This window comes from Streptomyces sp. Q2 (assembly GCF_056820935.1).
In genome coordinates this window covers 1-112,697 of sequence record NZ_JBXEJE010000016.1, presented here as the reverse complement: position 1 = coordinate 112,697, position 112,697 = coordinate 1, and the positions used below count along the sequence as shown (strand labels likewise).

Here is a 112,697-nt window from a genome sequence, read left to right as displayed (position 1 = left end):
GCGGTCGGCGTCATGGCCCGCCGCACCCTGACCTGGACGTGGGAGTCCTACCGCGGCACCGACGGTCGGACACAGCAGAAGGGGAGCGCCGCGTAATGCGTGTCAATTTCACGGTCAACGGCCGTCCGCAGGAAGCCGACGACGTGTGGGAGGGCGAGTCCCTGCTGTACGTGCTGCGGGAGCGGCTCGGCCTGCCGGGTTCGAAGAACGCCTGCGAGCAGGGGGAGTGCGGGTCCTGCACCGTCCGGCTGGACGGCGTGCCCGTGTGTTCCTGTCTGGTCGCCGCGGGGCAGGTGGAGGGCCGTGAGGTCGTCACCGTCGAAGGGCTCGCGGAGTTCGCCAAGCAGCGTGCCGAGCGTGGGGGTTGTGCGAGCGGTGCGTGCGGTACGTCCTTGCAGGATGCTCGGCAGTGGGCCGCCGCGGGGCATGACTCGCAGGCCGGTGAGGGCACCGAGCTCTCCCCGGTGCAGCAGGCGTTCATCGACGCCGGCGCCGTCCAGTGCGGCTTCTGCACGCCGGGTCTGCTGGTCGCCGCCGACGAGATGCTGGAGCGCAACCCGAACCCGACCGACGCGGACATCCGCGAGGCGCTGTCGGGCAACCTGTGCCGGTGCACCGGCTACGAGAAGATCATGGACGCGGTCCGCCTGGCGGCCGCCCGACAGGGAGAGGCGGTCTGAGCATGCCGAGCAACGGCGCCCCCATCGGGACTCCCACCAAGGTCACCCAGGGCTCGAAGACCAAGGGCGGCATCGGCGAGTCCACGCTCCGCCCGGACGGCACCCTCAAGGTCACCGGCGAGTTCGCGTACTCGTCCGACATGTGGCACGAGGACATGCTCTGGGGGCAGATCCTGCGTTCCACGGTCGCGCACGCCGAGATCGTCTCGATCGACACGAGCGACGCCCTCGCCCTGCCCGGCGTCCACGCCGTCATGACGTACGACGACCTGCCGACCGGCGTGAGGAACTACGGCCTGGAGATCCAGGACACCCCGGTCCTCGCCCACCGCAGGGTCCGTCACCACGGCGAGCCGGTCGCCATCGTCGCCGCCGACCACCCGGAGACCGCGCGACGTGCCGCGGCCAAGATCAAGGTCGAGTACCGGGAGCTGCCCGTCATCACCGACGAGGCCTCCGCGACCGCGCCGGACGCGATCCTGATCCACGAGGACCGCGACGACCACCACGTCGGGCACGTCCCGCACCCGAACATCGTGCACCGCCAGCCGATCATCCGCGGTGACGTCGCGGCGGCCCGGGAACGCGCCGACTTCGTCGTCGAGGGCGAGTACACCTTCGGCATGCAGGACCAGGCATTCCTCGGCCCCGAGTCGGGCCTGGCCGTGCCGGAGGAGGACGGCGGCGTCCACCTCTACATCGCCACCCAGTGGCTGCACTCCGACCTGCGCCAGATCGCGCCCGTGCTCGGTCTGCCCGAGAGCAAGGTACGGATGACGCTGTCCGGCGTCGGCGGCGCGTTCGGCGGCCGCGAGGACCTGTCCATGCAGATCCACGCCTGTCTGCTGGCGCTACGCACGGGCAAGCCGGTCAAGATCGTCTACAACCGTTTCGAGTCCTTCTTCGGGCACGTCCACCGCCACCCGGCCAAGCTGTACTACGAGCACGGGGCGACCAAGGACGGCAAGCTCACCCACCTGAAGGCGCGGATCGTCCTGGACGGCGGCGCGTACGCCTCCGCCTCCCCGGCCGTCGTCGGCAACGCCGCCTCGCTCGGCGCCGGCCCCTACGTCGTCGACGACGTCGACATCGAGGCCATCGCCCTCTACACCAACAACCCGCCCTGCGGCGCCATGCGCGGCTTCGGCGCGGTCCAGGCGTGCTTCGCCTACGAGGCGCAGATGGACAAGCTCGCCGACAAGGTGGGCATGGACCGGGTCGCGTTCCGTCAGCTCAACGCGATGGAGCAGGGCAGCCTCATGCCCACGGGCCAGACCGTCGACTCGCCCGCCCCGGTCGCCGAACTCCTGCGCCGCGTCAAGGCGATGCCGATGCCGCCGGAGCAGCAGTGGCTCGCGGCCGGCGAGGCCGCCGACGTCCGCCAGCTGCCGGGCGGCCTGTCCAACACCACCCACGGCGAGGGCGTCGTCCGCGGTGTCGGCTACGCGGTCGGCATCAAGAACGTCGGCTTCTCCGAGGGCTTCGACGACTACTCGACCGCGCGCGTGCGGATGGAGGTCGTCGGCGGGGAGCCGGTGGCCACCGTGCACACAGCGATGGCCGAGGTCGGTCAGGGCGGTGTGACGGTGCATGCGCAGATCGCCCGTACCGAGCTGGGCGTCGCCCAGGTGACGATCAAACCGGCCGACACCCAGGTGGGCAGCGCCGGTTCGACGTCCGCGTCGCGTCAGACGTACGTCACCGGTGGCGCCGTCAAGAACTCCTGCGAGCTGGTACGCGAGAAGGTCCTGGAGATCGGCCGCCGCAAGTTCGGTTCCTACCACCCCGCCTGGGCGACGGCGGAACTGCTGCTCGAAGGCGGCAAGGTCGTCACCGACGGCGGTGAGGTCCTGGCCGACCTGGTCGACGTGCTCGACGGCGAGGCCGTCGAGGTCGAGGCCGAGTGGCGGCACCGTCCGACGGAGGCCTTCGATCTGCGTACCGGCCAGGGCTTCGGCCACGTCCAGTACACCTTCGCCGCACACCGCGCGGTCGTCGAGGTCGACACCGAACTCGGCCTGGTCAAGGTCATCGAACTGGCCTGCGCGCAGGACGTCGGCAAGGCGCTCAACCCGCTGTCCGTCATCGGCCAGATCCAGGGCGGCACGACCCAGGGGCTCGGCGTGGCGGTCATGGAGGAGATCATCGTCGACCCGAAGACCGCGAAGGTCAAAAACCCCTCCTTCACGGACTACCTGATCCCCACCATCCTCGACACGCCGACCATCCCCGTCGACGTGCTCGAACTCGCCGACGACCACGCCCCGTACGGGCTGCGCGGTGTCGGCGAGGCACCCACCCTGTCGTCGACCCCGGCGGTCCTCGCCGCCATCCGGAACGCGACGGGGCTGGAGCTCAACCGCACGCCGGTACGTCCGGAGCACCTCACCGGAACGTAACCGTCCGGGGGTTGAAGCAGTGAGTTTCTCCTGGGGGACCGCGTCCCCCAGGACCCCCATCCGTTCGTCTCGGGCCGTCCCCCGGGTCGTGCACCTCCCCAAAACCCGCCCGTCGCCGCAGGCGACCCGCGGGTGTCCCTATGAACCTTGGGAGCAGGCCCACATGACCCAGCAGTCCCTGGAGCCGCAGACCGTCGCCGAAGACGCGGGAGAAGGCACCCGCGTCCCGGCCGGACGGTCCTGGCTCGACCGGTACTTCCACATATCCCGGCGAGGATCCTCGCTCGCGCGTGAGGTGCGCGGCGGCACCACCACCTTCATGGCGATGGCGTACATCCTCCTGCTCAACCCCCTGATCCTGTCTGGCAAGGACGCGGCGGGGAACACGCTCGGCCAGCAGGCGCTGATCACCGCGACCGCGTTCGCGGCGGCCCTGAGCACGCTCCTCATGGGGTTCTTCGGCAAGGTGCCCCTCGCCCTCGCCGCCGGCCTCTCCGTCTCCGGAGTCCTCGCCTCCCAGGTCGCACCCCAGATGACCTGGCCGCAGGCGATGGGCATGTGCGTGATCTACGGCGTGGTCATCATGCTGCTCGTCGTCACCGGCCTGCGCGAGATGATCATGAACGCGATCCCGCTCGCGCTCAAGCACGCGATCACCATGGGCATCGGCCTGTTCGTCGCCCTCATCGGCTTCTACAAGGCCGGTTTCGTGCACCAGGGCAAGGCGACCCCGGTCTCCCTCGGTCCGGCCGGCGAACTGGCCGGCTGGCCGGTGCTGCTCTTCGCCGTCACCCTCCTCGCGATCTTCATGCTCCAAGCGCGCGGCGTTTCCGGCGCGATCCTGCTCGGCATCGTCGGCGGCACCGTCCTGGCCGTGCTCCTCAACGCCCTTGACGTCATCGACCCGGGGCAGTGGGCGAGCGGCGCCCCCGAACTGCACGGCGGCGCGGTCTCCATGCCGGACTTCTCGATCTTCGGCGAGGTCGAGTTCGGCGGCTGGGGCGAGGTCGGCGCGATGACCGTCGGCATGATCGTGTTCACCCTCGTGCTGGCCGGGTTCTTCGACGCGATGGCCACCATCATCGGCGTCGGCACCGAGGCGAAACTCGCCGACGAGCAGGGCCGGATGCCGGGCCTGTCCAAGGCACTGTTCATCGACGGCGCCGGCGGTGCGATCGGCGGCGTGGCGGGCGCGTCGGGCCAGACGGTGTTCGTCGAGTCGGCGACCGGCGTCGGCGAAGGTGCCCGTACCGGCCTGTCCTCCGTCGTCACCGGGCTGTTCTTCGCGGCCTGTCTCTTCTTCACCCCGCTGACGGCCATCGTGCCGGGCGAGGTCGCCGCCGCGGCCCTGGTCGTGATCGGCGCCATGATGATGATGAACGCCCGGCACGTCGACTGGGCCGACCGTGCCACCGCGATCCCGGTCTTCCTGACCGTCGTGATCATGCCGTTCACGTACTCCATCACCGCGGGCGTCGCCGCCGGTGTCATCTCGTACGTGGCCATCAGGACCGCCCAGGGCAAGGCGCGGGAGATCGGCGCCTTCATGTGGGGCCTGACGGTGATCTTCCTGGTGTACTTCGCCCTCGACCCGATCGAGAGCTGGCTGGGCGTGCACTAGCCGCACTGCCGAACGCCCTCCACACGACCGCGCATAAGGAGACCGAGACATGCTGGACATCGCCGAGGAGCTGAACCGGTGGGTCGAGCAGGGGCGTGACTTCGCCGTGGCCACCGTCGTGGCCGTCGGCGGCAGCGCCCCCCGCCGGCCCGGCGCCGCCCTCGCGGTGGACGCCGACGGCACGGCGATCGGCTCGGTCTCCGGCGGCTGCGTGGAGGGCGCGGTCTACGACCTGTGCCAACAGGCCTTGCGGGACGGGCAGCCGGTGCTGGAGCGCTTCGGGTACAGCGACGACGACGCCTTCGCCGTCGGCCTGACCTGCGGCGGGGTCATCGACATCCTCGTCACGCCGGTACGGGCGGGCGACCGGGTCCGTCCGGTGGTGACGGCCGCGCTCGACATCGCCTCGCGCGGGCGGGCGGCCGCGCTGGCCCGGATCGTGTCCGGTCCCGCCGAGCTGGTGGGGCGGGCGATCCTGGTCCGCCCCGAGGGCGCGTACGACGGCGGCTTCGGCGCCCATCCCGAGCTGGACCGCACGGTCGCCGCGGAGGCCGGCGCGTTCCTGGACGCCGGCCGCAGCGGCACCCTGGAGATCGGCGAGCAGGGCTCCCGCTGCGGGGCGCCGCTCACCGTGCTGGTGGAGTCGTCCGTCCCACCGCCCCGGATGATCGTCTTCGGCGCGATCGACTTCGCGTCGGCGCTGGTGCGCGTCGGCAAGTTCCTCGGCCATCACGTGACGGTGTGCGACGCGAGGCCGGTGTTCGCCACCCGCGCCCGCTTCCCCGAGGCCGACGAGATCGTCGTCGAGTGGCCGCACACCTACCTGGAGCGCACGGACGTCGACGCCCGTACGGTCCTGTGCGTCCTGACCCACGACGCCAAGTTCGACGTACCCCTGCTGAAGCTCGCGCTGCGGCTGCCGGTGGCGTACGTCGGAGCCATGGGGTCCCGGCGCACCCACCTGGACCGCAACGAGCGGCTGCGCGAAGTCGGCGTCACCGAGCTGGAGTTGGCGCGGCTCAGGTCGCCGATCGGGCTTGACCTCGGGGCGCGTACACCGGAGGAGACGGCCCTGTCGATCGCCGCGGAGATCGTCGCCGCCCGACGCGGCGGCAGCGGGGTCTCACTGACCGGGGCGCACACGCCGATCCATCACGACGTGACGTCGGAGCCGGCGGGGCGGATCGGGTCGGTGGCCTGAACGGTGTTCCGGCGTACCGGCGGCTGGTCGGGCCAGGCGAACGCGTAGTCCGGGTCGCCGCCCCGGCCCAGCCGGACGAAACGCATCAGCTCCCGCGCGATGCCCGCGTTGCCCATCGCCCATCCCGTGCGGGGTTCCAGGTCGGCCGGGGTGGCCTTGTGCTCGACGTTGGACCAGCGGGCGCCGTCGGCGTCCCGGATCGCGCGCTCCGCCAGGTCCGCGACGAGGACGGCGGCGAAGTCGTGGCCGTCGTCCTGCTCGGCCATCCGGTCGCAGGCGAGCGCCAGGACGCCCGCCGTGCCGCAGCAGCGGCCGTTGTTGTCCCAGAAGCCGGGCCGCAGCCGGGCCGGCAGACCTGAGCGGGTCACGGTGTGCCAGCAGCGGTCGGCCAGGGCCGACCAGGCCCCCGGGGCGGCGAGGACGTCGCGGAGCCGGCGGAACACCTGGGCGTCGCCTGCCGGCCCGTGACACCAGCCGTAGCTGTAGCGCTCGATCAGGTCGGGAAGGTGCGCCGGGTCGGAGTGGGCGACCAGGAACCCCTCGGGCCCGTCCTCGGCCCGGGCCACGACGCCCGCGGCACCGGCCTCGGCCAGCTCGACGAGGTCGGTCCGTCCCGTCGCGGCGCCGACGGTGGCCAGCGCGTACACGATCCCCAGCGTGCCGTGCGAGATGTGGTGCATGCGCCCGTCCCTGCCGGTACGGAACTCCCAGTGCACGCCGGAGGGGACCTTCTCGGCGGTCCGCAGATAGGGCTCGACGGCGAGCACCGCGAACTCCTCGTCACCGGCGGCCAGCGCGCCCAGAGCGATCCCGGCGTTCCCGCCCATCAGCTCGAACAGCTCGCCCCATCGGGTGCCGTCGAACCGCGACCGCACGAGCCGCAGAGCCCCGTCGGCGGCGGCACCGGCGGCACTGTCGCCCAGTTCCTCGTGAACGGTCCGCAGCACGAGCGCCATACCGGTGAGCCCGAAGTACAGGGAACTGTCCTCGCAGTCGTCGACGGCGGCCACGAGAGAGCGGGCCGCGCGCAGGGCGGTGTCGGCGTACGCGTCGTCCCCGAAGTGCCGCCATGCCTCCAGGAGCACGGGGACGATCCCGGCCGTACCGCTGTAGAGCATGGGTTCGAGTTCGGTGCCGGAAGGCCGCTCGGCCCAGGCGAGGCCGCCGTTGTCCGTCTCCCGCGCCTGGTCGAGCAGCCATCGCAGGGCGTCCACCGCCAGCGCCTCGGTCCGGTCCGCCGTCACGGTCTGCACGTCCGTCTCCGTCATGACGCCCACTCTGGCATCCGGCGGCGTGCGCCCGCAGGCGCCCTTGGCGGCGGACGCGGCGGACGCGGCGGGGGTCGGCCCGGTCGTCAGGGTCGTCTGAGGAGCTCGTTGAGCGTGCGTCCGAACACGGACCGCGCCGCGGCACGCAGCACGGGGTCGAAGAACCGGGGCAACAGACGCACCCGCAGTTCCTCGCGCCAGAGCACGCGGGTACGGCCGCCGGGGCCCGGCCGCACCTCGATCTCGGCCCAGCCCGTGACGATCCGGCCCCGCTTGTCCAGACGGCACAGGCCGGGCAGCTCGTCCGTGGGCGGGCGCCACACGGTGACCTCCATCCGGTCGTCGAAGGCGAGCGGACCCAGTCCCGAACGGGCCACGACGAAGGTGCCCTCGCCCGTCGGCGGGGGCGGGACCACGGTGACGCGGGTCAGCGGGACGGTGTCGCCGTGACGCGGCCACTGGGTGAGGCGGCGCCACGCCTCGTCGAGGGAGAGCGGTGCCGTGCGTTCGAGGAGGAAGGTGACCACGGGCTGATCGTAGGCAACGCGGTCCGCTGAACAGTGCGTTCGTATACGGCTCGGCCGGGCGCGCGAGCGGGCGAACACATGAGTGTCCCGGCCCGCCTGGTCGGCGGGCCGGGTCGCGTGGTGCGGGGTCGGGGTCGGTCGTCCTCCGGGCGTTCGCCCTTCGGGAACCGGCCGTGTTCGGCGCGCGGGCCCCGGCTGTGCCACTCGGGATCCTGCTGCGGGGCTTCCTCGGCGGCCGCGTTGGCGTCCTGGCCGGAGACCCCCGACCGTTCCGCCTCCTCGCGCAGTCGGGCCCGCCGGGCGTCGTACTCATTGCTTCGCCACAAACGCCTCAGTCCTCGGTCCACCGGCACATCAGGCGGAACGCCGAGAACAACGCGAGGGGCCACACGGCGGCGAAGGCCCAGATCACGCCCGGCTCGGAGGTGCGGATGCCGGTCACCATGAGCCCGATCGACACCGCGAGCAGGAACGCGACGATCCAGACGGGCGGCCGGCAGGACGCCAGCCGGGACAGGGCGGAGGACCGGCGTGGCCGCAGAGTGCGCATCCGGCGGTCGAGGCGGCGGTCGCGGCGCAGCACGCGTTCCATCTCGTCGAGGATGCGCTGCTCGTGGTCGGGGAGTCGGCTTGTGGTCACGGTCGCTCCTCGCGGGGCCGGAGAGTTGCTCTGCGAGTGCCCGCCCGCCGCCCGAACTAACCGGTGGGGTGCGGCTCCAGACCTTCCGGCAGAGCGTCCGCGCCGTCGGGTTCCGCGCCCGCCGGGAACTGGGCGCGGACCCGCCGGGCGGTCTCGCGGCCGGAGCTGAGACGCCAGTCCCACCAGCGGCGTTGCGCACGTCCCGCGGCCCCGCCGCCTGCACCGGCATACGAGGCCTCCCGCGCCACGTCCACCTCTGCCCCTGCCGCTACCCGATGCTCGGGCAGCTGCAGGGGCAGAAGTGGGGTGGGTCACTGACTGTAGAAGGTGGCGTCCGCCCGGTCCGTGGCCGTGCTCGGTGTCTGCACGTACAGCAGGTAGGTGTAGTGGCGTATGTAGCGCCCGGCCACGGCGTACGACTCGTAGGAGACGCCCGCCGAGTCCGACAGGCCCGCCCGCTTGTAGAAGGTGGCGTCGGACGCGAACTGCGCCGTGCCGTCGTTCTTCTCCAGCCGGACCTCGAAGCTCGCGTTGCTCCGCAGGTAGTAGCCGGGGAAGTTGGTCGACTCCAGCGACACGGTGCCGCTGCCGGTCAGGCCGGTGACCACGCGGAACTGCGAGTCGGCCAGCGGGCTGACGTTGGCGTCGATCCGGCCCCGGTAGTCGAAGTGGCGGATGAAGCGGTCCGCGAAGTTGTACGACGAGAAGCGCTGCGGGGTGACCCCGTCGGCGACCGGGATGCCGAAGTCGGGGGTGCCGTCGGCCTTCCAGTACACCTTCTGGACGCGGGTACGGCGGTTGGGGTCGTTCAGCGGGTCGCCGGTGATGTCCTTGTAGCTGCGGTCGTGGTAGACGAGGATGTCGGAATTGCCGTCCTCGGAGACGGTGAAGGAGTTGTGGCCCGGCCCGTACTGCGAGGTGGCGTCACTGGACTTGAAGACCGGCTGCGTACCCTTCGTCCAGGACGCCGGGTTGGTCAGGTCGGCCGTCGCGGAGGCGGTCAGCATGCCGAGGCAGTAGTTGGCGTCGGTCGCGCTTGCCGAGTAGGTCATGAAGACCTTGCCGCCGTGCTCGATCACCGCCGGGCCCTCGTTGACCTTGAAGCCGATCGTCTCCCAGGAAAGCGTCGGCTGGGAGATCTCCGCCGGAGTGCCGCTGATCGTCCAGGGGTTGGCCATCTTGGCGATGAACAGGCTGGAGTTGTTGTTCTCGGCCGGGTTGCGCTGGGCCCAGGCGAGGTAGCGGACACCGCCCACGACGAAGGTGGTGGAGTCGAGGGCGAAGCTCTGCCACGTCGTCGTGATCTGGCCCTTCTCGGCCCAGGTCGCGGTGAGCGGGTTGGCTCCGGTGCCCTCCAGGACGTACATCCGGATCGCGAACTTGTCACTGGTGGAGCCGGCGGCGAAGTACACGTACCACTTGCCGTCGATGTAGTGGATCTCCGGTGCCCAGATGTTGGCGCCCATCACGCCGCTGGCGTGCTTGGTCCAGATCGTGGTCTCGGGCGCCGTCGACAGGCCCTGGATGGTGGTCGCCCGGCGCAGCACGATCTTGTCGTACGCGGGCACGGTGGCGGTGAAGTAGTAGTAGCCGTCGGTGTGCTTGAAGATGTGCGGGTCGGCGCGCTGTTCGGCGAGCGGGTTGGTGTAGGTGACGCCGGGGGAGGCGGGCACGGCCGCGTGGGCGACGGTGCCGGGCCCGGCGAGGCAGCCCACCAGGGCGAAGAGGACGGCCATGAGCAGCCGTACGGCGTTGCGTCTCACGAGGTTTCTCCAGATCACGGAGTGCGGGGTGGGGAGGGAGGTCAGGTCGTGGGGACGAGGCGCCACTGCTGGCAGTTGTTGTTCAGCCAGGTCCACAGCCGTACGTTCGTCCCGTTCGCGGTGCCGCAGTTCGCGACGTCGGCGACCTTGCCGCTGTTCTCGTTCACGATCCGCACGTAGTCGCCGGTGGCCGTGTAGACCAGACGGAACTTCTGGCAGTTGTTGTTCAGCCAGGACCACTGGGCGATGTTCGTGCCGTCGGCCGTCGCGCAGCCCGCGGTGTCCATGACCTTGCCGGTGGCGACGTTGACCAGCCGGCTCGTGTCGTTGCCGAGGTCCTCGACGCGCCACTTCTGGTTGGCGCCGCCGGTGCAGCTCCACTGGAAGATGTTCGTGCCGTCCGCGGTGTTGCCGCCCTCCACGTCCAGGCACTTGCCGCTGTTGCGGTTCACCAGGGTGTACGCGGTCGGGGTCGTCGCCGTCTCGCCCGAGGGGCCGGGCAGCGTGGTGCCGAGCGCCACCGGGGTGCCGAAGTTCGGCGTGCCGTCCGCGTTCCAGGTGAACTTCTGCGCCCGCGTCGTACGGCCGTTGCCGCAGCCGCCGTTCGCGGTGTCGTTGGCGTGGTAGACGATCCAGTTCTCGGTGCCGTCCGGCGAGGTGAAGAAGCCGTTGTGGCCCGGGGCGTAGACACTCGCCGCGTCATTGCGCTGGAAGACCGGCGTGGACTTCTTCGTCCAGGAGGCGGGGTTCAGCGGGTCGGTGCCGGTCAGTTCCAGCTGTCCCAGCTTGTAGTCCGGGGTCCCGCAGAAGCTGGCGGAGAAGGTGAGGAAGGTGCGGCCGTCGTGGTAGAGCGGCTCGGGCCCCTCGTTGACCGCGCCGCCCGAGGTCTCCCAGCTCGCGGTGGGGCTGGAGATGATGGTGAAGGTGCTGCTGGCCAGCGTGTACGGGTTGCTCATCGGCGCGATGACCAGGCTCTGCGTGCTGCCGTTGATGAAGCCGCTGCCGATCATGTACAGGCTGTTGTTGGCCTTGAGGACGGTGGCGTCGATGAGCCAGCCGCCGGGGGTGAGGTTGGAGCCGCTGAGCTGGTTCTTGTAGGTGTACGGGCCCATGGGGTCGGTGCCCGCGCTCTCCAGGACATGGGTGCGCTGGGAGTCGCAGCAGGCGACACCGCTCTGTCCCGCGGAGTAGTACAGGTACCAGTGGCCGTCGAGGAAGTGCAGCTCGGGCGCCCAGATGTTGGTGTTGCGGGTGGAGGTGGTGTCACTCCAGACCTGGACACTGGCCGCCGTGGACAGTCCGGCCAGGGTCGGCGACTTCCGCATGGTCAGCACACCGGTGAAGGACGTGGTGACCAGGTAGTAGTTGCCGTTGTAGTACTCGAGCCAGGGGTCGGCGCCCTTCTGCGTCTTGACGGGGTTGGTATACGGGCGGCCCTCGGCGGCGGCGGCCGGGGTCGTCGCCGACACCATGGCGATCAGTACGGCGAGCACGCACAGGATCAGGGATCTGTGGCGTCTGGCGGGGGGCTGCTCTGACATCTTCGGCATGCGCGGGACCGTCCCTGTGCGTAATTTCGAACGCGGTTCGTGAATTCGGTCAGAAGATAAGCGGGGGCCATGGTTCCGTCAACGGTTTGGTCATATGCGCTTTACATGTGCGACGCTCAGCGTGCCGACGACGACGCCCGCGCCGATGCCCGCCCACTCGGCCCACCCCGGGTTCTGGCCGAGCCCGAGCCACCTCACGACGGCGGCCAGACCGTGCGCCCTGGCCGCCGACGCCCCCCTCGCGACGGAGGAGGGCCGCGAAATCCGCCCTTGAGCCCCGAACCCGGCCCCCTGACCCGCGGCGCGGCCGGCCGCGGCGCCTGTTACCAGGAGGCCAGCGAGCCGTCGGTGTTGCGCCACACGGGGTTGCGCCAGCGGTGTCCGCGTTCGGCGGCCGCGCGGACCGCGTCCTCGTCGATGGTGATGCCCAGACCGGGTGCGGTCAGGCGGTCGATGTAGCCGTCGCGGAAGGTGAAGGGCTCGGTGTCGACGAGGTAGTCCAGCAGCCCGCTGCTGTCGCCGTAGCCGATACCGAGCGCCTGCTCCTGGATGAGGAAGTTGGGGGCGGCGAAGTCGAGTTGCAGGCTGGCGGCCAGCGCGATCGGGCCGAGCGGGCAGTGCGGTGCGACCAGGACGTCGTACGTCTCCGCCATCGCCGCGATCCGCCGGGTCTCGGAGATGCCTCCGGCGTGGCTGATGTCCGGCTGCGCCACGGCGATGCCGTCCGCCAGGACGGAACGGAAGTCCCAGCGGGAGTAGAGCCGTTCACCGGTGGCGATGGGGATCGAGGTGGAGCGCACCACGGCACCGAGGTCCCGGGTGAACTCGGGCAGTACCGGTTCCTCGACGAACATCGGCAGCAGGGGCTCCAGCAGCGGCAGGACGCGACGGGACATCGCCCCACTGAAGCGGCCGTGGAAGTCCAGCGCCAGGTCTCGGTCCGGGCCGATCGCCTCGCGCACCGCGGCCACCTGCGCCACGATGGCGTTGATCGCGGCGGGCGTGTCGAGCGGCTCCAGCTGACCGCAGGGGTTCAGCTTGACCGCGGTCAGCCCCTTGGCGACCTGCTCGGCCGCCGACTCGCCTATCTCCTGCGGGGTTTCGCCGCCCACCCAGCCGTAGATGCGCACCCGGTCGCGGACATGGCCGCCGAGAAGCTGGTGCACCGGCACGCCGTGGGTCTTGCCCGCGATGTCCCACAGGGCCTGGTCGATGCCCGCCAGGGCACTGCTGAGGACCGGGCCGCCGCGGTAGAAGCCGCTCTTGGCGAGCACCTGCCAGTGCTCCTCGATACGGGCCGGGTCCTGCCCCAGGAGGTAGTCGAACATCTCCTCCACGCAGCGGGCGACGGTGTGCGCCTTGCCCTCGACGATGGGCTCGCCCCAGCCGGAGATGCCCTCGTCGGTGTCGACGCGCAGGAAGACCCAGCGTGGCTCGACGAGGAAGAGTTCGTATCCAGTGATCTTCATGGTGTGGACCTCCGGTCCTGGTGCACGGCCCGGAGGCCGGTCGTTGTCGGTGTCGCGGGGGTGGGGATCAACAGGTGCGGGGGGAGCGACGGGCGGCCTACTCCTGGGAGCTGATGCCGCGGCCGCCGTCCACGAGCAGGTTCTGGCCGGTGATGAAGGAGGCGTCGTCGGAGGCGAAGAAGGCCACCGCGGCCGCGACGTCCTCGGGGGAACCGAGCCTGCCGACCGGTGTCCGGGCGATGGTCTGGGCCTTGTACTCCGGCGGCGTGTGCGCCCACAGGGCGGTGACGACGGCACCGGGCAGGACGGCGTTGAAGCGGATCTCCCCGCCGTACTCGACGGCGAGCTGACGTACCAGGGCGCCGATCCCGCCCTTGGCCGCCGCGTACGCGGGGAAGCCGCGGAAACCGAGGGTGGCGTGCACGGACGAGGTGACCACCACCGCCCCCCGGGCGGCTCTGAGCAGCGGCACCGTGGCCCGGACGCCGTAGAACACCGAGTCGAGGGACAGCCGCAGCTGGTCGTGCCAGGCGGTGTCGTCCAGTTCGTGGGCCGGGCCGGGCAGGTTCCGGCCGGCGTTGAGGTGCAGGACGTCGAGGCGTCCGGTCCAGGACGCCACCTCCTCGACGGCCGCGGTCCACTCCTCGGGCGAGGTGGCGTCGAGCCGGCGGGCCCGGGCGTGTCCCCTCTCGGCGCGGATCTCCTCGGCCACCCGGCCGGCGCCCTCGGCGTCCACGTCGGTGACGAGGACGGACGCGCCCTCCGCGGCCAGGCGGTGGGCGGTGGCCTTCCCGATCCCGGAGGCGGCCGCGGTGAGCAGGGCCGTACGGCCCGCGAAGCGGGACAGCCCGGGTGCGGTCATGGCGTTCCTCCGGCTCTCGCGGTGGAGCCGCGCATGACCAGACGCGGCTCGGTGGGTACGAGGACGTCCCCCACGGGCGACCCCTGGATGGCGGCCACCAGGGCGTCCACGGCCGCGGTGCCCAGTTCGTACAGGGGCATCGCCACGGTCGTCAGCGGTGGGGAGAGGTGGGCGGCGACGGGCAGGTCGTCGTTGCCGACGACGGAGATGTCCTCCGGGATGCGCAGGCCAAGCCCGCGGATCGCCGCCATCGCGCCTATCGCCTGCGCGAGTGAGCTGGTGTAGAGGGCGGTGAGCGGAGGGCGGGCGCCGCCGTCGGGGCGGAGCAGCTCCAGGGCCGCGGACACACCGCCGTCCTCGGTGAAGTCGCCGGACGCGACCGGGGCTGCGGAGAGCCCCAGGGCAGCGGCATGCTGCAGGAAAGCGTGCTTGCGGGCCTCGCTGGGGGTGATGCCGGGCGGGCCCGCGATGTGGCCGATCGCCCGGTGGCCGAGCCCGTGGAGGTGGTCGAGGGCGGTGACGCTGGAACGGGCCACGTCCATGGTGACGTTCCGCCCGGATCCCTCGACCGACCGGTTGAGGAAGACGTGCGGGATCGGGCTGCGGGCCAGGACGTCCAGCAACGGGTGTCCGGGACGTGCCGAGGCGATGAGCAGTCCGTCTACCCGGCCCTCCTGCACCAGGTCGTTGAAGGACTCGTCGGCCTCCTGCCCCTCGAAGTCCTCGGCGAGCAGGGAGAGATAGCCCAGTTCGCGCGCCCGCTGGTAGGCGCCCCGGGCGATGGTGACGTAGGTGGGGTTGGCGAGGGCGGGCACCAGCAGGGCGAAGGCGTGCGTGCTGGCACCCGCCAGGGCCCGCGCGCCGGAGTGGGGGCGGTAGCCGAGCGCGGTGGCGGCCTCGTGCACGCGCCGCCGGGTCTCGGGCCGGACGGACAGGTCCTCTCGGCCGTTGAGCACCTTGGACACGGTGGCCTTGGAGACCCCGGCCTCTCGGGCGACGTCCACCAGCCTGGCCCGCACGGGCTGTTCCGGCACCGGGGCCCCCTCTCTCTTGATCGACCGGAGATGGCTTGTTCCCGGCCTCTTGACACTGTCTGGCGGTGCAACCTAACGTTCGCGAAAGTTTCAGTCAACCGGTTTCCTCAGACGGAAATAAGCGACACGTCTGGGCAGAGCCCTGTAAATCGGTTGGTCCACCCGCGGTAAGTAATCAGCCAACGCTGACGACGGGTGACCTGTGCGCTGAAGCACCTTCACACGCCGACCGCGGACGCGACCACCGTCGCAACCGCGATCTCGTCATACGAGTGCCGACGTCCGCGTACGGAGACGGGTCCCGAGGTCCCCGTCCGGACGCCGCCTCCCGCCTGCCCTCCCCACCGCACTCCCCGCTGTCCCCGGCATGCCGGGACATCCGTCTGAAAGGCCGCGAACGTGCCTATATCAACCACAGGTTCCCTCGACAGACGTCAGTTCCTCAGGGCCTCCGCCGCCACCGCCGGTGCCGCGCTCGCCGCGACCTCCCTGTCCGGCTGCGCGAACTCCGTCGGCGACGACGACGGCGGCGGCGCCGGGAGCGGCAAGACGACGCTCAACGTCATGACGGTGGAGAACGAGTGGGACAAGAAGACCCTCAAGGCCGCGGAGGAGGCGTTGGGGATGCGCCTCAACGTCATCATCGCGGACCCCACCAAGCTCAACGCCATGCTGGCCGCCAAGAACCCGCCGGACGTGGTGCGCGGCTTCGGCGCCACGGAGACGGCGTACTTCGCCGCGCGCGGCCTGATGACCGACCTGGACCCGTACTTCGCGAAGAGTGACGCGCTCAAGGTCTCCGACCTCGACCCGGTCAACGACGTGTGGCGCTACGACGGCAAGAAGCAGGGCGCCGGCCCCCGCTACGGCATGGCCAAGGACTACTCCCAGGACCAGATGTTCTGGTACCGCACCGACCTGCTCGACGCCGCCAAGCTGGACCAGCCCAGCGCCACCGAGGCGCTGTCCGCCGACGAGTGGCTGGACATGGGCAAGGAGCTGGTCAAGCGCCGGCTCGGCAAGGTCAAGGTGTACGGGCTGAACGCCACCGGCATGGGCGTCTTCTGCCAGATCATGGGCATGACGGCTTCGGCCGGCGGAAGCCTGTTCGCCGAGGACCTGGCCACCGTGGACTTCTCCTCGCCCGAGGCGCTCAAGGCGCTGAACTGGTTCCTCGAGTACTCCCGCGCCGACATCGGCCCGAACCCCGCCAACCCGAACCCGGACGGCTGGGACGGCCCGACCTACCAGGCCAAGCGGATGGCGATGAGCTGCAACGGCTACTGGTTCGGCGGACTGATCGGCTCCGACCCCAAGCTGGCCGACATCTCCCGCTTCGCGCCCGCGCCGCAGCTCGGCAGCACCCGCGTCAGCCCCTGCTTCGGCGCCACCGGCTTCTGGATGCCCAGGGACGCCAAGAACAAGGACGCCGCCTGGAAGTTCTTCGAGTGGTACTTCGGCGGCAAGCCCGCCCAGGAGCGTGCGGCCAGCGGCTGGGGCATCCCCTCCCTGAAGTCGCTGCACGCGCGGATGCCGCAGGGCACCGCGTTCCAGAAGCAGGCCTTCGAGGTCCAGCAGCAGGAGCTGTCGCACATGTCCGTGCTGAGCTTCACCCCGTACGCCCAGCAGGCCGCCCTGGACGGCGTCCTCAGCAAGGTGCTGCCGGGCGCGATCAAGTCCAAGACGTCCGCCGGCAAGGTCGCCGACGAGCTCAACTCCCGGATGAACGAGGCGCTCGCCCAGGGCAAGGAGCTGGTGGGGTGACCACCGATCAGCTCGCCGGACCGGCAGGCGTGCCGGGCGCGTCGTCCCCCCCGGGGGAGACGGCCGCCCGGCCCGCCCGCCGGCCGGGCTCGCGCGCGGCCCGCAGGCCCCGCTCGCTGCAGTCGCGCCGGGCCTTCGCCTTCTACGTCTTCGTCGGCCCCTGGATCCTGGGCTTCCTCACCCTGACGGCCTTTCCGCTGGGCTACGCGCTGTGGCTCAGCTTCACCAACGCGGACGGGCTGTCCGCCAACTCACGCTTCGTGGGCCTGGACAACTACAAGGAGGTCTTCACCGACCCCGAGACCATGGCCTCCCTGGCCCGCACCGGGGTGTTCACGGCGATCACGGTGCCGCTGACCATCGCGGCCGGGCTGCTCCTGGCGGTGCTGGTCAACCAGCCGATACGGGCCCGCGGGCTCTTCCGTACGCTGCTGTACCTGCCCGCCGTGGTGCCGCCGGTGGGTGCCGCGCTCACCTTCAAGCTGATCTTCGACCGTGACTCGGGAGCGGCCAACGGCATCCTGGACGGCTTCGACGTCAACGGCGTGTCCTGGCTGGTGGATCCCTACGCCCGCTGGGTCCTGATCGCGCTGACGATGTGGGGTGTGGGCAACGTCATGATCATCTCGCTGGCGGGGCTGCAGGACATCCCCAAGGAGCTGAACGAGGCGGCGCGGGTGGACGGGGCCAGTGCCTGGCAGTCCTTCAGCCGGATCACCCTGCCACTGCTCTCCCCGGTGATCTTCTTCCAGGTGATCACCGGCATCATCGCCGCCGTGCAGAGCTTCCTGCCGCTGCTGATCTCCCTCGACCCCTCCCCGCGGGGCGTCGCGGCCGTGCCCGAGAGCAACTACCTGTACATGATCGACGTGTTCTCCCAGTACTTCGCCAACGGCCGCTACGGATACGCCTCGGCCATGCTCTGGGTGCTCTTCGCGATCATCGTCTTCATCACCTTCCTCGTCTTCAAGCTCAGCAAGGGCGCGGTCTTCTACTCCGTGGAACCGGAAGCGATGAAGAAGGCCAAGCCCCGCACGATCGGAGGCAAGTGATGGTGTTCCGCCGGCGCAGCGCCGTCTACATGCTCCTGGTGGGGTTCCTCGTCCTCTTCCTCAGCCCCTTCGGCTGGCTGATGATCACCGCGTTCAAGGACTCCTCCGAGCTGCGCGCCATTCCCATCCACTGGTGGCCGCACCACCCCAACCTCGGCAACTTCAGCGAGGCCCTGACCCACTTCGACTACCTCGGTTACGCCCAGAACTCGATGACGATCTCCGTCATCTACGCGGTGCTGGTGACGCTCGCCTCGGCCTGGGCCGGGTACGGCTTCGCCCGGCTGAACGCCCCGGGCAAGCGGGCCATCTTCGCCGTGCTGCTGTCGACGATGATGCTGCCGCAGGTCATCACCCTCATCCCGACCTACCTGCTGTTCGCCAAGGTCCACCTGACCAACACCTACATGCCGTGGGTGCTGTGGGGACTGTGCGGCGCCCCGTACCTCATCTTCCTGTTCCGGCAGTTCTTCTCGAACATGCCGAAGGAGCTGGAGGAGGCGGCGATCGTCGACGGCTGCGGGCAGATCCGCATCTTCTGGCGGATCTTCCTGCCGCAGTCCTGGCCGGTCATCGCCACCAGCCTGATCCTCTCCTTCAGCTGGACGTGGGGCGACTGGATCGCACCCGCCCTGCTGCTGGACGACAGCCGCACCACGCTCGCCGTCAAGCTCGCCCGCGGGTACGTCAACGACCACGGCGCACAGCTCGGCAACCTCGTCGCGGCGGGTGCGGTGATGTACGTCGTCCCCGTGCTGGCGCTCTTCCTGATCCTGCAGCGCGGCTTCGTCTCCGGCGTCGCCACGTCCGGACTCAAGTAAGGAATCCCTCTCGATGACCGACACCCCGGTTCGCTCCAAGTCCCCCGTGCGGGTGGGGTCATGACGGCACGTCGTCCTGCCCTCACCCCGCAGCTCGGCCGGACCCGGGTCATGGCCATCCTCAGGTCGGCCGATGCCTCGGGCCTGCCCGCCGTGGCCCGGGCCCTCGCGGCCGGCGGCATCAGCTGCCTGGAGGTCACCCTCACCACGTCGGGCGCCCTCGACGCCCTGGCCCGTATCCGCGACGAGCTCGGACCACAGGTGGCGGTCGGTGCCGGCACCGTGATCACCGAGGCGCAGGCACGGGACGCCCGGGCGGCCGGAGCCGCGTTCCTGGTCGCCCCCGTGGTGGACGTCCAGGTCATCCGGACCGCGGCCGACTCGGGCATCCCCTGCTATCCGGGGGCCTGGACGCCGACCGAGGTGTCCGCCGCCTGGCAGGCGGGCGCCGCCGCCGTCAAGCTGTTCCCGGCGAGCACCGGCGGCCCCGCACACCTGCGCCAACTGCGGGCGCCCCTGCCGGACATCCCCCTCATCGCCGTCGGCGGCGTCGGCCTCGCGCAGGCACGGGACTACCTCGACGCCGGAGCCCGCGCCGTCGGCATCGGCTCCCCGCTGCTGCGCGGAGCGGACCGGAACCCGACCGCGGAAACCCTGACGACCCTCACGGAAAGGACGCGCGTGCTGCTGGAAACCGTGGGCGCCGCCGAACAGGTCGGGGAGGCCGGCTCGTGAACGGCCCCTCGGAGAACGCACCCCCCTACCTGGTGACGGTGGGCGAGGTCCTCGGCGTCATGGCGGCGGCGGAGCCCGGTCCGCTCGGACTCGGCGCCGCGCTGCGCCTCGGGCTCGCCGGAGCGGAGTCGAACGTCGCCATCGGTGTCAGCCGGCTCGGCGGGTCGGCCACCTGGATCGGCCGCATCAGCGAGGACAGTCTCGGCGAGATGATCCTGCGCGAACTGCGCGCCGAAGGCGTCACGGTCGTCGCGGTACGGGACCCCGCGCCCACCTCGCTGCTGCTGAAGGAACGACGTACCGCCACGCACAGCCGGGTGCAGTACCACCGCACCCACACCGCCGGATCCCGGCTGTCCCCGCGGGACATCCCCGAGGACGTCGTCGCCGGCGCGGCGATCGTGCACATCACCGGGATCACACCCGCGCTGGGCGAGGGCCCCGCCGCGGCCGTCCGCCGGGTCGTGGACATCGCCGTCGACGCCGGCGTGCCCGTCTCCTTGGACGTCAACTTCCGTTCCCTGCTGTGGAACGAGGCTCAGGCCCGGCGCGCGCTCCTGCCCCTGGTGCGCGGCAGCGACCTGGTGTTCGCGGGTCCGCACGAGGCCCGGCTGATGGTCCCCGATGCCGACACGCCGGAGGAACTCGCCCAGGGCATCTGCGACCTGGGACCCGGCGGTGCCGTGATCAAGATGGGTGCCGAGGGGGCCTTCGCACTCCTCGACGGGAAGCCGTACCCGCAGCCCGCCGTGCCCGTCCGCGTCCAGGACTCGGTGGGGGCGGGAGACGCGTTCGCCGCCGGGTACCTGGCCGAACTGCTCGCGGGCGAACCGCCGGAACGGCGGCTGCGGACGGCCGCCCTCGTCGGAGCCTTCGCGGTGAGCACCACCGGCGACTGGGAGGGCCTGCCCCGGCGTGCCGAGCTGACCCTGCTGGACCATCACGACGACGTCGTCCGCTGACCCGCCGGTCCGCCGAAAGCGGCCAACTTCCCACCCGTCTCAAGGACTTCCCATGTCAACCACCACCAGCTCCTCCGCCGGACCGACGCTCGTCCTCACCGGCTCCTACACGCCGGAAACAGGTGGCGACGGCGCCGGACTCGTCGCCCTGCGCTTTGACCCGGCGGCCGGTGCCCTCACCGCCGACGTCCGGTCCGGGTCCCTCCCTGTCGCCGGCGCCTCCTTCCTGACCGCGCATCCCTCGCTGGACGTCGTCTACAGCACCAACGAGACCGCCTCCGGAGCCGTCAGCGCCTTCGCCCGGCACGGCGACGACGCCCTCACCCCGATGGGAGACCCGGTACCGAGCGGCGGCGCCAACCCCTGCCACCTCACCGTCCACCCCGGCGGCGACTGGCTGCTGACCGCCCATTACGGCACCGACACGCTGCCCGGCAGCGTCGCCGTGCACCGGCTCGGCCCGGACGGCGGCATCCGGGAGCTGACCGACGTCGTGGTCCACGAGGGGTCGGGCCCGGTCGCCGGACGGCAGGACGGCAGCCACGCGCATCAGGTTCTCATCGACCCGGCGGGCCGCTTCGTCCTCGTCACCGACCTGGGGGCGGACGCGGTGTTCACCTACCGTCTCGACACCGGGGCGGGCATCCTGGAGCGCGTCGCCACGAACCGGCTGCGCGCCGGGTCGGGCCCACGCCACCTCGCGTTCGCGCCCGGCGGCGAGCTGGTGTTCAGCGCGGACGAACTGTCCTCGACCCTCACCTGCCACCTCTACCACGCCGACCACGGCACCCTGACGGCCGTCTCCACCGTCCCGGCCACGGCGGCCCGTGACCTCACCAACCAGCCGGCCGGAATCGTCGCCTCGCCCTGCGGACGCCACGTCTGGCTGACCAACCGCGGCGCGGACACGGTGGCCGCCTTCCGGATCAGCGGTACCGGCCTCGAGCCGATCGGCGAGGTGCCCAGCGGCGGTGCCTGGCCGCGCGGCCTGATCCTGGCCGACGGCCATCTGCTCGTGGCCAACCAGCACAGCGGCACCCTGACGGCGCTGCGTGTCCTGGACACGGGTGCCCTCGACCGGCCCGGACCGGTCGCACAGCTTCCCTCGGTCGTCTGCGCGCTCGCCCTGTGATCCCCGCCGGGTGAGCGGCCCGCTCAGCCAGGCCCCCCTTCCTCACGACCCGCCCAATCCTCCTCTTACGCCCTGAAAGGCAGTCATGTCCCACCCCGGCACCACCCCAGCACGCTTCACCCTCGACGCGGCCTTCGGCGTCGGCCCCGTCGCCCCGCGCATGTACGGGTCGTTCGTCGAGCACATGGGCCGCTGCGTCTACACCGGCCTCTACGAGCCGGGCCACCCGTCCGCCGACGCCGCCGGACTGCGCCAGGACGTCCTGGACCTGGTCCGGGAGCTGGGTGTCACCACCGTGCGCTACCCGGGCGGCAACTTCGTCTCCGGCTACCGCTGGGAGGACAGCGTCGGCCCGCGCGAGGAGCGGCCGGTCCGGCTGGACCTGGCCTGGCGGTCCACCGAGACCAACGAGTTCGGCCTCGGCGAGTTCATGGACTTCTGTGCCAAGACCGGCATGGAGCCCATGATGGCCGTCAACCTCGGCACCCGCGGGGTGGCGGAGGCCGCGCAGCTGCTGGAGTACTGCAACCACCCCGGCGGCACCGAGCTGTCCGACCGCCGAATCGCCCACGGCGACAAGGAGCCGTACGGCGTCACGATGTGGTGCCTGGGCAACGAGATGGACGGGCCCTGGCAGATCGGCCACAAGACGGCCGAGGAGTACGGACGGCTCGCCGTCGAGACCGCCCGTGCCATGCGGATGATCGACCCCGGCCTGGAGCTGGTCGCCTGCGGCAGTTCGGGCTCGGGCATAGAGACCTTCGCCGCCTGGGAGGCGACCGTTCTGGAAGCCGCCTACGACGAGGTCGACTACGTCTCGCTGCACGCCTACTACGAGGAGATCGACGGCGACCGCGACTCGTTCCTGGCCTCGGCCGTCGACATGGAGCACTTCATCGAGTCGGTCGTCGCCACCTGCGACCACGTCCGCGCACGTCTGAAGGCGAAGAAGCGGATCAACCTCTCCTTCGACGAGTGGAACGTCTGGTACATCCGCCGCAGCGAGGCCGCCACCCCGCCGGACTGGGACCAGGCGCCGCGGCTGCTGGAGGACAACTACTCGGTCACCGACGCCGTGGTCTTCGGCTCGATGCTCATCGCCCTGCTGCGGCACGCCGACCGCGTCACGTCCGCCTCGCTCGCCCAGCTCGTCAACGTCATCGCGCCGATCATGACCGAGCCGGGCGGCCCCGCCTGGCGCCAGACCACCTTCTTCCCCTTCGCCCAGGCCTCCCGGTACGGCCGCGGTCGGGTGCTGCGTGTCGAGGTGGACAGCCCCACGTACTCCACCGCCAAGTTCGGGGAGGTGCCGCTGCTGCACGCCACCGCCGTGATCGACGACGAGAGCGGCGACGTCACCGTCTTCGCCGTGAACCGCAGCCAGACCGACGTCCTGCCGCTGGAGATCGACCTGCGCGGGGTCGACGCCCACACCCTCGCCGAGCACCTGGTCCTGTCCGACGGCGACCCGGAGGCCACCAACACCGCGGACCGGCCCGACCGTGTCGTCCCGCACGCCGCCACCGGCACGAGTGTCACCGGGGGAGTCCTGCGCGCGGGCCTCGAACCCATGTCCTGGAACATGATCCGTCTGACCCGTCCGCAGGACTGACGCCCCGTCATATCGGCGGCGTGTCCTGCCGGCAGGGAACACCGGCAGGACACGCCGCCGGATGGCCCATCCGGCCCGTCCGCGGGCCGCCGGGCGTATTGTCCGGAATATGACGAAATACCATATTCTGCGCCTGGCGTGCTCCGTAGCGGTCGTCGGGGCGGTGCTCGGGGCCGCTCCGCCGGCCGCCGGTCACACGACCNCTGTCAACCCGGCCCGCCCCCGCCGCCGGATGGCCCATCCGGCCCGTCCGCGGGCCGCCGGGCGTATTGTCCGGAATATGACGAAATACCATATTCTGCGCCTGGCGTGCTCCGTAGCGGTCGTCGGGGCGGTGCTCGGGGCCGCTCCGCCGGCCGCCGGTCACACGACCCACGTGGTCCGCCCGGGCGAATCGATCCAGCAGGCGGTGGACGCCGCCGTACCGGGCGACACCGTCCTCGTCACCCCCGGCACGTACCGCGAGAGCGTCACGGTGAGCACGCCCGGGCTGACCCTGCGCGGCATGGGCCGCCACACGGTGATCGAACCGGGCACGGACAAGGCCGCCACCGGCTGCGCCGGGGCGGGCAACGGCATCTGTGTGGCCGGGACGAAGGACCGCCACCTCGAGGACGTCACCATCGCCTCCCTGACCGTGTCCGGCTTCGCCAAGTCCGGAGTCCTCGCCACCGCGACGGACGGGCTGACCGTGCGGAACGTGACGGCGGTGAAGAACGGGGTGTGGGGCATCGCCCAGGAGGAGTCGCTCCGCGGGGTGTTCCGCGGGAACATCGCCCGCGACAACGGTGACGCGGGCCTGTTCCTCGCCAACACCATCACCCAGGAGCGGGGCGCCGAAGACACCGAGGGGACGGTGGTCGAAGGCAACCGGCTGGAAGGCAACCGCATCGGCGTCACCGTCCGGCGCCTGCGCAACCTCGTCGTCGAGGACAACCACCTCACCGGCAACTGCGCGGGGGTGTTCGTCGTCGGTGACGAGAACAAGCCCAGGGCCGGGGACCTCGCCGTGCGGGACAACCGCATCACCCGCAACAACAAGTCCTGCCCCAAGACCGCCCGGCTGGACGCCCTCCAGGGCTCGGGCATCGTCCTGACCGGCGCCGAGGACACCCTGGTGACACGGAACGTGATCACGGACAACGTCGGCGCCTCCCCGCTCTCGGGCGGCATCGTCCTGTTCAAGAGCTTCGTGGGCACCGCCAGCGAGCGGAACCGGATCAGCGACAACGAGTTGGCGGGCAACGCCCCGGCCGACCTCGTCAACACGGACACCGCCACGAACAACGTCTTCGAAGGCAACCGTTGTGGTGCGTCGAAGCCCGAGGGCCTGTGCTGACCGACCGGCCCTGACCACCCGTGGACCCGACAAGGCCAAGAAGGAAGGAAGGCGGCACATGACGACCGCTCAGACCGCCCCACCCCCGCCCATGCGGCTGAGGGAGCTCGTGTTCGGCGCGGCGTGTGCCGCCGCCCTGCGCGCGGCCGCCCGGCTGGGGGTCGCCGACGCGCTCGGCGACAGCCCCATGACCGTGGAGGACCTCGCGGCCGCGGTGAAGACCGAACCCCGGCCACTGCGACGGCTGTTGAGGGCCCTGTCCTGCTACGGCGTCTTCGCCGAGCGGCAGGACGGGACGTTCGCGCACACCGACATGTCCCGGCTGCTGCGCGAGGACGACCCGCACAGCCTGCGCGACATCACCCTGTGGTGCACCGAACCGTGGACCTGGGACGTGTGGCCGAGGCTCGACGAGGCCATGCGCACCGGGCAGAACGTCGTCCAGGACCTGTACGGCAAGGAGTTCTTCGCGTACCTCAACGAGGACGCCCCCGAGTCGGCCGCGGTCTTCAACCGCGCCATGACGACCTCCAGCGAACAGTCCGCGCGGGACGTCGCGGCGTTCCTGGACCTGTCCGGCAGCGCGTCGGTCGCCGACATCGGCGGCGGCCAGGGCCACGTGGTGGCGAGCCTGCTGGACAAGTACCCGTCGATGCGGGGCGCCCTGCTCGACCTGCCCCGCGTGGTCGAGAACGCCGTGCCACGGCTGCGCGGCACCGGCGACCTCGCCGACCGCGTACGTATCGTCCCCGGCGACGTCCGCGTGGCCGTCCCGGTCGAGGCCGACGTCTACATCATCAAGAACATCCTCGAGTGGGACGACGAGAGCACCGCCCGGACCCTGCGCAACGTCATCGAGGCGGGCGGACCGGGGACGCGGATCGTGGTCGTCGAGAACCTCGTCGACGACACGCCCTCCATGCGGTTCAGCACCGCCATGGACCTGCTGCTGCTCCTCAACGTGGGCGGGGCGAAGCACACCACCGAGAGCATGGCCGCCCGGCTCACCGACGCCGGCCTGGTCATCGAGGACGTCAGCCCGGTCAACCCCTACCTGCACGCGTTCGACTGCGTCGTGCCCGGCTGATCACCCCGGAGCGCGTCCCACCGCAGACCGGTCGCCGGGCCCGAGACACTCGCGGGCACGGCGACCGGTGGCCGGGGGAGGGGAGGGCCGTTCAGCCGGTGGAGTCCCGCTCCCAGCGGTAGAAGCGGTGCGCCATCGCGTCCTTCGGTGAACGCCAGGTCGAAGGGTCGTACGCCGTGACGTACGCCGACAGCCGCTCGCTGATGTCGCGGAACTCGGGGTGCCCGGCCACCTTGGCGATGGCAGGCCCGGGATCCCGCTCGGACTCGATGAGATGCAGGTACACGTCACCGAACTCGAAGAGACTGCGCCGGGAGACCCCCACCAGGTGCGGGAGTTCTCCCCGGTCCGACTCCTCGAACAGTTTGGCGATGTCCGGGGCTGACCCCGGAGCCATCCGGGCGACGATCAGGGCTTGGTGCATGATCCCGTCCTCCGTCCGGCTCAGTCGGTCAGCGTCGGCACGTGGCCGCGTTCCGCGGCGGCCTTCTCGACCCGGTCCCGGATCAGGGCCATCTGGGTCTTGGAGTTCCGGTTGATGTTGTCCGTCATCCAGGCGTCGTCGACCGGGGCGTCCGGCTTCATCGCGAAGTCCTGCGTCCACACCATCCGGGTGCCGCCCGGCACCTTCTCGTACTGCCAGCGGATGTCCATGTGGGCGAAGGGCCCGGTCTCCACGCGGCGGGCCTTGACGCTGAGCGTGTCGCGGTCCGGCTCCCGTTCCGAGACCCAGCTCCACACGATGCCGTTCTCGTCGGGGTGCATGGTCAGCCGGAAGGTGGTCTTGTTCCCCTCCCGCGACAGGACCTCGACGGACGCGTACTCGCTGAACAGCTGCGTCCAGTTCTCGAGGTCGTTGGTCATGTCCCAGACCAGGTCCAGCGGCGCGGCGATGGTGATCTCGTTCTGCGTGTGTCCGGTCATGTCACGCTCCTGCCGGGAGGGCGCCGTTGACGAGATCGAGGAACTGCCGGGGCGTCTTGCAGCGCTCCGCGTCCGGAGGCATCGGCGCGCCGTACCGGTTCTCCAACTCGCCCACGATGCCGAGCAGTCCGAGCGAGTCGATGCCGAGGCCGTCGAAGCCGGAGTCGCGTCGCTGCTCCAGGTCCTCCGGCGCGACGGTGACTCCCGCGGCCTTCTTCATCAGCTCGGCCAGTTCTTCCACGGTGATGCGGTCACTCATGCGGTTCCTCTCCTTTGTTGCGCGGCGCCTCGCTACGAGGCGTCGGCGGCGCCGTGCCTGAGCACCAGCGCCGAGTTGGAGCCCATGAGCCCCCGGCTGAGGACCAGCGCCGTGCGCGGCTCGGCGGCACGGGCGCGGACGGTCACCAGATCGAGGTCATGGCAGACGTCGAAAACATTGGGGGTGGGCGGGATCAGACCGTGCTCCATCGCGAGCACCGCCGCCGCGGCGTCCAGCACGGGGGCCGCGCAGTACCCGCGGCCGATACCGGTCTTCGGCGCGGTGACCGGCACCCGCCGGCCGTGCGCGCCGAGGGCGTCGGCGATCGCCAGCGCCTCGGCACGGTCCGCCTCCGGTACGCCGAGCGCGTCGGCGAAGACCACGTCGATCTCCTCGGGGGCGCAGCCGGCCTCGTCCAGGGCCCCGCGGATGGCCTGCGCGAGGCCCTCCCGGGACTGCTCCCAGCGCGAGGCCCCGGTGAACGTCGCCGCGTGCCCGGCGAGCGTGGCCCGCACGCGCGCGCCCCGCTCCCGGGCCGAGGCCTCCTCCTCCACGACGAGCATCGCGCCGCCCTCGGCGGGCACGAATCCGCAGGCCCCGTCGGTGAACGGGCGGTAGGCGTGCGCCGGGTCCTCGGCGGTGCTCAGCTCCGCGTAACCGAGCTGGCACACCACCGAGTAGGGGGCGAGCGGTGCCTCGGTGGAGCCGGCCACGATCACGTCGGTGCCACGCCGTACGGCACGCGCCGCGTGGGCGAGGGCGTCCAGGCCGCCCGCCTCGTCGGCGGCGACGACCGAGCAGGGCCCCTTGAAGCCGCGGCGGATGGAGACCTGGCCGGTGCTGGCGGCGTAGAACCAGGCGATCGACTGGTACGGGCCGACGAAGCGACTGCCCTTGCCCCACAGCTGCTGCAGCTCCCGCTGGCCGAACTCGCCGCCGCCGGAACCGGCCGCGGTGACCACGCCCACGGAGAACGGCACCTCACGGGTGTCGGCCTGGCCGAGGCGGGCGTCGTCCAGCGCGAGGTCGGCCGCGGCCATCGCGAAGTGCGTGAACCGGTCGGTCTGGACGAGACAACGTTCCTCCACCGCCTCCGCCGGCTCGAAGTCCCGCACTTCGCCGGCCACCCGCAGCGGCAGGTGCTCACAGCCCTCGCGGGTGACCCGGTCGAGGACGCTGATGCCTTCCTGGGTGGACTTCCAGAAGGACTCGGTGCTGGTTCCGTTGGGCGCGACCACACCGATTCCGGTGACGGCGGCGCGCCGTGGACGAGGCTGGCTCATCGTGTCCTCTCCCTCGGCCGGGTCAGGACCACCGCGGACTGGAAGCCGCCGAACCCGCTGCCCACGGAGAGCACGCTGTTCAGCTTCCGCTCGCGAGCGACCCGCGGCACGTAGTCCAGGTCGCACTCGGGGTCCGGCGTCTCGTAGTTCGCGGTGGGCGGCACCACCTGGTGGGCCAGGGCCAGGACGCAGGCGACGACCTCGATCGCCCCGATCGCGCCCAGGGAGTGGCCCACCATGGACTTGATGGAGCTCATGGGGGTGTCGTAGGCGTGCGGTCCCAGGGCCCGTTTCACCGCGGCGGTCTCGTGACGGTCGTTCTGCTGGGTGCCCGACCCGTGCGCGTTGACGTAGTCGATCGCGGTACCGTCGAGCCGGGCATGGTCGAGGGCGTCCCCGATGGCCCGGGCCATCTCCAGGCCCTCGCTGGTCAGACCGGTCATGTGGTAGGCGTTGCCGAAGGTCGCGTAGCCGCTCAGCTCGCAGTACACCCGCGCGCCGCGGGCCCGGGCGTGTTCGAGCTCCTCCAGGACGAGTACGGCGCCGCCCTCGCCCATGACGAACCCGTTGCGGTCGGCGTCGAAGGGACGCGAGGCGTGCTCGGGGTCGTCGTTGTTCGGGGACGTGGCCTTGATCGCGTCGAAGCACGCCATGGTGATCGGGGAGATCGGCGAGTCCGAGGCGCCGGCGATGCACACGTCGGCCCGGCCCTCCTCGATCGTGTGGAAGGCGTACCCGACCGCGTCGAGCCCCGAGGTGCAGCCCGTGGAGACGGTCTGCACCGGCCCGCGTGCCCCCACCTGTTCCGCCACCGTCGAGGCGAGCGTGCTGGGTGAGAACGCGCGGTGCAGGTGCGGACCCGCCTCGCGGTGGTCCACGTCCCAGCGCTGCCCGCCGTGGCTGACCAGGACGTAGTCGTGCTCCAGCCGGGTGGTGCCGCCGACCGCGGTGCCCAGGGAGACCCCGACCCGCCAGGGATCCTCCGCTTCGAGGTCGAGGCCGGAGTCCCGTACCGCCTCCTCGCCGGCGACCAGCGCGAACTGGATGTACCGGTCGCACCGCGCGACCTGTTCCGCCTCCAGCCCGTGGGCCGCGGGGTCGAAGTCGCACTCGGCGGCGATCCGCGACCGCAGACCGCTCGGGTCGAAGAAGGTGATGCCCCGCGTCGCGGTGCGCCCGCCCGCCAGCAGATCCCAGAACGCCGGTACGCCGATGCCACCGGGAGCGACGATGCCTATGCCGGTGACCGCCACGCGCCTGGTCATGAACGCACCTGACGTCGCTCCGCCACCCGGCCCGAACCCGCGTGGACTCCCTCCTCCACGACCGGGACGGCGTCGCTCTCCTCGGTGTCCACGTGGCCCTGCGGCGGGGTCGGGGCGAGCGGACCGAGGTGGAAGACGATGCGGGCCTCCACGTTGCCGACGTTGCGGAACCGGTGCCGCACATGGGCGGGGATCATGAGCCCCTGCTCGGGCTGCAGCGGGTGGGGGTCGCCGTCGAGGTCCACCTCCAGCTGCCCGCACAGGACGTAGATGAACTCCTCGGAGTACGGGTGGTAGTGCTCGGCGATGCGGTCGCCGGGCTGCACGATGGCCACGCCCATGAAACCGCTGGTGGACCCGACCGTCGTCGGAGTGAGCAGGGCGCGCAGATCGCCGCCGCGCCGGGTGTTGGGCTCGACCTCGCTGAGATCCACGATTCTGGGACGGGGTTTGATCACGACGTTGCTCCGATCGTGTGCTGTGTCGACGTGCGGGCCTTGGCCGCCGCGACCCGCTGAGGGGAAATCAGGCGTCCGGCGAGCGGCGGTCGGTGACGAGTTCCATACGGGTGAGCTCGAGGAAGCGGGTGAGATCGTCGTCCGTCGGCGCGCCACCGCCGGCACAGACGGCGCCGTCCAGGAACTTCGTCAACTCGGCCCCCTTGCCCGGGTCTCGCAGACCGAGGGACAGCGCGAGCTCGCCGGCGTCGAGGCCGCCCCGTACGTCGATGAGGCGCACCACGACGTCGTCGCGCTGGAAGATCGTGCTGCGCAGGACCGGGCTGCGCGGATCGTCGGCCGCCGTCTCGTCCTGCTGGGCGAGCAGCTGGGCCAGCTGCAGGCCGCAGCCGGGCCGGACCGGGTAGCACAACGCCAGCCGCTGCCCCGCCGGGTCCTCCTGCTCGGCCGTCACATGGTGGACGGCGGGCAGCGCGGCCCGGGTGAAGAAGACCCGGGCGGACTCGGGGTCGTTGAGGTCCCGGTCCTGCTCCAGATACGGGTTGATGGCCTCCTCGACGGCCCGTACCTCGGGCTGCCGGGACACGTGACGCAGCGCCGCGAGCAGGTCGCCCCGCACCTCGATGGCCCGCACCACCCGGTTGCCGTGCATGAACAGGGAGGTGCGGCACAGCCGGGTGGTGTCGTCGACCCGCGGCTCGGGCGAGGCGTAGTCGGCGAGGATCTTGGCGACGGTCTCCTCGCTGCCTGGCTTGACCGTGAAGGTCAGCGCGTGGCGGATGACGCCGTCACCGATCCGGGGTGCCACCTGCAGCCCGCGGGTGGCGGCCTCGGCGTCCACCGCCGGGCCGCCCGTCTCGCGGACGACGTGGAAGCGCAGCGACCGGGTGTCCCGGACACAGCTGTGCAGCGGCTCCACCATCCGCACGTGCGCTTCGCTGTTCACCCAGGTGAGGAAGGGCGGAGCGCTCTCCCACTCACTGGTGATGAGCCATTGGGAAGGATTCTCGATCGACTGGCACAGCTGATCGCTGACATGCCCGGGAACGGACGCGACCTGGTTGCAGAGTTGCTCGTACGCCTCCAGGAACTGCTGCTGGGCGCCGTCGTAGACGTCCACCAGCAGGACGACCCGGAGCCTGGAGCCGTCGAAGACTGACTGGGAGACACGCGGCGACACCTTCTGGGTCAGCGGCTGGGAGGCAGGTGCAGACGTGGTGGTCATCCTGGGGCACATCTCCTTCGCGGAAAGGGGAACGGCGACCTTCGGTCGCGGCGCTCCGAGGGGGGCGTGAGTCGATCCTGATCAGGTCCTCACCGGCGCGCGATTCGTATGGACTACGCGGGTGACTGGCCGCGGGGCGGAACCAGGTCAGGTGAGGTGGGCGAAGACCACCAGGTTGTCCGTGTAGTCCCGGGCCGTGCGGTCGTAGTCGCCCGCGCACGTGATGAGCCTGACCTGGGCGTCAGGCGTGTCGCCGTACACCCGTCGGCTGGGGAAGTGGTCCTTGTCGAAGGTCTCCACGCTGTCGACGACGAAGGTCGCCTCGCGCCGGTCGGCCCGCAGGACCCGGAACGTGTCGCCCTTCTTCAGCTCGCCGAGCCCGGCGAAGACGGCGGCGGAGGTCGCCGTGTCGACGTGTCCGGCGATGATGGCGGTGCCCCGCTCGCCGGGGGAGACGCCCTTCGCGTGCCAGCCGACGAGGTTGATGTCGTCGGCTGGCGGTGGTTCGAGCTGCCCCGTGGGGCCGATGGCGAGGTCCGTGAAGGGGGCGTCCACGTAGATCTTCGGGATGAGGAGGCGCACGGGCCTCGATCGCGGCAGGTGCTTTCCCGTCGCGGGGCCGGCGGGCGAGGGGGGCGCTGTGGTGTACGGGTCTTGCTGGGCTTGTGGGGCCTGCTGGGCCCGCGGCGGGAGGGACGCGCCGGTCGACGTGTCCCGGCCGCCGATGAGGCTGACCGCCACGACCAGGAGAGCCGTGGCGCACACCACCATCAGGCCTCCGCGGGAGCCCTGGCCGGCGGGCCGCGGCTCGTCGTCGGTGGGGGAGGAAGGAGGGACTGCCATCGGAGACCACCTCTGTGGGGCACGGGAGCTGGGCGGACGGGGCGGGCCGGTGACCGGCCGGGGCGGCCGCCACACGAACCGGTGGCGGCCGCGGTCGCTATCGCGTCCGGCACGGGTCAGGCCAGGCCGTTGGCCCTCTTGCGGCGCACGGCGTACAGACCGGTTCCGGCGACGGCCAGAACCGCCAGACCGCCCGCGGTCACACCGGGCGCGGCCAGCGCGCCGCCTCCGGTGTGCATCCCGCCGCTGGGCTTGTGGTGACCGCCGCTCCAGGAGTCCTCGCTGTCCTTGGTCCAGGAGGAGTCCTTGCCGTGCCCGCTGTCGCGAGAGGTGCCCGAGTCGTCCGCCGTCACCGCGGTCAGCGCACCGCCGCCCGTGTGCATGCCACCGCGCGGTGCGTCGTGACTGCCGCCCTTGTCGTGTTCCTTGCTGTAGGAGGATCCGTCGTGGTTCCAGTCACCCGCGGCTGCGTAGGCGCCGGGTGCGGTGACGGCGAGGACGGCCGAGGCCGCCGCGGTGGCCAGGAGGATGCGAGCAGAACGCATGCGAGAGTCCTTTCGCCACGACCGGGCAGCTGGCGCTTCGTCAGCTGTGGTGACCCGGCCCTGACGTGATCCACCGTCAGCCAGCATTCCGTATCCCACCACTCCAGCCACTCAGCCGGGTGATCGACTTGGCCGGGCGGTGCCGCGGTCCGGGGGGCCCGGTACGGCATGTGGCCGGCCGACAGCATGGCTGTCGGCCGGCCACGCTCATCGCGGGTCGTGGTCGGTCAGGTCAGGTCAGGGACAGCGCGGTCCTCACGACATGACGCAGTGTCGACTCGGCGTCCGGGTCCGGGCCGGGGGATCGCCAGGCCACGAACCCGTCGGGCCGGACGAGTACGGCACCGCCACGTGTCGTGCCGTGGCGTTCGAGCCAGTCCGTACCGTCCTCGGGCGTCAGCTCGGCGTCGGGGCCGGCCCCCACCCGGTAGGAGAGCAGCGGGACGGACAACTGTTCCGCGAGGCGGGTGGCGCACTCGTGCCATCCGCTCGGCTCGGCGGCGTCGCTCAGCAGGACCAGGGACCGCTCGTAGAGGTCCAGGGTGGAGATGCGCTCGCCCTGGTGCCGTACCCACAGGTGTGGTGCCCTGCTGCCGGGTTCCCCGGTCAGGTCGAGCTTCTCCGGGACCACCGGGGTCGTGGGGTCGGTGCCGACGACCGCGCCGCTCGGGTAGCGGTAGCCGAGGGCCACGTTGAGGACGCCGCGCTGAGGTGCGCCGCCGGGGCCGGGCGGCGGGGTGAATCCGGGGTGGCTGTGCTCGGCGGACCGGGCGGCCGCGCGGGCGCTGGTCGCCTCCGCCACCGGGCGTCGTTCGGCGTCGTAGGTGTCGAGCAGCCCGTCCCCTGCCCAGCCGCCGAGGACCGCGGCCAGCTTCCAGGCGAGGTTGTGCGCGTCCTGGATACCGGTGTTGGAGCCGAAGGCACCGGTGGGTGACATCTCGTGGGCCGAGTCGCCGGCCAGGAAGACCCGCCCGGCCCGATACGTCCGTGCCACACGCTGGGCGGCGTGCCAGGGAGCCTTCCCGGTGATCTGCACGTCGAGGTCGAAGTCCCCGACCGCCCGGCGGATGTGGTCGACACACCGCTCGTCGGTGAACTCCTCCATCGTTTCGCCGAGTTCGGGGTGCCAGGGGGCGTGGAAGACCCAGTTCTCGCGGTTGTCCACGGGCAGCAGCGCACCGTCGGCGTCCGGATCGGTCAGGTAGCAGACGATGAACCGGCGATCCCCCACCACCTCGGCCAGGCGACGGGAGCGGAAGGTGACGCTGACGTTGTGGAACAGGTCGCCGGGACCGTTCTGGCCGATGCCGAGCTGTTCCCGCACGGGGCTGCGCGGACCGTCGGCGGCGACCAGGTAGTCCGCGAGGACGGTGGTGTGCTCGCCCGTCTCCCGGCTCTTGACCACCGCGGTGACACCGGTGTCGTCGCTGTCGAACGAGAGCAGTTCGGTCGAGAACCGCACGTCGCCGCCGAGCTGTCCGGCGTGGTCGAGCAGGACCGGCTCCAGGTCGTTCTGGCTGCACAGACACCAGGCACTCGGACTGAACCGGGCCAGCCCGCCACCCGGATCGATGTCCCGGAACAGCCACGTGCCCTCGTCGCCGACCAGGGTCGGCGCCTGCAGGATGCCGTGGTTGTCCGCCAGCGTGGCCGCGGCCTCATGGATCCCCGGCTCCACGCCCGCCACCCGGAAAAGCTCCATGGTGCGTACGTTGTTGCCCCTGCCCCGGGGGTGGATGGAGGTGCCCGCGTGGCGCTCCACCAAGGTGTGCCGCACCCCCAGTCGGCCCAGGAACAGCGAGGTCGACAGCCCCACCAGGGAACCGCCGACGATCAGGACCGGGACCTTGTGGATCGTGTCGCCGGCCTGTCCGGCTCTTTCCTTCATCACTCGCCTCCAGCACGTCGTGTCCGCCGACTCGGCCGGTACGGACGGGACCTTCATGCATGCCCCGCCCGGCGGACGACGGCCCAGGCTTCACCCGCTTCACCCGCCCCATTCGGCCGCGTCGAGGTCCCGCCCGGCGGCCTCGCCGTGGCTGTGCCCTCCATTCGGCCCGGCCCGCGTGCCGACCCCGGCGGGCCGGGGGATCCTGGAGTCCCAGGCCGTGGTGCGGACCGCCGAGTCAGGCGGGCGGGAGCTGTCGAAGGCGAAGCGTCGGCACCCGCGCACCACGGCCGGCGCACGGGGGAGTGATCCGCCGGACGTGCGGATCCCCGGCATCGGAACGCGCACTCCACACCGCGGAGCGGCCGACGCGCGACTGTCCGTACCCGCTGTCACGCCGACGGCACACACGATCTGCGAAAGGGAATCGCCGTGATCACCACTGACCTCACTCCCGGCTCCCCCTGTTGGCTCGACCTCGGTACCCCCGACGTCCGCGCCGCCGCGGCCTTCTACGGCGCGGTGCTCGGCTGGGAGTACCAGCCCATGGGCGAGTCGCAGGACATGGAGGGCGGGATGTTCCAGAAGGACGGCAAGACCGTCGCCGGGCTCGGCAAGCTCACCGAGGAGGGCGCGCGCCCGGCCTGGATGGTCTACTACACCGTCACCGACGCGGACGCCACGACCCAGGCCGTGGAGCGCGCGGGCGGCACGGTGCGGGTGGCGCCGAGGGACCTCGACGACTGGGGCCGGATGGCGCAGTACAGCGACCCGTCGGGGGCCCAGTTCGCCGTCTGGCAGCCGGGGACGAACCGTGGTTTCGAGCTGGCGGACGAGCCGGGTTCGCTCTCCTGGACCGAGCTGTACACGACCGACGCCGCGGCCGCGAAGGAGTTCTACGGCGCTGTCTTCGGCTGGCGGTTCAGTGACATGGAGCTGCCGAGCGGCGCGGGCACGTACTCCCTCGTCACCCCCGCCGACCTTCCCGAGGAGCGCATGCAGGGCGGTCTCATGCAGCTCCGCGAGCAGGACCTCGCGCTGACGAACGGGCGGCCGTACTGGCACCCGGTCTTCGCCGTCGCCGACTGCGACGCCACCGTCGCCAAGGTCACCGAGAGCGGCGGCAGCGTGCAGATGGGACCGGAGGACGCGGAGGGCGTCGGCCGGCTGGCCATCTGCCTCGACCCGGCCGACGCGGACTTCGTGGTGCTCACGCCGGCCCGCGGCTGATCCTCACCGGGCCGGCCGGACGGCCGGTCCTCTCCACCGACGGCACCGAGCGCCACAACCGGACCGTGCCCGGCGGCCGCTCCGTCCTTCGAGCCGCTGTGTCCTCCGTGCGGCCCGCGGTGCCGTCGCCGAACGGCAGCCCCCGCCCTCTCGCCCCGGTCCCAGACGGTCAGGGGCGGCGCGAGGGCCGCGAACACTGCTGCGGCTCATCTGCCCGTTCTGGAAGACGACGCCGCCTGTCCGCTGACGCTCCCGCGGCGGGCGCAACCGTGTCCGCCGGTCCGGATTCGACGCCGTGACCGGCGAGTTCGCCCGGGATCTCGGTGCGGCACGCTCCTATGCCGAGGCGCGGCGGATTGTTGTACGGGCCCGGCCCCGCGGGGCGCGGATGAGCCGCATGAGGGGGAGAAACATCATGGCGGTACTCGCTCCGCTGTCCGTCGACCTCCTGGCCGTGGGCTACGGGTGGCTGGCGGCCGGCATGCCACCTCCTGCCTGGCGCGACCGTGCCGGCTCCGGTCGCGGCCCCCGATTCCGGGGGCGACCGGGTCCGGCACACCACCAAGTCCGCCCGCAGGACCGGCCGTTCACGTCTCCCGTCTCCGCGACCGCAACCCCGCTCGGACCGTGGCTCGTCCCGGCCGAGTCGATCGCGGACCCCGGTGACCTGCGGGTCACGCTGAAGCTGAACGGCCGGACGATGCAGGACGAGTCCACCAAGGACATGCTCTTCGGGGTCGCGCGGCTGGTGTCGTACGTCTCACAGAGCGCTCAACTCCTCCCGGGAGAAGTGGTGTTGACTGGGAGCCCGACCGGCAACGGCATCCACTGGGGGCGGCTGCTGCGCTACGGCGACGTCATGGAGGGGTCCATCATTGGTCTGGGCGTCCAGCGCACCCGGTGCGTCGGGGACGCTTCGTGAACCGCCACGACCCCGAGGGTGCGATCGCCGAGGCCGCCGAGTCCTACTCCAACTAGGGACGTTGGGGCGAGGAGGACGTGCTGGGCACACTCAACTTCCTCGACGAGGCCAAGCGATGGCGGCCTCACCGCCCACGGCGGCGCCAAGCCGATCTCGGACGCCCTGCGCGCGGACGTCCTGCGCCCGGACGCCTGAGCAGGCGACCACGTTCGGGGCGGCGACGGACATCACCGTGGCGGAACTGTCGCTCGAGATGTTCCACCCGGCGGACGTCCGCACTGCCGACGCGCTCAGGGCCGCCGCCGCACAAGAGCTGTCTGCCCAGATGCTGGCGCCGATCGGCGTCTGACGTTCCCCCGAGCCGCCGATAGGTGACCGTTTGCTTCGGGGCTCCGGGATACCCGGCCTGCCGCAGCCAGGCTTGCGGACAGCGGGTGTCCGCAAGCCTGGCTACCGTACGCAGCATGACGAAGACGACGTCCGCGACGGCCCCCGTGCTCGACGACCGCGCCCTCAACCGGGCCACCCTCGACCGGCAGCTGCTCCTGCGCCTCGCGCCGCTGTCCGCCGAGGCGGCCGTCGCACACCTGGTGGGCCTGCAGGCGCAGAACGTGAAGCCGCCGTACTACGCCCTCGCCGCCCGCCTCGACGGTTTCACGCCGGAGGAGCTGTCCGGGCTGATGGCGCGGCGTCAGGTCGTCCGTATCGTCAGCATGCGCTCGACCATCCACACCCACACCGCCGACGACTGCCTCACCCTGCGGCCGCTGGTGCAGCCCGCCCGGGACCGCGAACTCACCGTGTTCCGCAAGGGACTCCAGGGCGTCGACCTCGACCGGCTCGCCGCCCTTGCCCGCGACCTCGTCGAGGCCGAGCCGCGCACGATGAAGCAGTTGCGCGAGGCGCTGCTCGTCGAGTGGCCGGACGCCGACCCGCAGGCCCTCGCGATCGCCGCCCGCTGCAAGCTGCCGCTCGTCCAGGTCACCCCGCGCGGACTGTGGGGCAAGAGCGGCCAGGTCGTCCTCACCACCGCCGAGCACTGGCTGGGCCGGCCGGCACAGCCGGCACCGGCCCGCGACGCGACCGTGCTGCGCTACCTCGCCGCCTTCGGCCCCGCCTCGGTGAAGGACATGCAGACCTGGGCCGGTCTGACCCGGCTGCGCGACGCCTTCGAACGACTCCGCCCGCGGCTGGTCACCTTCCGGGACGAGAAGGGCGTGGAACTCTTCGACCTCCCGGACGCGCCCCGGCCGGACCCTGACACCCCGGCCCCGCCCCGCTTCCTCCCCGAGTTCGACAATCTGCTGCTGTCGCACGCCGACCGCACCCGTGTCGTACCGCCCGAGTACCGGGGCAACGCCTGGCAGGGCAACCTGGCCCATCGCACGCTGCTGGTCGACGGCTTCCTGGCGGGTGTGTGGAAGCTGGAGGCGGACGCGCTGGTCGTCGAGCCCTTCGGCCGGCTCACCAAGGCGCAGCGGAACGAGGTCGTGGCCGAGGGGGAGCGGATGGTGACGGTGATGCACCGGGGATCGTCGTACGACATCCGCTTCGGGACCGTACTGCGGTGACGGGTCAGTCGGCCGCCGTGCCACCGCCATGGATTCCCGTCTCCGCCATGAATTCCTGTCATGGCCATGGATAGAGGGCGCTGCGGGCCGCTCGTGGAGGCCCGCAACGCCCCCTGGTTTTTCACCCGGGGTGTGCCCGGGAGACCTTCCGGGTCACGAGTTGACCTGTGTGGTCACCAGGCTGGAGAAGGTGGTCAGCCGGGTGTAGACACCCGGGTAACCGGCCTCCGCGCAGCCCTCGCCCCAGGAAGTGATCCCTGCCAGGACGCCCCCGATGAGCAGGGGACCGCCGCTGTCGCCCTGGCAGGTGTCGACGCCGCCGGAGGTGTATCCGGCGCAGACCATGTCGCTCGCGATGTAGTCGGAGCCGTAGGAGGTGGAGCAGCTGGAGTTGGAGACGGTCGGCACGGTCGCGGTGCGCAGCTGGTTGGAGGAGCTGCCGCCCGCGGAGGTGGTGCCCCAGCCGACGATGCGGGCGGTGGTGCCGGCCGCGTACACGCCCGTCTGGGAGGAGGTGACGTACGACGCCTTGGTGTACGGCATCGACGTCGACAGGGTCAGGACGGCCACGTCGTCGCCGTTGGTGGCGTCCGTGTAGCTGGGGTGGATCCAGATCTTGCTGACCCGCGCGACCGTGCCGTTGGTCCCGTTCAGGTAGGTACGGCCGCCGACGACTCTGACGCTGCTGGTGGTCTCGCCGACCATGCAGTGGGCCGCGGTGACGACCTTGGTGGCCGAGACCAGGGTGCCGCCGCAGAACTGGTTCTGCGAGGCGTCCGTGATCTGCATCATGAACGGGTAGGCGGTCGTCGTGGTCGTCGTACCCCCGACGATGGGCTGGGGGGCGGCGACGGCGGCGGGGGCGCCGAGCAGAGCGGTCGCGGCGGCGGCGGTGGCAGCGAGGGCGGCGGCGGTCTTCTTGGCGCGGTCGATCCCGAACATGAGTCTCCTCATTGGGTGTTGCCGGTGGGGGGTCGCACGGGTGTGGGGGTGGTGCACGGGGTCCGCGGGACCGGCCCCGTGTGCCCGGGCGAGCGGCACGCCCCTACGCTAGAACCCGGAACATGCCCTTCCCAATGAGGGAAGCCCCTAGGCGAGTTGGGCAGGGAAAACCCTCGGTCGGCCCTCGGTAAACCCACTCGACCGGTGAACCTGCGAGGTTCTCGCCCGCACCTGAGTGGTCGTCGCCCGCACCTGTGTGGTTGTCGCCCGCAGCCGCGTGGTTGTCGCTCGCGCCGGCGTCGTCCTCACTTCGTACGACGGCCCGCCGCCAGTCTGACGATGTCGACCCGCGATCGGATCCCGAGTTTGCGGTAGACCCGGGTCAGGGTCGCCTCGACCGTCTTGACACTGATGAACAGCCGGCCGGCTATCTCCCGGTTGGTCGCCCCCTCCATGACGAGCGCGGCGACCTGACGTTCCATCGAGGCGAGTCCGTCCAGCGCGTCGAGCGTGGGGGCGGGGACGGCGACCGGCTCGGGCGGCGGCGCCACGGCGGTCGCCTCCGCCTGGCGCAGCCAGGGCAGCGCCCGGCAGCGCCTGAACAGCCTGGTCGCCTCGTCGTAGGACGTCGGTCCCGGCCGCCGCGTGCGCAGGGCGGCCAGCGCGAAGGCGGCCCGGGCCTCCTCCAGGCCGTAGCCCAGCTTGCCGAGCCGGTCCTGAGCGGACGTCAACTGGCCGAGAGCTGCCTCGTGTTGGCCGCGCCTGGCCCGTAGCAGAGCCTCCGCCCGGTCCACCACGGCGAGCACACTCTCGCGGCCCAGCCGCAGCGCCTGCTCCCGGGTCACGTCGATGACGTCCTGCGCCTCGGCGAGTTCGCCGACTTGGACGAGGGCCTCGGCGAGGTCGCCGTGCCAGCGGCCGCGCGCCGGGTCGGTGATGCCGAGCCCCTGCTCCAGCTCCCGCACCCGGCGCAGCGAACGCACCGTGCCCGGGGCGTCCCCCGCCACGAACTGGGCGTGGCCGAGGGCGGCCAGGGCGCGGGAGACGTACATCTGGTCGCCGTCCTCCTCGGCGTGCTCCAGCGCTTCCCGGGCCAGTGCCAGGGCCCGGTCGACGTCGCCGCCCGAGGCCTCCGCGAACGAGGTGAGCAGGGCGGAGGCCACCGTGCCGATGCCGGTGTCCCGGGCCATCCGCAGGCTCTCGCGGGCCAGGTCGAGGGCCCGCCCGCAGTGCCCGGAGCGCAGTTCGGTCTCGGCGAGCAGGCGCAGGAAGTGCACCTCGCTCTCGACCATGCCGCGCCGCCGGACCTCGCGCAGCAGTGCGGTCACGGTGGTGCGGGCCTCGGCCAGCTGGTCGCTCATCAGCAGCCAGCGGAACCGGGCGAGGCCCGGGCCGTTGTGGTGGCAGGCCACCTGCGGGTCCTGGGGTTCCCTGAGTGACCGTTTGATGGTGGCGGGGGCGTTCGGGTGGCCCATCAGGGTCTCGGTCTGCGCCTGGAAGGCGAGCGCGAGAAGCTCGGTGCGCCGGTCGTCGGCCCGGGCGGCCAGCTGCGCCGCGTGGGCGGCCTCCTCCCGGCCCTGCGCGAAGTCGCCCTGGACGACCAGGCCCCGCCAGGCCAGCTGGTAGTGGACCAGGGCGAGCAGCCCGGGGTCCTCGCCCGCGTCGGCGAGGGCCTGCGGGAAGACGGCGTCGACGTCGCCGAGGGCGTGCCCGGCCGACTCGATCACCACCATCCAGGCCCGCACCCGGTCGGCGGGCACGGTGGCCCGGGTCAGCACCTCGCGGGCGATGTCCCGCGCGAGGTCCACCTCCCCGGCGGTGATGGCGTCCTCGGCCGCCCGCAGCCGCCGCTCGTCCGGGCCCGGCACGCCGTCGGCCGGGGTGTGCCGGGCGGCGAGCAGCCCGAGCGAGGCGGCCACCGAGGGTGCCCCGCGGTCCCGGGCCTGGGCGGCGGCCTCGGCGAGTTGTGCCGCGACCAGGGGATCGGTGCCGGAGGCCGCGAGCGCCAGGTGCCGGGCCCGTTCGATGGGATCGGAGGCTGCCGTGGACAGCGCGGCGTGCACGGCCCGCCGCTCCTGCGCGGGCGCCTCGGCGTACAGCGCGGCCGAGATCAGCGGATGCGCGAACCGTACGGCGGGACCCTCGGGCTCCGTCGCGAGCAGTCCGAGGGCGGCCGCCTGGGCGGTCTCCGACTCGGCGTTGTCCCGGCCGGCCGCGTGCAGCAGGGCCAGCGTGGGCCGCGCGCCGGCGCTGGCCACGAGCAGGGTGCGGCGGGCCTCGTCGGAGAGCATCTCCAGGCGGCTGAGCACCAGGGCCCGCAGCGAGGTGGGCACGCGCAGCGGCTCGCCCGGCCGGGGCGGGTTCGGGTCCTCGGCCAGGGCGCGGCCCAGTTCGAGGGCGAAGAGCGGGTTGCCGCCGCTGGTGCGGTGGATGTCCCGGACGGTGGAGCGGGGCAGGCCGGTGTAGCCGCGGTGGTCCAGGAGCGCGGACACCTGGGTGCGGGTGAGCGGGTTGAGGCGGACCGCGAGACTGTCCGGGGGCAACGCGCGTAGATGGCGGTCGTACTCCTGCCCCTCGGTCCGCACCGCGCACAGGAGCTGGACCGGGGTGTCGCCGAGGCGGCGGGCGGCGAAGCCGAGGAGTTCCGCGCTCGCCGGGTCCAGCCACTGGAGGTCGTCCGCGACGACCAGGACCGGGCCCTCGGTGGCGAGCGCGCGCAGCACCGACAGGACGGCCAGCCGCAGTGCCAGTCCGTCGCGCTGGAGGGTGGACTCGCCGCGTCCGGTGAGCGCCGACTCCAGGGCGGTGCGCTGGGCGGCGGGGAGCCGGTCGGACACGTCGTCCACGACCAGGCCGAGCAGGTCGGCGAGGGCCAGGAACGGGAGATGGGATTCGGACTCCGTCGCCGAGCAGCGCAAAACGGTCCGGGTCGGGGCGGCGTTATCGGCGGCCAATGCCCGCAGTACGGTCGACTTTCCTATTCCGGCCGGGCCGTGGAGCAGTACGCTGCCACCGCCGGCCAGCTGCTCACGTGCTCCCGCGAACAGCTCCTCCCTGCCGATCACCAGGTCGGGGCGGCATCTGGCAGGCTCCTCGAAGTCCCGTCGCACGGTCACCGCTCCCCTCCGTGTGTCGTGTCCTGGCCAATATTAGGCAACGGGCATGGGAATTCGGCCGGGCCACGTCGTGAGGGAAATAACAACGATCGGCATAAAGAAATTCACCACGGCGTCACATGAATGGGGCACCGACGGGAATCACGGCAGGAACCCCGCCCGACGGGCGGCGACGACCGCCTCCCCACGCGTCCGGGCCCCCAGCTTGCGCATGGCCGAACGGAGATACCCCTTGACCGTCTCGGCCCTCACCCCGAGCCGCTCCGCGGCCACCGCGTTCGTCGCGCCCGCTGCCACGCACGCCAGCACGTCCACCTCACGGGGTGCCAGAGTCACCCCGCCCGCCGACCGGGCGTCCGGGGTCAGCATCCCGCACGCGGCCAGCAGTTCGGCCCGCAGCGCCTCGTCGGTGATCCGCGGCGCGAGCGCCCGCAGCGCCGCGTGCGCCTCCCGCACCTGCTCCCACGCGGAGCCGTCCGCCGGGGCCCGGGCCGGCTCCGCCCGCGCCGCCGCCAGCAGCTCCCGCCCCTCCTCCCGCAGGACCAGTGCCTGTTCCACGTCCCGCGCCGCCGCCACCGCCGCGGTCAGCATGCGGTCGCCCAGCGGCTGGGCATCGCGCAGGGCGCCGTACAGCACCCCGCGCACCCGGCGCCGTACGACCACCGGTACCGCCACCACCGAGCGCAGCCCCTCCGCGGCGACCGCGGCGTCGTACTCGTGGCTGATCTGCCGGGAGGAGGAGTAGTCCGCGACGGCGCACGGCCGGGCCAGGGCCACCGCCTTGCCGCCGAGGCCATTGCCGGAGGTCACCGCGAGGGCGCTCAGGGCGGGGGTGGCGGTGCCGTTCAGTTCGCTGATGCGGATCTGCGGCCGGCCCGGCTCCACCAGGCCGCCGAAGGCGACCGGAAGCCCGGTCGTGCGCCGCAGCCGTACCAGCGCGCGCCGGATCTCCACCGACGCCGGACCCTCTGCTGCCACGAACCCACTCCTTAGCCCCGGGACACACCCCCGTACGGGGGTAGTGAGACCCGCATCACGCATTACACGATGGCAGAGTGCCGCCCGGCAATGGTGCCGGTACCGAGGAGGACAGATGACGACCGCGACGGAGCTCTTCCGCAGCGCGCGGGACTTCCTGCTGGAACACCGCGAGGACTACGCCACGGCGTACGAGGGTTTCGACTGGCCCCGCCCGCAGCACTTCAACTGGGCGCTGGACTGGTTCGACGTCGTCGCGGACGGCAACGACCGCACCGCCCTGCACATCGTCGAGGAGGACGGCTCCGAAGTCCGGCTCTCGTTCGCCGACCTGTCCGAGCGGTCCAACCGGGTCGCCAACCTGCTGCGCGAGCGCGGGGTGGGCGCCGAGGACCGGATCCTCGTCATGCTCGGCAACCAGGCCGAGCTGTGGGAGACGGCCCTCGCCGCCATGAAGCTGCGGGCCGTCGTCATCCCGGCGACCCCGCTGCTCGGCCCCGCCGACCTGCGCGACCGGGTGGAGCGCGGACGCGTACGCCACGTCCTGGTCCGGGCCGAGGACACCGCCAAGTTCGACGACGTGCCCGGCGACTACACGCGCACCGTGGTCGGCGGCCTGCCGGAGGGCTGGCAGCCGTACGAGGACGCGTACGCCGCCTCCGCCGAGTTCCTGCCCGACGGGCCGACCATCGCCGACGACCCGCTGATGCTCTACTTCACCTCCGGTACGACGGCCCGCCCCAAGCTCGTCGAGCACACCCACGCCTCGTACCCGATCGGGCACCTGGCGACCATGTACTGGATCGGCCTCAAGCCGGGCGACGTCCACCTGAACATCTCCTCGCCTGGCTGGGCCAAGCACGCCTGGTCCAACCTGTTCGCGCCGTGGAACGCGCAGGCGACGGTCTTCCTCTACAACTACACGCGCTTCGACCCGGCCCGTCTGATGGCCGAGATGGACCGGGCGGGAGTGACGACGTTCTGCGCCCCGCCCACCGTGTGGCGCATGCTCATCCAGGCCGACCTCACCCAGCTGCGCACCCCGCCGCGCGAGGTTGTGGCGGCCGGCGAGCCCCTCAACCCCGAGGTCATCGAGCAGGTCCGCCGCACCTGGGGCGTGACCATCCGGGACGGCTTCGGGCAGACCGAGACCGCGGTGCAGATCGCCAACAGCCCCGGCCAGCCCCTCAAGGCCGGCTCCATGGGCCGCCCCGGCCCCGGCTACCGCGTCGAACTCCTCGACCCGGTGTCGGGAGCGCCGGGCGCTGCCGAGGGCGAGATCGCCCTCGACCTGTCGGCCCGTCCGGTCGGCCTGATGACCGGCTACCACGGCGACCCCGAGCGTACGGCGGAGGCGATGGCCGGCGGCTACTACCGGACCGGGGACATCGGCGCGCGTGACGCCGACGGCTACATCACCTACGTCGGGCGGGCCGACGACGTCTTCAAGGCCTCCGACTACAAGATCAGCCCCTTCGAGCTGGAGAGCGCGCTGCTGGAGCACGAGGCGGTCGCGGAGGCGGCCGTCGTGCCCGCGCCGGACGAGCTGCGGCTCGCCGTCCCGAAGGCCTACGTGGTGCTGGCGGAGGGCTGGGATCCCGGTCCCGACACCGCGAAGGTCCTCTTCGAGCACGCCCGGCAGGCGCTCGCGCCCTACAAGCGCATCCGCCGCCTGGAGTTCGCGCCCCTGCCCAAGACCGTCTCCGGCAAGATCCGCCGCGTCGAACTGCGCGAGGCGACGGCGGCCGGTTCGGACGCCGAGTACCGCGAGGAGGACTTCCGGTGAGCGAGCTGTCGTACACGCACGGAACGAGCGGGACGGTCCTGCTCGGTGACACCATCGGCGCCAACCTGGACCGGGCGGTGGCCGCCTGGCCGGACCGCGAGGCGCTCGTCGACGTGCCCTCCGGGCGGCGCTGGACGTACGCCCGATTCGCCGCGGACGTCGAGGAGTTGGCGTACGCGCTGCTCGCCGCGGGCGTCGCCAAGGGCGACCGGGTGGGCATCTGGGCCGTCAACTGCCCCGAGTGGGTGCTCGTCCAGTACGCCACCGCCCGCATCGGCGCGATCATGGTGAACATCAACCCGGCCTACCGCACGCACGAGGTCGAGTACGTCCTCAAGCAGGCCGGGATCTCCCTGCTCTTCGCCTCCCTCGGGCACAAGACCAGCGACTACCGGGCGATGGTCGAGCAAGTGCGGCACACGTGCCGGGAGTTGCGCGAGGTCGTGTACATCGGCGACCCGAGCTGGGACGCGCTGACCGGACGCGCAGCCCCTGTGCCGTACGAGGACCTGTCCTGCGACGACCCCATCAACATCCAGTACACCTCGGGCACGACGGGCTTCCCCAAAGGAGCCACGCTCTCGCACCACAACATCCTCAACAACGGCTACTTCGTGGGCGAGTTGCTCGACTACACCGAGCAGGACCGGATCTGCATCCCGGTGCCCTTCTACCACTGCTTCGGCATGGTGATGGGCAACCTCGCCGCGACCTCACACGGCGCCTGCATGGTCATCCCGGCCCCCTCCTTCGACCCGGCGGCGACCCTGCGCGCGGTCCAGCAGGAGCGCTGCACCTCCCTGTACGGCGTCCCGACCATGTTCATCGCGGAGCTGAACCTCCCCGACTTCGCGACGTACGACCTGACCTCCCTGCGCACCGGCATCATGGCCGGCTCACCCTGCCCGGTGGAGGTCATGAAACGGGTCGTCGCCGAGATGCACATGGCGGAGGTCTCCATCTGCTACGGCATGACCGAGACCTCCCCGGTGTCGCTGCAGACGCGGACGGACGACGACCTGGAACACCGCACGGCCACGGTCGGGCGCGTCCTGCCGCACATCGAGGTCAAGGTCGTCGACCCGGCCACCGGCGTCACCCAACCCCGGGGCGCGGCGGGCGAGTTGTGCACCCGCGGGTACAGCGTGATGCTCGGCTACTGGAACGAGGCCGCGAAGACCGCCGAGGCCATCGACCCCGGCCGCTGGATGCACACCGGCGACCTGGCCGTGATGCGCGAGGACGGGTACGTCGAGATCGTCGGCCGCATCAAGGACATGATCATCCGGGGTGGCGAGAACATCTACCCGCGCGAGATCGAGGAGTTCCTCCACGCCCACCCGAAGATCGCGGACGTCCAGGTCGTCGGCGTACCGCACGAGCGTTACGGCGAGGAGGTCCTCGCCTGTGTCATCGCGCGGGAGCCGGCCGACCCTCCGACGCTGGAGGAGCTGCGTGCCTTCTGCGACGGGCGGTTGGCGCACTACAAGATCCCCAGTCGGCTCCAGGTCATGGACTCCTTCCCGATGACGGTGTCCGGGAAGGTGCGCAAGATCGAACTGCGGGAGAATCACGCGGCGGGCGGCTGACGGGTCCGCCAGACTGTCGGGATGATCGGCAGACGCAACACCTTCCGCACGGCGGACGGCATACGAGTACCCGGAACCTGGCGGCACGTCTTCATCCGCAACGGCGACTACCACCTGACCGACCTGTTCATCTTCGCGGACGGGCTGGTCGACTGCTGGGGTCTGGTCACGCTGGAGGAGTTCGAGGAGAAGCTGCGCTGCGGCTGGGTCGCCACCGAGCTCCCGGAGGGCGCCAGGGCATCCGGACATGAGCTCGCCGCATGGAAGTTCAGCGAGCCGCACACCTGGCTCACCCCCGAGCTGCTGCTCGCCGAGGTGCGCGACACCGTGGAGCAGCTGAACGGGCGCCCGGACTCGACGGACCGGTGCCTGGACGCCGTGGACGCGTTCCTCGCCGACCGCACCGAGGAGAAGCGGGCCGTGGTCCGCGCCGCCTACCTCGCCATCCCCAGCACCCAGCGGCACTTCGCGCTCGGCGACATGGACCGCCAGGACTGGCCGCTTCAGGTCCTGGCGGCCGGACCCGGCGGACGGGTGGAGGCACGGCCGGACGGCGACGAAGACCCGGTCACGCAGGAGGAGTACGACGAGGCGGTCGACTACTTCGAGGACCGGGCACGGTGGATCGCTGAGAGTTCCGCACGGGTCCCGGCGGACGGACCGGTGACCCCCGTCGCCCCCGCGATCAAGCTCTCCGAGAGCTATCCGCTGAAGGCGTCCGACGACCCGGACACGCGGGCCCTGCGCAACAACTACCCGGCCCCCGTGGACGTCGACGGGGTCACCTACCCCTGCGTCACCCACGCCTACTGGGCGCTGTCGACCCCCGACGCCGACGCCCGGGCCGCGATCGCCGAGGCGGACCAGGCTTACGCCGCCCAGAAGCCGGCAGCCGCAGCACCCCGCCGCGAGGGCTGGGAGCAGGCGCGTACCGCGGTCATGACCCGCCTGCTGCGTGCCAAGTTCGCCCAGCACCCGCACCTGGCCCGGGTGCTCATGGACACGGACGACGCGACGATCGTCTACGACGACGGCAACTCCGCCTACTGGGGCGACAACGGCGGCCGCGGCCGCAACTGGACCGGCCGCCTCCTCGAACTCGTCCGCTCCGAACTGCACGCCGAGCGCGCGGGGATCGCCATGGCCTAGGGGACGTCAGCCGTCCGGCAGACGCATGCACAGCCGTGGCCAGCGGTCCAGGCCCAGCTCCCGCTCGTCGGCGCGGATCCTGCGCAGTCCGGGGGTGAGTCCGTCCTCGTCCAGCACGCGGAAGCCGAGGCGGCTGTAGTACGGCGCGTTCCACGGCACCTGCGCGAAAGTGGTGAGCGTGAGCCCGGCCAGGCCTTCCTCGCGGGCCCGGTCGGCGGCGTACGCGAGCAGGGCCCGGCCCACGCCCCGGCGGGCGGCGTCGGGGTGGACCGAGACCTGCTCGACGTGGAGGGCGCCGTCGACCGGTTCGCAGACGAGATAGGCGACCGGCCTGTCACCCTCGTCGACGGCGACCCAGGCGCGGCCCGCCCGGCGGTACCGCTCCAGAACGTCCGAGGCGGGCGGCTCGTCCTCGGCGATCGCCGCCATGCCGAGCGTGTGGAAGGGGGCGCCGGCGGCGCGCTCGATGTCCTGGAGGAGTGGGAGTTCGGCGGCGGTGGCGGGGCGGATGCGCATCCGCCGAGTGTCGGTCGCCGCCGGGGCCCGGCGCGACCGATTAACCCCGGCTCATGCCCCCGCCGCATCCAGCTCGTCGGCGTGGCCGTTCACCGCCTGCGGGGTGCCGGTGAGGTCGAGGACGAACAGGGGAACCGCCAGTTCGTCGGCGCGGGTGCGGGCCTCGGGGGAGAACCCTGCGAGGGAGAAGTACACGCAGGCCGTGGACTCCGTCATGGCCGTCAGCCACAGGCACTCCACGTCCCGCAGGGTCGCCGGACGGACGGTCGGGTCGACCTGGGCCAGCAGACCGCGCGCGGCGAGGCCGATGCCGGTCGGGGGCCGCTGGTCGGCGCGGCGGATGTCCCGGTAGCCGAGCCAGCGCAGGTACAGGGCCGCGGCGGTGACCGCGTCGCGGGCGCTACGGATCGTGACGGGCTGGAAGACGCGGCGCCCGGCAGGGGCCGCGGCTCGGGGGCTCGCCGCGGCCCCGGCCACCGGGATGCGCAGGACCGTCCCGCACGCGCAGCCCAGCTCCGGATACGGCCACTGGTTCCGTCGGCCGCAGGCGTCGCACGGCACGACGACCCAGTCCTCGTCCCAGGCACGGTGGGCGACCGCGGTGGCCGTGCCGTTCTCGTCGAGCGCCGGGGCGACGGGCATCCCGCACACGCACGGGTACGACGGCGCCTCGTAGACGTGTTCGCGTCTGCAGGCCGGGCAGCGCACCGGCACGCTCTCGGACATGGCACTCATGCTCCTCCAGGCGGCCCCCGCTTGTCCGTCTCTTGACGGCCTTCGTCCGCCCACCTACATTAATTCCAGATAGTAGAAATAAATTTCCACAATACGGAAACAGAATCACGGGAAGTGCTCACCGCGGGGCGCGACGGGAGTGCGGATCCGACAGCCGAAGCAGGAGTACTCGATGGCTCGAATGACCGCTGCCCGCGCGGCAGTTGAGATTCTCAGGCGTGAGGGAATCACCGACGCGTTCGGTGTCCCGGGCGCGGCGATCAACCCGTTCTACGCGGCGCTCAAAGCCTCCGGCGGCATCCACCACACCCTCGCCCGGCACGTGGAGGGCGCCTCGCACATGGCCGAGGGCTACACCCGCACCCACCCGGGCAACATCGGCGTCTGCATCGGCACCTCCGGCCCGGCCGGCACCGACATGATCACCGGCCTGTACTCGGCCATCGGCGACTCCATCCCGATCCTGTGCGTCACGGGCCAGGCCCCGACCGCCGTGATCCACAAGGAGGACTTCCAGGCCGTCGACATCGCCTCCATCGCCAAACCCGTGACGAAGATGGCGGTCACGGTGCTGGAGGCCGCCCAGGTCCCCGGCGTCTTCCAGCAGGCGTTCCACCTCATGCGCTCCGGCCGCCCGGGCCCGGTCCTGATCGACCTGCCGATCGACGTCCAGCTGACGGAGATCGAGTTCGACCCGGACACCTACGAGCCGCTGCCGGTCTACAAACCGGCCGCCACCCGCGCCCAGGCCGAGAAGGCGATCGGGATGCTGAACGCGGCCGAGCGCCCGCTGATCGTCGCCGGTGGCGGTGTCATCAACGCCGACGCCGCCGAACTGCTGGTGGAATTCGCCGAGTTGACCGGAGTTCCGGTCGTCCCCACCCTCATGGGCTGGGGGACGCTACCCGACGACCACGAGCTGAACGCCGGCATGGTCGGCCTGCAGACCTCTCACCGCTACGGCAACGCGACCTTCCTGGAGTCCGACTTCGTCCTCGGCATCGGCAACCGCTGGGCCAACCGGCACACCGGCAAGCTCGACGTCTACACGGCCGGCCGGACGTTCGTCCACGTCGACGTCGAGCCCACCCAGATCGGCAGGATCTTCGCCCCGGACTACGGCATCGCCTCCGACGCGAAGGCCGCGCTGGAGCTGTTCGTGCAAGTGGCAGGGGAGTTGAGGGCCGCGGGCCGGCTGCCCCACCGCTCCGCGTGGGCCGCCGCCGCACAGGAGAAGAAGGCCACGCTCCAGCGCCGTACGCACTTCGACGACATCCCCATCAAGCCGCAGCGCGTCTACGAGGAGATGAACAAGGCCTTCGGCCCGCAAACCCGGTACGTCTCCACCATCGGCCTCTCACAGATCGCCGGTGCCCAGATGCTGCACGTCTACCGGCCGCGCCACTGGATCAACTGCGGCCAGGCCGGCCCTCTCGGCTGGACCATCCCGGCCGCGCTGGGCGTCGCCAAGGCCGACCCCGAGGCGCAGGTCGTCGCCCTCTCCGGCGACTACGACTTCCAGTTCATGATCGAGGAACTGGCGGTCGGGGCGCAGCACAAAATCCCGTACGTCCACGTCCTGGTGAACAACGCCTACCTGGGCCTGATCCGGCAGGCGCAGCTCGGCCTGGACATCGACTTCCAGGTCAACCTGGAGTTCGAGAACATCAACTCGCCCGAGCTCGGCGTCTACGGAGTCGACCACGTCAAGGTCGTCGAGGGTCTCGGCTGCAAGGCGATCCGCGTGACGGACCCGGCCGACCTGGGCGCCGCCTTCGAGCAGGCCAGGAAACTCGCCGCCGAGTTCCGGGTGCCGGTCGTCGTCGAGGCCGTCCTGGAGCGCGTCACCAACATCGCGATGTCCAGGACCAACGACATCAGTGCCGTCGTCGAGTTCGAGGAGATCGCGACCGAACCGGGGCACGCCCCGACGTCGATCAGGACACTGAAGGTCTGACGCCGGTCGTCAGCGCTGTCGCCAGTCATGCAGGGGCGGCCCAGCCGGGGGCATGGGCCGCCCTTTCGTGTGCGCGGCCCGAGGCGTGGGGCGCGGTGCTCAGTCCTTCAGCGCTTCAGCCTCGCAGCCCTTCGGCCCCTCAGCCCTCGGTCCCCGGTCCTCAGTCCGAGCCGCCGCCATCCCCGCCTCCACAGCCGTAGCCGTAGCCTGCGCCGGCGTTGCGCGGAGAGTGCCGGAGCGGGCGAGTGTCCGCCACCTCGGCCCGAGCGGTCAGCCCGGCCCGCATGGCGAAGCGTGGAACGAGGGCGGCGAGGGCCGGGGCACCGTGCAGGGCGACCGCGAACAGGGCGTCGGCCGTCGGCAGACCCTTGCGGTGGGCGGGGAGCGGATGCTCGGCGCGCAGGGCGTCGAGAGCGTGCCGGGCGGCGCGGGTCCGGCGCGGCGGAAGGGTGCGCACCAGTCCGGCGGCGGCCAGCTTTGCCCGCGTCGCGGTCACCTCCCGGCGTATGGCCGGACGCCCCGTCAACTCCCGGATGCCGAGCGGTTGTCGCAGAGCCTCGTACACGGCCTGGTCAAGGGCGGACAGGGCATGCCCCGCGCCCAAGGGTTCCCCCGAGACCCGTACCGTCCCCGGTCGGCCGGCGTCGGCGGCGCCCCGCAGATACAGGGCGAGCACGGCGACCGTGACGGCGGCACGGGGACCGCCCCGCAACAGGGCGACCTCGTGCGGCTCCAGCCGGACCGTCGTACCGCTGTCCATGAGACCCCCCTCGCACGAGGCCCGCCGCCCCCGTGCCGGCGGGCCCCGCGTGATGGGAATGTGCCCGGGCCCGGGGGCGGGTGAAGCCTCCCGGGCCTGGTTCAGAGGCCGATTTGAGGGTTCCGTAGTCCGTCTACGACCGGTGGAGTACGCGGGTCGTTCGGGGCCGCGCGGGCTCACCGCCCGTGGTGCTCGGAGAGGCCCGGCCAGTCGTCCGGGCCGCCGCCCTGCCACTCGATGATGTCGCTCTCCTCCACCTCGACCTCGTCGAGGTCGGCGAGGCGCAGGAGCTCGACCACGTCGTCCAGGTGGGAGGCGACCCCGAGGTTCTCGTCGTCCCAGGTCACGCGCCGGGAGCCGTCCAGGGCGGGGGCGTGGACCACGATGTGCGGGTGCTGCGTGGGGTGTGCTGGAGGTGCCATGCCTTCAGGCTCCTGCGGGCGGGACGGATCCGCACCCCGGCGCACCCCCGCATCTCCCGGGTACGCCGACGAGCGCCGGACGCGGGACCGTCCGCATCCGGCGCTCGCCGGTGATCCTGGGACCGCGGCGGTCGCGACGGAGCCTTGAACGCCCTTCCCTCAGGTCGAGAAGAGGGTCCCGGTCCTTCACCACCGCACTGGCTCGCACACCGCCGCGGTCCTGCCCTGCCCGCGGCCCGTACCGGTCGACCACCCCTCATCCGGGTCGCCGGTGGCCGGGCGCGGTCAGGGAGCTCAGTCGTCCCCAGGCTGCCGGAATGGATTCCGGGCGGCGCCGACGCCTGGGCGCGACAGGACAGTTGTCAGCGCCGACGCCGCCCGGAGCTTGGGGGAGGGGCGTCAGACCCGGTCGCCGGACAGGCGCTCCACCGCCCGCAGCAGCGCCGAGTGGTCAAGGCCGCCGTCGCCCTGCGTCCGCAGACTGGCGACCAGCTGGGCGACCACGGCGCCGACGGGCAGGGCCGCCCCGACGTTGCGGGCGGCGTCCGTGACGATGCCCATGTCCTTGTGGTGCAGGTCGATACGGAAGCCGGGCTTGAAGTCGCGGTTCAGGAAGTTGTCCTTCTTGCGCGTCAGCACGGTGGAGCCGGCGAGCCCGCCGTTGAGGACGTCGAGGGCGGCCTTCAGGTCCACGCCCGACTTCTCCAGGAAGACCACGGCCTCGGCGCACGCCTGGATGTTCACGGCGACGATCAGCTGGTTCGCGGCCTTCACGGTCTGACCGGAGCCGTGCGGCCCGCACAGCACGATCGTCCTGCCGAGCACGTCGAAGATCGGCTCCGCCTCGTCGAAGTCGGCCTGCTCACCGCCGACCATGATGGACAGCACGGCCTCGACGGCACCGGCCTCGCCGCCGGACACGGGCGCGTCCAGCACGCGGATGCCCTTCCGCCCGGCCGCCTCGGCGAGGTCCACGGACGTCTGCGGGGTGATCGAGGACATGTCGATCAGCAGCGCGCCGGACCGCGCGTTCTCCAGGATGCCGTCCGGGCCGTACGCGATGGCCTCGACCTGCGGGGAGGCGGGCACCATCGTGATCACGACGTCGGCGTCCCGGACGGCCTCGGCGATCGAGCCGGCCGCGGTACCGCCGGCGGCGGCCAGTCGGTCGAGCTTGTCCTGCTCCAGGGTGAAGCCGGTGACGTCGTAACCCGCCTTGATCAGGTTCTCGGACATGGGGGAGCCCATGATGCCGAGGCCTATCCAGGCGATCTTGGGGAGGTTCGTGGTCATGAGGGTGCCTCTCTCACTTCTCACTGCTTTGCTACGTCTGACGGTTGCCGCTCAGCGGGCGGCTCGGGCCTCGGCCGGCAGCCAGTCGAACGCCGCGGCGCTCGGACGGTCGCCCGGCTTGTACTCCAGGCCGACCCAGCCCTCGTAACCGGCCTTCCCGAGCTGGTCGAGGAGGTCTTCGAGGGGGAGCGAGCCCGTGCCCGGCGCACCGCGCCCGGGGTTGTCGGCGATCTGCACATGGCCGGTCTTCGCGGCGTACCGCTCGATCACCGACGACAGGTCCTCGCCGTTCATCGACAGGTGGTAGAGATCCATCAGGAAGCGCGCGTTGCCGAGACCGGACGCCTGGTCGACCTTGTCGACGATCCCCACGGCGGCGGCTGCGCTCACCAGCGGGTACAGCGGCGACTCGGGCCTGTTGAGGGCCTCGATCAGCAGGATCGCGCCGATCCGGTCGGCGGCCCGGGCCGCGAGGACCAGGTTCTCCAGGGCGAGCGCGTCCTGCTCGGCCGGGTCCACGCCCTCGACCCGGTTGCCGTAGAGCGCGTTGAGGGCCTTGCAGCCCAGTGACTCGGCGAAGCCGGCCACCACGTCGATGTTGGCGCGGAACCGCTCCGACTCCTCGCCCGGGATCGACAGGGCGCCCCGGTCCGGGCCGGGCAGCTGTCCGGCGTAGAAGTTCAGCCCGGTGAGCTGGACGCCCGCGTCCTCGATCGACTTCTTGAGGGCGTCGAGCTCGGACCGCCCGGGGGTGGGGGAGTCGATCCAGGGCCACCAGAGCTCGACCGCGGTGAAGCCGGCCGCGGCGGCGGCCGCGGGGCGCTCCAGGAGCGGGAGTTCCGTGAAGAGGATCGACAGGTTGACGTTGAAGCGCTGGTCTGCGAATCCCATCGGGTGGCGCTCCCTTGATATTTCGTATTGCGGAAGTTTCTTTCTGTCTAATGGAAGATTGCCTGGGGTCGTGGAGGGCTGTCAAGGGCGCCGGCCCCCTTTTCCGGGCGGTCCGTCCCGCCCGCGCATCCCTGAGGGGCGCCGCACGTGCGTCCGTTAAGGTCGTCTCGGAGCGAACCCGGACACCGCGACGCGCAAGGTGCCCCGGAGGTGCCCCGAAGGTGCCCTCTCCCTTGGAGAGGTGAGGAAACGCGCAGGTCAGAGCCACTATGGGGGCACAGTGCGATTGCGAGTCGAGTTCACGACCGAGCCTTTCGACCTCGACGAGGCGCCCGCCCACGCACTGGTGGCCCGTGAGGTCGTCGAGGCGGCCGAGCTGGACGCGGTGGACGTCGGCCCGTTCGGCAACACGGCGGAGGGCGGTGCCGACGCCGTACTGACCGCCGTGGACGCCCTGCTGCGCCGGACCCTGGAGTCCGGCGCCACCCGGATCTCCCTCCAGGTCAACGTGATCGGCGAGCGCGAGGCCGGCGAGACCGCCACCGGGGAGGGTCGGAAGTGACCGGCACCGCGGACGAGCCCTTCATCGCGGCGGTGAAGCCGCTGGTCGACGCGATGGGCGGCGAGCTGCTCCCGCCGGACGAGGCCGGCCCGGACGACGTCGTGCTCGCCTGGCAGGGTGCCGACGTCGTCGCCGTACGCCTGCCGCAGCTCGCCGACTCCCTCGACCACATCCTGGCCGCCATGGAGCGCAAGAAGGGCAAGCCCCTCGCCGACCTGGACCGCAAGGCCAAGCAGGAGGTCGTACGCATACTGGAGGCGCGCGGCGCCTTCTCCGTACGGCACGGCGTGGAGACCGTGGCGAGCGCGCTCGGCGTGAGCCGCTTCACGGTCTACAACTATCTCAACCGTGAGAAAGAGGGCTGAGCCCAGGGCTCGCGGGGTGAAGGGGCCCGATCGCCGGGCTTGCCCGGCCCGGTAACCCGGAATTTTCAACAAAGTGTTGACGCGCTCTTCCGGAGGGCGTTAGCTAGCGGGCAGCCCGATCAGTACGAAGGCCGTTCGCGGCCACGGAGGCTCCCGTGACGTCGACTTCCACGCCCCCGGGCCTGGCCCGGTTCAACGCCCTGGAGAAGCACGCGGCCTTCGCCGCCCTCCACGAGGCGTGTGCCTCCACCGCATGGGCCGAGCGGCTGCTCGCCGACCGGCCCTACACCGGCGCCGAAGACCTCTACGCCGCCAGTGACGCCGCGATGGCCGAACTGAGCGCCGAGGACCTCGCCGAGGCCATGGCCGGGCACCCGCCGATCGGCCGCCCGAGGCCGGGCGACCCGACCTCGGCGCGGGAACAGCGCGGCATGGCCGACGCCTCCGAGGAGCTCAAGGCACAGATGCTGGAACTGAACCTGGCGTACCAGGAGAAGTTCGGCCACGTCTTCCTGATCTGTGCCACCGGCCGGACCGGCGAGCAGATGCGCGACGCGGTCGAGGAACGGCTCGGCAACGCGCCGGAGCAGGAGCGCGAGATCGTCCGCACCGAACTGGGCAAGATCAACCGTATCCGGCTCGCCCGCATCGTCGAAGCGGACTGAAGTCGAGAAGACTGAAGAGGACTGAGCAGCATGAGCACCAGCACCACCGCCTCGGTGTCGACGCACATCCTCGACACCAGCATCGGCCGCCCCGCCCCGGCGGTCGCCGTCCAGCTCTCCGCCCGCCAGGGGCGCGAGGCGGACTGGCACACGCTCGGCGGCTCCGCGACCGACGCGGACGGGCGGTGCAGGGACCTGCCGGCGCTGCCGGAGGGCACCACACACGTACGGCTCGACTTCGCCGTGGAGCCGTACTTCCAAAAGAATGCCGAGAAGAAGCAAGCCGATGCGCAGCAGGACGCCCCCGCGAATCGGGACAGCGGCCCTGGGGTGTTCTTCCCGGAGGTGGCGATCACGTTCGCCGTCAAGCCCGGCGAGCACTACCACGTACCGCTGCTGCTCAACCCGTTCGGCTACTCCGTTTACCGAGGGAGCTAGCAGAAGATGACAGACGTTTCCCGCCCTGCCCGCCCTGTGATGTTGGGACAGAACCAGTACGGCAAGGCCGAGAACCGAGTCGTGAAGATCACGCGGGACGGCGCCACCCACCACATCAAGGACCTGAACGTCTCCGTGGCGCTCTCCGGCGACATGGATGAGGTCCACTACTCCGGCTCGAACGCCAACGTGCTGCCGACCGACACCACCAAGAACACGGTGTACGCGTTCGCCAAGGAGCACGGCATCGAGTCCGCCGAGCAGTTCGGCATCCACCTGGCCCGGCACTTCGTCACGAGTCAGGAGCCGATCAGGACGGCACGCATCCGCGTCGAGGAGTACGCCTGGGAGCGGATCGACACGCCCGGCGAGGACGAACACTCCTTCGTCCGCCGCGGCCAGGAGACCCGCCTGGCCCAGATCACGTACGACGGCTCTTCCTGGGAGGTCGTCTCCGGGCTCAAGGACATGACCGTCATGAACTCGACGAACTCCGAGTTCTGGGGCTACGTCAAGGACGAGTACACGACGCTGCCCGAGGCGTACGACCGCATCCTGGCGACCGAGGTGTCCAGCCGCTGGCGCTTCAACTGGACCGACGACGCCCAGGAGACGCCGGACTGGGAGGAGTCGTACGCCCAGGTCAAGAAGCACATGCTGCTGGCCTTCGCGCAGACGTACTCCCTCTCCCTCCAGCAGACCCTCTACGCCATGGGCGCACGGGTCATCGAACACCGCGCCGAGATCGACGAGATCCGCTTCTCGCTGCCGAACAAGCATCACTTCCTGGTCGACCTGGAGCCCTTCGGGCTGAAGAACGAGAACGAGGTGTACTTCGCCGCCGACCGACCGTACGGCCTCATCGAGGCGACGGTCGTGAGGGACGGCGTGGAGCCGAAGATCCCGGTGGACCTCAGCAACCTCTGATCAACCTCATCCGCGGCACCCGCGGCCCGCCGGTGCGGGCCGCGGCACTCAAATCCCAGGGTCCTGCCGTGCCCACCCCACACCGCGAAAAGGACGAACCATGGCAGCACCTCAGCGCATCGTCATCGAGAACTGTTCGATCGCGACGGTGGACGCCGACGACACCGAGTACCCGAACGGGTACGTGGTCGTCGCCGGCAACCGCATCGAGGCGCTGGGCGCGGGCAAGGCACCCGAGGGCCTGGACGACGTCGTACGCAGGATCGACGCGACCGGTCACCTCGTGACCCCCGGCCTGGTCAACACCCACCACCACTACTACCAGTGGATCACCCGGGGCCTGGCCACCGACCACAACCTCTTCGACTGGCTCGTCGCGCTGTACCCGACCTGGGCGCGCATCGACGAGCAGATGGTCCGCGCGGCCGCCGAGGGCTCGCTCGCGATGATGGCCCGCGGCGGGGTCACCACCGCCATGGACCACCACTACGTCTTCCCGCACGGCTCCGGCGACCTGTCCGGCGCGATCATCGGCGCCGCCCGCGAGATGGGCGTCCGCTTCACCCTCGCGCGCGGCTCCATGGACCGCAGCGAGAAGGACGGCGGCCTGCCCCCGGACTTCGCCGTCGAGACCCTGGAGGGTGCCCTCGCCGCGACCGAGGAGACCGTCAGGCAGCACCACGACGCCTCCTTCGACGCGATGACCCAGGTCGCCGTGGCACCCTGCTCACCCTTCTCCGTGTCCACCGAACTCCTCAAGCAGGGCGCCGAGCTGGCGCGCCGCCTCGGCGTACGGCTGCACACGCACGGCTCGGAGACCGTGGAGGAGGAGCAGTTCTGCAAGGAACTGTTCGGCATGGGCCCGACCGACTACTTCGAGTCCACCGGCTGGCTCGGCGAGGACGTGTGGATGGCGCACTGCGTCCACATGAACGACTCCGACATCGCCGCCTTCGCCCGGACGAAGACCGGTGTCGCCCACTGCCCCTCGTCCAACGCCCGTCTGGCGGCGGGGATCGCGAGGGTCCCGGACATGCTCGCCGCCGGCGTCCCGGTCGGCCTCGGCGTCGACGGCACGGCGTCCAACGAGTCCGGCGAACTCCACACCGAACTGCGCAACGCCCTGCTCGTCAACCGCCTCGGCGCCCACCGCGAGGCCGCCCTGAACGCCCGTCAGGCGCTGCGCCTGGGAACGTACGGCGGGGCCCAGGTCCTGGGCCGCAGCGCCGAGATCGGATCCCTGGAGCCCGGCAAGCTCGCCGACCTGGTGCTGTGGAACCTGAACACCCTGGCCCACGCCTCCATCGCCGACCCGGTGACCGCACTGGTCTTCGGCGCGGCGGCCCCGGTCACCGCCTCCTTCGTGAACGGCCGCCAGATCGTCGAGGACAACCGGCTGCTCACCGCCGACGAGGACGCGATCGCCCGCTCCACACGGGCCGAGGCCCAGCGCCTGGCGCGGATCGCCGCGCAGGACTGACGATCACCACGCACGGCTGACCAGCTGAAGATCTCCGGTCAAGGGGGACGGCCCTCGACCGGTGGCCGTGGACCCGAGCGGGGTCCATGGCGGCCGTCTCCGGGGCGCGCATGGACGTGTGCGCCCCGGAACGGCCTCGGCCGCCCCTTTCGAGGGGCTCCGTCCCGGGCATCTCCACCGGCTGCCTGGCCGCGGTCCTGCTCAACCTGGTCCTCGACCACCTCGGCAGGGACCGGGACGCCCAGGACGTGACGCGTCCGGTGGAGGCGGGGGAGGAGATCGCGAGCGTCACCCCCGCCTGAACGCCTGGCAGGGCTGCGGGTCCGGCAGCCGGCCCGTGAAGTACGACCTCGGCGGCACCCCCATCAGGGTGCGGAAGTCGGACGTCATGTGCGACTGGTCGTAGTAGCCGGTGGCGGCGGCCAGTTCCGCCCAGCCGGCCCGGGGTGCCTCGGTCAGTACATGACGCACACGGTCGATGCGGGCGTAGTGCTTGGGCGACAGGCCGACGCCCTCCGTGAAGAGGTTGCGCAACTGCCGCTCACTGACGGCGAGTTCGCGGGCCACGTCCTTGACCTGTGCCGGGACGTGGCCCGTCCGTGTCGACAGGGCGTCGACGGCGGATCGCAGCAGGCGGGCGCGCGAGCGGACGGCCACCGGCAGCTCCGGCAGCCGCTGCGCCAGGTACGCCACCACCTCCTGCGGGGCCAACCCGACGAGCTCCTCGGCGAGTTGCCGTGCCGTTCCGGCCGGCAGCGCACCCAGCGGCACGGCTCGCCCGACGAGGTCGACCGCCGGCGTGCCGAGCAACGGGCGCACGGTGCCCGGCCCCAGGCTCACCTGGACGCAGGACGCCACCCGCCGGCCGGCGTCCGCGTAGTACGAGGCACGGGTGCGAGGCCCGACGACCAGGACGTCCCGACGACCGCCCTCCTCGACCCGTACGACCAACTTCGTCGCCGGGTCCGGCACATGGGCGAACGACGGCGGCAGCTCCTCCCCGACGCCCACCGACTCGATACCACTGATCCAGGGACGCAGGGCGGCGGGAACGGTCAGGGCGCGCTCGGCGAGGGCATTCGTCACCCTCCCCACGGTAGGCGCACGCCGCCCTCACGCGGGCGTCGCAACCGTGCCGGAATTTCCTAGCGGCCGGGGGCGGCCGCCCGTCAGCGTGGAGCCCATGATCCTAGTGACCGGTGCCACGGGCACCATCGGCAGTGAAGTCGTACGACAGCTCGCGGCGCGTGGCGAGAAGGTGCGCGCCATGACCCGGGACCCGGCGAGGGCCCGGGTGCCGGCGGGCGTGGAGGTGGTGCGCGGGGACTTCCTCGAACCGGAGTCCGTGGACGCGGCGCTGGCCGGGGCGACGGCCGTGTTCCTGGTGGCCGTACTGGGACCGGCCGACAGCGGGCGGGACGCCCGACTGGTCGAGCGGGCGCGGGCGGTGGGCGTCCGCCGGATCGTGAAGCTCTCCTCCATCGGTACCGGCGATCCCGCCTACGGCCCGTTCGGCACCTGGCATCTTCCGGGGGCGGTGGCACTGCGCGCCGGCGGCTCGGAGTGGACGATCCTGCGGCCCTCCTCCTTCGCGTCGAACACCCTCGGCTGGGCGGAAGCGCTCCGGGCGGGCCGGCCCGTGCCCGACATGACCGGGGACGGACGGCAGGGGGTGGTCGACCCGCGCGACGTGTCCGAGGTGGCCGTCGAGGCGCTGACCACCTCCCGGCACTCCGGGCGGACGTACACGCTGACCGGGCCCGAGGCGATCACCGTCTCCGATCAGGCCGCCGAGGTCGCCGCCGTCCTGGGACGTCCGGTGGCCACGCTGGACCTCTCGCCGGACCGGATCCGCGAACAGCTGGCGGCCTCGGGGATGGACGCGGCGGCCGTGGAGAGCGTTCTGGGTGGCCTCCTGTTCGCCCGCGAGGGCGGAAACGCGCACGTCACGGACGACGTACGGGAGGCGTTGGGGCGGCCGGCGCGGTCGTATCGGGAGTGGGTGGAGGATCACGGGGACGTGTTCCGGGCGGGGTGACCGGCCAAGGACCGCGATTAAGGTCTCTTCCGGATAATCCGTCTCGGATCGAATTGCTCTACGCTGGCGGGCATGACCGCCATGACGCCCGCGCGCACGGAACCGGACCTGTCGTTCCTCCTCGACCACACCAGTCATGTCCTGCGGAGCAAGATGTCCGCCGCCCTCGCCGAGATCGGCCTGACCGCCCGGATGCACTGCGTGCTCGTCCACGCCCTGGAGGAGGAACGCACCCAGATCCAGCTCGCCGAGATCGGCGACATGGACAAGACCACGATGGTGGTGACGGTGGACGCCCTGGAGAAGGCCGGTCTGGCCGAGCGCCGCCCTTCCAGTACGGACCGGCGGGCCCGGATCATCGCCGTCACCGACGAGGGTGCCCGCGTCGCCGGGCGGAGTCAGAAGATCGTCGACCGCGTCCATCGCGAGGCCCTGGCCACGCTTCCCGCCGGGGACAGGGAGGCCCTCCTGCGGGCCCTGAACCACCTGGTCGGCGACAGCCTGGCGAACCCCGTCGAGGCCCCACGCACCGCCCGCCGGGCGCGGCAGTCGCGGTAAGCGGGGAAGTGGATCCCCAAGTAAGACCGAAAAAAATAATCTGCAACAAAACCATCTGCTACGGTCTCTCCTGTCGCCCCAACTGACAGGAGGGACCGCATGTCTGCCGCAACCGGCTCCGCGCCGTCACCCGCTTCTCCCGCCGCCCCGCGTTCACGCCGGCTCGCCCTGGGAGCCATCGCCACCGGGATGCTGATGATCGTCCTCGACGGCTCCATCGTCACCGTGGCGATGCCCGTCATCCAGAACGACCTCGGCTTCACCCCCGCCGGCCTCAGCTGGGTCGTCAACGCCTACCTCATCGCCTTCGGCAGCCTGCTCCTGCTGGCCGGCCGGCTCGGCGACCTGATCGGCCGCAGGCGCATGTTCCTGGCCGGCACCACCGTCTTCACCGCCGCCTCGCTGCTGGCCGGCGTGGCCACCTCGCCCGCCGTGCTGATCGGCGCCCGCCTCCTCCAGGGCATCGGCAGCGCGATGGCCTCCGCCGTCAGCCTGGGCATCCTCGTGACGCTGTTCACCGAGCCCGGGGAGCGCGCCAGGGCCATCGCCGTCTTCAGCTTCACCGGCGCGGCGGGCGCGTCCATCGGCCAGGTCCTCGGCGGCGTGCTCACCGACGCGCTCAACTGGCACTGGATCTTCTTCATCAACCTGCCGATCGGCATCGCCGTCCTCGCCATCGCCGTACGTGTCCTGCCCGGACACGTCGGTTCGGACCGCGCAGCGGGCGCGGACGTACTCGGCGCGGTTCTGGTCACCGCCGGCCTGATGCTCGGCATCCACACCGTCGTCAAGGTCGAGGAGCACGGCTGGACCTCGGGCCGCACCCTCGGCTTCGGCGCCCTCGCCGCCGCACTGCTCGCCGCGTTCCTCGTCCGTCAGGCCACCGCGAAGAACCCCCTGATGCCGTTGCGGATCTTCCGCTCGCGCAGCGTCTCTGCCGCCAACCTGGTCCAGATCCTGATGGTCGCCGCGCTCTTCTCCTTCCAGATCCTCGTCGCCCTGTACCTCCAGAAGGTGCTCGGATACGGCGCCGCCGAGACCGGCCTCGCGATGCTCCCGGCAGCCGCCGTGATCGGTGCCGTCTCCCTGGGCGTCTCCGCCCGTCTCAACGCCCGCTTCGGTGAGCGCAACGTCCTGCTGGCGGGCATCGTGCTCCTCATCGGCGCCCTCGCCCTCCTCGCCCGCGTCCCCGTGCGGGCCAGTTACGCCGTCGACCTCCTTCCGGTCATGCTGCTCGCCGCGGGCTTCGGCCTCGCGCTGCCGGCGCTGACCACACTCGGCATGTCCGGCGCGAACGAGGAGGACGCCGGTCTCGCGTCCGGCCTGTTCAACACCACCCAGCAGATCGGCATGGCCCTGGGCGTCGCGGTCCTGTCCACCCTGGCAGCCTCCCGCACCGAGAGCCTCGCGGCGGGCGGCCGGACGACGGCCGAGGCGCTGACCGGCGGCTACCGGCTCGCCTTCGCGGTGGGTGCGGGGCTCCTGGTCATCGCCTTCGCCGTCGCCTTCACGATGCTGCGCCGCCCCGAGCGCCAGACCGCCAAGGAGCCGGCCGCCGACCCGCAGGCTCCCGCCCACGCCGCAACCGTCTGACCGCCCTCTCGTCCCACCACGGCCCACACCACCGAAAGGCTGATCCCATGAGCGAGAACAGCGCCACCGAAACCACCACACACACCACGACCGACACCACCACCAGGAACGACGGTCCGGCCCCCCGGGCGCTCACCGACCAGGAGCTCTCCCGGTTGCTGCGACAGCAGCAGTTCGGCGTGCTCGCCAGCGTCAGGAGCACCGGCCACCCGCACCTGTCGACCGTGCTCTACGACTGGAACGCCGAGGAGCGCGTACTGCGGATCTCCTCCACCGCCGACCGCCTGAAGGTCCGCCAGCTGCGCCGCGACCCGCACACCTCACTGCATGTCAGTGGTCCTGACGTCTGGTCGTTCGCCGTGGCGGAGGGCGAGACCGAGATCGTGGACCCGGCCGACGGGGCGGCCCCCGGCGAGCAGCCGCTGCCCGACCGGCGCGTGGTGATCCTGATCAGGGTGTCCCGCCTGTACGGAACCGCCCTGGACGTCCCCTCCCAGGACTGAGAAGTCGGTGCGCACGCCGGGGCCCGGAGCGCTGCTTCGTCCGTGTTCCTCAGAGCCCGAACAGGCTCGGATCGGACGCCAGTTCCTTGAAGTGCTCCCGCGGATCCGCCACCAGCTTGCGCTGCCTGAGGTCCATCAGTCCGCCGACCGCCGTGATCTCGGCCGCCACCGTACCGTCGGTCTTCAGGATCGTCTGCTCGATCCGGAACGTCTTGCCCTCGCCCCAGTGGAAGTCGCAGGTCACCTCGACCTCGTCGCCCGCCAGTAACTCCCGCCGGTAGCGGATGGTGGTCTCCAGGGCCACCGGGCCGACGCCCTTGCCGATGAGGCCGGCCTGGCTGATTCCGGCGGCCCGGAGCAGCGACCAGCGGGCGTGCTCCGCGTAGTTGAGGTACACGCTCTGGTTGAGGTGACCCTGCACGTCCGTCTCGTACCCGCGGACGGTCACCGGGACGGAAAACGGTTCGGTCACGGCTTCCCCTTCTCGTCGTGCCTGTCGTGGACGACCTGACCCGTCGATCTTGGCATGCTCATCGCGTCCTGGCAGGGCCTTCACGTCCGGCGTGGGGACGCCAGCAGATACCGGTCTCTGGTCCGCGGCTCCGTGTGCTCGCCGACCTGCCAGCCCGCCCCCTCCAGTGTGGCGGCGCAGGCCCGCAGCAGTCCGGTGTCCGGCGCGTGCACGGCGACGGCCTCCGGCTGCGGGGTCGCACGCACCCGGTAGCCGCTCGCGTCCCGCCCCTGCGGACGGTGCCCCGCCGCCTCCAGGGCGAGCGCGGCGGCCTGCACCAGATGCGAGCGCTCCCAGCCGCACGGCCGGTCCGTCGCGCCGTCCTGGTTGGTCATCCGGCGCAGTTCCAGCAGCCCCTGCCAGGCGCTGTGCACCTCGCGGACGCGGCCGGGCCCGGTGTCCGGCTCTTCGTCACCGCCGATGCGGGCGGTGAAGACACCGGCTGACGGGGGCGGCTCGACCAGGGGTCCGGCAGAGGCGGCGGCGGTCTCCGGGGGCGTCTCCCGGACGCGGTGTCCCGCCGGTGTCAGGAAGTGGTCGTGCGGCGGCCTCGGATGCCGGAAGGCGAGCCCCCGCTTCACCAGCGCGGCGAGCTGCGTCTCGGTGCCCCTCAGCCGGCCGGTGACCGGATCGGCGGCGTCGATGACACGCCGCTGCGCGGCGGTGGGCGGTCGTGTCACGGCGTGCTCCTCCCCGGTGAACGGCCTGGTCGAAGGGCTCCCGCAGCGCCCCGGCCGGCAGCACGGTCAGCCCACTCGAAGACTACGGCCCGGGTCTGACATTCCACCCGGCGATCACCGGCCGCCCGTGCTCGGTGCTCAGCCGGCACAGGGTCCCGGTCGCCAGCTGGAACAGCGCCCCGTCCGACGGTGGCAGGCCCAGCCGCCGGGCCGTGAGCACCCGCAGGAAGTGACCGTGCGCCACCAGCACCACGACCCCCTCGGTGTTGGCCGACGCCGCGTCCACCTTCGCCAGGACCCGGTCGGCCCGCTCGCCCACCTGCTCCGGACTCTCCCCGGGGTGGTCGGGCGGTCCGGGCGCGACCCCGTCCGTGAACAGGAACCAGTCGGGCCGGGTGCGCCGGATCTCGACGGTGGTGACGCCCTCGTAGCCGCCGTAGTCCCATTCGCGCAGGTCCGTGTCGACCCGTACGTCGTGCAGTCCGATGAGTTCGGCGGTCTCCCGGGCCCGTTGCAGCGGGCTGACGAACGCGGCCCCGATCCGGTGCGAGCGGATCAGCGGCACCAGGCCGCGCGCCTCCCGCCTCCCGCGCTCGGTCAGCGGGACGTCCGTCGAGCCGGTGTGCCGCCCGGATCGCGACCACGCGGTCTCGCCGTGCCGGACGAGGAAGAGATCACCCATGGGTCACAGGCTACGAGCGCACCGCTCCGGCTCCGCCGATTCACGCGTTCCGGCCCCCGTGCGGGGGCCGGAACGGCGCCGTCGGCAGGCAGCGTCGGGAGGGATCGGGAGGGAGCCGACGTCAGGAGCTCGTGAGGACGACGAGTTGCTGGGTCGCCCGGGTCATCGCGACATAGTGGTCGACCGCTCCTTCGATGCCCTCGCCGAACTTCTCCGGGTCGACGAGGACGACCAGGTCGAACTCGAGCCCCTTCGACAGCTCGGGGGGCAGCGACCGGACGCGGGAGGTCGTCCGGAAGGTGGGATCGCCGATGACGCAGGCGATCCCGTCGGCGTGTGCGGCGAGCCAGGTGTCGAGGACCGGGTTCAGGTCCGCGACGGATCCGTGGACGACGGGGACGCCGCTGCTGCGGATGGAGGTCGGCACGTTGGCGTCCGGGAGCACGGCCCGGATGACCGGCTCGGCTTCCGCCATGATCTCTTCCGGCGTCCGGTAGTTGACGCCCAGCGAGGCCAGGCCGATCCGGTCGAACCCGACCCGGCCGAGCCGTTCCTGCCACGACTCCGTGAATCCGTGCCTGGCCTGGGCACGGTCCCCGACGACGGTGAAGCTCCGGGACGGGCAGCGGAGCAACAGCATCTGCCACTGAGCGTCGGTCAGCTCCTGAGCCTCGTCCACGACGACGTGCGCGAACGGGCCGGCGAGCAGGTCCGGGTCGGTGCCGGGCAGCGTGGTCTCGTCGACCAGGGCGTCCTGCAGGTCCTGCCCGTGCAGCATCGTCACGGCGCCTTCGCCGTCGTCGTCGGCCGCGAGCAGGGAGTCGACCACCTTGGCCATCTGCTCGCGCTCGGCGGCGACGGAGGCCTTGCGCCGACGCTCCCGCAGTGCCGCCTCGGGGTCGCCGAGCCGCTGCCGGGCCGCGTCCAGGAGCGGCAGGTCGGACACCGTCCAGGCCTGGGCGTCCTCGCGCTGCAGCAGCCGGACCTCCTCGGGCCCGAGCCAGGGAGCGCACTTGCGCAGGTAGGCGGGTACCGACCACAGGTCTCCGACGAGGTCGGCCGCCTCGAGCAACGGCCACGCGCGGTTGAAGGCCGTGAGCAGCTCCCTGTTCCGGCGTAGCGACTTGCGCAGCAGTTCGGGCGGGACGTCCTCGCCCTCGTGCTTGTCCACCAGGATCGTGAGCAGTTCCTCCAGCACCTGGTCGCGCGCGTCGTTGTGCGGGGTGCCGGGTTCCGCCCCTTCGAACGCCACGGCCCAGTCGTCGGCGGTCAGCCGGATGTCGGACCAGTGCGTCGTGACGGTCATTCCCTCGGTGGGCGGCTCCTCGTAGAACCTGACGGCCGCCTCGATCGCCTCCACCAGGTCCGCGGACGACTTCAGGCGGGCCACCTCCGGGTCGGCCTCGACCGCCGCCGCGGCTCCCTCGGCGACGAGGTCCCGCAGGGTGCAGGTCTGCACGCCCTCCTCTCCGAGGCTGGGGAGGACGTCGGCGACGTAGGCGAGGTAGGGCCGGTGCGGGCCGACGAACAGCACGCCGCCCCGGCGGTGACCGAGGCGCGGGTCGGCGTAGAGGAGGTAGGCGGAGCGGTGCAGGGCGACGACGGTCTTCCCCGTACCCGGGCCGCCGTCGACGACGAGGGCGCCGCGGGAGCCCGCGCGGATGATGGCGTCCTGGTCGGCCTGGATGGTGCCGAGCACGTCTCGCATCCGTGACGACCGGTTGCTGCCGAGGCTGGCGATGAAGGCGGACTGGTCGTCGAGCGCGGCGTGCCCGACCAGCCCGTCCGGCGTGAACACCTCGTCCCAGTAGTCGCTGATCCGGCCGCCGGTCCAGCGATACCTGCGACGGCTCGCCAGACCCATCGGGTTGGCGTGGGTGGCTCCGAAGAACGGCTCGGCCGCGGGGGAGCGCCAGTCGAGCAGCAGCCGCCGGCCCTCGCTGTCGGTGAGGCCGAGGCGGCCCACGTACACGGGCTCGCCGTCGTCCGCGCCGACCATGTGCCCCAGGCACAGGTCCAGGCCGAAGCGGCGCAGGGCGCGCAGCCGAGAGGTCAGCCGGTGGATCTCCGTGTCCCGGTCCATCGCCTGCCGGCCCAGGCCGCCGGGCGCCCTGCGCTCGGCGTCGAGGCGGTCGGACACTTCGGCGATCGACTGCTCCAGGCACGCGGCGACGGCCGCGAAGTGCTCCTCGTCGCGGGCGATCAGCGCCGGGTCCGCCTTGGCGGAAAGGCGGTCCGGCAGGTCGAACGCGCTGGTGGTCAGGGGGTTCATGTCATCACTCCGCTATGAGGTCGCTGGCGACCAGTGCGCTCGGCACGTCTGGTGTTCCGGGTCCGGCTCGACGATCCCGCGTAGGTCACACGGGCACGGGCGGCCTTTCCCGGCTGACGGCGTCGAGCAGCAGCCTGGCGGCCACCGCCGCCCCGTCGGTGCGGACGGTGCCGGCCACGGCCCTCGCCCGTGCGCGGGTCCCGGGGGCCGGGGCCGTCGTGAGCGCCTGACGGCTGACATCCTCGACGGCGACGCAGTCGGCGGGGCCGTCGATCGGGCCCACGTCGGCCCAGCCCCGGCAGACGACCGTGCGGCGGCCCTGCGCGCCGGGTTCCCGCAACCGCGCCGCGCGTCCCACCAGCGGCTGGACGTCCCCGCGCGACCCATCCGTCGACAACACCACACGCACTTCGCGGCTCCCAGTTCTCCATGGATTTCCGGCCCAGGCCGGCGATTCTGCGCCATGACCGGGGCCTTGCCGCAAGCCCCCCGCTGCGCTGTACGTTGACAGTGGCGAGGAGTGGGTGACGCCACTGCCGACGGCACCACCAGCGACGAGGCTACTGCCGGTACCCGCTCAGGAACCGCCCGATCCGCCCGATGGCCGCCTCCAGGTCGTCCGCGTAGGGGAGGGTCAGGATGCGGAAGTGGTCGGGGGTCGGCCAGTTGAAACCGGTGCCCTGGACCACCTGGATCTTCTCCCGCAGCAGCAGGTCGAGGACGAACTTCTCGTCGTCGTGGATCTTGTGCACCTTGGGGTCGAGACGCGGGAACGCGTACAGCGCGCCCTTCGGCTTCACGCACGACACACCGGGGATCTCGTTGAGCTTCTCCCAGGCCACCGTCCGCTGCTCGTGCAGACGCCCGCCCGGCTCGGTCAGATCACGGATGGACTGCCGGCCGCCGAGCGCGGCCTGGATGGCGTACTGCGCGGGAGCGTTGGCGCACAGCCGCATGGAGGCCAGCATCGTCAGGCCCTCCAGGTAGTTGCGGGCGTGCTGCCGGGGACCGGTGACGACCATCCAGCCGGAGCGGAAGCCGGCCACCCGGTACGTCTTCGACAGGCCGCAGAAGGTCAGGACGACCAGGTCGGGGGCGAGGGCCGCGGCCGAGTGGTGCACGGCGTCGTCGTAGAGGATCTGGTCGTAGATCTCGTCGGCGAAGACCAGCAGGCCGTGCCGGCGGGCGAGGTCGAGGATGCCCTCGACGATCTCCTTCGGGTACACCGCGCCGGTGGGGTTGTTCGGGTTGATGATGACCACGGCCCTGGTGCGGTCCGTGATCTTCGCCGCCATGTCGTCGAGGTCCGGGTACCAGTCGGCCTGTTCGTCGCACAGGTAGTGGACCGCCTTGCCGCCGGCGAGGGTCGTGACCGCCGTCCAGAGGGGGAAGTCCGGGGCGGGGATGAGGACCTCGTCGCCGTCCTCGAGCAGCGCCTGTACGGCCATCGAGACCAGTTCGGAGACGCCGTTGCCGAGGAAGACGTCGTCGACGCCGACCTCCAGGCCGAGCGTCTGGTAGCGCTGGGCGACCGCCCGGCGGGCGGAGAGGACACCGCGCGAGTCGGTGTAGCCGTGCGCCTGGGGCAGCATCCGGATCATGTCCTGGAGGATCTCCTCCGGCGCCTCGAAGCCGAACAGCGCGGGGTTGCCGGTGTTCAGCCGCAGCACGCTGTGGCCCGCCTCCTCCAGCGCGTTGGCGTGCTCGATCACCGGGCCGCGGATCTCGTAACAGACCTCGCTCAGCTTGCTCGACTGCCGGAACTCCATGCGCTTACGCCCCTCCGGTTGTGGTGTTGCTTGGTTTTACCAAGTTCGAGCTTGGAAAGTCCAACAACATGTCTACACTGCGTCGCATGTCACCTCGCCGAAGCTACGACCAGTACTGTTCCGCCGCCCGGGCGCTCGATGTCGTCGGCGACCGCTGGACACTCCTGATCGTCCGGGAGCTGCTCGCCGGTCCGCGCCGCTACACCGACCTGCACGCCGACCTGCCGGGCGTCAGCACGGACGTACTCGCCTCGCGGCTGAAGGACATGGAACGGGACGGCCTGACGACCCGGCGCAGGCTGCCGCCGCCCGGGGCCGCGTACGTGTACGAACTGACCGCACGGGGCCGTGAGTTGCTGCAGGTGCTCCAGGCCCTGGGGCGCTGGGGGCAGGCCGAACTGGGCGAGCGGCGGCCCACGGACGCCGTACGGGCGCACTGGTTCGCGCTGCCGCTTCTGCGGGCGCTGGAAGGCGAGGGGCTCGTCGAAGTACGGCTCGAAGAGGGCGAGTTCCATCTGTACGTCGGCGCCGAGGACGGTCCCGTGTACGGCGACGGGCCCGCCCCCACGGAGCCCGACGCCCGGCTGGTCCTGGACACCGGCACCTGCCTGGCGGTCGGCCGGGGCGAGGTGAGCGTGCCGGACGCGGTACGCGCCGGCCGCATCGAGGTGACGGGCGAGAGCACTCTCGCGAAGGCGCTGCGCGAGGCCTGAGCCGTGAAAAGGCCCGCCGTGCCTCAGCACGGCGGGCCTTTTCACGAACCGTCAGGCGCCCGGCGGCACCCGCGACGGCCGGCCCGACCCGCGCGTCAGCGAGTACCCGCCGACCCCCGCGAGCGCGGCCAGCACGCCACCGAGCGCCGTCCACACCCATCGGTCGGACCACCAGCCGGAGGACCAGCCGTCGTCCGGCTCGATGCTGGAGAGCACGGCGGAGGCGGACGCGTCGTCCTCGTCGGCCTCGGAGGTGACCGCGATTCCCGGCACCAGGGGTTCGGCGAGCGAGCCGTCCACCGCGGCCGAACCGCCGATGTCCTTGGAGTCGACCCGGAGCTCGGTGTCGACCGGCAGGCCCAGGTCGGCCGTCGTGAGGCCGACGACCGTGAGCCGGACGTAGTACGTCCCGGGCAGCGGGTCGTTCGCCCACGGCTCCGACCAGGCGCGGACCGTGCGCAGCACGCAGGCCAGCTCCACCGAGGCCGCGTCCGCCCCCGCGGTACGCGTCTGCGCGCCGTACTGGCAGGCCTGACGGCGGCGCAGACCGTCGTACACGTCGAGCTGCCAGGTCTCGGCGGCGTGCGCCTCGGGCAGCTTCACCGTCGCCTTGACGGTGGGGCGCTGTCCGGCGTCCGCGGGGAACGACCAGTACAGGTAGTCGCCCGCGGAGCCGTTGGCGGTGGCCGTCTGGCCCTGCTCGACCTCCGTCGCGGTACGGAAGGAGGTGCCCGCCTCGGTGGGTGCCCCGCCGTCCGCCGAGGCCGAGGGGGACGGTGAGGAGTCGGCGGCGGCCGGGGCGGCCGCGAGGCCGAGCATCAACAGGGAAGCGCTCAACACGCGGGTGATGCGCATCAGTTGGTCCTCCAGACCGCGAGCCGCCAGCGTGACAGCCAGCCCCAGAGCAGACCGGCGAGGAAGCCGGTGAGGATCAGCGCGCCGAGCAGCCACCAGCCGCGCCCGAGGCCGAAGGAGGCCACGTCGCTCGCCGGCGACGGCCCGTCCACCACGTCGACGGTCAGTTCCAGCGGCAGACCCGGCGTGCTCTTCACGCCGGATGCGGCGGAGAAGGAGTTGGTGACCTGGAGACACACCGTCTCGGCCGCCGCGTCCTCGTCGTCGCTCTCCGCCTCGGGGTACCGCAGCCCTGTCGAGACCACGTCGGTGCGGCCGTCGCCCGCGGCCTCGCCGCGCACGATCTCCCGGCCGTGCACCGTGACGGCCCGCAACAGCACCCCGTAGGAGGGGTTCACGGCCCGGTCGGCCCCGACGCTCACCGAGGCGCGCAGCTCCTGGCCGGGCTCGACGTCCACCCGGTACCAGCGCTGCTGCCCGAACTCCTCGCGGTCGGTGTACAGGCCGGACTTCACGGTCGGCGCCTCGGCGCACTCGGCGGCACCGTCCACCGCCACCGGTGTCACCACCGGATCGGCCGCCCGGTCCACCAACTGGTTGACCCGGTCGGTGAGTTCGTCGGTGTGCTCCACCGAGGTGTACGTCCCGCCGGTCGCCTCCGCGATGCAGCTGAGCTGCTGCCGCATCTTGGCGTTCGGGACCAGACCGAGGGTGTCGATGGTCAGCCCGATGCCCTTGGCGGCGATCTCGCGGGCCACCTCGCACGGGTCGAGCGGGGCGCAGGTGTCCTCGCCGTCGCTGATCAGCACGATCCGCTTGGAGCCGTCGCCGTCGAAGTCGCCGGCCGCCTTGAGGAGGGCGGGGCCGATCGGCGTCCAGCCGGTGGGGGCGAGGGTCGCCACCGCCGTCTTGGCCTCGGTGCGGTCCAGCGGGCCGACCGGGTAGAGCTGCGCGGTGTCCTTGCAGCCCGTCTTCTGGTTGTCGCCGGGGTAGTTGGCGCCGAGGGTCCGGATGCCCAGGTCGACGTCCTCGGGCGTGGCGTCCAACACCTCGTTGAACGCCTGCTTCGCGGCCGCCATCCGCGTCCCACCGTCGATGTCCCGGGTCCGCATGGAGCCGCTGACGTCGAGGACGAGGTCGACCTGGGGCGTGGTCTCGCCGGTCGGTTCGCCGGCGAGGGCCGCGACCGGGAAGGCGATCCCGGCCGTCAGGGCGGCGAGCAGGGCGCACACTCCTGCCGCCAGCCGTTTACTTGTGATCATCGGCGGATCCTATTGATCAGGGGTGCCACGCTCCAAAACGGCCGCTCAGGGCAGGGGGTTCGGGACCTCGGAGCAGGGGTTCGGCAGGCCGGTCCACTGATCGCCGGGTGTGCCGGGGGACAGCCGCATCAGAGTCAACGCCTTGGCGGGCAGCGGCTCTTCGAGCAGTGCGGCGAGATCGGGCGTGCGCGGAAGGTCTCGTACGGCCGTGGCCAGCGCGCCCCGCAACGCCGCCCCCGACCCCGCCGCCCCGGCCAGCGCCCCGGCCACCAGTGAACCGAACAGCTTGCGGCGCAGGGCCGTTTCGTCGTCCGTGACGATCCGCCCGCTCAGCTCCGGGACCGGGATGCCGTGCCGGGCCAGCCGGGCCGGGCTGACGCGGATGTCGGCGAGGTCGCGGTAGACCAGGCGCAGCGGGGCGCCGGTCGCGGACAGCACGACGAGGAGGTTCTGGCCGTGCGCCTCCAGGGCCACGCCCAGCTCCAGCAGGCGCAGACCAACCGTGAGGGCGAGGCGGGTGAAGTCGGCCAGCCAGGCGGGGGAGTCGGGCAGTCCGGTGGTGGCGAGGGCGGCGACGGGCAGGACTCGTTCGCCGAGTGCCGGCGCCGCGTAGTCCTGCGGCGACTCGCGCAACACCGCCGCCAGATCGGGGGTGTTGGCCGTGACCGCGCCCAGGGTGCGGGTGACGTGCAGCAGGCCGTCCGTGCGCGCGGCCAGCGTCTGCGCGAACGCCGACAGGGTCGCGGACAGGGTGATCGAGTAGACGGAGATGTCCCGCACCGAGGAGGTCAGCCGGGCGCTCAGCGCGGTCTTGACGTGCGGCCCGTCCGGCAGCGCGAGGGTGCGCAGGGCCATCAGGGGGTGTGCCGGGAGCCCTTCCTCGCACGGACGCTTGAGCACATGCTCGGCCTGCCACGGATGCACCGGCACCCACAGCCGTCCCCCGTCCCGCATCCCGTCCGGCCAGTCACCCGTCACCAGGCACTCGTCCGCCGGAACCGGCACCAGCCCCAGCCGGACCACCGGCCCGTGCTCGGGCCCGTAGGCGAGCTGCTCGGCGACCGAGAATCCGGGCCGGGAACGGCAGCCCGGATGGAACGGATGCCCGTCGACCACCCGCTGCTCCCACTCCCAGTCGTGCACCGGCCACTCCTCCGGGTGGGCCGGCGCACCGGCCCGCGACAGCGCCACCGACGCCACGCTGTGGCCGAGTTCGGCCGCGAACTCCCCGCCGTGCGCCACGGCGAGGTCGCTCATCAGCCGCGCCGGATCGTCGTACGGCAGGTCGTCGAGCAGCACCTCGGTGACGTACGCGGCGGTGGCGTACGGGTCCGGGTGCGGGCCGCGCAGCCGGCGGCCGTCCCGGAGGCGCACGGCGAGCCCCTCCCGGCCGGCCGCACGGCCCGCGACCCACGGCAGCGGCTCATGGGCCAGCGCACGCCACAGCCGGGTCAGCACGGCCGCACGGGCGCCCGGCAGCTCGGCCGCGTACCGCGGCACGAGGTCGGGACGTACGGCGGCCAGCTCGCCGGCGACCTCGGCCTCGGCGGTGAAGGGACGGTGCACGGGCGGGCTCCTCGGGTACGACAGGAAGGCGGGGGATGCGGGGATGCGGGGATGCGGGGATGCGGAATGTCACGACAGGCCGTGACGACAGACATACTGATCGTCTCCGCCCGAACGGACCGTAGAGAACGAGTGGAACGCGTGGATCTCATCCCCCCGGCCGCCGACGACGACGCCGCACCGCGCGACGACGTGGCGGACCGCGCCGACGCGTACGCGGCGGCGCCCCTTTTGAACTGCCTGCTGCGGGAGGTGGCCGAACCCCTCCCGCGCACCGGCGAACCCGGCGGACACCGGATGCACCGGCTGCCCGGCGGCAGACTGCTGCGCGTACGCGGCGAGCGGCGGCCCGCCGCACCCGAGGTGGGCACGGCGGACGGCTGGCAGCCCGTCAGCCATCCCGAACTCGTCAAACTCGTCGCCGAGGAACTGGCCCGCCACACCGGCCTGTCCAACCACGAACTGCCCGCCGAGATGATCGACAGCCGGGACGCGGTGGCCGCGCTGCTCACCGCCCGCGCCCGGGCGACGGCACCCGTGGACCCGTACCTGCTCTCCGAGCAGTCCCTCATCACCGGCCACCCCCACCACCCCGCGCCCAAGGCCCGCGGCGGCGGCCCCGCCGCGGGCTGGCTGCCGTACGCCCCCGAGGCACACGCCCGCTTCCCGCTGACGCTGCTCGGGCTGCGCGCGGACACGGTCGTCGAGGAGGGCGACACCTCGGCCCTCGACACCCTCGGGCAGGCCCCGCCCGGCTACCGGCTGCTGCCGGCCCACCCCTGGCAGCTCGACCTCGTCGCCCGCGACCTCGCCCCGGCCTTCGCCGACGGCCGCCTGCTCCACCTGGGCACGACCGCCTTCGCGACCTGGCCGACGGCCGCGATCCGCACGCTGTACGCGCCCGAACGCGACCTCTTCCTGAAGTTCAGCCTCGACGTGCGCATCACGAACGACGTCCGCCGGCTGTGGCGCCACGACCTGCTGCGCATGACCCGCACGGACACGGCGGCACGCGAGGCGTTCGCGGCGATCGACGGCCCGGCGGCCTGGCTCGGCGACAACGGCTACCGCACCGCGGACTTCGCCTTCGAGCAGCTCGCCGTCCTGGTCCGCGACGGACTGCGCGACCGGGTGGCGCCCGGGGCGACCCCCTTGCTGGCCGCCGCCCTGGTGGAGGGCTTCGACGGCGACCCGCTCGCCGCCACCGGGAACCCGGCGGCGTGGTGGGAGGCCTACCTCGCCCAGGTCGTGCCCCCGGCCCTGGCGGCCTTCGCCGACCACGGCGTCGTACTCGAAGCACATCTGCAGAACACGCTGGTCGCCGTCGACGCCCACGGAACACCCGTGCAGGCGCTGTTCCGGGACTCCGAGGGCGTGAAGCTGCTGCCGGACGTGGACCGGGAGGCCGGCTGGGAGCGATTGGTGTACTGCCTGGTCGTCAACCACCTGTGCGAGGTCGCCGGGGCCCTGGCCGAACACCACGCCGGCCTCGACCCCTGGCCCGCCGCCCGCCGCGAACTGTCCCGGCACCACCTCCCCGAGATCGCCGCCCTGCTCGCCTCGCCCACCCTGCCCGGCAAGACCAACCTCCTGCTGCGCTGGACCGGCGCGGACGGGGCCGACGCCCGCTACCTGCCGCTGCCCAACCCGCTCGCAGGGCCTTCGCGGGGCGAGCACTGACATACCCTGGCCGGTGTGCTGCGTGATGTGACTGCTGTTCGATACGTGAACCCGTTGCGGTCCGGCGGCTCCGTGCCCGGAGTCGTCGAGGCCGACGACCTGGGGACGTACGTCGTCAAGTTCACCGGCTCCGCGCAGGGCCGCAAGGCGCTGGTCGCCGAGGTGATCGTGGGCGAGCTGGCCCGCGCCCTCGGGCTGCGCTTCCCCGAGCTGGTCCTCGTCCACTTCGACCCCGCGATCGCCGACCACGAACCGCACCAGGAAGTGCGCGAACTCCACGGGGCCAGCGCCGGACTGAACCTCGGCATGGACTACCTGCCGGGCGCGAAGGACTTCACGCCGCAGATCGCCGGGACCTTCCCCGTCGACCCGCTGGAGGCCGGCAAGGTCGTCTGGCTGGACGCCCTGACGGTCAACGTGGACCGTACGGTCCACAGCTCCAACCTCATGATCTGGCCCACCTTCGGGACCGTACCGCCGCGCCTGTGGCTCATCGACCACGGGGCCGCGCTCGTCTTCCACCACCGCTGGGACGGGTCGGACCCCGGGAAGGCGTACGACTTCCGCCACCACGCGCTCGGCCACTACACGCCGGACGTGCGGGCGGCGGACGCGGAGCTGGCGCACCGGGTGACGCCCGACCTGCTGCGCGCGGTCACGGAGGCGGTCCCGGACGCCTGGCTGGCCGTCGAGGAGGGTTTCGCGACCCCCGACGACGTCCGCGCGGCGTACGTCGACTACCTCCACGCGCGCGTGCGGGCGTCCGCGGCCTGGCTCCCCACCGACTTCCCCACCCGGGAGGAACTCGCCGCCGAGGAGGCCCTGCGCGCGGCGAAGACACAGCGAGGCCGGCCGGACTGGCTCAAGCGGGTCCCCGACCTGCACGGCAAACCGGCGGCGGAACAGGATTGGTCGGTGCACCTCGGATGACGGAGACCTCCACGCAGACGTCCACGGGCGAGTCGCGGCGCGTCGAGATCGAGTACTGCACCCAGTGCCGCTGGCTGCCGCGTGCGGCCTGGCTGGCGCAGGAACTGCTGACGACCTTCGAGACCGAGCTCACGGAGCTGTCCCTGAAGCCCGGCAAGGGCGGGATCTTCGTGGTCAGGGTCGACGACGAGGTCGTCTGGGACCGCCGCGAGCAGGGCTTCCCGGAGCCGACCGCGGTGAAGCAGGCCGTACGCGACCGAGTGGCCCCGGGAAAGTCCCTGGGCCACTCGGACAAGTGAGGCTCTAGCCTCGCAGCTGCTCGTACGCCGGCAGCGTCAGGAAGTCGGCGTAGTCCTCGTCGAGGGCGACCTCCAGGAGCAGGTCGTGGGCCTGCTGCCAGTGACCGGCGGCGAAGGCCTCCTCGCCCAGTTCGCTCCTGATGTTCCGGAGCTCCTCGGCGGCGACCTCACGGGCCAGCTCCGGGGTGGCCTTCACGGTGTTCCCCGCGTGCTCGAACTCCACGCCCGCGTTGCTCCACTGCCAGATCTGGGAGCGGGAGATCTCGGCGGTCGCCGCGTCCTCCATCAGGTTGAAGATGGCGACCGCGCCGAGACCGCGCAGCCAGGCCTCGATGTAACGGATGCCGACCTGGACGGCGTTGACGAGACCGTCGTACGTCGGCCTGGCGTCGAGGGAGTCGACGGCGATCAGGTCGGCCGCCTTGACGTCGACGTCCTCGCGCAGGCGGTCCTTCTGGTTCGGCTTGTCGCCGAGGACCGCGTCGAAGGAGGCCATGGCGATCGGGACCAGGTCCGGGTGGGCCACCCACGACCCGTCGAAGCCGTCCTTCGCCTCGCGGTCCTTGTCGGCCTTGACCTTCTCGAACGCGACCTTGTTGACCTCCTCGTCGCGCCGGGACGGGATGAACGCCGCCATGCCGCCGATCGCGTGCGCGCCGCGCTTGTGGCAGGTACGGACGAGGAGTTCGGTGTACGCGCGCATGAACGGGGCCGTCATCGTCACGGCGTTGCGGTCCGGGAGGACGAACTTGGCGCCGCCGTCACGGAAGTTCTTGACGATGGAGAACAGGTAGTCCCAGCGGCCGGCGTTCAGCCCGGAGGCGTGGTCGCGGAGTTCGTAGAGGATCTCCTCCATCTCGTACGCGGCCGTGATCGTCTCGATGAGCACGGTGGCGCGGACGGTGCCCTGCGGGATGCCGAGGTAGTCCTGCGCGAAGACGAACACGTCGTTCCACAGGCGGGCTTCGAGATGCGACTCGGTCTTCGGGAGGTAGAAGTACGGGCCCTTGCCGAGGTCGAGCAGCCGCCGGGCGTTGTGGAAGAAGTACAGGCCGAAGTCGACGAGGGCGCCGGGGACCTGGCTGCCGTCCGCGGCGACGAGGTGCCGCTCGCTCAGGTGCCAGCCGCGCGGGCGCATGACGACGGTGGCGAGTTCGGCGTCCTCCTTGAGGGCGTACGACTTGCCGGACCTCGGGTCGGTGAAGTCGATGTTCCGGGTGTAGGCGTCGACGAGGTTGATCTGACCGAGGACGACGTTCTCCCAGGTCGGCGCCGAGGCGTCCTCGAAGTCCGCGAGCCAGACCTTGGCGCCCGAGTTGAGGGCGTTGATGGTCATCTTGCGGTCGGTGGGGCCGGTGATCTCGACCCGGCGGTCGTCCAGGGCCGCGGGGGAGGGGGCCACCTTCCAGGAGTCGTCCGCGCGGATCGCGGCGGTCTCCGGCAGGAAGTCGAGCGTGGAGGTGCGGGCGATCTCGGCGCGGCGCTCCGCACGACGGGCGAGGAGCTCGTCACGCCGGGGCGTGAACCGGCGGTGCAGCTCGGCCACAAAGGCGAGGGCCGCGTCGGTGAGGACCTCCTCCTGCCGGGGCAGGGGCTCGGCGTCGACGATGGCCAGCGGGGACGGCGCTGGTGCGGACATGAGCTGTCACTTCCTTCAGCGAGCGTGGCACCGGGTGCCAGTCGATCACGGTACGGCGGTGGACGCCCGGGGAGCAGTCGGGCGCTTCTGGACAGTGGATACTAGTTTCCTCATCGTGGAACTTCAATGGTTTGTTGATGTCGAGATTCTCCGGGTCGAGGCAAGGTGTCGCTCGGTGCCACCACGCTCACTCAAGGTGCTTCAGGTCCGCGGCGGTGTCGATGTCGTAGGCCTGAGCCACGTCTGCGCACTCGACGAGCGTGATCGCCTCCTCGTGCGCCTTCAGGTAGGCGCGTGCCCCCCGGTCGCCGGTCGCAGTCGCCGCGATGCCCGCCCAGTGGGAGACGCCGAAGAGGACCGGGTGGCCGCGCACGCCGTCGTAGGCGGCACACACCAAGGACTCCCGGGACTCGTACGCGGCGAGCACGCGGCCGACCGCCTCCGGCCCGATGCCGGGCTGGTCGACCAGCGAGACCAGTGCGGCCTCCACGCCCGTGTCCGCGAGCGAGTCGAGCCCCGCGCGCAGGGACGAACCCATGCCGTCGGCCCAGTCCGGGTTCTCCACGAGCACGCAAGTGCCGAGCTCCGCCCGCTCCCGTACGGCGGCCGCCTCTGCCCCCAGCACCACGTGGACCCGGGTGCAGCCGGCCGCGCGCAGCACGCCGGCCGCGTACTCGACCAACGGCCGCCCCCGGTGTGTGAGCAGCGCCTTGGGGCGTCCGCCGAGCCGGCGCCCGCCTCCCGCGGCGAGGAGCAGCCCCGCCACCTGCTGTGCGTTGTCAGTCATGCGTCCTGCATACCTGACGCACCGGCAGACGCCCGGTTCCCCCGGGCTGAATTTCGGTCCGCGCGGTGGCGCACCCGGTGCGGGGTGGCGTTTACTGACCCGCGTCCCCCGGCGCCCGACCAGCGCGCGGGGAGGCGCGGCGGGATCGGAGAACATGCGGGCGCACAACGGCGTGCGAGGGGGAAAGCTGTGTTGCGGAGCTTGGGGCAGAGACCGGTGAGCGGCGGCGACGAGGACCTGAGAGTGGCGGAACTGCGGACCGCGGTGTCCCGGCTGCGCCGCCAACTCGCCGCGCTCCCAGCCGAGTTCCCCGACCGTGGCATCGCCGAGGACGAACTCGCCGCGCTGGCCGCGATGACGATCGAGGGGGCACCCGAGACTCCACGGCTGTGGCGGTCCCTGCTGGTGATCGCGGGGGCGATCGGGTCGGTGAGCGCGCTGTCCCGGGGGCTGGCGGAGGTCAGGGCGGCCGTGGACCTGTTCAGCCAGCCGCCGGGGCGGCGGGGCTGAGCAGTGGTCCACCAGTCCGTCTAGTGGTCGTTCGCCGTCCATCCCCGGTACGGGAACGCGCCTCGGTAGCCCTGGTCCGAGGTCCGGTGTTCGAACTGGTCGCAGAGCCAGGTCTCCTGGACGAACTCGGTGAGCGCGGGCCAGTGCGTGAGGATGCCCCACGGTCCGTGTTTGCCGTCCACGCGCCGGTAGACGTCCTTGGCGTCACGGAAGCAGGCCAGGCCGGCCATCAGGCTGTGGCCGACCGGGTGGTAGTCGGACCAGGCGCACGCGATGCAGGCCTTGATCCGCGCGCCGTGCGGCAGCCCGCGCTGGAGGTCGTGCAGGGCGTCCTCGAATTCGTCGTGATCTTTCGCGGGACGGTACTCGTGGCCGTCGAGGCGCAGGGTGACGGTCAGGGTCTCCAGGTCCAGGCCCCGGCCGGGGCCCGCCGGACCGCCGAGCCGCAGGGCGCAGTGCAGTACGCCCGTCCGCACGCCGCGCCCCTCGACCGCGACGGGCATCGGCAGCTCCCATTCCAGAAGGCAGGAGCACAGCGCCCCGTCGAAGAAGGTGAACATCGCCTCGGGCAACTCGCCGCCCAGCGCGCCGAGATCGTCCATGGTGTCGCCCTCGAAGCGGACGCCCCTGATCGTGGCGCGGATCAGTTCTCGGCCGTCCGACTCGAAGACGACCTCCTCCGAGCCGTGCCGGTCGGTGTACCGGCCGGGCCAGCGGTGTAAGGCCGTCATGCCGGGTTCTGGCTCGCCAGCGCCTGGGACAGTTCCACCGCCACCTGCTGGAGCACCGGCACGATCCTCTCCGTCGCCTCCTCCGTGACCCGGCCCGCCGGGCCCGAGATGGAAATGGCCGCCAGCGTGGGGGAGTTGGGGACGGACACCGCGAGGCAGCGGACGCCGATCTCCTGTTCGTTGTCGTCGACCGCGTAGCCCCGGCGTCGCACGTCCTCCAGCGCCGCGAGGAAGCCCTCCGGTGTGGTGATCGTCTTCTCCGTCGCGGCCGGCATGCCGGTGCGGGCCAGCAGGGCGCGCACCTCGCCGTCCGGGGTGTTGGCGAGCAGGGCCTTGCCGACGCCCGTCGAGTGCGGCAGGACGCGCCGGCCGACCTCGGTGAACATGCGCATCGTGTGCTTCGACGGCACCTGCGCCACGTAGACGATCTCGTCGCCGTCCAGCAGCGCCATGTTCGCCGTCTCACCGGTCTCCTCGACCAGCCGGGCGAGATGGGGGCGTGCCCAGGTGCCGAGCAGGCGGGAGGCGGATTCGCCGAGGCGGATCAGCCGCGGGCCGAGCGCGTAGCGACGGTTGGACTGCTGGCGTACGTATCCGCAGACCACCAGGGTGCGCATCAGTCGGTGGATGGTCGGCAGGGGCAGCCCGCTGCTCGCGGAGAGCTCGCTGAGACCGACTTCGCCGCCCGCGTCCGCCATCCGTTCCAGCAGGTCGAAGGCGCGCTCAAGGGACTGGACTCCGCCGCTGGCGGACTTCGCGGAGTCGGTGGTGCTGGCGCTGGACGTCGGCACGGCGCGTTCCTTTCGGGACAGGCGGGAAGAGCAGAAGCCTACCCGTCGGTCGGTTGACTCCCTGATGGTGCGTAGCTACGTTCTGCCTGTCGGAATAATAATTCCGTCTTGTGGAAACGTCCAGAGTGAGTGCCTTTGTGGTCCCCTGGGGGAGGGCGCCCTTGACGGCGCGAAGGCGGGAGTGAAGACTCCTTCAACAGAACGTTGAATTCCGTTACGTGGAAGTAAATCCCGTTTCCCGGAAGTAACGGCACACAGGCAGCGTGAGAGGGGTCCGGGTGTCCGACGTAGAACTGGTACTGCGCTCGACGCGCGTCATCACCCCGGAAGGGACCCGCGCCGCCTCGGTCGCGGTCTCCGCCGGGACGATCACGGCCGTCCTGCCGTACGACGCCGAAGTGCCGGCCGGTGCCCGCCTGGAGGACGTCGGCGACCACGTCCTGCTGCCCGGCCTGGTCGACACCCACGTGCACGTCAACGACCCCGGCCGCACCGAGTGGGAGGGCTTCTGGACCGCCACCCGCGCCGCGGCCGCCGGTGGCATCACCACGCTCGTCGACATGCCGCTCAACTCCCTCCCGCCCACCACGACGGTCGACAACCTCCGTACGAAGCAGGATGTGGCCGCCGACAAGGCCCACATCGACGTCGGCTTCTGGGGCGGCGCCCTGCCCGACAACCTCAAGGACCTCCGCCCGCTGCACGAGGCCGGCGTCTTCGGCTTCAAGGCCTTCCTGTCGCCGTCCGGCGTGGACGAGTTCCCGCACCTGGACCAGGACCGGCTCGCCCGCTCCCTCGCCGAGATCGCCTCCTTCGGCGGCCTGCTGATCGTGCACGCCGAGGACCCGCACCACCTGGGCGCCGCCCCGCAGCAGGGCGGGCCCAAGTACGCCGACTTCCTGGCCTCCCGCCCGCGGGACGCGGAGGACACCGCGATCGCTCAGCTCATCGCCCAGGCGAAGCGCCTCGACGCGCGCGTGCACGTCCTCCACCTGTCCTCGTCCGACGCGCTGCCGCTGATCGCGGCGGCGAAGGCGGAGGGTGTCCGCATCACGGTCGAGACCTGCCCGCACTACCTCACCCTCACCGCCGAGGAAGTCCCGGACGGTGCCAGCGAGTTCAAGTGCTGCCCACCGATCCGCGAGTCCGCCAACCAGGACCTGCTCTGGCAGGCACTGGCGGACGGCACCATCGACTGCGTGGTCACGGACCACTCGCCGTCGACGGCGGACCTGAAGACGGACGACTTCGCGACGGCCTGGGGCGGCATCTCCGGACTCCAGCTGAGCCTGGCCGCGGTGTGGACTCAGGCGCGCAGGCGCGGCCACGGCCTGGAGGACGTGGTCCGCTGGATGTCGACGCGGACGGCCGCCCTGGTCGGCCTCGGCCGGAAAGGCGCCATCGAGGCCGGCCGTGACGCCGACTTCGCGGTCCTCGCGCCCGAAGAGACGTTCACCGTGGACCCGGCCGCCCTCCAGCACCGCAACCGCGTCACGGCGTACGCGGGCAAGACCCTGCACGGGGTCGTGAAGTCCACCTGGCTGCGCGGCGAACGCATCGTCGCAGACGGCGAGTTCACCGCCCCGAGGGGTGAACTGCTCACCCGCGTCCCCTGATCACGTGTCCCTTCGTTCTGCTGCCCCCTTGCACCCTTGCCCCCCTTGCCCCCTCCCCCCAGTCCGTTTCTCCCGTTCTCCCGCACCCGCAGCGGCCGACTCCTGAAAGGCACACTTCGTGACGGCGCAGCCCGCATCCCCTTCGGCTCGTTTCACCGGCGACGCGAACCCCTACGGAGGCGGTGACCCGTACGCGGACTACCGCAACGCCGACTTCCCCTTCACCCAGTACGCCAACCTCGCCGACCGGCAGCTCGGCGCCGCGGTGATCGCCGCCAACGACGAGTTCTTCGCCCAGCGGGAAAACCTGCTGGTGGCCGGGCCCGCCGAGTTCGACCCCGAGCACTTCGGGCACAAGGGCAAGATCATGGACGGCTGGGAGACCAGGCGCCGCCGAGGAGCCTCCGCCGACCACCCGTGGCCGACGGCAGAGGACCACGACTGGGCGCTGGTCCGCCTCGGCGCCCCCGGCGTCATCCGCGGCATCGTCGTCGACACGGCCCACTTCCGCGGCAACTACCCGCAGGCCGTGTCGATCGAGGGCGTGTCGGTGCCGGGGTCTCCCGCGCCGGAGGAGCTGCTGTCCGGTGACGTGAAGTGGACGACGCTGGTCCCCCGTACGGCGGTCGGCGGCCACGCGGCGAACGGCTTCGTGGTGTCGGTCGAACAGCGCTTCACGCACCTGCGCGTCAACCAGCACCCCGACGGGGGCATCGCGCGCCTTCGCGTGTACGGCGAGGTCGTCCCGGACCCGAGGTGGCTGGAGGTCCTCGGCACCTTCGACGTGGTCGCCCTGGAGAACGGCGGCCAGGCCGAGGACGCCTCCAACCTCTTCTACTCACCGGCCACCAACACCATCCAGCCGGGCCGCTCCCGCAAGATGGACGACGGCTGGGAGACGCGCCGCCGCCGCGACCAGGGCAACGACTGGATCCGTTACCGCCTGGCCGCCCAGTCCCGGATCCGGGCGATCGAGATCGACACGGCGTACCTGAAGGGCAACAGCGCGGGCTGGGCGTCGGTGTCCGTGCGGGACGGCGGGGACGGCGGGGAGGGAGCGGACGGCGCGGACGGCGCGTGGACGGAGATCCTTCCGCGCACCCGCCTCCAGCCCGACACCAACCACCGCTTCGTCCTCCCGACGCCGGCCGTCGGCACGCACGCGCGCGTGGACATCTATCCCGACGGCGGGATCTCCCGGCTGCGGTTGTTCGGCTCGCTGACGGAGGCCGGCGCCGCGGAGCTGGCGACGCGCCATCAGGCACTGGGCGGCTGACCGGGGGAGGGTTGCGCCCCAGCCGCCCCTTCCCGTTCCCGTCGTTCTGGGGCTCCGCCCCAGACCCCGCTCCTCAAACGCCGGACGGGCTGAAATTCAGCCCGTCCGGCGTTTGAGGACGAGGCCCTTCGGGCCGAAAGGCGGGACGGGAAGGGGCGGCGGGGGCGAGAACCCCACCGCCCCCGGCATCACGCCGCATACCCCCCGTCCACCGAGAACTCCGCGCCCGTGACGTACTCCGCCCCCGCCAGATGGGCCACCGTCGACGCCACCTCCTCGGCATTGCCGAAACGCCCCAGCGCCGTCGCCTCCGCCTGCCCCGCCGCGAACGGCCCGTCCGCCGGATTCATGTCCGTGTCGATCGGCCCGGGATGCACGATGTTCGCCGTGATGCCACGCCCGCCCAGCTCTCTGGCGAGGGCCTTCGTCAGACCGGTCAGGGCCGACTTGCTCATCGCGTAGAGCGTGCCGCCGGCCCCCGGCACCCGCTGGGTCATGCAGCTGCCGATGGTGATGATCCGGCCGCCGGCACCCATCCGTGCGGCGGCCGCCTGGGAGGCGAGGAAGACGGCGCGCACGTTGACGGCCAGGACTCGGTCCACGTCGGCGAGCGAGAGGTTCTCCAGGGGCCCGAGCAGCCCCACGCCCGCGTTGTTCACCAGGATGTCGAGCCGCCCCTCGAGGGCCCGAGCCGCACCCGCCACCGCCCCCGCCGCCTCGTCCGCGTCCGCGGAGTCCGCCCGCAGGGCCACGGCCCGGCGTCCCAGCGCCTCGACGGCCCGTACGACGTCCTCGGCCGCCGGCTTGCCGTTCACGTACGTGAGAGCCACGTCCGCGCCCTCGCGGGCCAGCCGCAGAGCCGTCGCCGCACCGATGCCCCGGCTGCCGCCGGTCACGAGAGCCATCTTGCCGTTCAGAGATCCATGGGAAGTCGTCATGGATCCATCCCACCGGCCGGCGACCGGTGACGCTGGCGGTGTACGGACAGGGAGCCCGCCCGTCGAGATCGTCGGCGGCCGGGCGAGGTGGCCCACGGCCGACCGATGAGTTGCGGGTGCCGGTGAGGTCTGCCCTGATGACAACAGACCAGCCATGACAACAGGTCACTCATGGCAGCAGACCACTCATGACAGCAGACCACTCATGACAGCAGACCCCCTCAAGAGCAGGAGGCGCCCGCCATGGGCAAGCTAGTCCTCACTTCCTTCGTCACCCTCGACGGCGTCCACCAGGCCCCCGGCGGCCCCAAGGAGGACACCCGCGACGGCTTCCGGCAGGGCGGCTGGACCGTCCCGTACTGGGACGACGACTTCGGCCGGTTCGTCAACGGCGTCTTCGACCGCGTCGGCGCCTTCCTCCTCGGCCGTCGTACGTACGACATCTTCGCCGCGTACTGGCCGAAGAACACCGATCCGGCCGACCCGGTCGCCTCCAAGCTGAACGCCCTGCCGAAGTACGTCGCCTCCGCGACCCTCACGGACCCCGGCTGGGCCGGCACCACCGTGATCGGCGGCGATCTCGCCAAGGAGGTCAGGGGTCTCAAGGAGCGCACCGACGGCGAGCTCCAGGTGCACGGCAGCGGTGCCCTCGCCCGGTCGCTGCTCGACCTCGGCCTGGTCGACACCGTGCACCTGCTGACCTTCCCGGTCGTGCTGGGCGCCGGTCGCCGCCTGTTCGCCGAGGGCGGCGTACCGACCGCCTTCCGGCACGCCGGCGGGCAGGTCACGGGGGCGGGCGTCTCCATCCAGTCGTACGACGTGACCGGCCGTCCGGAGTACGGCACCTACGAGCTCCCCGAAGGTTAACTTCCCGAGAACTCATGGGACTTGACGGGAAATTCACCGGAGTTGTCATTGACATGCCATCGTCTACGCGCGTCATCATGGGGTCATGAGATTCCCCCCACGCGCCACCCGGATCGGCGCCGCAGCCGCTCTCCTGTCCGCCCTTCTCGTGGGCGGCACCGTCACCGCCACCTCGGCGGACGCGGCCGCCACGGCGGTCGGCAGCATCTGTTACAGCGACCTGCCCTCCCAGGCCCACGACACGCTCGACCTGATCGAGCAGGGCGGCCCCTACCCGTACTCGCAGGACGGGACGGTCTTCCAGAACCGGGAAGGCGTCCTGCCCGGCCAGTCGACCGGCTACTACCACGAGTACACGGTCATCACCCCCGGCTCCTCCACGCGCGGAGCTCGCCGCATCGTCACCGGTGAGGAGTACCAGGAGGACTACTACACGGCCGACCACTACGCCTCGTTCGACCTGGTCGACCACGACTGCTGAGCGGGGGCCTCATCGCCGGCTCTCGGCGACGGCGAACAACGCGAACGCCAGCACGACCAGGGTGACGCTCGCGTAGACCTCGTAGCCGTCGAGGAAACCGACCCGTTGCACGAACCCCACGTGCCAGTCGGTGAACTCGTGCAACAGGCCCATCGCGCCCTGCACCAGGGCAAGGAAACCGAGTAGCTCCAGCAGTTCCTTCATGGGAAGACCCTCGCCCCGCGGACCCCCCACCCACATCGGCCGCGGGGCGAGGCACGTCCGACGGAAGTCCCCGATCGCGCCGGGCCGGCCGCGCCGAAAGTCTCCGGTGCCACGACTTTGGTCGCGGAACCGGCGCATCCGGAGGTGGCACGGCCCGCCCCCGCATAGATTCGTCGACCGTGAGCAGTGACGAGACGGCGTCCGAAACGCCTGCCTTCCCCGGGCGGCGCTGGCTGCTGCCCTCCGCCGTGATCCACGAGCTCGACCCCGAGGCGGGGCGGGCCGGGCGGCGGCCCCGGCGGACCGCGCGCGACTGGGTCGTCGACTTCTCCGGCTTCCTGCTGGCCGTCGTCATCGGCCTGGCGGTCGCGGACACGCTCGCCGACGACCCCGACCTCCCGCACGCCGTCGTCGTGACCGACCAACTGCTCGGCGCTCTCGCCTGCGCCGCGGTATGGCTGCGCCGCCGGTGGCCCCTCGGACTCGCCGTCGCGACGATCCCCCTCGCCTTCGTCTCGACCACCTCGGCCGGCGCCGGCGTCGTCGCCCTGTTCACGCTCGCGGTGCACCGTCCGTTCCGGTACGCGGCCTGGGTCGGCGGCTTGCAGCTCGCCCTGATCCCGCTCCTGCTGTGGGTGCGCCCCGACCCCGACCTGTCGTACGCGCCGGCGGTGGTGTTCACCCTGCTCCTCACCGTGGCGATCACCGGCTGGGGCATGCTCGTACGGTCCAAGCGGCAGCTCATGCTGAGCCTGCGCGACCGGGCCCGGCGCGCCGAGACGGAGGCACGGCTGCGTGCGGAGCAGGCGCAGCGGCTCGCCCGCGAGGCCATCGCCCGGGAGATGCACGACGTGCTCGCGCACCGGCTGACCCTGCTGAGCGTGCACGCCGGCGCCCTGGAGTTCCGGCCGGACGCGCCCCGCGCGGAGGTCGCCCGGGCGGCCGGTGTCATCCGGGAGAGCGCGCACGAGGCCCTGCAGGACCTGCGGGAGATCATCGGCGTCCTGCGGGCGGGCGACCCCGACGACGCGGGCCGCCCCCAGCCGACGCTCGCCGCCCTTGACACGCTGGTCGCCGAGTCCCGCGAGGCCGGGATGAAGGTCGCCCTCGACAGCCGCGTCGCCGAGCCCGCCGCCGTCCCCGCCTCGGTCGGGCGCACCGCCTACCGCATCGCCCAGGAGGGCCTCACCAACGCCCGCAAGCACGCCCCCGGCGCCGAGGTCACGGTGTCGGTCACCGGCGCCCCGGGGGAGGGCCTGACCATGTCGGTGCGCAACCCGCCGCCCGACGGGGAGGTCCCCCATGTCCCCGGTTCCGGACAGGGGCTGATCGGCCTGACCGAACGCGCGACGCTGGCCGGGGGCCGCCTGGAGCACGGGCCGGAGGAGGGCGGAGGGTTCGGGGTGCGGGCGTGGTTGCCGTGGCGGTGAGCCCTGCGGCGGGTAGGGGCGGGGCGCGCTGCGGGGTGCCGCTGCGCTCACCCGTGCCGCCCCAGCGGGACGACGGCCCGCGGCGCGGGAGGCACGCGCGCCCCGCCGCCTCCCCCAACTCGCCCGGCACAACGGTGATTCGCACGCCGCGCAAGCGTGATTACGTAGCCCCATGACTGCGATCAGACTGCTCCTCGTCGACGACGACCCGCTGGTCCGGGCCGGCCTGTCCTTGATGATGGGCGGCGCCGACGACATCGACATCGTCGGCGAGGCCGCCGACGGCGGCGAGGTCGAGGAGCTCGTCGACCGCACCCGCCCGGACGTCGTCCTCATGGACATCCGGATGCCGTCGGTGGACGGCCTGACCGCCACCGAGCGGCTGCGCGGCCGGCCCGAAGCCCCGCAGGTCGTCGTCCTGACCACCTTCCACGCCGACGAACAGGTCCTGTGGGCCCTGCGCGCGGGCGCCGCCGGATTCGTCCTCAAGGACACCCCGCCCGCCGAGATCGTCGAAGCGGTGCGCCGCGTCGCGGCAGGAGATCCCGTCCTGTCACCCACCGTGACCCGCCAGCTGATGCAGCACGCGGCCGGAACCGCCGCCGACACGCGCCGCACACGCGCGCGTGCCCGGATCACCGCCCTCAACGACCGCGAACGCGAGGTCGCCGTCGCCGTCGGCCGGGGCCTTTCCAACGCCGACATCGCCGCCGCGCTCTTCATGAGCGTCGCCACGGTCAAGACCCACGTCTCCCGCGTCCTGGCCAAGCTCGACCTCAACAACCGGGTGCAGATCGCCCTGTTGGCCTACGACGCGGGACTGCTGGAGGAGCCGGAGGGGGACGGGCGCCAGCCGCGGTAGCCGCGCGTCGGCCGAGGTGATGCCAGGGGGGAAGCGGAGTCGAAGGGGCAGCGCCCCTGGCTACCGTCCCGACGCCCGGATCGTCCGCGCCCAGCTCGGCCCCGAGGCCGGCATGGTCGGCGCCGCCGACCTGTCCCGCCGCGTCACAGCGCCGCCGCGCCGACCGCGCCCGCGATCTCCGCGAGCGCCACCACCCGCCGCTCCCGCCGCGACACGTCACACGCCTCGGCGATCCGCAAGGCCTGCAGCGCCTCGCGCCCGTCGCACGGGTTGGGCCGCCCACCTCGTACGACCTCGACGAACTCGCACAGCTCCGTCTCGTACGCGGGTCCGAACCGCTCCAGAAACCCCGTCCACGGCTTGTCCGCGGCCGGCGGTCCCGTCGGCTCGGTGGACGCGATGGGCGTGCGGTCGTCCAGACCGACCACGATCTGGTCCAGCTCCCCGGCGAGCTCCATGCGCACGTCGTACCCGGCCCCGTTCAACCGCGTCGCCGTCGCCGTGGCGAGCGTGCCGTCGTCCAGGGTGAGCAGCGCCGCACCCGTGTCGATGTCGCCCGCCTCGCGGAACATCGCGGGGCCCGCGTCCGACCCGGCCGCGTAGACGTCGACGATCTCGCGCCCGGTCACCCAGCGCAGGACGTCGAAGTCGTGGATCAGGGTGTCCCGGAACAGCCCGCCGGACAGCGGCAGATACGTGGCCGGCGGCGGCGCCTGGTCCGATGTCAGTGCCCGCACGGTGTGCAGCCTTCCGAGCCGTCCCGAGCGCACCGCCTCGCGCGCGCCCCGGTAGCCCGCGTCGAAGCGACGCTGGAACCCCATCTGCAGGATCGTTCCGGCCGCCTCGACCTCACCGAGCGCCTGTAAGGTCCCCGCCAGATCCAGCGCGATGGGCTTCTCGCAGAACACGGGAAGGCCCGAGCGTGCTGCCCGACCGATCAGTTCGGCGTGCGCCGACGTCGCCGTCGTGATCACCACCGCGTCCACGCCCCACGTGAAGATCTCGTCCACTCCCGGCGCCGCCGTCTCGCCCAGCCGGTGTGCGAGATCCTGGGCCCGCGCGGGGTCCACGTCCGTGAGGATCAGGGAGCCGACCTCCCGGTGCCGGCTCAGGGTTTTCGCATGGATGGTGCCTATGCGGCCCGTACCGATGACTCCGATGCGCATGTGACCAACCTGCGTGCCGACCCGGCACGCTGTCAATGCGTATGTCCGGACAATCGAACTACACAACTTCCCGTCAACCATCCACGGAGCTACGCTCGGCCCCGTGCCGAAACCAGGAGTGGACCCGACCGTGACGCTCGAGCTCAGTGTGGACCGCAGCAGCCCGGTGCCGTTGTACTTCCAGCTGTCCCAGCAGTTGGAGGCCGCCATCGAGCACGGAGTGCTGACCCCCGGCAGCCTGCTGGGCAACGAGATCGAGCTCGCCGCCCGGCTCGGGCTGTCCCGGCCCACCGTCCGCCAGGCCATCCAGTCGCTCGTCGACAAGGGCCTGCTGGTGCGCCGCCGAGGCGTCGGCACCCAGGTCGTGCACAGCCAGGTCAAGCGTCCCCTGGAGCTCAGCAGCCTCTACGACGACCTGGAGGCGGCAGGCCAGCGCCCCGCGACGAAAGTCCTCGTCAACACCGTCGTCCCGGCGACCGCGGAGATCGCGGCCGCTCTCGGCGTGGCGGAGGACAGCGACGTGCACCGGGTGGAACGGCTGCGTCTGGCGCACGGTGAGCCGATGGCGTACCTGTGCAACCACCTGCCGCCCGGGCTGCTCGACCTGGACACCGGGCAGCTGGAGGCCACGGGCCTGTACCGCATGATGCGGGCCTCCGGGATCACGCTGCACAGCGCGCGGCAGTCCATCGGCGCCCGCGCGGCCACCGCCGCCGAGGCCGAGCGGCTCGCCGAGGAGACCGGCGCCCCGTTGCTCACCATGCAGCGCACCACCTTCGACGACACCGGCCGCGCGGTCGAGTTCGGCAGCCACACCTACCGGCCCACCCGCTACTCCTTCGAGTTCCAGCTGCTCGTACGACCCTGAAGGCAGGGTTCCGATTCGTCGCATTGTCAGGACAAGTGACCGAGCCGTGTCTGCCGTCGCCGGACGCGGGATCGCCGAGGGCCTCACGCCGCCCGGGGGAGACGGATTCGCGCTGTCGAAGCGGGGCACGATGATGGGCAGTCGCACCCGACCCGCACCCGGCACGTCACAGGACCCGCCCCTTTGGTCCCCTGCACGGCACCCACCGCAACCGTGAGGCAGAATCAGGGCCGATGAGCACCTACGGCAACTTCAGCGCCCCCATCGGCTCCCGCCGCGCGCCAGCGCTCCGCACGGTCGGCACGAGGGAGCGCCGCTCGCACCTCACCGCACCCCGCGTGCCCACCGTCGGTATCGACATCGGCGGTACCAAGGTGATGGCGGGCGTCGTCGACGCCGACGGCAACATCCTGGAGAAACTGCGCACGGAGACGCCGGACAAGTCCAAGAGCCCGAAGGTCGTGGAGGACACGATCGTCGAGCTGGTCCTGGACCTGTCCGACCGCCACGACGTGCACGCCGTCGGCATCGGCGCAGCCGGCTGGGTCGACGCCGACCGCAACCGCGTCCTGTTCGCGCCGCACCTGTCCTGGCGCAACGAGCCCCTCAGGGACCGCATCTCCAGCAGGCTGTCCGTGCCCGTCCTCGTCGACAACGACGCCAACACCGCCGCCTGGGCGGAATGGCGCTTCGGCGCCGGTCGCGGCGAGGACCACCTCGTCATGATCACGCTCGGTACCGGCATCGGCGGCGCCATACTGGAGGACGGCCAGGTCAAGCGCGGCAAGTACGGCGTCGCCGGCGAGTTCGGCCACATGCAGGTCGTGCCCGGCGGCCACCGCTGCCCGTGCGGCAACCGCGGCTGCTGGGAGCAGTACAGCTCCGGCAACGCCCTGGTCAGGGAGGCGCGCGAACTGGCCGCGGCGGACTCCCCGGTCGCGTACGGCATCATCGAGCACGTCAAGGGCAACATCGGCGACATCACCGGCCCGATGATCACCGAGCTGGCCCGCGAGGGCGACGCCATGTGCATCGAGCTGCTCCAGGACATCGGCCAGTGGCTCGGCGTCGGCATCGCCAACCTCGCCGCCGCCCTCGACCCCTCCTGCTTCGTGATCGGCGGCGGTGTCTCGGCCGCCGACGGCCTGCTGATCGGCCCCGCACGGGACGCGTTCAAGCGGCAGCTCACCGGCCGCGGCTACCGTCCCGAGGCCCGCATCGTCCGCGCCCAGCTCGGCCCCGAGGCCGGCATGGTCGGCGCCGCCGACCTGTCCCGCCTGGTCGCCCGCCGCTTCCGCCGCGCCAAGCGGCGCCGGGTGGAGCGGTACGAGCGCTACGAGCGGTACACGGAGGCCCGCCGGACGTCGCAGGACACGGCGTGACGGCGTCGCTGCCGCGCCAGGCCATGCCCCCGGACGAGCCGTCGCCGGAGGACCGCCGGCACCGGAACCGGCGCCGGGCGCTCACACTGCTCATCATCGTGCTGCTCATCGGTGTCCCGGCCGGCTACCTCGTCATCTCCGCGAACCAGAGCCGCAACAGCGGCAAGGACAAGGAGGCGAAGTACTCGGCCACCGGCCTCACCGAGGGCTGGCCGTCCAAGGTGCAGCGCCGCATCTACCAGGTGCCGGTCCCGCACCCGGCGGACCACATCGCCTACTACGAGACCAACAACTGGAAGACCAGCCGCCTGTACGTCCAGTTCCGGACCAGCGCCGCCGGCCTCGACGCCTTCCTCACCGGCGTGGGCGTCAACCGCGAGGATCTCGAACAGGGTGAGATCACCATCAGCACGCGCGACCAGAGCGTCAGCGGCTGGTCGTTCAAGGGTCCGGGCCCGTGGCTCGGCCTCGTCCACACGCAGAAGAACCCGGCCCCCACCCAGGACATCGTTGTGAACATGTCCAACCCGGTCTCGCCCATGGTCTACGTCGTCTCGCGCACGGTTCCCTAGGACGACGAGCCCCCCGCCGGTCGCCGGAGCCGATTGTCAGACCCCGCCCGTAGAGTCGAAGACGACTGATCCGGCACAGGGGCGGGAGGTGACAGGACGTATGAGCGACATGGCGGCGGTGACGCCCGGCAGCCCGGGCCGCGCGGTCCCGTCCCCGGCGGGAGAGGCCAGGTCCGTCCCCGTCCGGCTCGCGGCCGTGTTCCTGCCCGCGCCGCTCCCGCGTGAGGGACGGATGGCCTTCTGGGACCCCCACGACGGACAGCCGGCCGCGGCCGACACCGAGCTCACCGTCGTCCGGCGACATGGCGGCGGAGTACGCCGCAGGACCACCCCCGCCCTGTCGCTGCCCCTCGGCGAGGCCCTGCCGCTCCTCGTCCGCGCCCGGCGCGATCCCGCCGCCCACCCCGCCACCGCCTGCTGGGGCGCCGCCGCACTGCACGCGCTGCGGCTCACCGCCCGCGGCCGGCTGCTGCCCGGCCTGACGGCCACCGGCCACGACGCCTGGCGGGCCGGCCCCCTCGACCCCGACGACATCGCCCACCTGCGGGCGATCGCGGCAGCCCTGCCCTGCGAAGGGCACGCGGTCCCGCTGCCCGGCCCGGGCGCGATCCGGCTGCCCGAACCGGAAGCGCTGATGCGCTCCTTCCTGGACGCGGTCGCGGACACCCTGCCCCGCACCCCGGCCGCCGCGTACGCCTGTGGCAAACCGTTCGCGGCGCGCGAGCCGCAGCGCCTGCCCGGCGCCGCCGACTGGGCCGCGGAGGTCGCCGCCGGCATGGACGCGGGCGTGCGGATCTCGCTCCGCCTGGACCTGTCGGCGTACAACCTCTTCGACGGCAGCGGCGACGGCACGCGTCACGCGGGCGCGGCGATCGTCCAGGTGCACAGCCTCGCCGACCCCACCCTCGTGGTCGACGCGGCGGCCCTGTGGGCGGGCGACGCGGACGCCGCCTTCGGTCCCCGCACGCGCGTGGACGCGGCCCTCGCGGTGCGGCGCGCGGCCCGGGTGTGGCCGCCGCTCGACCGGCTCTCCGAACAGGACGTGCCCGACGTACTGGCCCTGTCCGACGACGAGTTGGGCGACCTGCTCGGCGTGGCGGCCACCCGGCTGGCTGCGGCCGGAGTGGCCGTGCACTGGCCGCGGGACCTGGCGCAGGACCTGACCGCGGCCGCGGTGGTACGACCCGCGCCCGGCTCGGCGACCGACGGCACCGGCTTCTTCGAGAGCGAGGAACTGCTCCAGTTCCGCTGGCAGTTGGCGCTCGGCGGCGACCCGCTCAGCGACGGCGAGATGGACACGCTCGCCGAGGCCCATCGCCCGGTCGTCCGCCTGCGGGACCAGTGGGTGCTGGTCGACCCCGCCCTCGTCCGCAAGGCCCGCAAGCGCGAACTGGGCCTGCTCGACCCGGTCGACGCCCTCTCCGTCGCCCTCACCGGCAGCGCGGAGGTCGACGGCGAGACGGTCGAGGCGGTCCCGGCCGGTGCCCTGGCCACCCTGCGCGACCGCCTGACGGCCGGCGTACGCCCCGCCGAACCGCCACCCGGCCTGCACGCCACACTGCGCGACTACCAGCTCCGCGGCCTGGCCTGGCTGGACCTCATGACCTCCCTCGGTCTCGGCGGCTGCCTCGCCGACGACATGGGACTCGGCAAGACGATCACCGTCATCGCCCTGCACCTGCGCCGAGCCCGCACCGAACCCACCCTGGTGGTCTGCCCGGCCTCCCTGCTGGGCAACTGGCAGCGGGAGATCACCCGGTTCGCGCCCGGCGTCCCCGTCCGCCGCTTCCACGGCCCGGACCGCAGCCTGGACGACCTCGACGGCGGCTTCGTCCTCACGACGTACGGCACCATGCGGTCGGCGGCCCCACGACTGGCCGAGCAGCACTGGGGCATGGTCGTCGCGGACGAGGCACAGCACGTGAAGAACCCGTACTCGGCGACCGCGAAGGCGCTGCGCACGATCCCGACCCCCGCGCGCGTGGCCCTCACCGGCACGCCGGTGGAGAACAACCTCTCCGAGCTCTGGGCCCTGCTGGACTGGACGACACCGGGCCTGCTGGGTCCCCTGAAGTCCTTCCGCGCCCGCCACGCGCGGGCCGTGGAGAACGGCGAGGACGACGAGGCGGTCGTCCGGCTGGCCCGCCTCGTGCGCCCCTTCCTCCTGCGCCGCAAGAAGTCCGACCCGGGCATCGTCCCCGAGCTGCCACCCAAGACGGAGACCGACCACCCGGTCCCGCTCACCCGCGAACAGGCCGCGCTCTACGAGGCGGTGGTGCGCGAGTCGCTGCTGGCCATCGAGACCGCGCAGGGCATCGGCCGCCGCGGCCTGGTGCTCAAGCTGCTGTCCGCGCTCAAGCAGGTCTGCGACCACCCGGCGCTCTACCTGAAGGAGGACGTCCCGGCCACGGCCACCGACCGGCTCGCCGCCCGCTCCGGCAAGATGGCCCTGCTCGACGAACTGCTGGACACGCTGCTCGCCGAGGACGGCTCGGCGCTCGTCTTCACGCAGTACGTCGGCATGGCCCGCCTGATCACCTCCCACCTCACCGCCCGCGCGGTCCCGGTGGACCTCCTGCACGGCGGCACACCGGTACCGGAGCGCGAACGCATGGTGGACCGCTTCCAGAGCGGCGCGACCCCGGTGCTGGTCCTGTCGTTGAAGGCGGCGGGCACCGGCCTGAACCTCACCCGCGCGGGCCACGTCGTCCACTTCGACCGCTGGTGGAACCCGGCCGTGGAGGAACAGGCCACCGACCGCGCCTACCGCATCGGCCAGACCCAGCCCGTCCAGGTCCACCGCCTCATCACCGAGGGCACCGTCGAGGACCGCATCGCCGAGATGCTTGAGGCCAAGCGGGCACTCGCCGACGCGATCCTCGGCTCCGGCGAGTCGGCCCTCACGGAACTCACCGACCGCGAACTCACCGACCTGGTCTCCCTCCGGAGGACCCAGTGACCCCCCACCCCGCCGACCAGGCACGCCGCGCACTCCAGGAGGCCCGGGAGCGCGCCGCCGGCCGCGGGGCGGCCGAGGATGCCGGGCGGCGCGGGGCGCCCGGGGAGGCGGGGGAGGCCGGGCGGCGAAAGGCGCCCGGGGAGGCCGAGTGGGGAAGGGTGCCCGCGGAAGCCGGGGAGGCAGTGGGGGCCGGGTCGTCCGAGGGAGACACGGCACCCGTCGAGGCGGGCGAACACGAAGGGTCTGGAGGGCACGAAGCCACGGCACCTGTGGACACCCGAGCACTCGGGACGGAGGCGGTGCCTGCCGCGGAGACGGCTTCCGGGGCGGAGAGGGCTTCCAGGGCGGAGCCGGTGCCTGGGTCAGGGACGGTGCCGGAGACAGAGCCGCTGCCCGAAACGGGGACGGTGGCGGAGACAGAACCGGTGCCCGAGAAGGCTCCGGTGGCTCACGCCCGGCCGGGTGACGTGGCCCGTGAGGCGCTGCGGAAGGCGATCGCCGCCAGGCGCGGTGGGACCGCGGACACCGTTGACGCGGGCAGCGCCCACGACAGGGCGGCGCCGGAGGCGGGCTCCAGTAGCGCATCCGAGAGCGACACGGGTGTGCCGGACCAGGACGCGTCCACCGGTGCCGACGGCGGTACGTCAGGCAGCTCGACGCGGGAGGCGTCACCCGGTGGCGGGGCCGCAGCCGGTGGCGGGGCCCGCTCCGCCGACCCCGGACATCAGCCCGGCTCGCCGGACCGGAGCGGTGGCGCAGCGGGCCCTCGGGGCGTGCGCCCCGCGGACGTCGCGCGCGAGGCGCTGCGTGCGGCCCGCGACACGGCACGGCGGGCTCGGGCGGACGCCGAGACCCAGGAGACCGCGACCGGGCGCCGGGCGGGCCGTACCCCTTCACCCGTCGCCTCCCCGGCTCGTGGCGCCGCGCCCGGCCGGACCGCCGACCGCCGGGCGCGTGACGTACGGGAGCTGCTGGCCGACGCCTTCCGGATGCCTGATGAGGAACCGGGGGACAGCGACGTCAGGCAAGACGGGATCGACAGCAGCGCAGAACCGCCCGCGGCCTCGGCCGCACCGGACGCGACCGACACCGACCCTGATACCGACACCGACCCTGATACCGACACCGACCCTGATACCGACACCGACCCTGATACCGACGCCGACGCCGACGCCGACGCCGACGCCCTCAGAGGCACCAGCACGGCGAGCCCCGCTCCCACACCCACACCCACCCCTCCCGCACCACCCCGCCGGCCCTCTTCCATGGCCGCCCCAGGCCGCGACGGCGACCTGCGTCGTACCTTCCCCGCCTTCCCGCCCCGGCCGTCGGACGGCGCCGGCTTCGCCGAGACCTGGTGGGGCAACGCGTGGGTTACCGCGCTGGAGGAGGGCGCGTTGGACGCCAAGCGGCTGGCGCGGGGGCGGGCGTACGCGGAGCAGGGGAACGTGGACGCCATCACGGTGACGCCCGGAATGGTGCTCGCCTATGTGCAGGGGAGCCGCCCGCGGCCGTACCGCGTGCAGGTGCGGCTGCGTACGCTCGACGACGCCGACTGGGACCGGTTCCTGGACAGCGCCGCCGAGCGGCCGGGACACATCGCCGCACTGCTGGACAGGGAGATGCCCCAGGCGCTCGCGGAGGGCGGCGTCCCGCTGCTCCCCGGTCCCGGTGACCTGGAACCGCAGTGCAGCTGCCCCGACCGCGGCCACCCCTGCAAGCACGCCGCCGCCCTCTGCTACCAGACCGCCCGACTGCTCGACGCCGACCCCTTCGTCCTGCTCCTGCTGCGCGGCCGTGGCGAGCGCGACCTGCTCGACGCCCTGTCCCGGCTGAGCGCCACCCGCGCGGCCCGCGCCGCCCAGGACGCGGCACCGGCCCGGTTGCCCGGTGTACGGGCGAGCGAGGTCCTCGCCCCCCGCTCCCTCCCACCCCTCCCGGCGCCCCTGCCCCCGCCCCCGCATCCCGAGCAGCCCCCGGTGTACCCCGCCGCCCCGGGCGGCCCGGACCCCTTCGCGCTGGACCAGTTGGCGACCGACGCGGCGGCCCGCGCCCACGCGCTGCTCGTCACCGGCCGCGACCCGGTCGGCGAACTGGCCCTGTGGCAGGACGCGGTGCGGCTCGCCGCGGCCCGGCCCGGTTCCGGCCTCACCGCCGGCACCCGCGCCCTGTACGCGGCACTCGCCTCCGCCGCCGGCCGTACCCCGGCCGAACTGGCCCGCGCCGTCGCCGCCTGGCGTCAGGGCGGACTGGCGGGTCTCGCCGTCCTCGAAGAGCCCTGGGACCCGCCGGCCGGCCGCTTCGACCGTGCCCGCCCCCTGCTCCTCGCCGCCGACCTTCCCGCCTTCCGCCCCTGGCACAACCACCTCACCCATCCCCGAGGCCATGTCCAGCTCCGCCTCGGCCGCGACGGCCTGTGGTACGCCTACGAGTCCGAGCCGGGCCACGAGGACTGGTGGCCGCGCGGCACCCCCGACCTCGACCCTGTCGGCGCCCTCACGGGCCTGGGCTCGGGCGGCGAGTTCTGAGGCGCCGCCGTTGTGGATCTCCCTTCCGTGGAGGCGGTGTGAGAGTTCGCCGCTGATGTTCGGGAGGCAGGTGTGAGGAGTAGGGGCCCAGCGGTCGGCGCGGAAGAAAAGGCGGTTAGCGTGGAGCGGTGAGTGAGACGAAGAGCCCCGCCCTCCAGTACCGGTTCGACGGCCCGGAAGACGCCCCGGTGCTCATCCTGGGCCCCTCGCTCGGTACCACGTGGCACATGTGGGACCGGCAGGTTCCCGAGCTGGCCAAGCAGTGGCGTGTCTTCCGGTTCGACCTGCCGGGACACGGTGGCGCCCCCGCCTACCCGGCCGGGTCGGTCGCCGACCTGAGCACCCGGCTGCTGGCCACGCTCGACGGGCTCGGCGTGCAACGCTTCGGCTACGCGGGCTGCGCCCTCGGCGGCGCGGTCGGTATCGAGCTGGCCCTGCGCCACCCCGAGCGGGTCGCCTCGCTCGCCCTCATCGCCGCCTCGCCGCGCTTCGGCACGGCGGACGAGTTCCGGCAGCGCGGGGTGATCGTCCGGACGAACGGGCTCGACCCGATCGCCCGCAGCTCCCCGGACCGCTGGTTCACCGGTGGGTTCGCCGCCGCGCAGCCCGCCATCACCGAGTGGGCCGTGCAGATGGTGCGCACCACCGACCCCGGCTGCTACATCGCGGCCTGCGAGGCGCTGGCCTCCTTCGACGTACGGCCCGAACTCGGCCGGGTCGGGGTGCCGACCCTGGTCCTGGTCGGCTCGGACGACCAGGTCACCGGCCCCGCCGAGGCCCGCACCCTGGTCGCCGGCATCCCGGACGCCCGGCTCGCCGTCGTCCCCGGCGCCTCCCACCTGGTGCCGGTCGAACAGCCCGCCGCCGTCACCGACCTCCTGGTGAGACATTTCTCCACCGCCTGGCAGCCCGCCTTCGACTCCACCACCGGCCAGATGGCGGCCATCGTGGCCTCGCCGATCAAGCCGGTGCTGTCGGCCGCGCCGCCGCAGCCCGCGCCCCGCGCCGAGATCGCCGCGGCCGCCGCGGAACCCCAGGTGATGGGGCGCCCGGACCCCTACGACGCCGGCCTCAAGGTCCGTCGCGAGGTGCTGGGCGACGCCCACGTCGACCAGGCCCTCGGCCAGGCCGACGAGTTCTCCGGGGACTTCCAGGAGTTCATCACCCGCTACGCCTGGGGCGAGATCTGGGACCGGCCCGGCCTCGACCGGCGCTCCCGCAGCTGTGTCACCCTCACCGCGCTGGTCGCCGGCGGTCACCTGGAGGAGCTCGCCTTCCACACCCGCGCCGCCCTGCGCAACGGCCTCACCCCGGCCGAGATCAAGGAAGTGCTGCTGCAGGCGGCCGTGTACTGCGGCGTACCGGCGGCCAACAGCGCGTTCAAGGTGGCCCAACAGGTCATCCGCGAGGAGACCACCCCGACCGAGTGAGCCCCGTACCGGGGCCGGAGGCAGGATGGAAGCCATGAAGCTCACGAAGATGTCGCACGCCTGCGTCCGCCTCGAGAAGGACGGACGAACGCTCGTCCTCGACCCCGGCGGGTTCAGCGAGCTGGACGCCGCGGCCGGCGCGGACGCCGTCCTCATCACGCACGAGCACCCCGACCACTTCAACGAGGAGCGGCTGCGGGGAGCCATGGACGCCAACCCGGCCACCGAGATCTGGACCCTGAGGTCGGTCGCGGAGAAGATCTCCGCCGCCTTCCCGGGCCGCGTCCACACGGTCGGCCACGGCGACACCTTCACCGCCGCCGGCTTCGACGTCCAGGTCCACGGAGAACTGCACGCCGTGATCCACCCGGACATCCCGCGCATCACCAACGTCGGCTTCCTCGTCGACGACGGCAGGGTCTTCCACCCCGGCGACGCCCTCACCGTCCCCGACCACGCCGTCGAGACGCTGATGCTCCCCGTGATGGCCCCCTGGAGCAAGATCTCCGAGGTCATCGACTACGTCCGCGAGGTCAGGCCGCAGCGCGCGTACGACATCCACGACGCCCTCCTCACCGACCTCGCCCGCCCGGTCTACGACAACCAGATCGGTGCCCTCGGCGGCTCGAAGCACATGAGGCTGACGCCGGGGGAGTCGGCCGAGGTGTGACGGCCCCCGGCCCCGGCGCCCGGCCCCCGGGCGGGCCGCGTTGTCAGAGGCGCCGGGTAAGTTGTCAGGCATGCGCATCGCGACCTGGAACGTGAACTCGATCACCGCCCGCCTGCCAAGGCTGTTGGCCTGGCTGGAGAGCAGCGGCACCGACGTGCTGTGCCTCCAGGAGGCCAAGGTCGCCGAGGAGCAGTTCCCGCTCGACCAGCTGCGCGAGCTGGGCTACGAGGCGGCGGTGCACGCCACCGGCCGGTGGAACGGCGTGGCGGTGCTCTCCCGCGTCGGCATCGAGGACGTGGTCAAGGGCCTGCCGGGCGACCCCGGCTTCGACGGCGCCCCCGAGCCCCGGGCCATCTCCGCGACCTGCGGCCCGGTCCGCGTCTGGTCGGTGTACGTGCCGAACGGCCGCGAGGTGGACCACCCGCACTACGCGTACAAGCTGCTGTGGTTCGAGGCCCTGAAGGCGGCCGTGGCGGGCGACGCGGCAGGCAGCCGCCCGTTCGCGGTGATGGGCGACTACAACGTGGCCCCGACGGACGACGACGTGTACGACAGGTCCGCCTTCGAGGGCGCCACCCATGTCACCCCCGCCGAGCGCGCCGCCCTGGCCTCCCTGCGCGAGGCGGGCCTGTCGGACGTGGTCCCGAGGCCCCTGAAGTACGAGCACCCGTTCACGTACTGGGACTACCGCCAGCTCTGCTTCCCCAAGAACCGCGGCATGCGCATCGACCTGGTGTACGGCAACGAGCCGTTCGCCAAGTCCGTCACCGACGCGTACGTGGACCGCGAGGAGCGCAAGGGCAAGGGCGCGTCGGACCACGCGCCGGTCGTGGTGGACCTGGAGGTGTAGTCCCGCGAGCAGTCGCATCCGACCAGGGTCCACGGCCGAGCAGCCGGAGGTCGCGGCCGCCCAACTCCGCGTCCAGCCGGGCGTGGTGGCCCGCACCGACAGCGCGAACACACGCGGGTCGCCCGCGTCCGGCAGCCGTACCGAGCGCCCCTGCGCCCCGGCAGGAGCGGCACTGTCACGACGTACAGCCGGGCCTGCTCGGTGAGTTGGCCGGCAGGGGTGTTGAGGTGCGGGGCCACCGCCTGGGTGGCGAGCGGTCCGCGGTGCCAGTCGAGGGCGTGGTCAGCCGGTACGGGGAGCGGGTGCCGTCGGCGTACGTGACCGTGCCGCTCACCTGGTCCCCTGCCGCGGCCGCGACCAGGAAGGCGAGCGCGCCACCGCGGCCGCCCGCCCCGGACGTCCTGGCCGGCGGCCCGCACGTCGTCCCCCTCGCCCGCTGTCCGCCTCGGCCAGGTCAGCCGGGCTCCGTGCACGGTGAGCGTGCGGCCGGAATCGACGGCCCGCGCGCCTGTGGTGCGCACGGGGGTGCGGATGACACGCTGGGCGTATGAAGATCCCTTTTCTGGGCAACCGGCGCGAGAAGCCCGGCGCCCCCGACCCCGAGGGCATCGCCGAACTCCTCTCCGAATGCGAGCTGCTGCGTTCCCAGGCGTCCCGGGAGGGCGTCCAACTCGACGACACGGCCGCCTCGTTGGAGGCGCTGGACCAGCTGGTGCCGCGCTGGCGGGACGACGAGGAGGTGCTGCCGTGGCTCGGCAACGACGCCGGGCTCTATCTCGGCACGGTCATCGTGCGCACGGTTCCCGGCGCGGCGTGGGACCTGTGGCCCGGCGGCCAGCCCGTCATCCGGCTCGCCTCCGGCCGCGAGTTCGACGTCGTGGCCTCCGGGCACGAGTGGGCGAGCAGCGGGGTGCCCGAGCTCTCGCAGCTGTACGCCGAAGTCGCAGAAGCGTGAATCTCTGGCCCACAGGTCGACGTAAATACGGCTAATGCCCGAAAAGTGCGTGTCGTGCCTCGCCTGCGATCTTGCCCGGATAGGTTGCGGCAACTACGACACAGCTGAGAGTGAGTAGGGCTGGGCATGGCCGTCGATCCGTTGATCGAACTGCGTGACGTCAACAAGTACTTCGGGGAGCTGCATGTCCTGCAGGACATCAACCTCACTGTCGGCAAGGGGGAGGTGGTCGTCGTCATCGGGCCTTCGGGGTCCGGGAAGTCGACCCTGTGCAGGGCCATCAACCGGCTGGAGACCATCCGCTCCGGTTCCATCACGCTGGAGGGGCGGCCGCTGCCGGACGAGGGCAAGGCCCTCGCGCGACTCCGGGCCGACGTCGGCATGGTCTTCCAGTCCTTCAACCTCTTCGCCCACAAGACGGTCCTGCAGAACGTCTCGCTGGCCCAGATCAAGGTCCGCAAACGCAAGAAGGAGCAGGCCGACAAGCGCTCCCGCGAACTCCTCGACCGCGTCGGCGTCGCCGACCAGGCGGACAAGTACCCGGCGCAGCTCTCCGGCGGGCAGCAGCAGCGCGTGGCCATCGCCCGCGCCCTCGCGATGGAGCCCAAGGCGCTCCTGTTCGACGAGCCGACCTCGGCCCTCGACCCGGAAATGATCAACGAGGTTCTCGAGGTCATGCAGCAACTGGCCCGTGACGGCATGACCATGGTCGTCGTCACCCACGAGATGGGCTTCGCCCGCTCGGCCGCCAACCGCGTCGTGTTCATGTCCGACGGCCGGATCGTCGAGGACCGCGCCCCCGAGGAGTTCTTCACCAACCCGGACAGCGAGCGGGCCAAGGACTTCCTCTCCAAGATCCTCAAGCACTGAGCGGGAGCGTACGAACCGTGTTCCGTACCACCCGTGTGCCCTTCGCCCCGGCCGTGGGATTTCACCCGACGGCCACCGCCCCCGCGCTCGGCGACTTTCCCCGGCCCACGGCTCGTCAGCACGACCACGTGTACGGTGGCCTGTCCACCCACGTGACGGCCGAACCGATGACGCTGCTGCCGGGTGGGGGTCCCCCCACGGCCCGAAAACCGTAGGGGGGTGGCAGCTCGAGAGCCCATACCCGCCCGGCAGCAGCCGGAGATCACTGCTCGCGCAGCGGAATCGACACGTACGACGGGTCGGTGGCCGGCGAGGAGAAGGTCAGCTGCGCGCCGGACGGGTTGTGCTCGATGTAGAGCGGGTCGACCGTGTCGACCACCAGGGCCAGCCGGTGCCCTGCCGGGACGTCGTAGGCCGTGGAGAACAGCTCCAGGTCGACGTCGAACGGCTTCCCCGGGGTCCGCCCGTGGAAGGTGTACGGCGCGCTGCTGACCAGCTTGCCGAGGCCGAGCGGCCCCACGTCGTACAGGTAGGCGACGAGGGTGCCGCTCTCCTTGGTCGGGGTGAGGGTGGTGTGCAACTTCGAGGTACCGCGCACCTGTTGGGCTTTGGCGTACTTCTCCGACTGCCACACCGCGGCCCAGCGGCGGGGGAGCAGCGGGATCGAGGCGACCGGGGGCAGCTGGGCGACCTGGTCGAGGATGCTGGAGAGGAAGACCACCCCGCCGTTGGCGCCCGAGTCGACGTTCGCGCGGATCGTGGTCGTGCCCGCGAGGGCGATCTTCTTCTGGGTCGCCCCCACCGACTTCCAGTCCGGATAGCCTTCGTAGCCGCCCGTGGAACGGGACTTGAGCTGGACGGGCTGCTCGCGGTCGATTCCGTTGTCCTCGCCGAGGAGGTAGTGGTCGAACCAGCGCTCGGTGTCCGTCCACACGTCGTTGGGCAGCCCGAACAGGCCGGTGATCTCGGCGGTCGCGTGGTCGCCGGGGCGGAACTCCAGTCGCTTCGGGCCGGTCAGCTTCTCGTAGAAGTCCGCGTACTGGTTGGGCGGGAACACCGTGTCGCCCCACGCGTTGGCCATCATGACCGCGGCGCCGTTGCTGTTCAGCTGGTCTACATAGGTCGCAGCGGAACGTTTCTTCCCCCAGGCGACGAGCTCCGGCTCCTTGGCCAGGTTGGAGGCGTAGAAGTCGTCGAAGACCTGCCGGACTTCGGGGCCCTGGCGGCCCGTGATGACGCTCGCGCCGTCCAGGAGCCCGGCGGCCTGGACGTGCTGGGTGCGGCCGGAGTAGATCGAGCCGATCAGGTCGGCCCAGCCGCTCAGGGCGGCGACCGCCTTGACGCGCTTGTCGTGCGCGGCGGCGAGCAGGCTGATGCCGGCGCCGTAGGAGACCCCGGCCATGCCGACCTTCCGTGCGTCGGCGGGGGTGTTGGCGAGCGCCCAGTCGATCACCTTGGAGGCGTCGGCCGTGTCGGGCGGGCCCGCGACTTCTATCTCGCCGCCGGACTGCCAGAAGCCGCGCACGTTGTAACTGACCACCACATACCCTGAGTTCGCGAGCTTCTGGGCCTGGGCGAGATACTCGACCTGGGGCAGACCCCAGCTCGTGGGCATCACGAGCAGGGGGTAGCGGCGCGTGCCGTCGGCGCCGGCGGGCGTGATGACGTTTGCCTTGAGGACCGTGCCGCCGTCGCCGGTGATGTCGACGAAGCGGATGGCGGTCGCCGCCTGGGCGGTCGGGGCGAGCCCGAGGGCGCTGCCGGCGATCAGCGTCGCCGAGACGGCACCCACGGTGGTCGTGCGCAGGGCCTTGCGATGGTGTCCCACGGATCACTCCTGACTCGGTCACTCGTGTAAGTGCAAAGTGACCCGACGGTAACGTCGGCCTCTTACCGTAGGTAACCCATCGGTAAGTTACGTGGGAGTAACGATTGGTGGAATGTGCTGAAACCTAGGAGGCGCGGTGGGAGTTGCGCGGAGCCGCCGGGGTCGGAAGGGGTGCCTGTGCCTCGCGGGTGACGTCGGCGACCAGTTCGACGACGTCGGGGCCGTACGCCTGCGAGTTGACCACCTTCAGCAGCAGGACGAAGGCCGCGTCGCCGTACTTGCGCGTCAGCCGTTCGTGGTTGCGGGCGAGATAGCGGGTCGTGGCCTGGTTGGTGATCGCGGTCTGGCCGCAGAAGAGGAAGACGGGGCGGGTGCCGTGGCTCTCGTCCACGGTGAGCCGGGCCAGGAGGGTGTACTCGGTCCTGCCGACGTCCACGCGGTAGCGCTCGGAGCCGATCTGGAAGGCCCCGCGGTCCGGACTCGGTTCGGCGTCCACGTTCACCCGCACGCCGGGCAGCAGTGAGGACAGGTGCGCGGCCATGCGGCGGTTGGACGCCGGGCCGCCCACACAGAACTCGGTGCGCTCACCGAAACCCTGCCGGGCCGCGTCGTGCGGGACGACCTGGGCGTGGGCGCTGCAGTCCTTGATCAGCGCGGCCAGTTCGAGGAGGGCGAACACGTCGTAGCGCATCACCGCCAGGTCGGGCCCGGCGGCGCCGCGGTTGACCACCAGCAGCGACTCGGAGTTGTCGGGCAGCCCGAAGAAGGCCTGCTTGCGGCGGAGCTTCCGCTTCCACAGGTAGGTCCGGGCCAGCCAGCCGAGCGCGGCACTGATGCCGGCGGCCAGCACACCCAGGACGATGTTGCGCACGTCGTCATTCATGGGCGCGCATGTTAGCGGGCGAACGCAAACCGGTGTTCGAGACCGGCTCCTCGTGCCTTCCTGACGAGGCCATGACGATCGCATAAGCTGCGCGAACGGTCTTCTGGCTGGAGGTTCGGATGCGTGGCCCTGTCGCACGGAAACTGTCGGTTCTCGCGGTCTCGGCCGCCGTGGTGTCGGTGGGGGCGGCGCCACCGACCGGTCAAAGCCCGGCCGTTGCCAAGGTTCCCCTCGCCGTCGGCTACGGCGGCGCCGTGGCCAGCGTCGACGCGGACGCCTCCGCCGCCGGCATCGAGGTGCTGAAGAAGGGCGGCAACGCGGTGGACGCGGCCGTCGCCACGGCCGCCGCGCTCGGCGTCACCGAGCCCTACTCCTCCGGCATCGGCGGTGGCGGCTACTTCGTCTACTACGACGCCAAGTCCCGTACCGTGCACACGATCGACGGCCGCGAGACCGCCCCGCTGACCGCCGACTCCGGCCTCTTCCTGGAGAACGGCAAGCCCCTCGCGTTCGCCGACGCCGTCAGCAGCGGGCTGAGCGTCGGTACGCCGGGCACGCCCGCCACCTGGCAGAGAGCGCTCGACAAGTGGGGCAGCAAGGGGCTCGGCAGCGTCCTGAAGCCCGCCGAGCGCATCGCCCGGGACGGATTCGTCGTCGACGACACCTTCCGCTCCCAGACCGCCTCCAACGAGACCCGGTTCCGCTACTTCCCGGACACCGCCGAGCTGTTCCTGCCGAACGGACAGCTCCCCGTCGTCGGCTCCACCTTCAAGAACCCCGATCTCGCCCGCACCTACGCCGAGTTGGGCCGCAAGGGCGTCGGCGCGATCTACCACGGCGACCTCGGCGAGGACATCGTCGACACGGTGAACAAGCCGCCCGTGGACCCCGCTTCGGGCTGGAACGCCCGCCCGGGCGACCTGACGCGGAAGGACCTCGCGGCCTACCGCGCCAAGGCCCAGGCGCCCACGAAGACCTCCTACCGCGGCCTCGGCGTCTACTCCATCGCGCCCTCCTCCTCCGGCGGCACGACGGTCGGCGAAGCCCTCAACATCCTGGAGAAGACCGACCTTTCGAAGGCGAGCGACGTCCAGTACCTGCACCGCTACATCGAGGCGAGCCGGATCGCGTTCGCGGACCGGGGGCGCTGGGTCGGCGACCCGGCCTTCGAGGACGTACCGACGAAGCAACTGCTGTCGCAGAAGTACGCCGACTCGCGTGCGTGCCTCATCAAGGACGACGCGGTGCTCACCAGCCCGGTCGCGCCCGGCGACCCGCGCGACCCGGCCGCCTGCGGCGCCGGAGGGACGGCGGCGCCGACGACGTACGAGGGCGAGAACACCACGCATCTGACGGCGGCCGACAAGTGGGGCAACGTCGTCGCCTACACGCTCACCATCGAGCAGACCGGCGGCAGCGGCATCACGGTCCCCGGCCGCGGGTTCATCCTCAACAACGAGCTGACGGACTTCTCCTTCGCCCCGGCGAACCCGGCCGTCCACGACCCGAACCTGCCCGGTCCGGGCAAGCGGCCGCGGTCGTCGATCTCGCCCACCATCGTGCTGGACCGGCACGACAGGCCGGTGGTGGCGCTGGGTTCGCCCGGCGGCGCGACCATCATCACCACCGTGCTGCAGACCCTCACCCAGTTCCTCGACCGGGGGATGCCGCTGGTCGACGCGATCGCCGCACCGCGCGCCAGCCAGCGCAACGCCGCCCAGACCGAGCTCGAACCCGGGCTCTACGGCAGCGAGACGGCGAAGCGGCTGGAGGCCATCGGGCACTCCTTCAAGCTGAATCCGGAGATCGGCGCGGCGACGGCCGTACAGCGGCTGCCGGGTGGCAAGTGGCTTGCCGCCGCCGAGAAGGTACGACGCGGCGGCGGCTCGGCGATGGTCGTGTACCCGGCGCCGTAGGGGTCACAGCTCAGGGGCGGGCGGCACGTCCCCCGTACGGAAGGCGAGCCGTCCGCCCTCGGCGTCCACCGTCACCCGGCCACCGGCCGCGACACGGCCGTCCAGCAGCAGCCGGGACAGCTGGTTGTCGACCTCGCGCTGGATGGTCCGGCGCAGCGGCCGGGCACCGTACTCCGGCTGGTAGCCGCGCTCGGCGAGCCAGCCGACGGCCGTGTCGGTGAAGTCGACCGCGATGCCCTGCGCGTCCAGCAGCCGGCGGGTCCGCTCCAGCAGCAGGTGGGTGATCTGCCGCAACTGCTCGGCGGTGAGCTGGCGGAAGACGACGATCTCGTCGATCCGGTTGAGGAACTCGGGCCGGAAGTGCTCCCGCAGCGGGCGCAGGATCTGCTCGCGCCGCGCCTCCTCGTCCGCCTCGGCGCCGCCCGCCCCGAACCCGATGCCCGCGCCGCGCCGGGTGATGGCCTCGGAGCCGAGGTTGCTGGTCATGACGATGACGGTGTTGGTGAAGTCGACCGTGCGGCCCTGGGAGTCGGTCAGCCGCCCGTCGTCGAGGACCTGCAGGAGGATGTTGAAGACGTCCGGGTGCGCCTTCTCCACCTCGTCGAGCAGGAGCAGCGAGTACGGGTGCCGGCGCACGACCTCGGTGAGCTGGCCCGCCTCCTCGTGGCCCACGTACCCGGGCGGGGCGCCGACCAGGCGGCTCACCGTGTGCCGCTCCTGGTACTCGCTCATGTCCAGGCGGACCATCCGCTCCTCGCTGCCGAACAGGGCCTCGGCGAGCGCCCGCGCCAGTTCGGTCTTGCCCACCCCGGTCGGACCGAGGAAGAGGAAGCTGCCGATCGGCCGGTCAGGGCTGGCGAGCCCGGCGCGGGAGCGCATCACCGCGTCGGCGACCACCCGGACCGCCTCCTCCTGGCCGACGACCCGCTCGTGCAGATGCTGTTCCAGGCCGAGCAGCCGGTCCTTCTCCTCCTCGGTGAGGCTGCTCACCGGGATGCCGGTCTGCCGCGACACCACCTGCGCGATGGCCTCGGCGGTGACCTCCAGGTGCTGCCCCTCGTCCGCCTCGCCGTCGCCGCCGGCCTCGGTGATCCGCTGCTTCAGTTCGACGATCCGGTCCCGCAGTTGCGTGGCCTGCTCGTACTGCTCGGCCGCGACCGCCTGGTCCTTGTCCGTGATCAGCTGCTCGACCTCGCGCTCCAGGGTCCGTACGTCCGTGCCCTTCGTCCGGGCGTGCAGCCGCACCCGGGCCCCGGCCTGGTCGATCAGGTCGATGGCCTTGTCCGGCAGACGCCGGTCGGAGAGATAGCGGTCGGACAGTTCGACGGCCGCGACCAGCGCCTCGTCCACGTAACGGACCTGGTGGTGGGCCTCGTACCGGTCGCGCAGCCCGCGCAGGATCTCGATCGCGTCCGCGGGAGTGGGCTCCGGGATGAGGATCGGCTGGAAACGGCGGGCCAGCGCCGCGTCCTTCTCGATCCGGCGGAACTCCTCCAGCGTGGTGGCGCCCACGATGTGCAGCTCGCCCCGGGCCAGGGCGGGCTTGAGGATGTTGCCGGCGTCCATGGACCCGCCCTCGCCGCCGCCTCCGGCACCGACGACGGTGTGCACCTCGTCGATGAAGACGATCAGCCGGTCGGAGTTGGCGCGGATCTCGCCGACGATGTTGTTGAGCCGCTCCTCGAAGTCACCCCGGTAGCGAGTGCCCGCGACCACACCGGTCAGGTCCAGGGCGAACACCCGCCGCCCGATGAGCACGTCCGGCACGTCACCGTCCGCGATGCGCTGGGCGAGCCCCTCCACGACGGCGGTCTTGCCGACGCCCGCGTCACCGATGAGCACCGGGTTGTTCTTGCCGCGCCGGGAGAGCACCTCGATGGTCTGCTCGATCTCCTCGTCCCGCCCGATCACCGGGTCGATACGGCCCTTGCGCGCCAGGTCGGTCAGATCGCGGCCGTACTTGTCCAGCGTGGGCGTGGACGCGGCGCGCGGCCGTTCGCCGCTGGTCTGCCCGCCGTCCGGGGCCGACTCCGGCGGGAGGGCGGAGGGCGCGAAATGGGCCGAGTTCAGGATGTGCCCGGCCGCCGAGTCGGGGTTCGCCGCGAGGGCGCTCAGCACGTGCTCGGGGCCGATGTAGCCGGTGCCGCGGGCCCGGGCCAGGTCGTGCGCGTCCAGCAGGGCGCGCTTGGCGGCCGGGGTGAGCGACAGCGAGGTCGGCGGCGGTACCTCGCCCGGCGGGTGCTGGACCGGGCCCGAGCGCTCGTCGATCTCCGTCGCGAGGGAGTCGGGATCCGCGCCGGCGCGGCTGAGCAGGCTCCTGGTCGGCTCGGCGGACAGCGCGGCCCGCAGGAGATGCTGGGTGTCCAGATCCCGGCTGCCGTGTTCGGCGGCGTACTGGGCGGCGCCCCGCACCAGTTCCCTTGCGGGCTGACTGAGCAGCCGCCCGATGTCGATCTGCCGGGGACCGGGGCGCGGTCCGCCGAAGAATCGGGCGAGGAATTCTCCGAAGGCGTCGTAGCCTTCTGAGCCGGTGAAGCCGCTGGTCATGGCGTTCCCATCCGGCGTCCCTGCGCGGGCCCGGGACGCCCTCGCTGATCGACGTGCCGGAGTCGGGTAACCCACGTGACAGGTGGTTACACCCCTGGGCGCACTCGTAGAACACCTTCGCACGAACGAGGGGAGGGGGCACCTTCAGGAAAGCTCGCGGGATCGTCCAGAGAACCTCGCGGGGACTTCCCGTGGCCGCGCACGCTTCCCGGGAGCCTCCCTCCCCGCGCCTGCCACGACCAGGCGCGGGGAGGGACGAGCGGCGTCGGTCAGCGCGCCGTCAGGATCCGCGGTCCCGCGTCCGTGATCGCCACCGTGTGCTCCACGTGTGCCGCCCGCGAGCCGTCGTCGGTCCGCAGCGTCCAGCCGTCCGGTGCCTCGTGGTAGCCGTCCGTGCCGCCGCCGATGAGCATGGGCTCGAGCGCCAGGGCCATGCCGTGCCGCAACGGGAGGCCGCGCTGGGGGCGGCCCTCGTTGGGGACCGGCGGGTCCTCGTGCATGCGGCGGCCGATGCCGTGGCCGCCGAAGCCGTCCGGGATGCCGTAGCCCCCGGCGCGGCACACGGTGCCGATCGCGTGCGCGATGTCGCCGATGCGGTTGCCCACGACCGCCGCCTCGATGCCCGCCGCCAGCGCCCGCTCGGCGGTCTCGATCAGCGCGACGTCCGCCGGACGCGGCTCGCCGACCACGAAGCTGATCGCGGAGTCGCCGGCCCATCCGCCCAGCTCGGCGCCGCAGTCGATGGAGACGAGGTCGCCGTCGCGCAGCCGGTAGGGGGTCGGGATGCCGTGCACGATCGCGTTGTTCACCGAGGCACAGATGACGGCGGGGAAGGGCGTGGGGGCGAACGAGGGCCGATAGCCGAGGAAGGGCGAGCCCGCACGCGCCCCGCGCAGCACGTCGTGCGCCACCTCGTCCAGCTCCAGCAGGGAAACGCCGACGTCAGCGGCTTGCCGTACGGCCGTCAGGGCCTGTCCCACGACCTGGCCCGCCTCGTACATGGCGTCGATGGATGTGTCCGTCTTCAGCTCTACCATGCCAATTACTATACCGGTATTACAATGACGGCATGGTACGCACCCCTCTCACCCCCGAAGAGCGCGAACGTGGCGAACGGCTCGGCCGGCTGCTGCGCGAGGCTCGCGGTGGTCGCAGCATGACGGCGGTCGCGGCCGACGCCGGGATCTCCGCGGAGACCCTCCGGAAGATCGAGACCGGCCGGGCGCCGACACCGGCGTTCTTCACCGTGGCCGCGCTGGCCCGGGCGCTCGGTCTGTCCATGGACGAGCTGGCGGGGCTGTGCGCGCCGGCACAGGTGTGACGGGCTTCCCGGGGCGTCGCCGCGCAACGGTCAAGATCGCGCAATGAGGGTCATGCACTGCCCCGGAAAACTGCTCGTAGCCGTCCCGTAACACAACTGGTGTTGCCTACGGACCGGAGTGCTCCGGTCTGGAGGGAGTTGGGCGATGACTCTGGATCAACTCCCCGGCCGGGTCCGGGAGTTCGCGAACTACCTGGACGGTCTGCTGGGCCGCCTGGACCAGGGCGCCGGCTGGTGCGGCGTGTTCTGGCAGCGCGACCCCGACGGCATGCAGGCCTGCCTCGACGGACGTGAGATACCACCCTGGGACGTCGTCGAGGCGCTCCTCCAGGACCTTGCCACCGAGTACGGCGCCGCCGTCGCCGCCCCCGAAGCGGACCGCGCCCGCGCCCTGCACGCCGCCGCGCTCGTCGCCCACGACGCCCGGCCTGGCGGCCGGGACGCCCTCGGCGACCGCTTCGACGTCATGCTCCGCGAACAGCGCTACGCCGCCGAACGGCAGGCGGAACTCGGCCGGTTCCTCGCTTCCGCGACCACCCGGCAGGAGGCCGACGCCATCCGCCTCGACCTCGCCTGGGCCCGCGACGACCACGAACGCGCGACCCGCCGATGCGCCGAGCTCCGGGCGCGCATAGAGGACTTGGAACGACGGTCGGTGGGCGGCAAGGCCGAGGAGATCCGGCGCGCGCGGGCGGCGGAAGGCGCCTTCGGGCTCCGTGCCGACGCGAGGGACGCACGGACGGACGGGCGTGGGGCGTATGACCCGCGACCGGACGGGCGGGCGTCGTACGGTGCGCGTCCGGACGGGCGGGGGGCGTACGGCGCGTCGTCGGATGGCCGTGAGGCGTACGGGGCCCCGTCGGGTGGTCGTGACGGGTTCGGCACGCCGTCGCACGGTCGAGCGGCCCACGCCGGGGCGTCAGACGACCGAGAGGCCCACGCCGGGCCGTCGGACGGTCGGGGTGGCTCGTACGGTGGGCGATCGGACGGCCGTGACGTTGCGTACGGTGCGCGACCGGACGGGCACGACGACTCGTACGGCGCCGGATTCCCCGACATGCCGCAGCAGCGTGACCTCCGGTTCGCGTCCGCCGCGGAGGACGATCCCGACGCCGGTCGTGCCGAGTACGACAGCCCGTCCGCTCCCGAGCGGCAGGCCCCCGTCTTCGAGGAACCGTCCGCCCCGCCGGAGCAGCCCGCCGCCACCCCCAAGTCACGCAAGCGCCGGCGCGGCGGCGCGCGCTTCGCGGGGGTGGAGGAGGAGGGCGCCCCCGTCGTCGTACCGCCGGCCGTCGTACCGGACCTGCCCGCCGCACCCGTCGCCACCGGCCGCGGCCTGCGCGGAGCCCGGTTCGCCGGGGCCGCGGCCGATGCGCGGTCGCAGCCGCGGGCCGAGCCGTTGGACGC

General features: G+C 71.9%; 105 protein-coding genes and 2 pseudogenes (1 of these 107 running past the window's edge). 57 read left to right on the top strand and 50 right to left on the bottom strand.

Annotated elements, in window-relative coordinates:
• From ACWBNA_RS19235 to ACWBNA_RS19215, 5 genes are all read left to right on the top strand, one after another.
• Nucleotides 1–96: the 3' portion of an FAD binding domain-containing protein gene (locus ACWBNA_RS19235; protein ID WP_482705644.1), read on the top strand. It extends 804 nt beyond the left edge of the window; only the last 96 of its 900 coding nucleotides appear in the window; the start codon falls outside the window, past its left edge; the stop codon is at nt 94–96.
• On the top strand, nt 96–680 hold the full coding sequence (locus ACWBNA_RS19230) for a (2Fe-2S)-binding protein (protein WP_482705643.1): 585 nt from the start codon (nt 96–98) through the stop codon (nt 678–680). The genes ACWBNA_RS19235 and ACWBNA_RS19230 overlap by 1 nt, the downstream gene beginning before the upstream one ends.
• Before the next feature lie 2 nt (nt 681–682).
• Nucleotides 683–3,079 carry a xanthine dehydrogenase family protein molybdopterin-binding subunit gene (locus ACWBNA_RS19225; RefSeq protein WP_482705642.1) on the top strand — a complete coding sequence of 799 codons (2,397 nt, stop codon included), beginning with the start codon at nt 683–685 and terminating at the stop codon, nt 3,077–3,079.
• Nucleotides 3,080–3,242: 163 nt separating this feature from the next.
• Complete coding sequence (locus tag ACWBNA_RS19220) at nt 3,243–4,700, top strand: NCS2 family permease (protein WP_482705641.1); 1,458 nt, start codon at nt 3,243–3,245, stop codon at nt 4,698–4,700.
• 49 nt (nt 4,701–4,749) lie between these two features.
• The gene (locus ACWBNA_RS19215; protein WP_482705640.1) at nt 4,750–5,901 is read left to right on the top strand and encodes an XdhC family protein; all 1,152 of its coding nucleotides are present in this window, start codon (nt 4,750–4,752) and stop codon (nt 5,899–5,901) included.
• Here ACWBNA_RS19215 and ACWBNA_RS19210 read toward each other — a convergent pair.
• From ACWBNA_RS19210 to ACWBNA_RS19170, 9 genes are all read right to left on the bottom strand, one after another.
• Complete coding sequence (locus tag ACWBNA_RS19210; RefSeq protein WP_482705639.1) at nt 5,853–7,169, bottom strand: lanthionine synthetase LanC family protein; 1,317 nt, start codon at nt 7,167–7,169, stop codon at nt 5,853–5,855. The genes ACWBNA_RS19215 and ACWBNA_RS19210 overlap by 49 nt on opposite strands.
• Before the next feature lie 86 nt (nt 7,170–7,255).
• Nucleotides 7,256–7,696, bottom strand: coding sequence for an SRPBCC family protein (locus tag ACWBNA_RS19205; RefSeq protein WP_482705638.1), 441 nt, complete (start codon nt 7,694–7,696; stop codon nt 7,256–7,258).
• A 331-nt stretch (nt 7,697–8,027) separates the two neighbouring features.
• The gene (locus tag ACWBNA_RS19200; protein WP_482705637.1) at nt 8,028–8,336 is read right to left on the bottom strand and encodes a DUF3040 domain-containing protein; all 309 of its coding nucleotides are present in this window, start codon (nt 8,334–8,336) and stop codon (nt 8,028–8,030) included.
• A gap of 56 nt (nt 8,337–8,392) precedes the next feature.
• The gene (locus ACWBNA_RS19195; RefSeq protein WP_482705636.1) at nt 8,393–8,590 is read right to left on the bottom strand and encodes a hypothetical protein; all 198 of its coding nucleotides are present in this window, start codon (nt 8,588–8,590) and stop codon (nt 8,393–8,395) included.
• A gap of 57 nt (nt 8,591–8,647) precedes the next feature.
• On the bottom strand, nt 8,648–10,072 hold the full coding sequence (locus tag ACWBNA_RS19190) for a family 43 glycosylhydrolase (RefSeq protein WP_482705711.1): 1,425 nt from the start codon (nt 10,070–10,072) through the stop codon (nt 8,648–8,650).
• 68 nt (nt 10,073–10,140) lie between these two features.
• Nucleotides 10,141–11,571: a family 43 glycosylhydrolase gene (locus ACWBNA_RS19185; protein WP_482705710.1), complete on the bottom strand. Its 1,431-nt coding sequence runs from the start codon at nt 11,569–11,571 to the stop codon at nt 10,141–10,143.
• Between the two features lie 401 nt (nt 11,572–11,972).
• Nucleotides 11,973–13,118 carry a galactonate dehydratase gene (gene dgoD, locus ACWBNA_RS19180; protein WP_482705635.1) on the bottom strand — a complete coding sequence of 382 codons (1,146 nt, stop codon included), beginning with the start codon at nt 13,116–13,118 and terminating at the stop codon, nt 11,973–11,975.
• A gap of 97 nt (nt 13,119–13,215) precedes the next feature.
• On the bottom strand, nt 13,216–13,980 hold the full coding sequence (locus tag ACWBNA_RS19175) for an SDR family NAD(P)-dependent oxidoreductase (RefSeq protein WP_482705634.1): 765 nt from the start codon (nt 13,978–13,980) through the stop codon (nt 13,216–13,218).
• Nucleotides 13,977–15,014: a LacI family DNA-binding transcriptional regulator gene (locus ACWBNA_RS19170; RefSeq protein WP_482705633.1), complete on the bottom strand. Its 1,038-nt coding sequence runs from the start codon at nt 15,012–15,014 to the stop codon at nt 13,977–13,979. The genes ACWBNA_RS19175 and ACWBNA_RS19170 overlap by 4 nt, the downstream gene beginning before the upstream one ends.
• Nucleotides 15,015–15,413: 399 nt before the next feature.
• Here ACWBNA_RS19170 and ACWBNA_RS19165 point away from each other — a divergent pair, with 399 nt between their 5' ends.
• The 9 genes from ACWBNA_RS19165 (at nt 15,414) to ACWBNA_RS19125 (ending at nt 25,518) form a co-directional block, all read left to right on the top strand.
• A complete protein-coding gene (locus ACWBNA_RS19165) occupies nt 15,414–16,778 on the top strand; it encodes an extracellular solute-binding protein (protein ID WP_482705632.1) in 1,365 nt (454 codons plus the stop codon).
• A complete protein-coding gene (locus ACWBNA_RS19160) occupies nt 16,775–17,830 on the top strand; it encodes a carbohydrate ABC transporter permease (RefSeq protein ID WP_482705631.1) in 1,056 nt (351 codons plus the stop codon). The genes ACWBNA_RS19165 and ACWBNA_RS19160 overlap by 4 nt, the downstream gene beginning before the upstream one ends.
• Nucleotides 17,830–18,651, top strand: coding sequence for a carbohydrate ABC transporter permease (locus ACWBNA_RS19155; protein WP_482705630.1), 822 nt, complete (start codon nt 17,830–17,832; stop codon nt 18,649–18,651). Before ACWBNA_RS19160 ends, ACWBNA_RS19155 begins: the two co-directional genes overlap by 1 nt.
• A 60-nt stretch (nt 18,652–18,711) precedes the next feature.
• The gene (locus tag ACWBNA_RS19150; protein ID WP_482705629.1) at nt 18,712–19,386 is read left to right on the top strand and encodes a bifunctional 4-hydroxy-2-oxoglutarate aldolase/2-dehydro-3-deoxy-phosphogluconate aldolase; all 675 of its coding nucleotides are present in this window, start codon (nt 18,712–18,714) and stop codon (nt 19,384–19,386) included.
• Nucleotides 19,383–20,348: a sugar kinase gene (locus ACWBNA_RS19145; protein WP_482705628.1), complete on the top strand. Its 966-nt coding sequence runs from the start codon at nt 19,383–19,385 to the stop codon at nt 20,346–20,348. Before ACWBNA_RS19150 ends, ACWBNA_RS19145 begins: the two co-directional genes overlap by 4 nt.
• A 52-nt stretch (nt 20,349–20,400) precedes the next feature.
• A complete protein-coding gene (locus tag ACWBNA_RS19140) occupies nt 20,401–21,480 on the top strand; it encodes a lactonase family protein (RefSeq protein WP_482705627.1) in 1,080 nt (359 codons plus the stop codon).
• 85 nt (nt 21,481–21,565) lie between these two features.
• On the top strand, nt 21,566–23,092 hold the full coding sequence (arfA, locus tag ACWBNA_RS19135) for an arabinosylfuranosidase ArfA (RefSeq protein WP_482705626.1): 1,527 nt from the start codon (nt 21,566–21,568) through the stop codon (nt 23,090–23,092).
• Between the two features lie 280 nt (nt 23,093–23,372).
• Entirely contained in the window at nt 23,373–24,431 is a 1,059-nt protein-coding gene (locus tag ACWBNA_RS19130) for a right-handed parallel beta-helix repeat-containing protein (protein ID WP_482705625.1), read from the top strand.
• Nucleotides 24,432–24,489: 58 nt separating this feature from the next.
• The gene (locus tag ACWBNA_RS19125; protein ID WP_482705624.1) at nt 24,490–25,518 is read left to right on the top strand and encodes a methyltransferase; all 1,029 of its coding nucleotides are present in this window, start codon (nt 24,490–24,492) and stop codon (nt 25,516–25,518) included.
• 91 nt (nt 25,519–25,609) lie between these two features.
• Here ACWBNA_RS19125 and ACWBNA_RS19120 read toward each other — a convergent pair whose 3' ends face one another.
• The 10 genes from ACWBNA_RS19120 to ACWBNA_RS19075 all read right to left on the bottom strand — a co-directional run bounded on the left by ACWBNA_RS19120 (nt 25,610) and on the right by ACWBNA_RS19075 (nt 34,208).
• Entirely contained in the window at nt 25,610–25,942 is a 333-nt protein-coding gene (locus tag ACWBNA_RS19120) for a TcmI family type II polyketide cyclase (RefSeq protein WP_482705623.1), read from the bottom strand.
• A gap of 20 nt (nt 25,943–25,962) precedes the next feature.
• Nucleotides 25,963–26,442 (bottom strand): SRPBCC family protein, encoded by a 480-nt coding sequence (locus ACWBNA_RS19115; protein WP_482705622.1) that lies wholly within the window; start codon nt 26,440–26,442, stop codon nt 25,963–25,965.
• 1 nt (nt 26,443) lies between these two features.
• Nucleotides 26,444–26,701 carry an acyl carrier protein gene (locus ACWBNA_RS19110; protein ID WP_482705621.1) on the bottom strand — a complete coding sequence of 86 codons (258 nt, stop codon included), beginning with the start codon at nt 26,699–26,701 and terminating at the stop codon, nt 26,444–26,446.
• 32 nt (nt 26,702–26,733) lie between these two features.
• Nucleotides 26,734–27,984 (bottom strand): ketosynthase chain-length factor, encoded by a 1,251-nt coding sequence (locus tag ACWBNA_RS19105; protein ID WP_482705619.1) that lies wholly within the window; start codon nt 27,982–27,984, stop codon nt 26,734–26,736.
• Nucleotides 27,981–29,249 carry a beta-ketoacyl-[acyl-carrier-protein] synthase family protein gene (locus ACWBNA_RS19100; RefSeq protein ID WP_482705617.1) on the bottom strand — a complete coding sequence of 423 codons (1,269 nt, stop codon included), beginning with the start codon at nt 29,247–29,249 and terminating at the stop codon, nt 27,981–27,983. Before ACWBNA_RS19100 ends, ACWBNA_RS19105 begins: the two co-directional genes overlap by 4 nt.
• Complete coding sequence (locus ACWBNA_RS19095; RefSeq protein WP_482705616.1) at nt 29,246–29,707, bottom strand: cupin domain-containing protein; 462 nt, start codon at nt 29,705–29,707, stop codon at nt 29,246–29,248. The genes ACWBNA_RS19100 and ACWBNA_RS19095 overlap by 4 nt, the downstream gene beginning before the upstream one ends.
• Before the next feature lie 67 nt (nt 29,708–29,774).
• Nucleotides 29,775–30,932 carry a SchA/CurD-like domain-containing protein gene (locus tag ACWBNA_RS19090; protein WP_482705615.1) on the bottom strand — a complete coding sequence of 386 codons (1,158 nt, stop codon included), beginning with the start codon at nt 30,930–30,932 and terminating at the stop codon, nt 29,775–29,777.
• A 147-nt stretch (nt 30,933–31,079) separates the two neighbouring features.
• Nucleotides 31,080–31,775, bottom strand: a complete 696-nt coding sequence (locus ACWBNA_RS19085; protein WP_482705614.1) for a class F sortase — start codon at nt 31,773–31,775, stop codon at nt 31,080–31,082.
• A gap of 116 nt (nt 31,776–31,891) precedes the next feature.
• Nucleotides 31,892–32,320 (bottom strand): hypothetical protein, encoded by a 429-nt coding sequence (locus tag ACWBNA_RS19080; protein ID WP_482705613.1) that lies wholly within the window; start codon nt 32,318–32,320, stop codon nt 31,892–31,894.
• Nucleotides 32,321–32,552: 232 nt separating this feature from the next.
• Complete coding sequence (locus ACWBNA_RS19075) at nt 32,553–34,208, bottom strand: FAD-dependent oxidoreductase (RefSeq protein ID WP_482705611.1); 1,656 nt, start codon at nt 34,206–34,208, stop codon at nt 32,553–32,555.
• Nucleotides 34,209–34,640: 432 nt separating this feature from the next.
• On the opposite strand from ACWBNA_RS19075, the gene ACWBNA_RS19070 reads away from it, so the two are divergent.
• The 4 genes and pseudogenes from ACWBNA_RS19070 (at nt 34,641) to ACWBNA_RS19055 (ending at nt 37,931) form a co-directional block, all read left to right on the top strand.
• A complete protein-coding gene (locus tag ACWBNA_RS19070; RefSeq protein WP_482705610.1) occupies nt 34,641–35,438 on the top strand; it encodes a VOC family protein in 798 nt (265 codons plus the stop codon).
• A 388-nt stretch (nt 35,439–35,826) separates the two neighbouring features.
• Nucleotides 35,827–36,360 (top strand): fumarylacetoacetate hydrolase family protein, encoded by a 534-nt coding sequence (locus ACWBNA_RS19065; RefSeq protein WP_482705609.1) that lies wholly within the window; start codon nt 35,827–35,829, stop codon nt 36,358–36,360.
• A pseudogene (locus tag ACWBNA_RS19060) lies at nt 36,357–36,476 on the top strand (cyclase family protein); the annotation flags it as partial. The gene ACWBNA_RS19065 and the pseudogene ACWBNA_RS19060, both read left to right, overlap by 4 nt.
• A gap of 348 nt (nt 36,477–36,824) precedes the next feature.
• Complete coding sequence (locus tag ACWBNA_RS19055; RefSeq protein ID WP_482705608.1) at nt 36,825–37,931, top strand: winged helix DNA-binding domain-containing protein; 1,107 nt, start codon at nt 36,825–36,827, stop codon at nt 37,929–37,931.
• A gap of 153 nt (nt 37,932–38,084) precedes the next feature.
• Here the strand turns inward: ACWBNA_RS19055 and ACWBNA_RS19050 are convergent, their stop codons facing one another.
• From ACWBNA_RS19050 to ACWBNA_RS19040, 3 genes are all read right to left on the bottom strand, one after another.
• Nucleotides 38,085–38,873: a S1 family peptidase gene (locus ACWBNA_RS19050; RefSeq protein WP_482705607.1), complete on the bottom strand. Its 789-nt coding sequence runs from the start codon at nt 38,871–38,873 to the stop codon at nt 38,085–38,087.
• Between the two features lie 305 nt (nt 38,874–39,178).
• Nucleotides 39,179–41,989: a helix-turn-helix transcriptional regulator gene (locus ACWBNA_RS19045; RefSeq protein WP_482705605.1), complete on the bottom strand. Its 2,811-nt coding sequence runs from the start codon at nt 41,987–41,989 to the stop codon at nt 39,179–39,181.
• Nucleotides 41,990–42,130: 141 nt separating this feature from the next.
• Nucleotides 42,131–42,967, bottom strand: a complete 837-nt coding sequence (locus tag ACWBNA_RS19040) for a helix-turn-helix transcriptional regulator (protein WP_482705604.1) — start codon at nt 42,965–42,967, stop codon at nt 42,131–42,133.
• A gap of 115 nt (nt 42,968–43,082) precedes the next feature.
• Between ACWBNA_RS19040 and ACWBNA_RS19035 the strand changes: the two genes are divergently transcribed.
• The 3 genes from ACWBNA_RS19035 to ACWBNA_RS19025 are packed head-to-tail and all read left to right on the top strand — an operon-like array spanning nt 43,083 to nt 47,491.
• Nucleotides 43,083–44,753, top strand: coding sequence for an AMP-binding protein (locus ACWBNA_RS19035; RefSeq protein ID WP_482705602.1), 1,671 nt, complete (start codon nt 43,083–43,085; stop codon nt 44,751–44,753).
• The gene (locus ACWBNA_RS19030; protein ID WP_482705601.1) at nt 44,750–46,342 is read left to right on the top strand and encodes an AMP-binding protein; all 1,593 of its coding nucleotides are present in this window, start codon (nt 44,750–44,752) and stop codon (nt 46,340–46,342) included. The genes ACWBNA_RS19035 and ACWBNA_RS19030 overlap by 4 nt, the downstream gene beginning before the upstream one ends.
• A 21-nt stretch (nt 46,343–46,363) precedes the next feature.
• Nucleotides 46,364–47,491 carry an NADAR family protein gene (locus ACWBNA_RS19025; protein WP_482705600.1) on the top strand — a complete coding sequence of 376 codons (1,128 nt, stop codon included), beginning with the start codon at nt 46,364–46,366 and terminating at the stop codon, nt 47,489–47,491.
• A gap of 6 nt (nt 47,492–47,497) precedes the next feature.
• On the opposite strand, the gene ACWBNA_RS19020 is transcribed toward ACWBNA_RS19025, so the two are convergent.
• On the bottom strand, nt 47,498–48,007 hold the full coding sequence (locus tag ACWBNA_RS19020; protein ID WP_482705598.1) for a GNAT family N-acetyltransferase: 510 nt from the start codon (nt 48,005–48,007) through the stop codon (nt 47,498–47,500).
• Between the two features lie 51 nt (nt 48,008–48,058).
• Nucleotides 48,059–48,742: a hypothetical protein gene (locus ACWBNA_RS19015; RefSeq protein WP_482705597.1), complete on the bottom strand. Its 684-nt coding sequence runs from the start codon at nt 48,740–48,742 to the stop codon at nt 48,059–48,061.
• Between the two features lie 172 nt (nt 48,743–48,914).
• On the opposite strand from ACWBNA_RS19015, the gene gcl reads away from it, so the two are divergent.
• The gene (gcl, locus tag ACWBNA_RS19010; protein WP_482705596.1) at nt 48,915–50,699 is read left to right on the top strand and encodes a glyoxylate carboligase; all 1,785 of its coding nucleotides are present in this window, start codon (nt 48,915–48,917) and stop codon (nt 50,697–50,699) included.
• A gap of 160 nt (nt 50,700–50,859) precedes the next feature.
• On the opposite strand, the gene ACWBNA_RS19005 is transcribed toward gcl, so the two are convergent.
• The 4 genes from ACWBNA_RS19005 to ACWBNA_RS18990 form a co-directional block, all read right to left on the bottom strand.
• Nucleotides 50,860–51,459, bottom strand: coding sequence for a TIGR04222 domain-containing membrane protein (locus ACWBNA_RS19005; protein ID WP_482705594.1), 600 nt, complete (start codon nt 51,457–51,459; stop codon nt 50,860–50,862).
• 176 nt (nt 51,460–51,635) lie between these two features.
• Nucleotides 51,636–51,881: a hypothetical protein gene (locus tag ACWBNA_RS19000; RefSeq protein WP_482705593.1), complete on the bottom strand. Its 246-nt coding sequence runs from the start codon at nt 51,879–51,881 to the stop codon at nt 51,636–51,638.
• 399 nt (nt 51,882–52,280) lie between these two features.
• Nucleotides 52,281–53,174: a 2-hydroxy-3-oxopropionate reductase gene (locus ACWBNA_RS18995; RefSeq protein WP_482705592.1), complete on the bottom strand. Its 894-nt coding sequence runs from the start codon at nt 53,172–53,174 to the stop codon at nt 52,281–52,283.
• Nucleotides 53,175–53,225: 51 nt separating this feature from the next.
• Nucleotides 53,226–54,065: a TIM barrel protein gene (locus ACWBNA_RS18990; RefSeq protein WP_482705590.1), complete on the bottom strand. Its 840-nt coding sequence runs from the start codon at nt 54,063–54,065 to the stop codon at nt 53,226–53,228.
• A 280-nt stretch (nt 54,066–54,345) separates the two neighbouring features.
• Between ACWBNA_RS18990 and ACWBNA_RS18985 the strand changes: the two genes are divergently transcribed.
• The 7 genes from ACWBNA_RS18985 to ACWBNA_RS18955 all read left to right on the top strand — a co-directional run bounded on the left by ACWBNA_RS18985 (nt 54,346) and on the right by ACWBNA_RS18955 (nt 58,804).
• Entirely contained in the window at nt 54,346–54,627 is a 282-nt protein-coding gene (locus ACWBNA_RS18985) for a hypothetical protein (RefSeq protein WP_482705588.1), read from the top strand.
• Complete coding sequence (locus tag ACWBNA_RS18980; RefSeq protein ID WP_482705587.1) at nt 54,624–54,992, top strand: helix-turn-helix domain-containing protein; 369 nt, start codon at nt 54,624–54,626, stop codon at nt 54,990–54,992. Before ACWBNA_RS18985 ends, ACWBNA_RS18980 begins: the two co-directional genes overlap by 4 nt.
• 155 nt (nt 54,993–55,147) lie before the next feature.
• Nucleotides 55,148–55,657, top strand: a complete 510-nt coding sequence (gene uraD / locus ACWBNA_RS18975; RefSeq protein WP_482705586.1) for a 2-oxo-4-hydroxy-4-carboxy-5-ureidoimidazoline decarboxylase — start codon at nt 55,148–55,150, stop codon at nt 55,655–55,657.
• Nucleotides 55,658–55,687: 30 nt separating this feature from the next.
• Nucleotides 55,688–56,095: a hydroxyisourate hydrolase gene (gene uraH / locus ACWBNA_RS18970; protein ID WP_482705584.1), complete on the top strand. Its 408-nt coding sequence runs from the start codon at nt 55,688–55,690 to the stop codon at nt 56,093–56,095.
• 6 nt (nt 56,096–56,101) lie between these two features.
• Complete coding sequence (gene pucL, locus ACWBNA_RS18965; protein ID WP_482705582.1) at nt 56,102–57,022, top strand: factor-independent urate hydroxylase; 921 nt, start codon at nt 56,102–56,104, stop codon at nt 57,020–57,022.
• A 100-nt stretch (nt 57,023–57,122) separates the two neighbouring features.
• Nucleotides 57,123–58,502, top strand: coding sequence for an 8-oxoguanine deaminase (locus ACWBNA_RS18960; RefSeq protein WP_482705580.1), 1,380 nt, complete (start codon nt 57,123–57,125; stop codon nt 58,500–58,502).
• A gap of 86 nt (nt 58,503–58,588) precedes the next feature.
• Entirely contained in the window at nt 58,589–58,804 is a 216-nt protein-coding gene (locus tag ACWBNA_RS18955) for a hypothetical protein (protein ID WP_482705714.1), read from the top strand.
• Here the strand turns inward: ACWBNA_RS18955 and ACWBNA_RS18950 are convergent.
• Nucleotides 58,791–59,588, bottom strand: coding sequence for an AraC family transcriptional regulator (locus ACWBNA_RS18950; protein ID WP_482705579.1), 798 nt, complete (start codon nt 59,586–59,588; stop codon nt 58,791–58,793). The two genes, ACWBNA_RS18955 and ACWBNA_RS18950, sit on opposite strands and share 14 nt — an antisense overlap.
• A 97-nt stretch (nt 59,589–59,685) precedes the next feature.
• Between ACWBNA_RS18950 and ACWBNA_RS18945 the strand changes: the two genes are divergently transcribed.
• The 4 genes from ACWBNA_RS18945 (at nt 59,686) to ACWBNA_RS18930 (ending at nt 63,194) form a co-directional block, all read left to right on the top strand.
• Nucleotides 59,686–60,540 (top strand): NAD(P)H-binding protein, encoded by an 855-nt coding sequence (locus ACWBNA_RS18945; RefSeq protein ID WP_482705578.1) that lies wholly within the window; start codon nt 59,686–59,688, stop codon nt 60,538–60,540.
• Nucleotides 60,541–60,612: 72 nt separating this feature from the next.
• On the top strand, nt 60,613–61,098 hold the full coding sequence (locus ACWBNA_RS18940; protein ID WP_482705576.1) for a MarR family winged helix-turn-helix transcriptional regulator: 486 nt from the start codon (nt 60,613–60,615) through the stop codon (nt 61,096–61,098).
• Nucleotides 61,099–61,197: 99 nt separating this feature from the next.
• Nucleotides 61,198–62,691 (top strand): MFS transporter, encoded by a 1,494-nt coding sequence (locus tag ACWBNA_RS18935; RefSeq protein ID WP_482705574.1) that lies wholly within the window; start codon nt 61,198–61,200, stop codon nt 62,689–62,691.
• 47 nt (nt 62,692–62,738) lie between these two features.
• Nucleotides 62,739–63,194 (top strand): pyridoxamine 5'-phosphate oxidase family protein, encoded by a 456-nt coding sequence (locus ACWBNA_RS18930; protein ID WP_482705573.1) that lies wholly within the window; start codon nt 62,739–62,741, stop codon nt 63,192–63,194.
• A gap of 49 nt (nt 63,195–63,243) precedes the next feature.
• Here the strand turns inward: ACWBNA_RS18930 and ACWBNA_RS18925 are convergent, their stop codons facing one another.
• The 6 genes from ACWBNA_RS18925 to ACWBNA_RS18900 all read right to left on the bottom strand — a co-directional run bounded on the left by ACWBNA_RS18925 (nt 63,244) and on the right by ACWBNA_RS18900 (nt 69,108).
• Nucleotides 63,244–63,666: an acyl-CoA thioesterase gene (locus ACWBNA_RS18925; RefSeq protein ID WP_482705572.1), complete on the bottom strand. Its 423-nt coding sequence runs from the start codon at nt 63,664–63,666 to the stop codon at nt 63,244–63,246.
• An 80-nt stretch (nt 63,667–63,746) separates the two neighbouring features.
• Nucleotides 63,747–64,385, bottom strand: a complete 639-nt coding sequence (locus ACWBNA_RS18920; protein WP_482705570.1) for a hypothetical protein — start codon at nt 64,383–64,385, stop codon at nt 63,747–63,749.
• An 82-nt stretch (nt 64,386–64,467) separates the two neighbouring features.
• On the bottom strand, nt 64,468–65,067 hold the full coding sequence (locus ACWBNA_RS18915; RefSeq protein ID WP_482705568.1) for a histidine phosphatase family protein: 600 nt from the start codon (nt 65,065–65,067) through the stop codon (nt 64,468–64,470).
• A gap of 121 nt (nt 65,068–65,188) precedes the next feature.
• The gene (gene helR, locus ACWBNA_RS18910; RefSeq protein WP_482705566.1) at nt 65,189–67,339 is read right to left on the bottom strand and encodes an RNA polymerase recycling motor ATPase HelR; all 2,151 of its coding nucleotides are present in this window, start codon (nt 67,337–67,339) and stop codon (nt 65,189–65,191) included.
• An 85-nt stretch (nt 67,340–67,424) separates the two neighbouring features.
• On the bottom strand, nt 67,425–67,748 hold the full coding sequence (locus tag ACWBNA_RS18905; protein ID WP_482705564.1) for a hypothetical protein: 324 nt from the start codon (nt 67,746–67,748) through the stop codon (nt 67,425–67,427).
• 151 nt (nt 67,749–67,899) lie between these two features.
• Entirely contained in the window at nt 67,900–69,108 is a 1,209-nt protein-coding gene (locus tag ACWBNA_RS18900; RefSeq protein ID WP_482705563.1) for a pyridoxal phosphate-dependent aminotransferase, read from the bottom strand.
• Between the two features lie 86 nt (nt 69,109–69,194).
• On the opposite strand from ACWBNA_RS18900, the gene ACWBNA_RS18895 reads away from it, so the two are divergent.
• Nucleotides 69,195–69,821: a winged helix-turn-helix transcriptional regulator gene (locus ACWBNA_RS18895; protein WP_482705561.1), complete on the top strand. Its 627-nt coding sequence runs from the start codon at nt 69,195–69,197 to the stop codon at nt 69,819–69,821.
• A gap of 51 nt (nt 69,822–69,872) precedes the next feature.
• On the opposite strand, the gene ACWBNA_RS18890 is transcribed toward ACWBNA_RS18895, so the two are convergent.
• From ACWBNA_RS18890 to ACWBNA_RS18880, 3 genes are read right to left on the bottom strand one after another with little or no spacing between them, the layout of a single operon-like run.
• Entirely contained in the window at nt 69,873–70,676 is an 804-nt protein-coding gene (locus ACWBNA_RS18890; RefSeq protein WP_482705559.1) for a hypothetical protein, read from the bottom strand.
• Complete coding sequence (locus tag ACWBNA_RS18885) at nt 70,676–71,938, bottom strand: VWA domain-containing protein (RefSeq protein ID WP_482705557.1); 1,263 nt, start codon at nt 71,936–71,938, stop codon at nt 70,676–70,678. Before ACWBNA_RS18885 ends, ACWBNA_RS18890 begins: the two co-directional genes overlap by 1 nt.
• A 45-nt stretch (nt 71,939–71,983) precedes the next feature.
• The gene (locus tag ACWBNA_RS18880; RefSeq protein ID WP_482705556.1) at nt 71,984–73,504 is read right to left on the bottom strand and encodes an IucA/IucC family protein; all 1,521 of its coding nucleotides are present in this window, start codon (nt 73,502–73,504) and stop codon (nt 71,984–71,986) included.
• Between the two features lie 132 nt (nt 73,505–73,636).
• Here ACWBNA_RS18880 and ACWBNA_RS18875 point away from each other — a divergent pair, with 132 nt between their 5' ends.
• The 3 genes from ACWBNA_RS18875 to ACWBNA_RS18865 are packed head-to-tail and all read left to right on the top strand — an operon-like array spanning nt 73,637 to nt 76,413.
• On the top strand, nt 73,637–75,184 hold the full coding sequence (locus ACWBNA_RS18875) for an IucA/IucC family protein (RefSeq protein ID WP_482705554.1): 1,548 nt from the start codon (nt 73,637–73,639) through the stop codon (nt 75,182–75,184).
• A 15-nt stretch (nt 75,185–75,199) separates the two neighbouring features.
• On the top strand, nt 75,200–76,114 hold the full coding sequence (locus tag ACWBNA_RS18870) for a HipA family kinase (RefSeq protein ID WP_482705552.1): 915 nt from the start codon (nt 75,200–75,202) through the stop codon (nt 76,112–76,114).
• On the top strand, nt 76,111–76,413 hold the full coding sequence (locus ACWBNA_RS18865) for an Rdx family protein (RefSeq protein WP_482705550.1): 303 nt from the start codon (nt 76,111–76,113) through the stop codon (nt 76,411–76,413). The genes ACWBNA_RS18870 and ACWBNA_RS18865 overlap by 4 nt, the downstream gene beginning before the upstream one ends.
• Before the next feature lie 4 nt (nt 76,414–76,417).
• Here ACWBNA_RS18865 and aceB read toward each other — a convergent pair whose 3' ends face one another.
• Nucleotides 76,418–78,052 (bottom strand): malate synthase A, encoded by a 1,635-nt coding sequence (gene aceB, locus ACWBNA_RS18860; RefSeq protein WP_482705548.1) that lies wholly within the window; start codon nt 78,050–78,052, stop codon nt 76,418–76,420.
• A gap of 187 nt (nt 78,053–78,239) precedes the next feature.
• Complete coding sequence (locus tag ACWBNA_RS18855; RefSeq protein WP_482705546.1) at nt 78,240–78,839, bottom strand: nucleotidyltransferase family protein; 600 nt, start codon at nt 78,837–78,839, stop codon at nt 78,240–78,242.
• Between the two features lie 189 nt (nt 78,840–79,028).
• Between ACWBNA_RS18855 and ACWBNA_RS18850 the strand changes: the two genes are divergently transcribed.
• The gene (locus tag ACWBNA_RS18850; protein WP_482705545.1) at nt 79,029–79,349 is read left to right on the top strand and encodes a DUF5955 family protein; all 321 of its coding nucleotides are present in this window, start codon (nt 79,029–79,031) and stop codon (nt 79,347–79,349) included.
• Between the two features lie 20 nt (nt 79,350–79,369).
• Here the strand turns inward: ACWBNA_RS18850 and ACWBNA_RS18845 are convergent, their stop codons facing one another.
• A complete protein-coding gene (locus ACWBNA_RS18845) occupies nt 79,370–80,080 on the bottom strand; it encodes a DUF6304 family protein (RefSeq protein WP_482705543.1) in 711 nt (236 codons plus the stop codon).
• Nucleotides 80,077–80,871 carry an IclR family transcriptional regulator gene (locus ACWBNA_RS18840; RefSeq protein WP_482705541.1) on the bottom strand — a complete coding sequence of 265 codons (795 nt, stop codon included), beginning with the start codon at nt 80,869–80,871 and terminating at the stop codon, nt 80,077–80,079. The genes ACWBNA_RS18845 and ACWBNA_RS18840 overlap by 4 nt, the downstream gene beginning before the upstream one ends.
• Nucleotides 80,872–81,149: 278 nt before the next feature.
• Between ACWBNA_RS18840 and allB the strand changes: the two genes are divergently transcribed.
• Complete coding sequence (gene allB / locus ACWBNA_RS18835) at nt 81,150–82,487, top strand: allantoinase AllB (protein WP_482705539.1); 1,338 nt, start codon at nt 81,150–81,152, stop codon at nt 82,485–82,487.
• A 118-nt stretch (nt 82,488–82,605) separates the two neighbouring features.
• Nucleotides 82,606–83,763, top strand: a complete 1,158-nt coding sequence (gene alc, locus ACWBNA_RS18830; protein WP_482705538.1) for an allantoicase — start codon at nt 82,606–82,608, stop codon at nt 83,761–83,763.
• A 188-nt stretch (nt 83,764–83,951) separates the two neighbouring features.
• Here the strand turns inward: alc and ACWBNA_RS18825 are convergent, their stop codons facing one another.
• Nucleotides 83,952–84,701, bottom strand: a complete 750-nt coding sequence (locus ACWBNA_RS18825) for an SDR family oxidoreductase (protein ID WP_482705536.1) — start codon at nt 84,699–84,701, stop codon at nt 83,952–83,954.
• 243 nt (nt 84,702–84,944) lie between these two features.
• Between ACWBNA_RS18825 and ACWBNA_RS18820 the strand changes: the two genes are divergently transcribed.
• Together ACWBNA_RS18820 and ACWBNA_RS18815 are read left to right on the top strand one after the other, a co-directional pair.
• Nucleotides 84,945–85,568 (top strand): dihydrofolate reductase family protein, encoded by a 624-nt coding sequence (locus ACWBNA_RS18820; RefSeq protein ID WP_482705534.1) that lies wholly within the window; start codon nt 84,945–84,947, stop codon nt 85,566–85,568.
• Nucleotides 85,569–85,653: 85 nt separating this feature from the next.
• Nucleotides 85,654–86,049, top strand: coding sequence for a guanyl-specific ribonuclease (locus ACWBNA_RS18815; protein WP_482705533.1), 396 nt, complete (start codon nt 85,654–85,656; stop codon nt 86,047–86,049).
• A 9-nt stretch (nt 86,050–86,058) separates the two neighbouring features.
• On the opposite strand, the gene ACWBNA_RS18810 is transcribed toward ACWBNA_RS18815, so the two are convergent.
• Nucleotides 86,059–86,253, bottom strand: a complete 195-nt coding sequence (locus ACWBNA_RS18810; RefSeq protein WP_482705532.1) for a hypothetical protein — start codon at nt 86,251–86,253, stop codon at nt 86,059–86,061.
• 179 nt (nt 86,254–86,432) lie between these two features.
• Between ACWBNA_RS18810 and ACWBNA_RS18805 the strand changes: the two genes are divergently transcribed.
• Complete coding sequence (locus ACWBNA_RS18805) at nt 86,433–87,683, top strand: sensor histidine kinase (RefSeq protein ID WP_482705531.1); 1,251 nt, start codon at nt 86,433–86,435, stop codon at nt 87,681–87,683.
• 172 nt (nt 87,684–87,855) lie between these two features.
• Nucleotides 87,856–88,545, top strand: coding sequence for a response regulator transcription factor (locus ACWBNA_RS18800; RefSeq protein ID WP_482705530.1), 690 nt, complete (start codon nt 87,856–87,858; stop codon nt 88,543–88,545).
• Nucleotides 88,546–88,688: 143 nt separating this feature from the next.
• Here the strand turns inward: ACWBNA_RS18800 and ACWBNA_RS18795 are convergent, their stop codons facing one another.
• Nucleotides 88,689–89,711, bottom strand: a complete 1,023-nt coding sequence (locus ACWBNA_RS18795; protein WP_482705529.1) for a Gfo/Idh/MocA family protein — start codon at nt 89,709–89,711, stop codon at nt 88,689–88,691.
• Between the two features lie 130 nt (nt 89,712–89,841).
• Here ACWBNA_RS18795 and ACWBNA_RS18790 point away from each other — a divergent pair, with 130 nt between their 5' ends.
• From ACWBNA_RS18790 to ACWBNA_RS18755, 8 genes are all read left to right on the top strand, one after another.
• Nucleotides 89,842–90,579: a GntR family transcriptional regulator gene (locus ACWBNA_RS18790; protein ID WP_482705528.1), complete on the top strand. Its 738-nt coding sequence runs from the start codon at nt 89,842–89,844 to the stop codon at nt 90,577–90,579.
• A gap of 233 nt (nt 90,580–90,812) precedes the next feature.
• Nucleotides 90,813–91,961, top strand: coding sequence for an ROK family glucokinase (locus tag ACWBNA_RS18785; protein WP_217238968.1), 1,149 nt, complete (start codon nt 90,813–90,815; stop codon nt 91,959–91,961).
• A complete protein-coding gene (locus tag ACWBNA_RS18780) occupies nt 91,958–92,533 on the top strand; it encodes a sugar kinase (protein ID WP_482705527.1) in 576 nt (191 codons plus the stop codon). The genes ACWBNA_RS18785 and ACWBNA_RS18780 overlap by 4 nt, the downstream gene beginning before the upstream one ends.
• Nucleotides 92,534–92,642: 109 nt before the next feature.
• Nucleotides 92,643–95,492: a DEAD/DEAH box helicase gene (locus ACWBNA_RS18775; RefSeq protein ID WP_482705709.1), complete on the top strand. Its 2,850-nt coding sequence runs from the start codon at nt 92,643–92,645 to the stop codon at nt 95,490–95,492.
• A 425-nt stretch (nt 95,493–95,917) separates the two neighbouring features.
• Nucleotides 95,918–98,020 carry an SWIM zinc finger family protein gene (locus tag ACWBNA_RS18770; protein WP_482705526.1) on the top strand — a complete coding sequence of 701 codons (2,103 nt, stop codon included), beginning with the start codon at nt 95,918–95,920 and terminating at the stop codon, nt 98,018–98,020.
• A 128-nt stretch (nt 98,021–98,148) separates the two neighbouring features.
• Nucleotides 98,149–99,450, top strand: a complete 1,302-nt coding sequence (pcaDC, locus tag ACWBNA_RS18765; protein ID WP_482705525.1) for a bifunctional 3-oxoadipate enol-lactonase/4-carboxymuconolactone decarboxylase PcaDC — start codon at nt 98,149–98,151, stop codon at nt 99,448–99,450.
• Between the two features lie 34 nt (nt 99,451–99,484).
• On the top strand, nt 99,485–100,120 hold the full coding sequence (locus tag ACWBNA_RS18760) for an MBL fold metallo-hydrolase (RefSeq protein ID WP_482705524.1): 636 nt from the start codon (nt 99,485–99,487) through the stop codon (nt 100,118–100,120).
• Nucleotides 100,121–100,190: 70 nt separating this feature from the next.
• Nucleotides 100,191–100,970, top strand: coding sequence for an exodeoxyribonuclease III (locus ACWBNA_RS18755; protein WP_482705523.1), 780 nt, complete (start codon nt 100,191–100,193; stop codon nt 100,968–100,970).
• Here the strand turns inward: ACWBNA_RS18755 and ACWBNA_RS18750 are convergent.
• Nucleotides 100,948–101,503, bottom strand: a pseudogene (locus ACWBNA_RS18750) (SGNH/GDSL hydrolase family protein); the annotation flags it as partial. The gene ACWBNA_RS18755 and the pseudogene ACWBNA_RS18750 sit on opposite strands and share 23 nt — an antisense overlap.
• Nucleotides 101,504–101,517: 14 nt before the next feature.
• On the opposite strand from ACWBNA_RS18750, the gene ACWBNA_RS18745 reads away from it, so the two are divergent.
• Both ACWBNA_RS18745 and ACWBNA_RS18740 read left to right on the top strand, forming a co-directional pair.
• Entirely contained in the window at nt 101,518–101,925 is a 408-nt protein-coding gene (locus ACWBNA_RS18745; RefSeq protein ID WP_482705522.1) for a DUF6278 family protein, read from the top strand.
• Between the two features lie 126 nt (nt 101,926–102,051).
• The gene (locus tag ACWBNA_RS18740; protein WP_482705521.1) at nt 102,052–102,795 is read left to right on the top strand and encodes an amino acid ABC transporter ATP-binding protein; all 744 of its coding nucleotides are present in this window, start codon (nt 102,052–102,054) and stop codon (nt 102,793–102,795) included.
• Between the two features lie 262 nt (nt 102,796–103,057).
• Here ACWBNA_RS18740 and ACWBNA_RS18735 read toward each other — a convergent pair whose 3' ends face one another.
• Complete coding sequence (locus ACWBNA_RS18735) at nt 103,058–104,623, bottom strand: alpha/beta fold hydrolase (RefSeq protein ID WP_482705520.1); 1,566 nt, start codon at nt 104,621–104,623, stop codon at nt 103,058–103,060.
• A gap of 124 nt (nt 104,624–104,747) precedes the next feature.
• A complete protein-coding gene (locus ACWBNA_RS18730; protein WP_482705519.1) occupies nt 104,748–105,506 on the bottom strand; it encodes a hypothetical protein in 759 nt (252 codons plus the stop codon).
• Between the two features lie 119 nt (nt 105,507–105,625).
• Between ACWBNA_RS18730 and ggt the strand changes: the two genes are divergently transcribed.
• On the top strand, nt 105,626–107,422 hold the full coding sequence (gene ggt, locus ACWBNA_RS18725; protein WP_482705518.1) for a gamma-glutamyltransferase: 1,797 nt from the start codon (nt 105,626–105,628) through the stop codon (nt 107,420–107,422).
• A 3-nt stretch (nt 107,423–107,425) separates the two neighbouring features.
• Here ggt and ACWBNA_RS18720 read toward each other — a convergent pair whose 3' ends face one another.
• Complete coding sequence (locus ACWBNA_RS18720) at nt 107,426–109,969, bottom strand: ATP-dependent Clp protease ATP-binding subunit (RefSeq protein ID WP_482705517.1); 2,544 nt, start codon at nt 109,967–109,969, stop codon at nt 107,426–107,428.
• A 269-nt stretch (nt 109,970–110,238) separates the two neighbouring features.
• The gene (gene map, locus ACWBNA_RS18715) at nt 110,239–111,006 is read right to left on the bottom strand and encodes a type I methionyl aminopeptidase (RefSeq protein ID WP_482705516.1); all 768 of its coding nucleotides are present in this window, start codon (nt 111,004–111,006) and stop codon (nt 110,239–110,241) included.
• Between the two features lie 32 nt (nt 111,007–111,038).
• Between map and ACWBNA_RS18710 the strand changes: the two genes are divergently transcribed.
• Both ACWBNA_RS18710 and ACWBNA_RS18705 read left to right on the top strand, forming a co-directional pair.
• On the top strand, nt 111,039–111,290 hold the full coding sequence (locus tag ACWBNA_RS18710) for a helix-turn-helix domain-containing protein (RefSeq protein ID WP_482705515.1): 252 nt from the start codon (nt 111,039–111,041) through the stop codon (nt 111,288–111,290).
• A 145-nt stretch (nt 111,291–111,435) separates the two neighbouring features.
• A partial coding sequence (locus ACWBNA_RS18705) for a hypothetical protein (protein ID WP_482705514.1) occupies nt 111,436–112,697 on the top strand: 1,262 nt, incomplete at its 3' end.

Coding starts and splice junctions, on each gene's coding strand:
- ACWBNA_RS19185 (WP_482705710.1), bottom strand. CDS start 11,571: ATGGTGTCGGCGACGACCCCGGCCGCCGCCGCCGAGGGCCGCCCGTAT.
- ACWBNA_RS19105 (WP_482705619.1), bottom strand. CDS start 27,984: ATGAGCCAGCCTCGTCCACGGCGCGCCGCCGTCACCGGAATCGGTGTG.
- ACWBNA_RS18815 (WP_482705533.1), top strand. CDS start 85,654: ATGAGATTCCCCCCACGCGCCACCCGGATCGGCGCCGCAGCCGCTCTC.
- ACWBNA_RS19055 (WP_482705608.1), top strand. CDS start 36,825: ATGACGAAGACGACGTCCGCGACGGCCCCCGTGCTCGACGACCGCGCC.
- ACWBNA_RS19065 (WP_482705609.1), top strand. CDS start 35,827: ATGAGCCGCATGAGGGGGAGAAACATCATGGCGGTACTCGCTCCGCTG.
- map (WP_482705516.1), bottom strand. CDS start 111,006: ATGGTAGAGCTGAAGACGGACACATCCATCGACGCCATGTACGAGGCG.
- ACWBNA_RS18760 (WP_482705524.1), top strand. CDS start 99,485: ATGAAGCTCACGAAGATGTCGCACGCCTGCGTCCGCCTCGAGAAGGAC.
- ACWBNA_RS19215 (WP_482705640.1), top strand. CDS start 4,750: ATGCTGGACATCGCCGAGGAGCTGAACCGGTGGGTCGAGCAGGGGCGT.
- ACWBNA_RS18745 (WP_482705522.1), top strand. CDS start 101,518: ATGAAGATCCCTTTTCTGGGCAACCGGCGCGAGAAGCCCGGCGCCCCC.
- ACWBNA_RS19230 (WP_482705643.1), top strand. CDS start 96: ATGCGTGTCAATTTCACGGTCAACGGCCGTCCGCAGGAAGCCGACGAC.
- ACWBNA_RS19225 (WP_482705642.1), top strand. CDS start 683: ATGCCGAGCAACGGCGCCCCCATCGGGACTCCCACCAAGGTCACCCAG.
- ACWBNA_RS18710 (WP_482705515.1), top strand. CDS start 111,039: ATGGTACGCACCCCTCTCACCCCCGAAGAGCGCGAACGTGGCGAACGG.
- ACWBNA_RS19120 (WP_482705623.1), bottom strand. CDS start 25,942: ATGCACCAAGCCCTGATCGTCGCCCGGATGGCTCCGGGGTCAGCCCCG.
- ACWBNA_RS18800 (WP_482705530.1), top strand. CDS start 87,856: ATGACTGCGATCAGACTGCTCCTCGTCGACGACGACCCGCTGGTCCGG.
- ACWBNA_RS19190 (WP_482705711.1), bottom strand. CDS start 10,072: ATGGCCGTCCTCTTCGCCCTGGTGGGCTGCCTCGCCGGGCCCGGCACC.
- gcl (WP_482705596.1), top strand. CDS start 48,915: ATGGCTCGAATGACCGCTGCCCGCGCGGCAGTTGAGATTCTCAGGCGT.
- ACWBNA_RS19080 (WP_482705613.1), bottom strand. CDS start 32,320: ATGCGTTCTGCTCGCATCCTCCTGGCCACCGCGGCGGCCTCGGCCGTC.
- ACWBNA_RS18895 (WP_482705561.1), top strand. CDS start 69,195: ATGTCACCTCGCCGAAGCTACGACCAGTACTGTTCCGCCGCCCGGGCG.
- ACWBNA_RS18785 (WP_217238968.1), top strand. CDS start 90,813: ATGAGCACCTACGGCAACTTCAGCGCCCCCATCGGCTCCCGCCGCGCG.
- ACWBNA_RS18960 (WP_482705580.1), top strand. CDS start 57,123: ATGGCAGCACCTCAGCGCATCGTCATCGAGAACTGTTCGATCGCGACG.
- ACWBNA_RS18865 (WP_482705550.1), top strand. CDS start 76,111: ATGACGGAGACCTCCACGCAGACGTCCACGGGCGAGTCGCGGCGCGTC.
- ACWBNA_RS19150 (WP_482705629.1), top strand. CDS start 18,712: ATGACGGCACGTCGTCCTGCCCTCACCCCGCAGCTCGGCCGGACCCGG.
- ACWBNA_RS19130 (WP_482705625.1), top strand. CDS start 23,373: ATGACGAAATACCATATTCTGCGCCTGGCGTGCTCCGTAGCGGTCGTC.
- ACWBNA_RS18730 (WP_482705519.1), bottom strand. CDS start 105,506: ATGAATGACGACGTGCGCAACATCGTCCTGGGTGTGCTGGCCGCCGGC.
- ACWBNA_RS19220 (WP_482705641.1), top strand. CDS start 3,243: ATGACCCAGCAGTCCCTGGAGCCGCAGACCGTCGCCGAAGACGCGGGA.
- aceB (WP_482705548.1), bottom strand. CDS start 78,052: ATGTCCGCACCAGCGCCGTCCCCGCTGGCCATCGTCGACGCCGAGCCC.
- ACWBNA_RS18915 (WP_482705568.1), bottom strand. CDS start 65,067: ATGGGTGATCTCTTCCTCGTCCGGCACGGCGAGACCGCGTGGTCGCGA.
- ggt (WP_482705518.1), top strand. CDS start 105,626: ATGCGTGGCCCTGTCGCACGGAAACTGTCGGTTCTCGCGGTCTCGGCC.
- ACWBNA_RS19090 (WP_482705615.1), bottom strand. CDS start 30,932: ATGACCACCACGTCTGCACCTGCCTCCCAGCCGCTGACCCAGAAGGTG.
- ACWBNA_RS19000 (WP_482705593.1), bottom strand. CDS start 51,881: ATGGCACCTCCAGCACACCCCACGCAGCACCCGCACATCGTGGTCCAC.
- ACWBNA_RS19175 (WP_482705634.1), bottom strand. CDS start 13,980: ATGACCGCACCCGGGCTGTCCCGCTTCGCGGGCCGTACGGCCCTGCTC.
- ACWBNA_RS19110 (WP_482705621.1), bottom strand. CDS start 26,701: ATGAGTGACCGCATCACCGTGGAAGAACTGGCCGAGCTGATGAAGAAG.
- ACWBNA_RS18775 (WP_482705709.1), top strand. CDS start 92,643: ATGGCGGCGGTGACGCCCGGCAGCCCGGGCCGCGCGGTCCCGTCCCCG.
- ACWBNA_RS18890 (WP_482705559.1), bottom strand. CDS start 70,676: ATGCGCATCACCCGCGTGTTGAGCGCTTCCCTGTTGATGCTCGGCCTC.
- ACWBNA_RS19020 (WP_482705598.1), bottom strand. CDS start 48,007: ATGCGCATCCGCCCCGCCACCGCCGCCGAACTCCCACTCCTCCAGGAC.
- ACWBNA_RS19050 (WP_482705607.1), bottom strand. CDS start 38,873: ATGTTCGGGATCGACCGCGCCAAGAAGACCGCCGCCGCCCTCGCTGCC.
- ACWBNA_RS18795 (WP_482705529.1), bottom strand. CDS start 89,711: ATGCGCATCGGAGTCATCGGTACGGGCCGCATAGGCACCATCCATGCG.
- ACWBNA_RS18855 (WP_482705546.1), bottom strand. CDS start 78,839: ATGACTGACAACGCACAGCAGGTGGCGGGGCTGCTCCTCGCCGCGGGA.
- uraH (WP_482705584.1), top strand. CDS start 55,688: ATGAGCACCAGCACCACCGCCTCGGTGTCGACGCACATCCTCGACACC.
- ACWBNA_RS19210 (WP_482705639.1), bottom strand. CDS start 7,169: ATGACGGAGACGGACGTGCAGACCGTGACGGCGGACCGGACCGAGGCG.
- ACWBNA_RS19155 (WP_482705630.1), top strand. CDS start 17,830: ATGGTGTTCCGCCGGCGCAGCGCCGTCTACATGCTCCTGGTGGGGTTC.
- pucL (WP_482705582.1), top strand. CDS start 56,102: ATGACAGACGTTTCCCGCCCTGCCCGCCCTGTGATGTTGGGACAGAAC.
- ACWBNA_RS18935 (WP_482705574.1), top strand. CDS start 61,198: ATGTCTGCCGCAACCGGCTCCGCGCCGTCACCCGCTTCTCCCGCCGCC.
- ACWBNA_RS18720 (WP_482705517.1), bottom strand. CDS start 109,969: ATGACCAGCGGCTTCACCGGCTCAGAAGGCTACGACGCCTTCGGAGAA.
- ACWBNA_RS18945 (WP_482705578.1), top strand. CDS start 59,686: ATGATCCTAGTGACCGGTGCCACGGGCACCATCGGCAGTGAAGTCGTA.
- dgoD (WP_482705635.1), bottom strand. CDS start 13,118: ATGAAGATCACTGGATACGAACTCTTCCTCGTCGAGCCACGCTGGGTC.
- ACWBNA_RS18825 (WP_482705536.1), bottom strand. CDS start 84,701: ATGACGACTTCCCATGGATCTCTGAACGGCAAGATGGCTCTCGTGACC.
- ACWBNA_RS18955 (WP_482705714.1), top strand. CDS start 58,589: ATGGCGGCCGTCTCCGGGGCGCGCATGGACGTGTGCGCCCCGGAACGG.
- ACWBNA_RS19085 (WP_482705614.1), bottom strand. CDS start 31,775: ATGGCAGTCCCTCCTTCCTCCCCCACCGACGACGAGCCGCGGCCCGCC.
- ACWBNA_RS18990 (WP_482705590.1), bottom strand. CDS start 54,065: ATGGGATTCGCAGACCAGCGCTTCAACGTCAACCTGTCGATCCTCTTC.
- ACWBNA_RS18845 (WP_482705543.1), bottom strand. CDS start 80,080: ATGACGGCCTTACACCGCTGGCCCGGCCGGTACACCGACCGGCACGGC.
- ACWBNA_RS18940 (WP_482705576.1), top strand. CDS start 60,613: ATGACCGCCATGACGCCCGCGCGCACGGAACCGGACCTGTCGTTCCTC.
- ACWBNA_RS18995 (WP_482705592.1), bottom strand. CDS start 53,174: ATGACCACGAACCTCCCCAAGATCGCCTGGATAGGCCTCGGCATCATG.
- ACWBNA_RS18810 (WP_482705532.1), bottom strand. CDS start 86,253: ATGAAGGAACTGCTGGAGCTACTCGGTTTCCTTGCCCTGGTGCAGGGC.
- arfA (WP_482705626.1), top strand. CDS start 21,566: ATGTCCCACCCCGGCACCACCCCAGCACGCTTCACCCTCGACGCGGCC.
- ACWBNA_RS19025 (WP_482705600.1), top strand. CDS start 46,364: ATGATCGGCAGACGCAACACCTTCCGCACGGCGGACGGCATACGAGTA.
- ACWBNA_RS18885 (WP_482705557.1), bottom strand. CDS start 71,938: ATGATCACAAGTAAACGGCTGGCGGCAGGAGTGTGCGCCCTGCTCGCC.
- ACWBNA_RS19115 (WP_482705622.1), bottom strand. CDS start 26,442: ATGACCGGACACACGCAGAACGAGATCACCATCGCCGCGCCGCTGGAC.
- ACWBNA_RS18930 (WP_482705573.1), top strand. CDS start 62,739: ATGAGCGAGAACAGCGCCACCGAAACCACCACACACACCACGACCGAC.
- ACWBNA_RS19035 (WP_482705602.1), top strand. CDS start 43,083: ATGACGACCGCGACGGAGCTCTTCCGCAGCGCGCGGGACTTCCTGCTG.
- ACWBNA_RS19075 (WP_482705611.1), bottom strand. CDS start 34,208: ATGAAGGAAAGAGCCGGACAGGCCGGCGACACGATCCACAAGGTCCCG.
- ACWBNA_RS19100 (WP_482705617.1), bottom strand. CDS start 29,249: ATGACCAGGCGCGTGGCGGTCACCGGCATAGGCATCGTCGCTCCCGGT.
- ACWBNA_RS19015 (WP_482705597.1), bottom strand. CDS start 48,742: ATGAGTGCCATGTCCGAGAGCGTGCCGGTGCGCTGCCCGGCCTGCAGA.
- ACWBNA_RS18755 (WP_482705523.1), top strand. CDS start 100,191: ATGCGCATCGCGACCTGGAACGTGAACTCGATCACCGCCCGCCTGCCA.
- helR (WP_482705566.1), bottom strand. CDS start 67,339: ATGAACCCCCTGACCACCAGCGCGTTCGACCTGCCGGACCGCCTTTCC.
- ACWBNA_RS19005 (WP_482705594.1), bottom strand. CDS start 51,459: ATGGACAGCGGTACGACGGTCCGGCTGGAGCCGCACGAGGTCGCCCTG.
- ACWBNA_RS18740 (WP_482705521.1), top strand. CDS start 102,052: ATGGCCGTCGATCCGTTGATCGAACTGCGTGACGTCAACAAGTACTTC.
- ACWBNA_RS19140 (WP_482705627.1), top strand. CDS start 20,401: ATGTCAACCACCACCAGCTCCTCCGCCGGACCGACGCTCGTCCTCACC.
- ACWBNA_RS18820 (WP_482705534.1), top strand. CDS start 84,945: ATGGGCAAGCTAGTCCTCACTTCCTTCGTCACCCTCGACGGCGTCCAC.
- ACWBNA_RS19125 (WP_482705624.1), top strand. CDS start 24,490: ATGACGACCGCTCAGACCGCCCCACCCCCGCCCATGCGGCTGAGGGAG.
- ACWBNA_RS18900 (WP_482705563.1), bottom strand. CDS start 69,108: ATGGAGTTCCGGCAGTCGAGCAAGCTGAGCGAGGTCTGTTACGAGATC.